The 113101-nt window shown below is 53.0% G+C and carries 124 protein-coding genes and 1 tRNA gene (2 of these 125 only partly in view); 86 read left to right on the top strand and 39 right to left on the bottom strand.

Annotated features, from left to right (window positions below; translation table 11 throughout):
* The 4 genes from rnc to recO all read left to right on the top strand — a co-directional run.
* A protein-coding gene (gene rnc / locus CYQ09_RS14125) for a ribonuclease III (RefSeq protein WP_106746041.1) crosses the window boundary here: on the top strand, positions 1-122 show its 3' portion. 559 nt of this gene lie to the left of the window's left edge; only the last 122 of its 681 coding nucleotides appear in the window; its start codon lies off the left edge, out of view; the stop codon is at positions 120-122.
* The gene (gene era / locus CYQ09_RS14120; protein ID WP_106746040.1) at positions 119-1036 is read left to right on the top strand and encodes a GTPase Era; all 918 of its coding nucleotides are present in this window, start codon (positions 119-121) and stop codon (positions 1034-1036) included. The genes rnc and era overlap by 4 nt, the downstream gene beginning before the upstream one ends.
* A 12-nt stretch (positions 1037-1048) precedes the next feature.
* The gene (locus CYQ09_RS14115; protein WP_106746039.1) at positions 1049-1375 is read left to right on the top strand and encodes a DUF1491 family protein; all 327 of its coding nucleotides are present in this window, start codon (positions 1049-1051) and stop codon (positions 1373-1375) included.
* A gap of 267 nt (positions 1376-1642) precedes the next feature.
* On the top strand, positions 1643-2368 hold the full coding sequence (recO, locus tag CYQ09_RS14110; protein ID WP_106746038.1) for a DNA repair protein RecO: 726 nt from the start codon (positions 1643-1645) through the stop codon (positions 2366-2368).
* Here recO and CYQ09_RS14105 read toward each other — a convergent pair.
* From CYQ09_RS14105 to CYQ09_RS14090, 4 genes are all read right to left on the bottom strand, one after another.
* Complete coding sequence (locus CYQ09_RS14105) at positions 2365-3393, bottom strand: SDR family oxidoreductase (protein ID WP_106746181.1); 1029 nt, start codon at positions 3391-3393, stop codon at positions 2365-2367. The genes recO and CYQ09_RS14105 overlap by 4 nt on opposite strands.
* A gap of 153 nt (positions 3394-3546) precedes the next feature.
* Positions 3547-4749, bottom strand: coding sequence for a 3-oxoadipyl-CoA thiolase (gene pcaF / locus CYQ09_RS14100; RefSeq protein ID WP_106746037.1), 1203 nt, complete (start codon positions 4747-4749; stop codon positions 3547-3549).
* Positions 4750-4758: 9 nt separating this feature from the next.
* The gene (locus CYQ09_RS14095; protein ID WP_106746036.1) at positions 4759-5442 is read right to left on the bottom strand and encodes a 3-oxoacid CoA-transferase subunit B; all 684 of its coding nucleotides are present in this window, start codon (positions 5440-5442) and stop codon (positions 4759-4761) included.
* A complete protein-coding gene (locus tag CYQ09_RS14090; RefSeq protein WP_106746035.1) occupies positions 5439-6146 on the bottom strand; it encodes a 3-oxoacid CoA-transferase subunit A in 708 nt (235 codons plus the stop codon). Before CYQ09_RS14090 ends, CYQ09_RS14095 begins: the two co-directional genes overlap by 4 nt.
* 107 nt (positions 6147-6253) lie before the next feature.
* On the opposite strand from CYQ09_RS14090, the gene CYQ09_RS14085 reads away from it, so the two are divergent.
* Positions 6254-7012 (top strand): IclR family transcriptional regulator domain-containing protein, encoded by a 759-nt coding sequence (locus tag CYQ09_RS14085; RefSeq protein WP_106746034.1) that lies wholly within the window; start codon positions 6254-6256, stop codon positions 7010-7012.
* Here the strand turns inward: CYQ09_RS14085 and CYQ09_RS14080 are convergent.
* Entirely contained in the window at positions 7009-8694 is a 1686-nt protein-coding gene (locus CYQ09_RS14080) for an acyl-CoA dehydrogenase family protein (protein WP_106746033.1), read from the bottom strand. The genes CYQ09_RS14085 and CYQ09_RS14080 overlap by 4 nt on opposite strands.
* A gap of 147 nt (positions 8695-8841) precedes the next feature.
* Here CYQ09_RS14080 and CYQ09_RS14075 point away from each other — a divergent pair, with 147 nt between their 5' ends.
* Entirely contained in the window at positions 8842-9612 is a 771-nt protein-coding gene (locus tag CYQ09_RS14075) for a sulfite exporter TauE/SafE family protein (RefSeq protein ID WP_106746032.1), read from the top strand.
* 8 nt (positions 9613-9620) lie between these two features.
* Here CYQ09_RS14075 and CYQ09_RS14070 read toward each other — a convergent pair whose 3' ends face one another.
* Positions 9621-10157, bottom strand: a complete 537-nt coding sequence (locus CYQ09_RS14070; RefSeq protein WP_106746031.1) for a DUF3859 domain-containing protein — start codon at positions 10155-10157, stop codon at positions 9621-9623.
* Between the two features lie 60 nt (positions 10158-10217).
* Entirely contained in the window at positions 10218-11816 is a 1599-nt protein-coding gene (locus tag CYQ09_RS14065) for a phosphoenolpyruvate carboxykinase (protein ID WP_106746030.1), read from the bottom strand.
* A gap of 300 nt (positions 11817-12116) precedes the next feature.
* On the opposite strand from CYQ09_RS14065, the gene CYQ09_RS14060 reads away from it, so the two are divergent.
* Genes CYQ09_RS14060 through CYQ09_RS14030 form a run of 7 tightly spaced genes read left to right on the top strand, consistent with a single transcriptional unit; the run spans position 12117 to position 17459 of the window.
* Positions 12117-12818 carry a response regulator transcription factor gene (locus CYQ09_RS14060; RefSeq protein ID WP_106746029.1) on the top strand — a complete coding sequence of 234 codons (702 nt, stop codon included), beginning with the start codon at positions 12117-12119 and terminating at the stop codon, positions 12816-12818.
* Positions 12819-12821: 3 nt separating this feature from the next.
* Entirely contained in the window at positions 12822-14546 is a 1725-nt protein-coding gene (locus CYQ09_RS14055) for a sensor histidine kinase (RefSeq protein WP_106746028.1), read from the top strand.
* 9 nt (positions 14547-14555) lie between these two features.
* On the top strand, positions 14556-14981 hold the full coding sequence (locus CYQ09_RS14050; protein WP_106746027.1) for an HPr kinase/phosphorylase: 426 nt from the start codon (positions 14556-14558) through the stop codon (positions 14979-14981).
* Complete coding sequence (gene rapZ / locus CYQ09_RS14045; RefSeq protein ID WP_106746026.1) at positions 14978-15892, top strand: RNase adapter RapZ; 915 nt, start codon at positions 14978-14980, stop codon at positions 15890-15892. The genes CYQ09_RS14050 and rapZ overlap by 4 nt, the downstream gene beginning before the upstream one ends.
* A complete protein-coding gene (locus CYQ09_RS14040; RefSeq protein WP_106358340.1) occupies positions 15889-16284 on the top strand; it encodes a PTS sugar transporter subunit IIA in 396 nt (131 codons plus the stop codon). The genes rapZ and CYQ09_RS14040 overlap by 4 nt, the downstream gene beginning before the upstream one ends.
* The gene (locus tag CYQ09_RS14035) at positions 16281-16550 is read left to right on the top strand and encodes an HPr family phosphocarrier protein (protein WP_106746025.1); all 270 of its coding nucleotides are present in this window, start codon (positions 16281-16283) and stop codon (positions 16548-16550) included. The genes CYQ09_RS14040 and CYQ09_RS14035 overlap by 4 nt, the downstream gene beginning before the upstream one ends.
* 30 nt (positions 16551-16580) lie before the next feature.
* Positions 16581-17459: a lysophospholipid acyltransferase family protein gene (locus CYQ09_RS14030; protein WP_239495956.1), complete on the top strand. Its 879-nt coding sequence runs from the start codon at positions 16581-16583 to the stop codon at positions 17457-17459.
* Here the strand turns inward: CYQ09_RS14030 and CYQ09_RS14025 are convergent.
* Positions 17456-18331 (bottom strand): 3-hydroxybutyryl-CoA dehydrogenase, encoded by an 876-nt coding sequence (locus CYQ09_RS14025; protein WP_106358343.1) that lies wholly within the window; start codon positions 18329-18331, stop codon positions 17456-17458. The genes CYQ09_RS14030 and CYQ09_RS14025 overlap by 4 nt on opposite strands.
* A gap of 161 nt (positions 18332-18492) precedes the next feature.
* Between CYQ09_RS14025 and CYQ09_RS14020 the strand changes: the two genes are divergently transcribed.
* Complete coding sequence (locus CYQ09_RS14020; protein ID WP_106746024.1) at positions 18493-19341, top strand: DUF6473 family protein; 849 nt, start codon at positions 18493-18495, stop codon at positions 19339-19341.
* Positions 19342-19348: 7 nt separating this feature from the next.
* Here CYQ09_RS14020 and CYQ09_RS14015 read toward each other — a convergent pair whose 3' ends face one another.
* Positions 19349-20167 carry a LysR family transcriptional regulator gene (locus tag CYQ09_RS14015; RefSeq protein WP_106746023.1) on the bottom strand — a complete coding sequence of 273 codons (819 nt, stop codon included), beginning with the start codon at positions 20165-20167 and terminating at the stop codon, positions 19349-19351.
* A gap of 306 nt (positions 20168-20473) precedes the next feature.
* On the opposite strand from CYQ09_RS14015, the gene CYQ09_RS14010 reads away from it, so the two are divergent.
* Together CYQ09_RS14010 and CYQ09_RS14005 are read left to right on the top strand one after the other, a co-directional pair.
* On the top strand, positions 20474-21637 hold the full coding sequence (locus tag CYQ09_RS14010; protein WP_162617683.1) for an AMP-binding protein: 1164 nt from the start codon (positions 20474-20476) through the stop codon (positions 21635-21637).
* The gene (locus CYQ09_RS14005) at positions 21634-22734 is read left to right on the top strand and encodes a thiolase family protein (RefSeq protein ID WP_106746021.1); all 1101 of its coding nucleotides are present in this window, start codon (positions 21634-21636) and stop codon (positions 22732-22734) included. The genes CYQ09_RS14010 and CYQ09_RS14005 overlap by 4 nt, the downstream gene beginning before the upstream one ends.
* Here CYQ09_RS14005 and CYQ09_RS14000 read toward each other — a convergent pair.
* The 12 genes from CYQ09_RS14000 to CYQ09_RS13945 form a co-directional block, all read right to left on the bottom strand.
* Positions 22731-23411 (bottom strand): nitroreductase, encoded by a 681-nt coding sequence (locus tag CYQ09_RS14000; RefSeq protein ID WP_106746020.1) that lies wholly within the window; start codon positions 23409-23411, stop codon positions 22731-22733. The genes CYQ09_RS14005 and CYQ09_RS14000 overlap by 4 nt on opposite strands.
* Positions 23401-23955, bottom strand: a complete 555-nt coding sequence (locus tag CYQ09_RS13995; RefSeq protein ID WP_106746019.1) for a biotin transporter BioY — start codon at positions 23953-23955, stop codon at positions 23401-23403. The genes CYQ09_RS14000 and CYQ09_RS13995 overlap by 11 nt, the downstream gene beginning before the upstream one ends.
* Positions 23956-24570 carry an energy-coupling factor transporter transmembrane component T family protein gene (locus tag CYQ09_RS13990; RefSeq protein ID WP_106746018.1) on the bottom strand — a complete coding sequence of 205 codons (615 nt, stop codon included), beginning with the start codon at positions 24568-24570 and terminating at the stop codon, positions 23956-23958.
* Positions 24545-25303 carry an energy-coupling factor ABC transporter ATP-binding protein gene (locus tag CYQ09_RS13985; protein WP_106746017.1) on the bottom strand — a complete coding sequence of 253 codons (759 nt, stop codon included), beginning with the start codon at positions 25301-25303 and terminating at the stop codon, positions 24545-24547. Before CYQ09_RS13985 ends, CYQ09_RS13990 begins: the two co-directional genes overlap by 26 nt.
* A 223-nt stretch (positions 25304-25526) precedes the next feature.
* Positions 25527-26453: an electron transfer flavoprotein subunit alpha/FixB family protein gene (locus CYQ09_RS13980; protein WP_106746016.1), complete on the bottom strand. Its 927-nt coding sequence runs from the start codon at positions 26451-26453 to the stop codon at positions 25527-25529.
* The gene (locus CYQ09_RS13975) at positions 26453-27211 is read right to left on the bottom strand and encodes an electron transfer flavoprotein subunit beta/FixA family protein (RefSeq protein WP_106746015.1); all 759 of its coding nucleotides are present in this window, start codon (positions 27209-27211) and stop codon (positions 26453-26455) included. Before CYQ09_RS13975 ends, CYQ09_RS13980 begins: the two co-directional genes overlap by 1 nt.
* Positions 27212-27530: 319 nt before the next feature.
* On the bottom strand, positions 27531-28343 hold the full coding sequence (locus CYQ09_RS13970; RefSeq protein ID WP_106746014.1) for a hypothetical protein: 813 nt from the start codon (positions 28341-28343) through the stop codon (positions 27531-27533).
* Positions 28344-28443: 100 nt separating this feature from the next.
* Complete coding sequence (locus CYQ09_RS13965; protein ID WP_106746013.1) at positions 28444-29016, bottom strand: cob(I)yrinic acid a,c-diamide adenosyltransferase; 573 nt, start codon at positions 29014-29016, stop codon at positions 28444-28446.
* Positions 29017-29019: 3 nt separating this feature from the next.
* A complete protein-coding gene (locus CYQ09_RS13960; protein WP_106746012.1) occupies positions 29020-29226 on the bottom strand; it encodes a twin transmembrane helix small protein in 207 nt (68 codons plus the stop codon).
* Between the two features lie 61 nt (positions 29227-29287).
* On the bottom strand, positions 29288-30115 hold the full coding sequence (locus CYQ09_RS13955; RefSeq protein WP_106746011.1) for an SDR family NAD(P)-dependent oxidoreductase: 828 nt from the start codon (positions 30113-30115) through the stop codon (positions 29288-29290).
* 43 nt (positions 30116-30158) lie between these two features.
* Positions 30159-30671: an SH3 domain-containing protein gene (locus CYQ09_RS13950; RefSeq protein ID WP_162617682.1), complete on the bottom strand. Its 513-nt coding sequence runs from the start codon at positions 30669-30671 to the stop codon at positions 30159-30161.
* A gap of 92 nt (positions 30672-30763) precedes the next feature.
* Positions 30764-31270, bottom strand: coding sequence for an SH3 domain-containing protein (locus CYQ09_RS13945; RefSeq protein ID WP_162617681.1), 507 nt, complete (start codon positions 31268-31270; stop codon positions 30764-30766).
* 133 nt (positions 31271-31403) lie between these two features.
* On the opposite strand from CYQ09_RS13945, the gene CYQ09_RS13940 reads away from it, so the two are divergent.
* From CYQ09_RS13940 to CYQ09_RS13925, 4 genes are all read left to right on the top strand, one after another.
* Positions 31404-33710: a DNA topoisomerase IV subunit A gene (locus CYQ09_RS13940; protein WP_106746008.1), complete on the top strand. Its 2307-nt coding sequence runs from the start codon at positions 31404-31406 to the stop codon at positions 33708-33710.
* A 97-nt stretch (positions 33711-33807) separates the two neighbouring features.
* Positions 33808-35688 (top strand): PhoX family protein, encoded by a 1881-nt coding sequence (locus tag CYQ09_RS13935; protein ID WP_106746007.1) that lies wholly within the window; start codon positions 33808-33810, stop codon positions 35686-35688.
* Positions 35689-35971: 283 nt separating this feature from the next.
* Positions 35972-37147, top strand: coding sequence for an elongation factor Tu (gene tuf, locus CYQ09_RS13930; RefSeq protein ID WP_106358362.1), 1176 nt, complete (start codon positions 35972-35974; stop codon positions 37145-37147).
* Between the two features lie 189 nt (positions 37148-37336).
* A complete protein-coding gene (locus CYQ09_RS13925; protein ID WP_106746006.1) occupies positions 37337-37945 on the top strand; it encodes a DNA-3-methyladenine glycosylase I in 609 nt (202 codons plus the stop codon).
* On the opposite strand, the gene CYQ09_RS13920 is transcribed toward CYQ09_RS13925, so the two are convergent.
* Complete coding sequence (locus CYQ09_RS13920; protein WP_239495955.1) at positions 37942-38631, bottom strand: lysophospholipid acyltransferase family protein; 690 nt, start codon at positions 38629-38631, stop codon at positions 37942-37944. The two genes, CYQ09_RS13925 and CYQ09_RS13920, sit on opposite strands and share 4 nt — an antisense overlap.
* A gap of 125 nt (positions 38632-38756) precedes the next feature.
* Between CYQ09_RS13920 and CYQ09_RS13915 the strand changes: the two genes are divergently transcribed.
* The 20 genes from CYQ09_RS13915 (at position 38757) to CYQ09_RS13820 (ending at position 61601) form a co-directional block, all read left to right on the top strand.
* A tRNA-Trp gene (locus CYQ09_RS13915) sits at positions 38757-38832 on the top strand.
* On the top strand, positions 38821-39759 hold the full coding sequence (locus CYQ09_RS13910) for a hypothetical protein (RefSeq protein WP_106746004.1): 939 nt from the start codon (positions 38821-38823) through the stop codon (positions 39757-39759). The genes CYQ09_RS13915 and CYQ09_RS13910 overlap by 12 nt, the downstream gene beginning before the upstream one ends.
* A 72-nt stretch (positions 39760-39831) precedes the next feature.
* Entirely contained in the window at positions 39832-40032 is a 201-nt protein-coding gene (secE, locus tag CYQ09_RS13905) for a preprotein translocase subunit SecE (protein ID WP_106746003.1), read from the top strand.
* A gap of 191 nt (positions 40033-40223) precedes the next feature.
* The gene (gene nusG, locus CYQ09_RS13900) at positions 40224-40754 is read left to right on the top strand and encodes a transcription termination/antitermination protein NusG (protein WP_106746002.1); all 531 of its coding nucleotides are present in this window, start codon (positions 40224-40226) and stop codon (positions 40752-40754) included.
* A 107-nt stretch (positions 40755-40861) separates the two neighbouring features.
* The gene (gene rplK, locus CYQ09_RS13895; RefSeq protein WP_106746001.1) at positions 40862-41287 is read left to right on the top strand and encodes a 50S ribosomal protein L11; all 426 of its coding nucleotides are present in this window, start codon (positions 40862-40864) and stop codon (positions 41285-41287) included.
* A complete protein-coding gene (rplA, locus tag CYQ09_RS13890) occupies positions 41287-41988 on the top strand; it encodes a 50S ribosomal protein L1 (protein ID WP_106746000.1) in 702 nt (233 codons plus the stop codon). The genes rplK and rplA overlap by 1 nt, the downstream gene beginning before the upstream one ends.
* A 354-nt stretch (positions 41989-42342) precedes the next feature.
* Entirely contained in the window at positions 42343-42855 is a 513-nt protein-coding gene (gene rplJ / locus CYQ09_RS13885; RefSeq protein ID WP_106745999.1) for a 50S ribosomal protein L10, read from the top strand.
* A 68-nt stretch (positions 42856-42923) separates the two neighbouring features.
* Positions 42924-43298, top strand: a complete 375-nt coding sequence (gene rplL, locus CYQ09_RS13880) for a 50S ribosomal protein L7/L12 (RefSeq protein WP_106745998.1) — start codon at positions 42924-42926, stop codon at positions 43296-43298.
* 245 nt (positions 43299-43543) lie between these two features.
* Positions 43544-47683 carry a DNA-directed RNA polymerase subunit beta gene (rpoB, locus tag CYQ09_RS13875; protein WP_106745997.1) on the top strand — a complete coding sequence of 1380 codons (4140 nt, stop codon included), beginning with the start codon at positions 43544-43546 and terminating at the stop codon, positions 47681-47683.
* Positions 47684-47776: 93 nt separating this feature from the next.
* Complete coding sequence (gene rpoC / locus CYQ09_RS13870) at positions 47777-52027, top strand: DNA-directed RNA polymerase subunit beta' (protein WP_106746179.1); 4251 nt, start codon at positions 47777-47779, stop codon at positions 52025-52027.
* Positions 52028-52154: 127 nt separating this feature from the next.
* Positions 52155-53735, top strand: coding sequence for a glycosyltransferase family 2 protein (locus tag CYQ09_RS13865; protein WP_106745996.1), 1581 nt, complete (start codon positions 52155-52157; stop codon positions 53733-53735).
* Positions 53736-53788: 53 nt separating this feature from the next.
* Positions 53789-54688, top strand: a complete 900-nt coding sequence (locus CYQ09_RS13860; RefSeq protein ID WP_106745995.1) for a DMT family transporter — start codon at positions 53789-53791, stop codon at positions 54686-54688.
* A gap of 265 nt (positions 54689-54953) precedes the next feature.
* Positions 54954-55325 (top strand): 30S ribosomal protein S12, encoded by a 372-nt coding sequence (gene rpsL, locus CYQ09_RS13855; RefSeq protein WP_093990610.1) that lies wholly within the window; start codon positions 54954-54956, stop codon positions 55323-55325.
* Positions 55326-55337: 12 nt separating this feature from the next.
* Entirely contained in the window at positions 55338-55808 is a 471-nt protein-coding gene (gene rpsG / locus CYQ09_RS13850; protein WP_106745994.1) for a 30S ribosomal protein S7, read from the top strand.
* A gap of 15 nt (positions 55809-55823) precedes the next feature.
* The gene (fusA, locus tag CYQ09_RS13845) at positions 55824-57941 is read left to right on the top strand and encodes an elongation factor G (protein WP_106745993.1); all 2118 of its coding nucleotides are present in this window, start codon (positions 55824-55826) and stop codon (positions 57939-57941) included.
* A 69-nt stretch (positions 57942-58010) separates the two neighbouring features.
* On the top strand, positions 58011-59186 hold the full coding sequence (tuf, locus tag CYQ09_RS13840) for an elongation factor Tu (protein ID WP_106358362.1): 1176 nt from the start codon (positions 58011-58013) through the stop codon (positions 59184-59186).
* 450 nt (positions 59187-59636) lie between these two features.
* Entirely contained in the window at positions 59637-59948 is a 312-nt protein-coding gene (gene rpsJ / locus CYQ09_RS13835; protein WP_106746178.1) for a 30S ribosomal protein S10, read from the top strand.
* A 12-nt stretch (positions 59949-59960) separates the two neighbouring features.
* On the top strand, positions 59961-60698 hold the full coding sequence (rplC, locus tag CYQ09_RS13830; RefSeq protein WP_106745992.1) for a 50S ribosomal protein L3: 738 nt from the start codon (positions 59961-59963) through the stop codon (positions 60696-60698).
* Positions 60688-61308: a 50S ribosomal protein L4 gene (gene rplD / locus CYQ09_RS13825; RefSeq protein WP_106745991.1), complete on the top strand. Its 621-nt coding sequence runs from the start codon at positions 60688-60690 to the stop codon at positions 61306-61308. The genes rplC and rplD overlap by 11 nt, the downstream gene beginning before the upstream one ends.
* On the top strand, positions 61305-61601 hold the full coding sequence (locus tag CYQ09_RS13820; protein ID WP_106358383.1) for a 50S ribosomal protein L23: 297 nt from the start codon (positions 61305-61307) through the stop codon (positions 61599-61601). The genes rplD and CYQ09_RS13820 overlap by 4 nt, the downstream gene beginning before the upstream one ends.
* A 148-nt stretch (positions 61602-61749) precedes the next feature.
* Here the strand turns inward: CYQ09_RS13820 and CYQ09_RS13815 are convergent, their stop codons facing one another.
* Positions 61750-63615 (bottom strand): acid phosphatase, encoded by a 1866-nt coding sequence (locus tag CYQ09_RS13815; protein WP_106745990.1) that lies wholly within the window; start codon positions 63613-63615, stop codon positions 61750-61752.
* A gap of 453 nt (positions 63616-64068) precedes the next feature.
* Here CYQ09_RS13815 and rplB point away from each other — a divergent pair, with 453 nt between their 5' ends.
* The 6 genes from rplB (at position 64069) to CYQ09_RS13785 (ending at position 67462) form a co-directional block, all read left to right on the top strand.
* Positions 64069-64911, top strand: a complete 843-nt coding sequence (rplB, locus tag CYQ09_RS13810) for a 50S ribosomal protein L2 (protein WP_106745989.1) — start codon at positions 64069-64071, stop codon at positions 64909-64911.
* A 2-nt stretch (positions 64912-64913) separates the two neighbouring features.
* Positions 64914-65192 (top strand): 30S ribosomal protein S19, encoded by a 279-nt coding sequence (rpsS, locus tag CYQ09_RS13805; protein ID WP_008236480.1) that lies wholly within the window; start codon positions 64914-64916, stop codon positions 65190-65192.
* 3 nt (positions 65193-65195) lie between these two features.
* Positions 65196-65576, top strand: coding sequence for a 50S ribosomal protein L22 (gene rplV / locus CYQ09_RS13800; RefSeq protein WP_106745988.1), 381 nt, complete (start codon positions 65196-65198; stop codon positions 65574-65576).
* Positions 65576-66280, top strand: coding sequence for a 30S ribosomal protein S3 (rpsC, locus tag CYQ09_RS13795; RefSeq protein WP_106745987.1), 705 nt, complete (start codon positions 65576-65578; stop codon positions 66278-66280). The genes rplV and rpsC overlap by 1 nt, the downstream gene beginning before the upstream one ends.
* A gap of 12 nt (positions 66281-66292) precedes the next feature.
* Positions 66293-66706: a 50S ribosomal protein L16 gene (rplP, locus tag CYQ09_RS13790; protein WP_106745986.1), complete on the top strand. Its 414-nt coding sequence runs from the start codon at positions 66293-66295 to the stop codon at positions 66704-66706.
* 204 nt (positions 66707-66910) lie between these two features.
* The gene (locus CYQ09_RS13785; protein ID WP_106745985.1) at positions 66911-67462 is read left to right on the top strand and encodes a peptidoglycan-binding domain-containing protein; all 552 of its coding nucleotides are present in this window, start codon (positions 66911-66913) and stop codon (positions 67460-67462) included.
* 53 nt (positions 67463-67515) lie between these two features.
* Here CYQ09_RS13785 and CYQ09_RS13780 read toward each other — a convergent pair whose 3' ends face one another.
* A complete protein-coding gene (locus CYQ09_RS13780) occupies positions 67516-68136 on the bottom strand; it encodes a 2OG-Fe(II) oxygenase family protein (RefSeq protein WP_106746177.1) in 621 nt (206 codons plus the stop codon).
* Between the two features lie 220 nt (positions 68137-68356).
* On the opposite strand from CYQ09_RS13780, the gene rpmC reads away from it, so the two are divergent.
* The 31 genes from rpmC to CYQ09_RS18665 all read left to right on the top strand — a co-directional run bounded on the left by rpmC (position 68357) and on the right by CYQ09_RS18665 (position 88980).
* Positions 68357-68563: a 50S ribosomal protein L29 gene (gene rpmC / locus CYQ09_RS13775; RefSeq protein ID WP_106746176.1), complete on the top strand. Its 207-nt coding sequence runs from the start codon at positions 68357-68359 to the stop codon at positions 68561-68563.
* Between the two features lie 3 nt (positions 68564-68566).
* Positions 68567-68797: a 30S ribosomal protein S17 gene (gene rpsQ, locus CYQ09_RS13770; RefSeq protein WP_106358390.1), complete on the top strand. Its 231-nt coding sequence runs from the start codon at positions 68567-68569 to the stop codon at positions 68795-68797.
* An 80-nt stretch (positions 68798-68877) separates the two neighbouring features.
* Complete coding sequence (gene rplN, locus CYQ09_RS13765) at positions 68878-69246, top strand: 50S ribosomal protein L14 (protein ID WP_106358391.1); 369 nt, start codon at positions 68878-68880, stop codon at positions 69244-69246.
* Between the two features lie 2 nt (positions 69247-69248).
* Positions 69249-69554 carry a 50S ribosomal protein L24 gene (gene rplX, locus CYQ09_RS13760; RefSeq protein ID WP_090194839.1) on the top strand — a complete coding sequence of 102 codons (306 nt, stop codon included), beginning with the start codon at positions 69249-69251 and terminating at the stop codon, positions 69552-69554.
* A complete protein-coding gene (gene rplE / locus CYQ09_RS13755; RefSeq protein WP_106745984.1) occupies positions 69554-70117 on the top strand; it encodes a 50S ribosomal protein L5 in 564 nt (187 codons plus the stop codon). The genes rplX and rplE overlap by 1 nt, the downstream gene beginning before the upstream one ends.
* Before the next feature lie 20 nt (positions 70118-70137).
* Positions 70138-70443: a 30S ribosomal protein S14 gene (gene rpsN / locus CYQ09_RS13750; RefSeq protein ID WP_045997898.1), complete on the top strand. Its 306-nt coding sequence runs from the start codon at positions 70138-70140 to the stop codon at positions 70441-70443.
* 12 nt (positions 70444-70455) lie between these two features.
* Entirely contained in the window at positions 70456-70848 is a 393-nt protein-coding gene (rpsH, locus tag CYQ09_RS13745) for a 30S ribosomal protein S8 (protein ID WP_106358393.1), read from the top strand.
* A gap of 9 nt (positions 70849-70857) precedes the next feature.
* Entirely contained in the window at positions 70858-71391 is a 534-nt protein-coding gene (gene rplF, locus CYQ09_RS13740; RefSeq protein ID WP_106745983.1) for a 50S ribosomal protein L6, read from the top strand.
* Between the two features lie 11 nt (positions 71392-71402).
* The gene (gene rplR / locus CYQ09_RS13735; protein ID WP_106745982.1) at positions 71403-71768 is read left to right on the top strand and encodes a 50S ribosomal protein L18; all 366 of its coding nucleotides are present in this window, start codon (positions 71403-71405) and stop codon (positions 71766-71768) included.
* 113 nt (positions 71769-71881) lie between these two features.
* Entirely contained in the window at positions 71882-72460 is a 579-nt protein-coding gene (gene rpsE / locus CYQ09_RS13730; protein WP_106358396.1) for a 30S ribosomal protein S5, read from the top strand.
* 12 nt (positions 72461-72472) lie between these two features.
* Entirely contained in the window at positions 72473-72661 is a 189-nt protein-coding gene (gene rpmD, locus CYQ09_RS13725; protein ID WP_090194856.1) for a 50S ribosomal protein L30, read from the top strand.
* Between the two features lie 176 nt (positions 72662-72837).
* Positions 72838-73275, top strand: coding sequence for a GFA family protein (locus tag CYQ09_RS13720; RefSeq protein ID WP_106745981.1), 438 nt, complete (start codon positions 72838-72840; stop codon positions 73273-73275).
* A 216-nt stretch (positions 73276-73491) separates the two neighbouring features.
* Positions 73492-73716 (top strand): DUF1127 domain-containing protein, encoded by a 225-nt coding sequence (locus CYQ09_RS13715; RefSeq protein ID WP_106745980.1) that lies wholly within the window; start codon positions 73492-73494, stop codon positions 73714-73716.
* 229 nt (positions 73717-73945) lie between these two features.
* Positions 73946-74419 carry a 50S ribosomal protein L15 gene (gene rplO / locus CYQ09_RS13710; protein ID WP_106745979.1) on the top strand — a complete coding sequence of 158 codons (474 nt, stop codon included), beginning with the start codon at positions 73946-73948 and terminating at the stop codon, positions 74417-74419.
* A 124-nt stretch (positions 74420-74543) separates the two neighbouring features.
* A complete protein-coding gene (gene secY / locus CYQ09_RS13705) occupies positions 74544-75884 on the top strand; it encodes a preprotein translocase subunit SecY (RefSeq protein WP_106358486.1) in 1341 nt (446 codons plus the stop codon).
* A complete protein-coding gene (locus tag CYQ09_RS13700) occupies positions 75881-76525 on the top strand; it encodes an adenylate kinase (RefSeq protein WP_106745978.1) in 645 nt (214 codons plus the stop codon). The genes secY and CYQ09_RS13700 overlap by 4 nt, the downstream gene beginning before the upstream one ends.
* Positions 76526-76775: 250 nt before the next feature.
* The gene (gene rpsM, locus CYQ09_RS13695; RefSeq protein ID WP_106358487.1) at positions 76776-77144 is read left to right on the top strand and encodes a 30S ribosomal protein S13; all 369 of its coding nucleotides are present in this window, start codon (positions 76776-76778) and stop codon (positions 77142-77144) included.
* 14 nt (positions 77145-77158) lie between these two features.
* Positions 77159-77548: a 30S ribosomal protein S11 gene (rpsK, locus tag CYQ09_RS13690; protein WP_090194871.1), complete on the top strand. Its 390-nt coding sequence runs from the start codon at positions 77159-77161 to the stop codon at positions 77546-77548.
* 112 nt (positions 77549-77660) lie between these two features.
* Positions 77661-78677, top strand: a complete 1017-nt coding sequence (locus CYQ09_RS13685) for a DNA-directed RNA polymerase subunit alpha (protein ID WP_162617680.1) — start codon at positions 77661-77663, stop codon at positions 78675-78677.
* 135 nt (positions 78678-78812) lie between these two features.
* Positions 78813-79232 carry a 50S ribosomal protein L17 gene (rplQ, locus tag CYQ09_RS13680; protein ID WP_106745977.1) on the top strand — a complete coding sequence of 140 codons (420 nt, stop codon included), beginning with the start codon at positions 78813-78815 and terminating at the stop codon, positions 79230-79232.
* Between the two features lie 84 nt (positions 79233-79316).
* Positions 79317-80627, top strand: coding sequence for a replication-associated recombination protein A (locus CYQ09_RS13675; RefSeq protein ID WP_106745976.1), 1311 nt, complete (start codon positions 79317-79319; stop codon positions 80625-80627).
* Between the two features lie 31 nt (positions 80628-80658).
* Positions 80659-81036: a fluoride efflux transporter CrcB gene (gene crcB / locus CYQ09_RS13670; RefSeq protein WP_106745975.1), complete on the top strand. Its 378-nt coding sequence runs from the start codon at positions 80659-80661 to the stop codon at positions 81034-81036.
* Entirely contained in the window at positions 81033-82088 is a 1056-nt protein-coding gene (locus CYQ09_RS13665) for an RluA family pseudouridine synthase (RefSeq protein WP_106745974.1), read from the top strand. Before crcB ends, CYQ09_RS13665 begins: the two co-directional genes overlap by 4 nt.
* Complete coding sequence (locus CYQ09_RS13660; protein WP_106745973.1) at positions 82081-82746, top strand: HAD-IA family hydrolase; 666 nt, start codon at positions 82081-82083, stop codon at positions 82744-82746. The genes CYQ09_RS13665 and CYQ09_RS13660 overlap by 8 nt, the downstream gene beginning before the upstream one ends.
* A 1-nt stretch (position 82747) precedes the next feature.
* Complete coding sequence (locus CYQ09_RS13655; protein WP_106745972.1) at positions 82748-83458, top strand: ATP12 family chaperone protein; 711 nt, start codon at positions 82748-82750, stop codon at positions 83456-83458.
* A 219-nt stretch (positions 83459-83677) separates the two neighbouring features.
* Complete coding sequence (locus CYQ09_RS13650; protein WP_106358408.1) at positions 83678-84697, top strand: amino acid ABC transporter substrate-binding protein; 1020 nt, start codon at positions 83678-83680, stop codon at positions 84695-84697.
* Between the two features lie 153 nt (positions 84698-84850).
* Entirely contained in the window at positions 84851-86128 is a 1278-nt protein-coding gene (locus CYQ09_RS13645; protein WP_106745971.1) for an amino acid ABC transporter permease, read from the top strand.
* Between the two features lies 1 nt (position 86129).
* Positions 86130-87437: an amino acid ABC transporter permease gene (locus tag CYQ09_RS13640; protein ID WP_106745970.1), complete on the top strand. Its 1308-nt coding sequence runs from the start codon at positions 86130-86132 to the stop codon at positions 87435-87437.
* 12 nt (positions 87438-87449) lie between these two features.
* Positions 87450-88241 (top strand): amino acid ABC transporter ATP-binding protein, encoded by a 792-nt coding sequence (locus CYQ09_RS13635; RefSeq protein ID WP_106358411.1) that lies wholly within the window; start codon positions 87450-87452, stop codon positions 88239-88241.
* Positions 88242-88331: 90 nt separating this feature from the next.
* Positions 88332-88730 carry a DUF3885 domain-containing protein gene (locus tag CYQ09_RS13630; RefSeq protein ID WP_106745969.1) on the top strand — a complete coding sequence of 133 codons (399 nt, stop codon included), beginning with the start codon at positions 88332-88334 and terminating at the stop codon, positions 88728-88730.
* A complete protein-coding gene (locus CYQ09_RS18665) occupies positions 88720-88980 on the top strand; it encodes a DUF3885 domain-containing protein (protein WP_430383351.1) in 261 nt (86 codons plus the stop codon). The genes CYQ09_RS13630 and CYQ09_RS18665 overlap by 11 nt, the downstream gene beginning before the upstream one ends.
* Here the strand turns inward: CYQ09_RS18665 and CYQ09_RS13620 are convergent.
* The 12 genes from CYQ09_RS13620 to CYQ09_RS13570 all read right to left on the bottom strand — a co-directional run bounded on the left by CYQ09_RS13620 (position 88977) and on the right by CYQ09_RS13570 (position 100176).
* Complete coding sequence (locus tag CYQ09_RS13620) at positions 88977-89504, bottom strand: SixA phosphatase family protein (protein ID WP_106745967.1); 528 nt, start codon at positions 89502-89504, stop codon at positions 88977-88979. The two genes, CYQ09_RS18665 and CYQ09_RS13620, sit on opposite strands and share 4 nt — an antisense overlap.
* A complete protein-coding gene (locus CYQ09_RS13615) occupies positions 89501-90145 on the bottom strand; it encodes a ferredoxin (RefSeq protein WP_106746175.1) in 645 nt (214 codons plus the stop codon). The genes CYQ09_RS13620 and CYQ09_RS13615 overlap by 4 nt, the downstream gene beginning before the upstream one ends.
* Positions 90141-90641 (bottom strand): hypothetical protein, encoded by a 501-nt coding sequence (locus tag CYQ09_RS13610; RefSeq protein WP_106745966.1) that lies wholly within the window; start codon positions 90639-90641, stop codon positions 90141-90143. Before CYQ09_RS13610 ends, CYQ09_RS13615 begins: the two co-directional genes overlap by 5 nt.
* Positions 90642-90708: 67 nt before the next feature.
* Positions 90709-91563, bottom strand: coding sequence for an acetylglutamate kinase (gene argB / locus CYQ09_RS13605; protein WP_204353961.1), 855 nt, complete (start codon positions 91561-91563; stop codon positions 90709-90711).
* Between the two features lie 17 nt (positions 91564-91580).
* The gene (gene yihA, locus CYQ09_RS13600) at positions 91581-92228 is read right to left on the bottom strand and encodes a ribosome biogenesis GTP-binding protein YihA/YsxC (protein ID WP_106358415.1); all 648 of its coding nucleotides are present in this window, start codon (positions 92226-92228) and stop codon (positions 91581-91583) included.
* 178 nt (positions 92229-92406) lie between these two features.
* A complete protein-coding gene (gene yidC / locus CYQ09_RS13595; protein ID WP_106745964.1) occupies positions 92407-94218 on the bottom strand; it encodes a membrane protein insertase YidC in 1812 nt (603 codons plus the stop codon).
* 159 nt (positions 94219-94377) lie between these two features.
* Positions 94378-94551, bottom strand: a complete 174-nt coding sequence (locus CYQ09_RS18355) for a hypothetical protein (RefSeq protein ID WP_162617678.1) — start codon at positions 94549-94551, stop codon at positions 94378-94380.
* A 290-nt stretch (positions 94552-94841) separates the two neighbouring features.
* A complete protein-coding gene (locus CYQ09_RS13590) occupies positions 94842-96563 on the bottom strand; it encodes a SulP family inorganic anion transporter (RefSeq protein ID WP_106745963.1) in 1722 nt (573 codons plus the stop codon).
* A 41-nt stretch (positions 96564-96604) separates the two neighbouring features.
* Positions 96605-98281 carry a bifunctional protein tyrosine phosphatase family protein/NAD(P)/FAD-dependent oxidoreductase gene (locus tag CYQ09_RS13585; RefSeq protein ID WP_106745962.1) on the bottom strand — a complete coding sequence of 559 codons (1677 nt, stop codon included), beginning with the start codon at positions 98279-98281 and terminating at the stop codon, positions 96605-96607.
* A gap of 15 nt (positions 98282-98296) precedes the next feature.
* A complete protein-coding gene (locus CYQ09_RS13580) occupies positions 98297-99178 on the bottom strand; it encodes an MBL fold metallo-hydrolase (protein ID WP_106745961.1) in 882 nt (293 codons plus the stop codon).
* 26 nt (positions 99179-99204) lie between these two features.
* On the bottom strand, positions 99205-99417 hold the full coding sequence (locus CYQ09_RS13575; protein ID WP_106745960.1) for a YgaP family membrane protein: 213 nt from the start codon (positions 99415-99417) through the stop codon (positions 99205-99207).
* Between the two features lie 90 nt (positions 99418-99507).
* Entirely contained in the window at positions 99508-100176 is a 669-nt protein-coding gene (locus CYQ09_RS13570) for a Crp/Fnr family transcriptional regulator (protein ID WP_106745959.1), read from the bottom strand.
* A gap of 192 nt (positions 100177-100368) precedes the next feature.
* On the opposite strand from CYQ09_RS13570, the gene CYQ09_RS13565 reads away from it, so the two are divergent.
* Genes CYQ09_RS13565 through CYQ09_RS13555 form a run of 3 tightly spaced genes read left to right on the top strand, consistent with a single transcriptional unit; the run spans position 100369 to position 102895 of the window.
* Entirely contained in the window at positions 100369-101787 is a 1419-nt protein-coding gene (locus tag CYQ09_RS13565) for a cytochrome ubiquinol oxidase subunit I (RefSeq protein ID WP_106745958.1), read from the top strand.
* 2 nt (positions 101788-101789) lie between these two features.
* Positions 101790-102791 (top strand): cytochrome d ubiquinol oxidase subunit II, encoded by a 1002-nt coding sequence (cydB, locus tag CYQ09_RS13560; protein ID WP_106745957.1) that lies wholly within the window; start codon positions 101790-101792, stop codon positions 102789-102791.
* Positions 102791-102895 (top strand): DUF2474 family protein, encoded by a 105-nt coding sequence (locus CYQ09_RS13555; protein ID WP_106745956.1) that lies wholly within the window; start codon positions 102791-102793, stop codon positions 102893-102895. The genes cydB and CYQ09_RS13555 overlap by 1 nt, the downstream gene beginning before the upstream one ends.
* 269 nt (positions 102896-103164) lie before the next feature.
* On the opposite strand, the gene dctP is transcribed toward CYQ09_RS13555, so the two are convergent.
* The 3 genes from dctP to CYQ09_RS13535 all read right to left on the bottom strand — a co-directional run bounded on the left by dctP (position 103165) and on the right by CYQ09_RS13535 (position 106804).
* Entirely contained in the window at positions 103165-104211 is a 1047-nt protein-coding gene (dctP, locus tag CYQ09_RS13545) for a TRAP transporter substrate-binding protein DctP (protein ID WP_106745954.1), read from the bottom strand.
* A gap of 160 nt (positions 104212-104371) precedes the next feature.
* The gene (locus CYQ09_RS13540; protein WP_106745953.1) at positions 104372-105925 is read right to left on the bottom strand and encodes a phosphate ABC transporter substrate-binding/OmpA family protein; all 1554 of its coding nucleotides are present in this window, start codon (positions 105923-105925) and stop codon (positions 104372-104374) included.
* Positions 105926-106144: 219 nt separating this feature from the next.
* Positions 106145-106804: a TetR/AcrR family transcriptional regulator gene (locus tag CYQ09_RS13535; RefSeq protein WP_106745952.1), complete on the bottom strand. Its 660-nt coding sequence runs from the start codon at positions 106802-106804 to the stop codon at positions 106145-106147.
* A 137-nt stretch (positions 106805-106941) separates the two neighbouring features.
* Between CYQ09_RS13535 and CYQ09_RS13530 the strand changes: the two genes are divergently transcribed.
* From CYQ09_RS13530 to CYQ09_RS13505, 6 genes are all read left to right on the top strand, one after another.
* A complete protein-coding gene (locus CYQ09_RS13530; protein ID WP_106745951.1) occupies positions 106942-107826 on the top strand; it encodes a shikimate dehydrogenase in 885 nt (294 codons plus the stop codon).
* 43 nt (positions 107827-107869) lie between these two features.
* The gene (locus CYQ09_RS13525) at positions 107870-108877 is read left to right on the top strand and encodes a DctP family TRAP transporter solute-binding subunit (RefSeq protein ID WP_106745950.1); all 1008 of its coding nucleotides are present in this window, start codon (positions 107870-107872) and stop codon (positions 108875-108877) included.
* 68 nt (positions 108878-108945) lie between these two features.
* Complete coding sequence (locus CYQ09_RS13520; RefSeq protein ID WP_106745949.1) at positions 108946-109473, top strand: TRAP transporter small permease; 528 nt, start codon at positions 108946-108948, stop codon at positions 109471-109473.
* A 1-nt stretch (position 109474) separates the two neighbouring features.
* The gene (locus tag CYQ09_RS13515) at positions 109475-110758 is read left to right on the top strand and encodes a TRAP transporter large permease (protein ID WP_106745948.1); all 1284 of its coding nucleotides are present in this window, start codon (positions 109475-109477) and stop codon (positions 110756-110758) included.
* 1 nt (position 110759) lies between these two features.
* On the top strand, positions 110760-112646 hold the full coding sequence (locus CYQ09_RS13510; protein ID WP_106745947.1) for a bifunctional sugar phosphate isomerase/epimerase/4-hydroxyphenylpyruvate dioxygenase family protein: 1887 nt from the start codon (positions 110760-110762) through the stop codon (positions 112644-112646).
* Positions 112647-112714: 68 nt separating this feature from the next.
* Positions 112715-113101, top strand: partial view of a 3-keto-5-aminohexanoate cleavage protein gene (locus tag CYQ09_RS13505; RefSeq protein WP_106745946.1) — the start only. It continues 453 nt past the right edge of the window; only the first 387 of its 840 coding nucleotides appear in the window; the start codon lies at positions 112715-112717; its stop codon lies beyond the right edge, outside the window.

Raw genomic sequence — 113101 nt, 5'->3', positions numbered from 1 at the left:
CACCTGTGTTTACCATTGAGGTGCGCCTTGAATCCGGTCCAGCCGAGCAAGCGACCGCTGGTTCCAAGCGCAATGCCGAACAGGCTGCTGCGACAGCCCTTCTTAAGAAAGTTAAGTCATGACTGATGCCCCAACAAAAGCGGGATTCGTTGCGCTAATCGGTGAGCCGAATGCCGGTAAATCGACGCTGCTGAACCGTATGGTTGGCGCGAAAGTGTCGATCGTGACCCATAAAGTGCAAACCACGCGCGCCCGTATTCGCGGCGTAGCGATGGAAGAAAACGCACAGCTTATCTTCGTTGATACGCCCGGATTGTTCAAACCACGTCGCCGTCTTGACCGTGCGATGGTCGCCGCCGCTTGGGGCGGTGCCGCTGATGCGGATGTCGTCGTTTTGCTGATAGAAGCGCATCGCGGCATGACAGACGGTGTAAAGGCGATCTTGGAAACGCTGGAAGAGCGTGCTGGCAAGACAAAGGTCGCGTTGGCGATCAACAAAATCGACAAAGTGAAATCCGAGGTGCTGCTCGCGCTGACCAAAGACATGAACGATGCATACCCATTCGCTGAAACGTTCATGATTTCGGCGGAACGTGGGCATGGCTGCGATACGCTGCGTAGCTGGCTGGTCGAACAGGTTCCTGAAGGCCCGTATCTGTATCCCGAAGACCAAATCGCTGATCTGCCAATGCGGATGATCGCAGCCGAAATGACGCGCGAAAAGCTGACACTCCGTCTGCACCAAGAGCTTCCGTATGAGCTGACTGTTGAGACTGAAAACTGGGAAGAACGTCCCGACGGTTCTGCCCGGATTGATCAGCTTATCTATGTCGCGCGCGATGGCCATAAGGGTATTGTGCTTGGCAAAGGTGGCGAGACGATCAAGTCGGTCAGCCAAGCCGCCCGGCTGGAATTGGAAGAATTCCTGGGCCGCCGTGTGCACCTTTTCGTTAAGGTTAAGGTGCGGCCAAACTGGCTTGAGGAATCTGAACGATATTCAGAGATGGGCCTCGATTTCAAAGACGGCAATGCGTGATCTTGTAAACTGATGCGGCTGACAGCAGACATCTGGGTGTCGGCCTATCTGACACGACTACGCTTGCTGGATATCCCTGCCTTTGTCGTTGCACGCGGTGACAGTACTGCCGGAGCGGTTCTGATTAAGCTGAACACGCTGGATGGGCAGGCGTCATGCTATCAACGTAGCTTTGACCTGATGACGGGTGAACGCAAATGGGTTGTCTTAACCGAGGGTGATGAGTCAGCCGTCGATAGCTCTATTAGCAAGCAACGTGGGTTTGATCCTGACCTGTGGGTGATCGAAGTTGAGGACCGTCAGGGCCGTCACTTGTTGGATGAACCGGGTTTAGAATAATCTTCTTGCCTCCGGCGGGAGTATTTTAGGCAAGATGATGTTTGGCGGCATCGTCGTAACAGGTTGTTAAGTACCTTTTGCTACAAAGAAAGCGGGGTACAGGCTGGAGAGCCGATGGCCGTGCAAGGTGATGGGGCGTATGCCTTACACATGGGCAAGATGGTCGTTCGTATCATCTTGCCCAAAATACTCCCGCCGGAGGCGGCCGAGGCTTGCAATTTTGTGGCTTCGCGTCTGATATGGTGAAATGATCCGGATATTACCCCAATGATCGAATGGCGCGATGAGGCGGCGTTGCTGGCTGCGCGACCTTTTGGCGAAACCTCTGTTATTATTGAGGTGTTTAGCGCGGCCCATGGTCTGCATGCCGGGGTGGTGCGCGGTGGGACCAGTCGTAAGATTGCCCCAACATTGCAACCTGGTGCGCAGCTTTCGGTGGCTTGGAAAGCGCGGCTGGACAGTCATTTAGGGTCATTCACGGTTGAACCTATCCGCAGCCGCGCTGCGGTCGCTATGGGGGATCGGCTTGCGTTGGCGGGGCTGAACGCGGTGTGCGCCATACTTGTCCTTGTTTTGCCAGAGCGGGAACCGCACTCTGATCTTTATGAGCGGACGATTAGTTTGCTCGATTTGTTAGGGCAGTCAGAGCTTTGGCCGCTGGCCTATCTGCGGTGGGAACAGGCGCTGCTAGAGGAGATGGGATTTGGGATGGATTTGTCGGCCTGCGCCGTGCGCGGAACGAACGAAGAGCTGATATATGTGTCCCCCAAATCCGGTCGCGCGGTTAGCCGTCAGGCGGCGGGCGAATGGGCGGACCGGTTATTGCCGCTTCCGCCTGTATTGGCGGGGCAGGGCGACGCAACAAACGAAGAGATCGTTATCGCGTTGCGGACGACAGGGTATTTCCTTGAGCACCGGTTGGTAAAGTCGATGGGTGACCGCCCGGTGCCTTCGGCGCGTGCGCGGTTGATTGAGGCGATTGCCCGCACCTAAATCAGGTTATTGTCGATGAGATGAGCGGCGGTTTCGACCACGCTTTTGGGCGTTTGTCGCATCCCGCGTCCTAGTGTTTTCATGGCGCGGCTGTTGTCGATCTTTTCGATCCGCCCAAGCGACGGGATAATCTGCCTGATTGCAGGATCAAAGATGCCTAGCAGCCGCACAACGAAATCAGGGGCCGTTCGCGTAACCACCCGACGCTGGGGGTAGGTTGCTTTGATCGCTTTGGCCATTTCGGCGAACATGATAAATCGGTCCACTGTCATGATCCGCTGGCCGAAGGTTTCGGCGTTTTGGATTGCGTGCACGTGCATTTCCGCCACGTCGCGAACGTCGACAGCAGTGAAGCCGAAGTTGGGGAGCATGGGGTCTTTGGCCCGTAAAATCCGTTCGATGACCTGCACCGAAGTGCCAAATTTATTGTCCAGTGGCGGGCCAACCACAAAACCGGGGTTGATGACTGTGAGCTTCATTTCTGGCGCGTGGTCGCGGACGTAGTCCCAAGCGGCCAGCTCTGCCAGTGTTTTTGATTTCGTGTAAGGCGTGATGTCGGCGTCGTCGGGGTTGGTCCAATTTGTTTCACTATAGGCTGTATCGCCCGCAGGCAGAGCAGAGCCGTTGATCGCGGCAGTGGACGACGTCATGATGACCCGTTTGATGCCCGCGTTGTTGGCGGCTTTTAGCGCCCGTAGTGCCCCATCAACAGCTGGCCGGATCAGGTCGTTTTCGTCTTTGGGCTGGACCATGGGAAACGGAGATGCCGTATGAAGTACCGTGTCGATCCCGGCCATCGCATCGGCCCAATTGTCATCACTGTTCAGATCAACCGCGGCAAATGTAAGTCGCTGGTCGAGGTTATCGGTATCCGACAAATGCGCTGCAATCGCATCGCTGACCTCAGCGCTGCGGGCGAGATCTCGGACGGTGCCACGAACATGATAGCCTGCTTCAAGAAGTTGGAGTGCAATGTGTTTGGCAATGTATCCGGACGCACCGGTGAGCAGAACAGTTTTGGGCACAATACGCTCCGACATAATCAGGGGCGGTCCAAGAATGACCTCTCTGGTAGAAGTATCCGGTTCACGCTTTGCAGGCTATGTGCATTTGTCGAATTGGCTCGACCTGCGTCAAAGATGCAACCCCAAGGTGTTTTGGGGCTGCATTTAGCTTAGTTAGACTCTTTCCAGTGCCACGGCGATACCTTGCCCGACGCCGATGCACATCGTCGCCAATGCATATTTGCCACCGGTCCGTTGCATTTGTAGTGCCGCAGTACCTGCGATCCGCGCGCCGGACATGCCCAATGGGTGACCCAGTGCGATGGCACCGCCGTTTGGGTTTACTCGTGCATCATCATCGGCAATGCCAAGCGCGCGCAGCGTGGCGAGACCCTGTGATGCGAAGGCTTCATTCAGCTCGATCACGTCGAATGCATCAGCGGTTAGCCCAAGTCGTGCCATCAGTTTTTGCGATGCAGGTGCAGGGCCAAAGCCCATGATCCGCGGCGCAACACCAGCGCTTGCGCCGCCCATGACGCGTGCGATTGGTGTCAGCCCGTGGCGTTTGATCGCGGCCTCGTTCGCGATGATCAGCGCGGCTGCCCCATCATTTACGCCGGACGCGTTACCTGCGGTCACAGACCCGCCCTCACGGAATGGTGCGCGCAGTTTGGCCAATGCTTCGGCTGTGGTTTGTGGACGTGGGTGTTCGTCTGTGTCGACAACAACCGCTTCACCCTTGCGCTGTGGGATGGTCACTGGTGTGATTTCTTGTGCCAGCGTGCCGTTTTCCATCGCGACGCCTGCTTTATGCTGGGACCGCAGCGCGAATGCGTCTTGGTCTTCGCGCGACACGTTGAAATCTTCGGCCACGTTTTCTGCAGTTTCGGGCATCGAATCGACGCCATATTGCGATTTCATCAACGGGTTTACGAAGCGCCAGCCGATGGTGGTATCGTGGATTTCATTCGCGCGGGAATAGGCGCTGGTTGCCTTGGGCATCACAAATGGTGCGCGGCTCATGCTTTCGACGCCGCCTGCGATGATCATGTCAGCCTCGCCTGCTTTGATGCTGCGAGCGGCCAAGATCAGCGCGTCCATGCCGGACCCGCACAGGCGGTTCACAGTTGAACCCGGTACGGTTTCGGGCAGACCTGCCAATAGCGCGGACATGCGTGCGACGTTGCGGTTGTCTTCGCCCGCTTGGTTGGCACAGCCAAAGTAGACCTCGTCAACCTCGGCCCAGTCTATGTCGTGGCGGGCCATGAGTGCGCGCAGCGGGACTGCACCAAGGTCGTCGGCACGAACTGGGGCAAGCGCCCCACCAAAGCGTCCGATAGGCGTGCGGATGTAGTCGCAGATATATGCTTGGGTCATTGTGGTACCTTACAGTTCAGGGACGATTAGATCGCCCACGGTGTCTGTTATGTGTAGCGTTGCACCGGTCAGTGCTTGGAGATCGTCGAACGAAATCGCAGGCAGCTTTTCATGCAGGACAAAGTGACCGTCTTCGATGTCGACAACGGCAAGTGACGTATAAACACGTGTTACGCAGCCAACGCCCGTCAGCGGCAATGAGCACTTTGAAACCAGTTTCGGATCGCCCTTTTTGGTTAGGTGATCTGTGATGACCGCGACGCGTTTTGCGCCATGCACCAGATCCATCGCGCCGCCAACAGCAGGAACGCCGCCACGACCTGTGGACCAGTTCGCAAGGTCACCTGTTTCGGCAACTTCGTAAGCGCCGAGGATCGCAACATCCAAGTGCCCACCGCGTACCATCGCAAAGCTGTCCGCGTGGTGAAAGAACGATGCGCCGGGGTTTAGCGTGACCGCTTTTTTACCGGCGTTGATCAGGTCCCAGTCTTCTTCCCCGGGTGCAGGTGGTGCGCCGAAATCAAGGATACCGTTTTCGGTGTGATAGATCGCTTGGCAGCCTTCGCGTTGGTAGCGAGCCACCATTTCAGGGAACCCGATCCCGAGGTTCACATAGGCCCCATCGTCGATGTCTTGTGCGGCACGCCATGCGATTTGCGCGTTGCTTAGTTTGATGTCGTCGATCTGGGTCATGGGTATACCGCCTCTGCAAGGTTAAGCACTTCTTCTTGGGCTGGGTTTTGCACCTCGATCACACCGTTCACAAAGATGCCGGGGGTGATCACGGTTTCGGGGTCAATGGCGCCGGGTTGGGTCAATTCACTGACCTGAACGATCGTGTTTTTCGCGGCCATGCACATGAGCGGGCCAAAGTTACGGCCTGCCTTGTTGTAGGTCAGGTTGCCGTGCGTATCGCCGCGTTCTGCTTTGACCAGTGCAAAGTCAGCCTTGAGCCAACGTTCTTGGACATATGACCGCCCTTCGAATTCTTCGACTGGCTTGCCTTCGGCCAATTCGGTTCCGAAACTGGTGGGGGTGTAGAACGCCGGGATGCCAGCACCACCCGCACGAATGCGTTCGGCTAGCGTGCCTTGGGGTACGATTTCAAGTTCGATCTTGCCCGCAAGGTAACGTTCGGTGAACGCGCGAGGGTCCTTGGAACGCGGGAAAGAGCAGACCATTTTCGCGACCATGTCTTGTTCGATCATCGCGGCAATGCCGATATGGCCGTTGCCTGCGTTGTTGTTGATCACAGTTAGGTTGCGCGGGCGGTGGTCGATCAGCGCATGGATCAGTTCGATTGGCGCGCCAGAGCCGCCGAAACCGCCGATCATGATCGTTGCCCCATCGGGGATAACCGACACAGCGTCGGCGAGTGAATGTAGTGTCTTGTCCATTGGAACCTCTTGGCAGGGATGGGAAGAAACTACGCCCTCGGTATGACAGGCCAATCTAAAACGTGCGTATTGTGATATTTGTTCACAATGTGATACAGGCTGTTCGCATGGTAAACCGGACAGACTTTATTTCGTCATTCGCTAAGGGATTAAGGGTGATCGAGGCGTTCAGCGCTGAAACGCCTCGCCTTTCGGTGGCAGAGGCGGCGGCCAACGCGCGGCTGGATCGCGCGACGGCGCGTCGCTGTTTGTTGACGCTGAACGAACTTGGCTATGCTGATTACGACGGCAAGTTCTTTCAACTTACCCCACGCGTTTTACGGCTGGGGATGGGCGCGTTGGCCGCGCTGCCATTGCCGCAGATTGTACAGCCGTGGTTGGATCAGCTATCGCAGCAAACCGGGCAATCGTCGTCTGTTGCGCTGCTGGACGAGACTGAGATTGTTTATGTCGCACGTGCTGCGCAGACCCGCGTTATGTCGATTGGGTTGATGCCCGGTTCGCGTCTCCCTGCGCATTGCACGTCGATGGGGCGGGTGCTGTTGGCGGCATTGCCAGAGGCCGAAGCGCTTAGCCTGATCGAACAGGGTGACATGACCCCACGCACAGCGACTAGCCTGACTGACCCGGCCGATTTGATGGCCCGATTGGAGCAGGTGCGTCGTGATGGATATGCGTTGATCGACCAAGAGGTCGAGATGGGCCTGCGGTCTATCGCTGTTCCAGTCCGGAATACGCGAGGGCAAACGGTTGCGGCGCTGAATATCGGTGTCGCCGCAGTGCAGGCAGAAGTCGATGATCTGGTCACCGCCTATCTGCCGCTATTGCAAAAAGTGCAGGCTGGGCTGCAACGCGTGCTGAATTAATCCAGTACCCGCCGCGCGATGACCTGTGCCTGAATTTCGGCAGCACCTTCAAAGATGTTCAGGATACGTGCGTCACACAGGATACGGCTGACCTTGTATTCTAGGGCAAAGCCGTTGCCACCGTGGATTTGCAGCGCGTTATCTGCGCAAGCCCATGCGATCCGTGCGCCCAACAGTTTCGCCATACCAGCCTCTAAGTCGCAGCGGCGGTCGTTGTCTTTTTCGGCGGCGCTGAAATATGTCAATTGGCGGGCGATCATGATCTCAACTGCCATCATGGCCAGCTTGCCCGACACACGTGGGAAGTCGATGAGCGATTTTCCAAACTGTTTGCGGTCTTGGGCGTACTGCATGCCGACGTCCAGCGCAGATTGCGCAACGCCAATGGCGCGGGCGGCGGTTTGAATGCGCGCGCTTTCGAACGTCTGCATCAGTTGTTTGAAACCTTTGCCAGTTTCGCCCCCAAGCAGGTTTTCGCCTTTGACCTTGAAGCCATCAAAGCCAAGTTCGTATTCTTTCATCCCGCGATAGCCAAGAACCTCGATCTCGCCGCCGGTCATACCGGGGGTTGGGAATGGGTCTTCGTCGGTGCCGGGTGTCTTTTCTGCAAGGAACATGGACAGCCCGCGATAGTCGGTCGTGTCTGGGTCGGTACGGGCCAACAGCGTCATGACATGGGTACGTGCGGCGTGAGTAATCCACGTCTTGTTTCCTGTGACCTCCCAGTCATCGCCGTTCTTGACCGCGCGGGTGCGTAGTGAACCAAGGTCAGACCCAGTGTTAGGCTCTGTAAAGACGGCCGTGGGCAGGATTTCTGCGCTGGCGATGCCGGGCAACCAATGTTGTTTTTGTTCCTCGGTGCCGCCGCAAAGGATCAGCTCGGCCGCGATTTCGGACCGGGTGCCAAGGCTACCAACACCGATATAACCGCGCGACAGTTCTTCGGATACAACGCACATGGATGCCTTGGACAGGCCAAAGCCGCCGTATTCTTCCGGGATGGTCAGGCCGAATACGCCCATCTCGGCCATCTCGTCGATGACCTCGATCGGGATCAGTTCGTCTTTTAGGTGCCAGTCGTGGGCGTATGGTTCGACCTTATCAACGCTAAAGCGGCGGAACTGTTCGCGGATCATTTCGAGTTCATCATCAAGGCCAGTCGCCCCGACGGTCACATTCGCGGAATGTTCTTGCATCAGTTCGACCAGCCGCGTGCGTGCGGCTTGGGTGTTGCCTGATTGTGTGAGTGTCATCACTTCGGGCAGCATCAGCGCCCGCATTTCGTCTTGGGTCAGGCCGATATCTTGAAGGCGCAGGATCTCGCCTTGGCTCATCGGGATACCGCCGTAGATCTGCCAGAGGTATTCCCCGAATGCGATCTGGTGGATCAGCTGTTCGACCTCTCCGAATTTACCGTCTGCCTTTAGGCGGGTCGCCCAGTTTTGCATTTGGCGCAGGGATTGCGCATAGGTCGCCAACCACGCCAGCCCGTGGGCGGCGGTTTGGTTTTCTTCGATCAGACGTGCAGAGATACGTTCACCGTCGGTTACTGTCTCGCGGACTGCGGCTTTGGCGCGTGTCACTACATAGTCGACGGCAGGAAGCGCGACATCACATAGCTGCAATAGATCGGCCAGAATTGGGTTGCTGGTCTGTGTCATGTCCTGTCCATCATGTGGCATCCGTCGATTCCCCTTAATTTGCAGGTGCAGAGATAATGTGTTTGCACTTGCAGCGCAATATTAATTCGCAAACATATAACTTTTGGAACTAAAGTGTCGCAGGTGAATTGGGGCTGTCAGTCGGTTGGGAACGGCGTATGCACAGGTATGTTTGACTTACTTGATATTCTTCCGCTGTCGTTATTGATCTTTGCTTGCGCGGTGACGTTGCTTGGTGGCTTTGTGAAAGGTGCCGTTGGTTTTGCGATGCCGTTGATCATGATTTCCGGCATGGGAATTTTGATCGAACCGCAGATTGTCGTGGCCGGTGTGATCATTCCAATTGTGGTCACGAACGGAATGCAGGTCGCCCGCGCGGGCTTAGGGTCCGCATGGGACAGCCTAAAGGAACATTGGCGTTATGTGCTTGTGGTCTGCGCGATGATCCTCGTTTCAGCGCAGTTTCTACGCAGCATTCCAGCAAATGCGATGTTCATCGTGCTGGGCGTGCCTGTTGTCGGGTTATGTGCGATCCAGTTGATCGGATGGCATCCTCGTATCCCGCCAAAGCATCGCCGTATCTTTGAATGGGGTGCTGGCGCGGTTTCGGGCGCGCTGGGTGGTTTGGCTGGCACATGGGGCCCGCCGACGGTTCTGTATCTACTCGCGCTTGATACGCCCCGTGCCCGTCAAATGGCCGTGCAAGGTGTTATCTATGGGCTGGGGTCTGTGATGCTATTTCTTGGGCATCTGCGGTCTGGCGTGTTGAATGCGCAGACGTGGCAATTGTCGGCGTTGCTTGTGTTGCCCGCGATTGCCGGGATGTGGCTGGGATTCAAGCTGGGGGACCGGTTTGATCAAGAGCGGTTCCGCCGTGCGACGCTTTGGGTGTTGGTGCTTGCTGGTTCAAACCTGATCCGTCGGGGGCTGGTGGGTTAAAACCCACCCTACGAAAGCAGGTCGATGTATCCGCAAGCTGCTGCCAGTTCGGGCAGGCGTTCAGGTGCGACGACCTCGAACGTGACTGCATAGAGTTGTTTGCCGTTTCGTAGCGCTGTCATCGTCCAAGTGCCGGGCTGGAGTTCGTAGCCATAATCAAATTGATAGAATGAAATTGACGGATCGATCCCACTGATACGTGTTCCAAAGCTTTGCATTGTCGTGCCGCTGTCGCCCATTGGCGGATGGGTGATTGCGATCGTCACGCCTTCTAGGCCTTCTTCGCGTCGCGCGAGTGATTTCACGCCAAAGCCGACGCCGTAGGCGGCTGGGACCATCTGGCTGTTCGAAACAAAGGGTGGGGATTCGTCGATGATGTGTGTCGTACCCGCAAGCGTGTTTGGCGCAGGTTTTACGCTAATCGGGTCAGGCGGGCAGACAATTCCAATTTCGATGGATGCGATTTCGGAGCTGACCATGTCGGGGTCAGCGCTTCCGAGTGTCGGCACGAGTATTAAAAGAAAAAAGGTCAGCCAATGTTTCATGGGCTGACCTTAGCGTAGGTAATTCTGTGACGTAAGGTGGATTGAAATCCACCCTACGGATTAGCCGATGGCGGCTGATTTCACGTCGTCGTCGATGAACGGAACGTATTTTTCAAAGTTGTCGCTGAACATCTGAACAAGCTTTGTTGCTTGAGCGTCGTAGGCTTCTTTGTCTGACCAAGTGTCCCGTGGGTTCAGTAGCGCGTTATCTACCCCATCCACTGCGACAGGAACGTCGAAGCCAAAGTTTGGATCTTTGTGGAACGTACCTTCGGATAGTGACCCGTCAAGTGCAGCCGCGAGCAGGGCGCGTGTTGCTTTGATTGGCATCCGTGATCCGGTGCCATAAGCGCCACCAGTCCAGCCAGTATTTACCAACCAACAGGTCGCGCCGTGGCTAGCGATTTTGCTGCGCAATAGGTTGCCGTACACTTCTGGACGACGCGGCATGAATGGCGCACCAAAGCAGGTGCTGAAAGTTGGTTCTGGCTCGGTCACGCCTTGTTCGGTGCCTGCGACCTTGGATGTAAAGCCCGACAGGAAGTGGTACATCGCCTGCGCTGGTGTCAGTCGCGCGATCGGAGGCAGTACGCCGAATGCATCACATGTCAGCATGATGATGTTCTTTGGGTGACCACCAAGCGCCGTATCGGACGCGTTTGAGATGTAGTTCAGCGGATACGCGCAACGCATGTTCGCGGTCAGGCTGTCATCTTCGAAATCAAGTTCGAGCGTGTCGGGATCGAACACCATGTTTTCAATAACCGTGTGCGGCATTGAGCAAGTTGCGTAGATTTCTGGCTCTGCCTTTGGATCAAGGCCGATGGTTTTGGCGTAGCAGCCGCCTTCGAAATTGAAGGTACCCCTGTCGGACCAGCCGTGTTCGTCATCGCCGATTAGAACGCGTGATGGATCTGCAGAAAGCGTGGTCTTACCTGTGCCGGACAGACCAAAGAAGATGGCCGTGTCGACAGGGTTACCCGGCGCGTGGTTCGCAGAACAGTGCATCGGCATGATGTCTTTTTCTGGCAGCAGGTAGTTTAGCAGCGTGAACACAGACTTCTTGTTCTCGCCTGCGTATTCTGTTCCGCCGATCAGGATCAGCTTGGCCTCTAGGTTAAGTGCGATCACTGTTTCAGAGCGACAGCCGTGCTTTGCCGGTTCCGCCTTGAAGCTTGGGCAGTTGATAATCGTGAACTCTGGGACGAATGTTTCGAGTTCTTCTGCCGCGGGACGGCGCAATAGGTGACGGATAAACAGCCCGTGCCAAGTCAGTTCGGTCACAACGCGCACATCAAGACGGTGTTCTGGGTCAGCGCCGCCGAACAAGTCTTGGACGTTGTAAGTGCCGCCTTTCATGTGCTCTAGCATGTCATTGTAGAGCACATCGAATTTGGCCGGGTCCATTGGTGGGTTATTTTCCCACCAGATTTTGTCCTCGACGGACGGGGTGCGAACAACGAATTTGTCTTTTGGCGACCGGCCAGTGTGCTTGCCCGTCGTAACCAGGAAAGTGCCGCCTTTGCCGTTCACGCCTTCGCCAGCGGCGACAGCAGCTTTTTGCAATTCATCTTCAGAGCGGTTGTAATATACATAACCCAGCCCTGTGATGCCTTGATCTTCAAGTTTCATCGATGGGTTGACCGTACCTTGGTCCATGGGTTCGCTCCTTAAATGATATGGCCGAAATGGCCTGCGATAGAGTTCATTAACACCAAGTTTTCGCGGCCGGATAGCCCGCGTTGCCACAGTTAGCGCAACCATTTCGATGTTAGCGCAACCAGTGGCAATTTCTGTCCTAAGGGTCATGAAATGTTAGCGTGCAAACATGCAAAACCGTGCCAAATGCGGCGATATTGTGGCCATGTGCGAGTTTTGGATTGATTCGCCTAGCCAAAACGCTGAAAACATTTAAACCGGAAGGATAGCTAGAACTGCGGGCACTAGGGAAAGAGTTTTATGTCGAGAATTGCATTGGTCGATGATGATCGAAATATCCTGACCTCAGTTTCAATGACCCTTGAGGCTGAAGGCTTTGAGGTCGAGACTTACAATGACGGTCAGGCAGCGCTTGAGGCGTTCAATAAACGTATGCCAGATATGGCAGTTTTGGACATTAAGATGCCCCGCATGGATGGGATGGATCTGCTGCAGCGTCTTCGTCAAAAGACATCAATGCCCGTGATCTTTCTAACGTCAAAAGACGATGAGATTGATGAGGTTCTGGGCCTGCGTATGGGCGCAGATGACTATGTCAAAAAACCTTTCTCTCAACGTTTGCTTGTCGAGCGCATCCGCGCGCTTTTGCGTCGCCAGGACGCAATTGCTGGCGAAGAGATTGAAGAGACCGAGGAAACAAAGGTCATGGTTCGTGGTGAACTCGTGATGGATCCGCTGCGTCACGCCGTGAAGTGGAAGGGGCGCGATGTGTCTCTTACAGTCACAGAGTTTTTGCTGCTGCAAGCGCTTGCCCAACGTCCGGGTTTTGTAAAGAGTCGCGATCAGTTGATGGACGTCGCCTATGACGACCAAGTTTACGTAGATGACCGTACGATCGATAGCCACATTAAGCGGTTGCGGAAAAAAATGCGCAACACCGATAACGAGTTTTCAGCGATCGAAACGCTGTATGGTATCGGGTATCGCTATAACGAAGAGTAAGGCATGACTGCCGCTCCCAAGATTGATGTTCGCGACTTGCAGTCGGTGCGTGCTGCAGCGCGCGATCCTGATCTTGTACTCGGCGATGATTGGGGCTTTCCTGATCCGGGCGCCGAAGTCGCCGCACCACGTCGCGGCATTTTCGCGCTACGCAATTCGCCGATTGCCCGCAAAATCGTGACGATCAACTTGATCGCGATGATTTTGTTGATTGCCGGTGTTCTATATATGAACCCTTCGCGCGATCACCTTGCTTATCAACGTGCGCGCGGATTGGTGAACGAGGCGCGGCTTATTTCTGACGTCTTTGAAGCGCAGTTGCCGACCACGGCACCTGTTAATTTTGTCACGGCTGATGGGATCGACCCGGCGGAAACGCTTGCAGGGCTCAACTTGCGTGGTGGCGTGGAAGTATCAGTGTTCGCTTTGGACGCGACATTGGTTGCGACGGCTAAGGGAAGCTTGAACGCATCAGAGCTGGCCGAACTTGAAACGCAAGCTGGTGGTACATTCCTCACTGACTTTCTTGGGAAAATCTGGGACGGCATTGCAGCGATTGGTTCGTATCGTGGTGACAGGCTGACGCCTGAACAGCAGCTCGTAGAGCTTTCAAAGGAAAATGTCAGGCAGGCCCTGTCACGAGGCACCCATCTTGAAAGCACGACGATCGGTGGGGCGACCAACTTTATTGTTACTACTCCTATCATGCGAGATGATATCGCTGTTGGGGTGATTGCGGTTCAAACTGCGGCTGGTGAAATTGACGGCCTTGTTCAGCGTGAACGCGAGCAGGTTCTGCGTTTGTTCTTAGTCGCGATTTTGGTGAGCATCGGGCTCAGTCTTGTGCTTGCGTCGACAATAGCGAACCCACTTGCAGACCTTGCTACTGCGGCGGAGGCGAGCCATGATCGAAACGCACGCAAAATGTCACCCGGAAAGGTACGTATTCCAGATTTGACGGCCCGCCCGGATGAAATTGGACGATTGTCGGCGGCGCTGCGTGGGATGGTTGCAGCCCTTTATGAACGCATCGAAGGAAATGAACAGTTCGCGGCTGACGTCGCACACGAGATCAAAAATCCGCTTGCTTCGCTTCGATCAGCGGTCGGTACAATGCAGTTTGCAAAGCGTGAAGATCAGCGCAAGCGCCTAATGGAAATCATCGACCATGACGTGAAACGGCTTGATCGGCTTGTGAGTGATATTTCGAATGCGTCGAGATTAGACAGTGAGCTTGTAAAAGAAGAAGAACAATCTTTTGATTTGATCAAAATGATGGGCAACATTAACGACTTTTTGGGTAAGGATGCCAAGCTCAAGGGAATCGATTTTGTCGCTGATTTGCCGGAAGAGATCATTAAGGTACGCGGCCTAGAGGGGCGATTGGCGCAGGTGTTCGTGAACTTGATTACCAACGCCATTTCATTCTGCGAAGACGGCGACGCTATTCGCGTCTGGGCGCGTAAACGTGATAATCGGGTGCTTGTCGTGGTCGAAGACACAGGTCCGGGTATTCCCGACGGTGCATTGGCTAAGATTTTTCAGCGCTTTTATTCAGAACGGCCAGAAGGCCAGTTTGGGAATAATTCAGGTCTTGGCCTTGCGATTTCCAAGCAGATTGTCGAAGCTCACGATGGTGTCATTTGGGCCGAAAACATTCGCCCTACCGATGCTGATCCGACCTCAGAACCGCTAGGTGCGCGTTTTGTGGTTGGACTACCAATTTAGGTTTCTACGATGGATGTAACACAAACCGTTCATGCGACATGCGTTGCATGGGATGGCGCAGCTGTGTTGATCAAGGGGCGGTCGGGGTCCGGTAAAAGCGCATTGGGGCTCCAGCTCATGGCGCTGGGTTGCGATTTGGTGGCGGATGATCGTGTTCTACTCACTGCGGATGACGAAGGGCTGTTTGCATCTTGTCCTGATACCATTGCCGGATTGATCGAAGCACGTGGGGTCGGCATTTTAAATGCAAGGGCCGTTTCTAGTGCCCAAGTGCGGCTTGTCGTTGATTTGAATGAAATAGAACAGAGCCGCATGCCTGAAAGACGCGTTATTGAACTGTGCGGACGTAACATCCCCTTGATTCATCGCGTGAGTGGTGATCACTTTGTGTCAGCAATCCTGCAAATTCTCAAAGCAGGTTGGAGTAATCGATGACGTCGCAAGTTCCGCAATCTGTTCAGTCGCCGCCGGCTATCGTGTTGGTCACAGGTCCATCAGGAGCAGGGCGGTCTACAGCGATTAATGCACTGGAAGACCTCGGATACGAAGTTATTGATAATTTGCCGCTTTCGCTTCTTCCCCGTCTATTAGAAGGGCCGCCGATTAGTCGCCCACTCGCATTGGGGTTGGATGTTCGTAATCGGGATTTCGGGACAAATGCGTTGATCGAAGCCATTGATCAGCTTGCCGCGCGGTCAGACCGCGATGCGCAGGTGCTTTATTTAGATGCTGATGAAGAAGAATTAGTGCGGCGATATTCGGAAACGCGACGTCGTCATCCGCTTGCGCCTGCGGGAACACCATTGGCCGGGATTGCACGAGAGCGTGAATTGTTGGGTCCGGTTCGTGCGCGTGCAGATGTGTTGATCGACACGACCGGACTATCCCCGCATGATTTACGTGCAGAGGTCGACCGGTGGTTTGCCCCCGGTGACGGGCGCCCATTGGGCGTGACGATACATTCATTTTCCTACAAACGTGGTCTGCCACGTGGTATGGACATCGTCATCGATTGCAGATTTCTGCGAAATCCGCATTGGGACGAAAGTCTGCGCCGGTTGGACGGCCGTGATGTTGCTGTTGCCGAGTATGTGACTGCTGATCCACGCTATGATCCGTTTTTTGAGCGGGTTAAGTCGCTGGTTGATCTGCTTTTGCCCGCACACAAGGATGAGGGTAAGTCACATCTGTCGATTGGCTTTGGGTGTACCGGAGGGCAACACCGTTCAGTCGCAGTAACAGAGCAGCTTGCATCTGCTCTTGCGCATGATGGATGGCATGTGTCTAAACGGCATCGAGAAATGGAACGGCGCGATGCGCTGGGTAGCAAGGGACACCAGGTTTGATTGGTATTGTCATTGTGGCACATGGCGGGTTAGCGCAGGAATATCTTGCCGCTGTAGAACACGTTGTTGGTGAACAAACTGGTGTAATCAGTATCGCGATTGGGCCCGAAGATGATCGTGCGGTAAAACAGTCCGAAATTTGCGACGCTGCTGATGCTGTCGATACGGGAGATGGCGTGGTGATAGTGACCGACATGTTTGGCGGATCACCATCAAACCTATCATTACGGGCCTGTAATCCTGAAAACCGACGCATTCTTTATGGTGCCAACCTTCCTATGTTGATTAAGTTAGCGAAATCGCGTCGCCGCACGGTGCCGGATGCGGTCGAAGCTGCGATCAACGCAGCGCATAAATATATAAACAGCCACAACGGCGGATCACACGTATGACGACATGCCGACTGAAAATTGAAAATATCAAAGGTCTGCATGCGCGTGCATCAGCTAAACTTGTCGAAGTCGTCGAAGGGTTTGACGCGGAAGCCACCGTTAGCAAAGATGGTGAAAGTGCGAGCGGAGATAGCATTATGGGACTGCTGATGCTTGCTGCGTCAATTGGGACCTATATCGACGTTGAAACGCGCGGCCCGCAGGCGGATGCTTTGTCGGTCGCTATCACTGAACTAGTCGCCGACAAGTTTGGTGAAGGCAACTAGCAGCTATTTTATCCTGATAGGAACAACACCGTGACTGAAACGACCCGGAAAACGCAAACGGCTCCGGTCACTGGCCCGGAAGGGCAGCATATCTATGACCGTCGAAGCCTCACGTATTCAAACACATTCGATAGCAATTTTAAGCGCAATGTAATTCGTGCAATTGAATGGATGACGGGCAAAGTTAGGGTCATTCGGATGATCCGCAAGTTCGAAGGCATGGGGAAATTCGAAGGCCAAGCATTTTGGCGTGGGACCTTGGGTGTCATGGAAATCGATCTGCTGACACCGCAAGAACAGCTAAACAATATTCCTAAGACGGGCCCGACCGTGTTGGTCGCGAACCATCCACATGGGATGGTCGATGGTATGATCCTTGCTGATTTGATTGGTCGTGTCCGTACGGACTATCGCATTTTAACACGATCATTTTTAACCGGTATTGATAAAGAAGCCGGTGATTTTATGATCCCTGTGCCTTTCCCTCATGAACCGGATGCACAGAAAAAGATGGTCGAGATGCGCCGGACGGCAATGGAACATCTAAAAAGTGGTGGATTGATCGCCTTATTCCCTTCGGGTGTTGTGGCTTCGTCTGAAACGATGTTTGGCCCCGCGATTGAGGCAGAGTGGAACGTGTTTACGTCCAAAATGATCAGGACCTCGGGGGCGCAAGTTGTCCCATGCTTTTTCCCAGGCGCGAATTCACGTTGGTATCAGATTGCGAACCGCCTTTCAGCGACGCTTCGTCAAAGTCTGTTGCTGCATGAGATCGTGCATGCGTGTGGTAAGCCGCAAAAGCCGGTTATCGGCGAACCTTTTGACCAAGAAGACGTTAAAACGCGCCTAAAAGAGCCTCGCGCATTTATGGCGTGGCTGCGCAAACAGACCTTGGCGCTAAAGGGTTAGCGGGTCGGAACCGGAGTTTCGCCCCGATAGTCGTAGAAACCACGCTTGGTCTTACGGCCTAGCCAGCCTGCTTCGACGTATTTGGTCAGTAGCGGACAGGGCCGGTATTTGGTGTCAGCCAATCCATCGTGCAACACGTTCATGATCGCCAGACACGTATCTAGACCGATGAAATCAGCCAGCTCGAGCGGGCCCATCGGATGGTTCGCGCCCAATTTTAGCGAAGTATCGATAGACTTCACCGACCCGACACCTTCGTAGAGGGTATAGATCGCCTCGTTGATCATTGGCATCAGGATGCGGTTTACGATGAAGGCTGGGAAATCTTCCGCCGTGGCGGATGTTTTGCCGAGCCGCTCAACAACTTCATAGCAGGCTTTAAAGGTTTCTTCGTCAGTTGCGATCCCGCGGATCAGTTCCACCAGCTGCATGATTGGAACGGGGTTCATAAAGTGAAAGCCCATGAATTTCTCAGGGCGGTCGGTGCGGGATGCAAGACGCGTGATCGAAATCGAAGACGTGTTTGATGTTAGGATCGTTTCAGGTTTCAGATGCGGCTGAAGTTCTGCAAAAATCTTTGTTTTGATTTCTTCACGTTCGGTTGCGGCTTCGATGATCAGATCCATCTGACCAAGATCTGTTAGGGTTTGGGTCGTTTTGATGCGTCCCATTGCCTGTGCCTTTGTGTCGGCCGTGATGGCTTCTTTGCTGACTTGGCGTTCTAGGTTGCGGTCAATCAACGCTACAGCAGCGGTTAGCGCATCTGCGCTTATATCCGTCATCACGACGTCGTAGCCTGCCAATGCAAACACATGCGCAATCCCATTGCCCATCTGTCCTGCCCCAACGACACCCACACGTTCAATTGCCATCTGGTCATTCCTTTACCGGTTAAACGCACCATAGGCCCGTGTGCATGGGGGCTTCAAGTCGCGCCGTTGATGAAAAGTTAAATTGAATTTTGCCATTAGGAATTTGGCAAAGGATTTCGGCGAATCTGCATTCTGGGTGAGAATTAGAATCGGTAGGAACCATGAAACAAGAGGTGATCGAGGCCGAAGAGCTTGGCTATGCGCCATGTCGATACGGCAGTTCAAAAGTATTATTTCGCGGCCCGCGAAGGCGGCTTGATCGGCCGTATATGGCGTTTGTCGGCGGTACAGAGACTTATGGCAAATTCATTGAAAAGCCGTTTCCAGTGCTAGTCGAAAGGGCGATGCGGCAAACCTGCGTAAACTTTGGGTGCGTAAACGGTGGTATCGATGCATTTGTTAACGATACGTCAGTGATGGAAATCTGCCGGGATGCGGATTTGACGGTCGTTCAGGTCATGGGGGCGAATAATTTATCCAATCGCTTCTATTCGGTTCATCCGCGTCGAAATGATCGGTTCCTTAAGGCATCAACGGTGTTACAGGCGATTTACCATGATGTGGATTTTTCAGAATTCGCTTTTACGCGCCATATGTTGGGTGCCCTTCACGGAAAGTCGCCAGATCGGTTCGAAACTGTCGTAAACGAACTCCGAGAAGCGTGGCTTGCACGTATGAGAAACATGTTGGGTCAAATCGGGGGGCGCGTGATCCTACTTTGGTTTTCTGATGAACAGTTCGACGACCAGAACTGGACATTGCGTCCGTCGCAGTTGCAGGCCGATCCGCTGTTTATAACCGCGTCTATGGTTGATGAGTTGCGTTCATTGGTGCTGGATATCGTTGTTGCGAACCCAACACCAGCGGCGTTAGCAGCAGGGACGACGGGAATGTTTTATCCGGCTTCACAGGCTGCGATGGCGACTGAGATGCTGGGCGTCCAATGCCATCAAGAGGCAAGCGCAAGACTGATAGAAACGATCCGGGTGCAGCTTTATCATGCTTCGTAATACAGTCCTACAACCGTTCGAGCGCGTGATACATCCGGTCAATGGCGCGCCGCACCTCGGGAAGGTGTCTGTCCTCATGGTGCGTTACAATCCATTGATCATGTGCGAGTTCTGCAATGGTTTCGCCAACCCGATCTAATGTCGATTCTGTATCGCCGATGAATGTCGGCAAAAGCGCGATTCCTTTGCCAAGCAGCGCAAGGTCGAGACTATTGCGTGGTGCGTTCACCTGATGAATGGCGTCGTTACCAATCATACGATCAACCCACAGTGCGGAAGGGGTGTCAGCGATCACTTTGATCCATTGCTTGGGCGCATCAGGCGTTGCGTACGGAGCAAATTCAACACGTGACATCTTGCGCCCAGCAAGATTGGGACTGGTTGGTCGGCCGTTTCTAAATCCGATGACGACCTCGCGATGTGGGATATCTAGGATGTTTTCGGCAGCGATGAACCGCAGTTTGATATCGGCTGGTGTGCCTGTAATCTGGTCAATATGCTTTAGTAAGTGAAGCGTTGTCCACGACCCGGCTGATACCTTAACGACCGGCATAGGCTGCTTGTCGATCGGTACAGTAGCCTGACGGATGAGAGATTCAATATCCGTCAACTTGATCAAAAGATCGCGGGCGTCTACCGTGAGTTCATAGCCGCGATCATGCCGTACGAACAGGTCGCGCCCCATTGTCCGTTCAAGCGCAAGCATACGACGACCCAGCGTCGCGGGGCTGCTGCCTGACACTTTGGCGGCGGGTGACAGCCCACCTTCGCGCGCAACAGCGAGAAAGAGGTGGAGATCCCGCCAATCTACATTCTTTTCATCCATGAAATGATCAATTCAAAGCGTTTCATTTATCTGCATAGAGACAAGCGGTAATTTCTGCTTGGGTCAACTGTTGAACTTGGCCATGCAGGAAGGAATGAACATGTTTTCCCATTCGGGCTGCCCATTTCCGGACCAAAGGAAGTCACGAAAATTGGAGCAAGAGGACCGGTTCATGAACGCGCATAGCGATCATGGAGCACGCAGCGTCTATTTGTTCACCCAGCTGATTTCATTTTGTTGGCTGTTTATCGTCCGTTCCATCACGGGACGGTAAAGTGTTAGATTAGGCGTGATATGAAAAATGAAATGAAATTTACGCTAAGTAGCCTCAGTGAAATCCTGACACCAGATGTTCGTGGCATTGATGTGCTGGTCGATTGCCTAACCCGCGGTGCGACGATCAAGGCAAGCCAATCTGCTGGCGAACCGATTGCCGCTGGCGCGGCTGGGCCGCAATGGTTGATGTGCGAAACGTCAGGATCAAGCGGTCAGCCAAAGGTGATCCGCCGCAAGCCGGATACATGGAACAAGAGTTTTGCAATTGCATCTGACCGATTTTCAATATCATCTGATGATACCTATGCAACGTTGGGCGCTTTGGGGCATTCGTTAACGCTTTATGCAACGGTAGAGGCATTGAGCCTAGGCGCTGATATTTGTTCGCTGACGAACCTTGGTCCGCAGCGTCAGGTGCGCGCAGTCCAGAGCTTTGGTGTTTCGATCCTTTATGCAACGCCAACCCAACTGACACTGCTGATAAAGGGCGCAGCTTTGGCGCAAATTAGCGCATTACCGCACGTGCGGCATATCTTTTCGGGTGGTGGTAAGCTGAGCTCTCGGGTGAAAGACGCGTTGCACCGTTTGTTTCCCGCTGCCCACGTGCATGAAATCTTTGGCGCGAGCGAAACCAGTTTCATCACTATGTCAGATGAAAATACGCCGCCGGGGTCTGTTGGGCGGCTTTATCCGGGGGTTCAACTGCGCATTGCTACCACTGATAATGCCTCAGCCGGAGAGCTCTGGGTCGCAAGCCCGTATCTATATGACGGGTATGAGGCCGGTGATCATCCGGATACTCAATGGGATGGCACGTATCTGAGCATTGGCGAGATGGGGTATATGGACGGTAGCGGCTATTTGTTTCTAAGCGGACGCAAAAACCGCATGGTGACGGTTGCAGATACAAATGTTTTTCCTGAAGAGGTCGAACGCTGCGTTATGCAATTGGACGCTGCGCAGCAATGTGCAGTCGTTACCACGCCGGACCAAAAACGGGGTAATCGTTTGATTTGTTTTGTACAATCTATTGATGAAAGCCTGACCTCCGCAATTGTTCATAGGCACTGTAAGATGATGGTTGGACAGCATTCAGTTCCCAAAGACATACGGATCGTTGATAAGATCCCGATGCTTGCCGCGGGAAAGCCTGACTTACAGTTGTTGCGTGAAATAGTTGCGGCTGACGGATGACCAAGACCTATCTGATCGCTGCAAGGCGAAGTCCGGTGGTCCCCCGCAACGGTGCGTTGGCCCATCTTTCGATTGAAGAAATAGCTAAGCCGGTTCTTTTACAATTGCTTCGAGATGCCGCGATTTCGCCTGCAGATATTGGCGAATTGGTTGTGTCCAATGCGCTGGGCGCGGGCGGGAACCCAGCGCGTATTATTGCCTTGCATGCAGGATTGCCTGACCGGGTTGCGGGGTTGTCAATTGATCGGCAATGCGCGGGCGGTTTGGATGCCCTTGTCTTGGCTGATGCGATGATCCGGTCTGGTCAGCACCACGTTGTGATTGCGGGAGGTGTCGAAAGCTATTCGCGTCGACCATTGCGGTACCAAACCTTTGCGGATGGTCGTGATCCGGCGCCCTACGATCAGGCGTGTTTTACCCCGTGGGCGGACCGAGATCCTGATATGGCCCTTGCCGCTGATAGGCTTGCCCAAAAACTTGGGATCAGCAAGGCCGAACAAGACGCATGGGCAATCGAAAGCCATGCTAAGGCGCTGGTCGGCGTGCACCCTGAAATCGTGCCAGTCGAGGGAATTGGCGGGGATGCATTTACGCGTAACCTTTCCGCGCGTCTGTGTGACAAGGCCCCGGTCGTGGTTGGTAGTATCACTGCCGCAAACATGGCTGTCGCGGCTGATGGGGCAGGGTTTGTTGTGCTCGCGTCTGAGAAATATATCGCCGATCATGGGATCGATACTGTCGAGTTCGTTGCCGGTAAAACCCTAGGCGACGATCCCGTGCTACCCGGTATCGCGCCGGTCAAGGCAATCAACGCGGTCTTGGACATGGCTGGGGTGAAGGTTGATGATCTGATCAGCGCCGAGATTATGGAGGCTTTTGCCATTCAAGCAATCGCCTGTCAGCAGGGCGCAAACCTGCCTGTAGAAGTCGTTAATCGGCATGGAGGTGCGCTTGCTTGGGGCCACCCCATTGGGGCTTCTGGGGCAATACTTGCTGCGCGTTTGTTCCATCAGTTGCTGCGAACGAAGGGTACGGGCGTTGCCGCGATTGCGTCAGCTGGTGGTTTGGGCTCGGCTGTTGTGTTGCGTTCGGATTAGTCGTCGAACCCGCGAAAGGTCGTAAACGCGTCAAGCGGCAGGCGTTCAGTGCGAAACTGGTTCACATTTGCGTCCATGTCGGGAACACCAAGCGCGATTCCGCAAACGACCATTTCATTCTGCGGCAGTTCGAGGTGGTCATGCACGATAGCCCCATAGTTTGCCAATGCGCCAATCCCTGACGCACCTAGACCTTCGTCTTCGGCGGCCAGTAAAAACGCCATGATCGCCATACCAAGATCCATAAAGCAGCCTTTGCCCATGTCCCGATTGATGGTGATCACAATACCAATAGGGGCATCGAAAAAGCAGTAGTTTTTGGCGAATTGATCACGTCGCCCGGTGACATCACGGCGAGCAATTCCAAGCGCCTCGTAAAGCGCAAAACCCGCTTTGCGTTGCCGATCTTTTAGCTCGGGCTGCATCACATCGGGAAAGTATGAATATTCAAGATCGATTGGGGTGTTGTCAGCGACAGCCTGACCAAGCCGCGTCTTAAGTTCGGTCAGCGCCGTACCTGTTAGCACGTGAAACTGACCGGGCTGAAGGTTTGCACCGCTTGGTGCACAGCGAGCGGCAGTGCACAGCCGCTCTACCGTGTGACGATCAACCGGGTCTTGGGTAAAGGCCCGGATAGATCGCCGTTGGCGTAGAAGATCAGTTAGATCAGACGGCATCTGCACGCGATAGAACGCTTGCTGGGCGCGCTTTGGCTAGTGCCGAGGTTAACATGCCTGCGATACCTGCCTTCAGCAAATCGCCGGGAATAAACGCAGTGACCAATCCAGTGGATTCAAGCAGCGTTTTGTCGAGCGCGATAGACATGCCGACGATGCCGAATGCGTACATCACGATGACGCCGCCAACGACAGAAGCGATACCAGCAATGATCATCAAAGGCGCACCGTTCCATTTTTCAACGATAAGGCCAGTGACGAATGCGGCAACAGGCCAGCCAATCAAGAAGCCAGCGGACGGTGATGCAAATACGCCCAAGCCGCCACGGCCACCAGAGAGCAGCGGGACACCGATGGCAACAACCAGCAAGAATAACAAGACCGCAAGACCGCCGCGTTTCGATCCCAAAATCGTACCGCAGAGCATGACGCCAAGGCTTTGTGCGGTGATGGGTACGCCGAACCCGAGTGTGATTGCAGGGATAATGCCTAGCGCCGCGATAAGTCCCGCGAATAGGGCGATCAAGGTTACGTTCTTTTCCATTTAGGTATCCTTCATTGTGTCAAATCCACCGCGTGCGCGCAGGGCTTCTGCGACTTGGTCCGCGTCATCCAGCGCGAGTACGGTGAAAGGTAAGATGATACGCCAGCCCGAGGGCCGGCAAGACCGCGCGCGCCATGATTGCGACAGCAGCGATCCTTTTTCAACAAGAACCGGGGTAAGCCGGATTACCAATGCAATTGCTAATTCGAGTATGTTTGGCCGTAACCCGAAACGGGCTAGTGGCCGTGTAATTGTGCGAACAACGTCGATCATATCTGACAACAGCGTTGTCATCGTCACTAGATTTGCCAGCGCCACTGCGGACATCATCCGTAGGATAACAGCGGCGCCCAGTGCGACTTCGCCGGTCCAAAGATGCCAGATCGCGACCACCACAATGAATGGCCACAGCAAACGCAAGGCGCGGAGGCCTGTCATAAAAAACGCACCTCCCGGCAGCGCATAGAGCGTCAGGATGCCAGCGAAGATAGCGGCATGAATGGCGGCGTTCTGAACATAAAACAGCGCAACAGTCGAAACGCATAGCGTTGCCAGCTTTGCGCCAGCGGGCCAGCTGTGGGCTTTGGTCCTAATCGGAGAGGTCAGAGATATCATCGGATCCCCCCAATTCATTCATGCGTGCAACATAGGCAGGCAGCACGTCATCGGGATGCCCAGTTTGCTGAACGGCGCCCTGTTCTAGCCAAATCACATAATCGTATTGGATAAGGTCGGCAGGATCATGTGTGATGTGGATCAGGCTACCGTGATACTGCGAAAGATAGCGGTTGAGCTGTGCCTTTGTCGGGATATCGAGCCCGGTGAACGGTTCATCAAGAATGATCGTTTTTGGGGCCATGGCCGCAACTGCCATCAAGCACACCAAGTGTTTCTGACCCTGCGATAGCGTGTTGATATATGCCTCGGCCCAATGTGCCTTACCAAAACTGGTTAGCGTTTCTTGGGTCTTGGTTGCGGCGGTGTCTTTGGATTGGCCTAGCTGGCGCAGTCCGAAACTGATTTCTTCTTCAACCGTGGGAAAGATGATCTGGTGATCGGGATTTTGGAACAAAATCCCGATTTCAGTCAGTGCCGCTTTGCGGTTCTTGAAAAGGTCTTTGCCATTGATCTGCGCTGTTCCCGAAGTCGGCGCAATCAAACCTGCAATAAGGCGCGCAAGCGTCGACTTCCCTGATCCGTTTCTACCAACAATACCTACACGGGCAGCGTTTGTTTGAATGGAAACGTCAGAAAGAATGGATTTACCGGCCACGGCATAGCAAAGATCAGCTAGCGCGATATCGCTTCCAACTAATTCAGCTTTTGTGCCGGTGTGAAGGCCGTCCATTGTCATTCCACCCTGAGCCTCGCCCCTCTAAGAGCTGATGGCCGCGAAAGGTTAAATCGCAGCCGATAAGCCTGCGGCTGGGTAGCCGAAATCGGGTGGGTGATCAAGGTCAGCTCCGCTGCGACGCAGCGGCTTAGCAGATGGCACCCAAAGTCGCTGAGTTCGTAAGAAAAAAGGCCCACCTATTCAGGTGGGCCTTTCCAATTTCTTCTCGACTGCTGCCTTACAGCTTTTCGGTCAGCTCAGGTACAGCGTCGAACAGGTCAGCGACCAGACCAAAGTCGGCGACTTGGAAGATTGGTGCTTCTTCGTCTTTGTTAATTGCGACGATGATCTTACTGTCTTTCATCCCGGCAAGGTGCTGGATCGCACCCGAGATGCCGACAGCAACGTATAGATCAGGTGCTACCACCTTACCTGTTTGGCCAACTTGCCAGTCGTTCGGGGCATAGCCACTGTCGACCGCAGCACGTGATGCGCCAACAGCTGCGCCCAGCTTGTCTGCCAGTTTCTCGATCAGGGCAAAGTCCTCTTCGGAACCAACACCGCGACCACCGGAAACAACAACGCCAGCAGAAGTCAGTTCGGGACGATCGGATTCGGCGACCTTGTCTTCGACCCATTCGGACAGCGCAGGATCAGCCGCGGCACCGATGGTTTCGACAGAAGCTGAACCGTCCATGCCGGCGGCGTCAAAGCCAGCGGTACGGATTGTCATGACCTTCGTCGCGTCGCCAGATTTTACAGTCTGGATTGCGTTGCCGGCGTAGATTGGGCGCTCGAATGTGTCAGCGTCAACAACGCCAGTCACTTCGGAAATCACCATCACGTCTAGCAGTGCCGCAACGCGGGGGATGATGTTTTTCGCGTCAGTCGTGCCCGGTGCAACGATGTGGCTATAGTCGCCAGCCAATGAAACGATCAAAGCCGCTGTTGGTTCGGCCAGACGGTGGCTAAGCGCTGCGTCTTCGGCGCAAAGAACCTTGGCAACGCCCTCGATTTTTGCAGCTTCGTCAGCAGCGGCTTTCGCCGATGCACCAGCACAGAGAACGGTCACTTCACCCAACGCGGCCGCAGCAGTCACTGCTTTTGCAGTTGCATCAACGGCCAATGCGCCATCGGTGACTTCAGCAAGTAGAAGAACAGCCATTACACAGCCCCCGCTTCTTTGAGTTTCTCGACCAGCTCATCAACAGAGCCAACGATGATACCAGCCTGACGTGTTGCAGGCTCTGATGTGCTGACCACGGTTAGGCGTGGGGTGACATCAACGCCGTAATCGGCAGGTGTCTTTTCATCCAAAGGCTTTTTCTTGGCCTTCATAATGTTTGGAAGCGACGCATAGCGTGGTTCGTTCAGGCGCAAGTCAACGCTGATGATGGTCGGCGTTTTGACTTTGATGGTCTGAAGACCGCCGTCAACTTCGCGTGTGACAATAGCACTGTCGCCATCCAGATTAACTTCTGAGGCGAATGTCGCTTGTGACCAACCCAGTAGGGCAGACAACATCTGACCCGTTGCGTTCATGTCGTTATCGATTGCTTGCTTTCCGCAGATCACCAGATCAGGGTTTTCTTCCTTGACGATACCGGCAAGGATTTTCGCAACAGCCAGCGGTTCGATGTCAGTGTGCACATCGTCAGCCGCAACAACCAAGATCGCGCGATCCGCGCCCATGGCCAATGCAGTGCGCAGTGTTTCCTGCGCCTGCTTAACGCCGATGGACACAGCGACGACTTCTTCCACTTTTCCAGCTTCGCGTAGGCGAATTGCCTCTTCGACGGCAATTTCGTCGAATGGGTTCATGGACATTTTGACGTTTGCTAGATCGACACCTGTGCCGTCCGCTTTGACGCGAACCTTCACATTATAGTCGATCACGCGCTTGACGGGTACGATGACCTTCATCTGCGTTTCTCTCCCAAGAAAATTGATCTTTATCTGTCTCAGAACGTTGTTAGCCGTTCAGCGCAGGTGACAAAAGTGCAAAATCGACGCGGTAAGGGGCAGGGACGTCACGTTCTTGACGTTTACGTCAGGTTGCTCGGCGTAGAGAGAAATAATCGCAGCTGACGCTTGGTGTCAGCGAAACAGGGAATGTGCGGGGCGAGTTAAAGAGTAGGTGTGATGATAACGCTTATGGATAATGGGATAGCATTTATCCCGCTATCGCGCATCATGGCGTGTCGCACGTAGGGTGGGTTTTAACCCACCACTGCTTAAGGGCTTATTGGGGGCCAATAGGAACCCCGTGCTTTTGGGCCAATTCAGCAAGCACAGAATCTTCCGGGGGGCCACCTTTAAACCGGTTCTTCAGGCGCTCTCTTACACGGCGTCCATAAAAATGAATGGAAACGGTGTCGTCTTGTACACGTTTCCATGTTTTCCAGGCCTCACGGAAATAGATGCGACGGTCTTCGAAGGGCACGGGATAAAGCACATGAGGAGCCAAAGAATATTTGAACTCATCATTTTTCTTTAAGAAATGTGATAGTGCCTTTGGTCCCCATGCACCCCACGGCATTTCAGACACATGCATTGGGTCGTTATTTGCCTGTCGTTCTTCCATTTCTTTGACGTGCTTAGGCATCATCCAAGTTGGAATCGCATATTCGTCTTCGCAAAAACTAATCAAGTCATTCAGCGTCGCTGATTTTGAAGGAAGCGCCATGACGCCGTTTGCGATGATTTTATCGGACTCACGGCCAAAGAAATATCCTGCGTTGGGCGCGAAGGGCTTTAAGCAATACGCATCAGTGTCAGACCATATCATCCCTTCATTTTGGGCCAATAAATGATATCGGAATTTATCGGCGTAAATCGCAGGACTTCCGGTACGGCCATGCCGTACCATTTCTTTCGGTTTGGCCAGAATGTCAGTTGCAGACGCGAGTTCCACGCCGTCAGGGGCGTTTTCTACTTTCCCGTATGAGAAAAGGACCACAGGATGTCCGGCATGTATAAAAGACGTTAAACAAAGCCGCTCAACAAACCCTAGCGGTGGCCCGTCCCAAAACATGCCGATCGTTGGCAAACCCATCTATTATTTCCCATCGTTAATTTAGATGGGATTTTAGACTGGCAGCGTAATCAGTGTAAACAACTATCCGGTTTGATACAGGGCATGATGTCTTGCGGCTCTAACGGTTCGCGCCGGGCACCCAAAGCACGTCTTCTTTGCCGTTCGCGTTGGCGATGCGGCTGGCTTGGAAAAACCAATCAGACAAGCGGTTTAGGTATTTTACGGCGACCGGATTCACAGGTTCAGCGCCTGATAGCTCAACGGCAAGACGCTCTGCGCGGCGTGATACGGTGCGGCAAAGGTGTAGATGCGCGGCCAAAGCAGAACCGCCTGGCAACACGAAACTGCGCAGCGGGTCTACGCGGGCGGTCATGGCGTCGATTTCGATCTCAAGCCGTTCCACCTGTGCTGTCGACATGCGTAACACTGGGTATTCGGCTTCGGCGTCTTTCTCCATGTCGGGGCGGCAAAGGTCAGCGCCTAAATCGAACAGATCATTTTGGATCATCGCCAATTGCGCGTCGATTTCACCGGACGCATGTAGGCGCGCCAATCCGACAGTCGCGTTTGTTTCATCGACGGTGCCGTATGAATTCACGCGTAGCGCATGTTTGGCAACGCGGTCACCATTCCCAAGCGCGGTTTTACCCGCATCACCCGTTTTGGTATAAATCTTATTTAGAACGACCATGGTTCAGCCCCCTCGGCTGCGAAGATATGCGAATGCAACGATCAGGATGACGGCAAAAAACTGTGCCCCAATCCGCCAGCGCATGATTTTATTGGCGTATTTCCGATTAAATTCGCCGCCTTTGCCGAATGTACCTATGCCAAACAGTAAAATCGCCAATACGGCCAGCGCTGCGATTGCAACGATCCAAAAAAACGGGTCATTCGCCATGTGTCTTATCCTTCAAGAGCATTGTCAGCCATGTAGCTGGCATTTGCGGCAAAGAAACCCCTTAGCCGCGCAAAATCAATGCGTCCAACCAACGCGTTGGCAGGATACGTCGCAAAAACCCCATAAGATAGGTCGGCGTTGTGACGTAATAGCGCGGTTTGGGGCGTGCAGATGTCAGTGCGTGCAGCAGTTTCTTGGTGACCGCTGAGGCCGATAATTCGAATTTGTCGGGTCCGCTGTCCGTATAAAGCCGTGACATGACATCTTTGTATTCGTCAGCTCGTGCAGAGTTTTCCCAGTCGATCCATTTTTCGAAATGCGGAATCGCGTTTTTGCGAATGTCTGATGTGATCGGTCCCGGCTCGACTAAGATGATTTTGATCGGGGTGCCGTGCATTTCAATCCGAAGAACGTCAGTAAGACCCTCAAGCGCGAATTTGGTCGAAACATACGCCCCACGCCATTTGAGCGGGACCAGTCCAAGCACAGAAGAACAGTTGATGATCCGCCCATGCCCTTGGGCGCGCATCACCGGAATCACGTGTCGTGTCAGTTCATGATAGCCAAAGACGTTGGTTTCAAAGATCGCACGCAGGCCGTCTGTTGGCAAATCCTCGACGGCGCCGGGGCAGGCGAAGGCACCGTTATTGTATAGCGCGTCTAGCGTGCCGCCTGTCGCCTCAAGCACCTCTGTCAGCCCGTTAACGATGGTTTCACCGTTAGCGTAGTCGATAAGCGGGCTTTCGAAGCCTTCGCTTTTTAACCTATCGCAATCTAGCTGTTGGCGGCAGCTGGCAAAGACGCGCCACCCGGCGTCCCGCAATCCATGTGCTGCATCGTACCCGATTCCGGATGAACAGCCTGTGATAAGAATGGTTTTTTGTGTCATGCGGCATGTGTGCCGTGTTCAGTGCGATGTGGCAAGCAAAGGGTTAGTCACTGATCAGCCATGACGCGATCCAGCCGATTTCGTTGCTTTCGAGCAAGCGCACCTTGACCCAGTCGCCCTGCATATCAAGCAGTTCCGTTTCGGTTCCATGGGGCACAGTGTCCATGACAGCAAAGCCGGTGCCTGCACCATCGCGAATGTTCACCCAGTCGCCAGTGACGACGCGCAGGTCTTGGCGCGGCTTCTGAGGTTGCGGACCTGTCGTATCGTCAGTGGAAAAAGATGCCTGAACGACCATCGCAGATGATGGCATCACCTGTGCCGTCACAACGGGTTTCTCTGCTTCGATGATGGGTTCGTGAAACGGTACGTAGTCGTAATTGTTGACCGGAAATGCGGCGATATGTTGACGGCTAGAGGTGCTAGGATGCTCACTGATCACGTCGTTCGCAGTTACATCGCAACCGTTGCAGCCCGGTTCAAAATCGAACCCGCCCGAAATTTCAAAGAAGGCCCAAGCGAATAATAATGTGGTTGAAATGATAAACTTGTACATCTTTGGGTCTTCCGTTGCTGTGTTGCTAAAAGAACACCAAAGCGGCACGAAAGTTCCCAAATATGTTTGAACGCTGGTCGTGAGTGGGTTGGTTATTCAGTCAAAAGCCAGGACGCCATCCAGCCAGTCTCGCCGGTGCTGATCAGGTGAACTTGGGCCCAATCGCCATCAACTGTCAGTACTTCGGCTTCGTCGCCGCGGTTCGCTTTGCCAACGACGCTGTGCTGGGTTCCTGCGCCTTGACGCACGTTAACGCTGTCACCCGTAACGCGACGTATATCGCGCACCAAGGTTGCATCGGTCATTGTGACAGGTTCGGCATACGATGCGAGCAACACACTTGGAGCTTGCGGATCGTGGCTAATGATTGGCGCGTTGAATGGGACATAAGATGCGTCGGTTAGGGCTTCTTCGACGCTAACCGCCTGTTCAAGCGACACAGTGGTCACGGCTGGCAGTCGTGTCTTTTCAATCAAGACGTCCGATTCTTGGATGGCGTTGTCTGTACGGGCAGTCCCGGGGGCAAAGGACTGTCCGCCAGACATTTCAAACATAGCCCAAACAAGGAATAGGCTGGTCACTATTAACAACTTGGTCACTGGTACATTCCCCCAAAGGGTTACTTCGAATCGTAAAAACTGGTGTGCCTCTAGATGCGCAGAGATCACGTTACCAAAAACGGGGAATTTTCTCTGCTTTACGCCAGATTTTCCGCCCGCTAAACAAATTGTCATGAATGATAAGAGCAGTGAGCCCGCAATGGGGCCAATCGATACGACTGAAACGCTTCGCAAGGCTATTGGTGATCGCTACCTGACCTATGCGCTGTCAACGATCATGCACCGTGCTTTGCCGGATGCGCGTGACGGGCTAAAGCCTGTTCACCGACGCATCCTGTATGCAATGAGCCGACTGCGCCTATCGCCGACGGGTGGTTTCCTGAAGTCAGCTAAAATCAGCGGTGACACCATGGGTGATTTCCACCCACATGGTGATATGGCCATCTATGATGCGATGGCCCGCCTCGCACAGGATTTCAACGTGCGTTATCCGCTTGTCGACGGGCAGGGTAACTTTGGTAACATCGACGGCGATAACCCCGCTGCGTCGCGTTACACAGAAGCCCGGATGACCGCCGCCGCAGAAGCGTTGCTGGAAGGTCTATCCGAAGATTCCGTTGATTTTCGCGACAACTATGATGGCCGCCTGACAGAGCCTTCGGTTCTGCCTGCGACCTTCCCGAACCTGTTGGCTAACGGCTCAAGCGGGATCGCTGTTGGTATGGCGACGAACATTCCGCCGCATAACCTGCACGAATTGATTGACGCATGTTTGCATCTGATCAAAACGCCGGATGCCCGTGACGATACGCTCTTGAACTATATCCCAGGTCCAGATTTCCCGACCGGGGGTGTGATTGTTGAGCCGCCTGAAAATATCGCGAACGCCTATCGTACGGGACGCGGCGCGTTCCGTTTGCGCGCAAAGTGGGAGGTCGAAGACCTTGGCCGTGGCACATGGCAGGTTGTCGTTTCCGAAATTCCGTATCAGGTTCAAAAGTCGAAGCTGATTGAAAAGCTGGCCGAAGTTATCCAGTTGAAGAAAGTACCATTGCTGGCCGATGTCCGCGACGAATCTGCTGACGACATCCGTATTGTACTAGAGCCACGCGCAAAAACCGTCGATCCAGAAGTCATGATGGGCATGTTGTTCCGCAATTCTGATCTGGAAACGCGGTTTAGCCTCAACATGAACGTGCTGATTGACGGTGTGACCCCCAAGGTTTGTTCGCTCAAGGAAGTGTTGCGTGCGTTTCTTGATCATCGCCGCGAAGTGCTGGCGCGTCGCAGTCAGTATCGTCTTGAAAAGATCGATCACCGTCTCGAAGTCTTGGAAGGTTTCATTATCGCGTTCCTGCATTTGGATCGCGTGATTGATATCATCCGCTATGATGACGACCCGAAAAAGGCGTTGATGGCCGAAGATTGGGCTAAGGAACATGTTCGCGCCACCTCCGAGGCTGATTACCAATCGCCTGTAGGGGGCGACCCCGAAGTTGCGCTAACGGAAACGCAAGCCGAGGCCATTTTGAACATGCGTCTGCGCAGCTTGCGCCGCCTTGAAGAAATGGAACTGGTTGCCGAACGTGATGCATTGCGTGCGGAACGTGCAAGTATCGAAGAATTGCTTGCTAGCGAAGACCTGCAATGGTCCAAAATCGCCGAGCAACTGCGTGAAACCCGCAAGGTGTTCGGTCGCGATAGTGTTGGTGGTGCGCGTCGTACGCAATTCGCCGAAGCTGCCGAAGTGGTAGAAGTTCCGCTTGAGGCGATGATCGAAAAAGAACCGATCACTGTTGTTTGCTCAAAGATGGGTTGGATTCGCGCCATGACAGGGCATATCGATCTCGCCCGTGAACTAAAGTTCAAAGACGGTGATGGTCCGCGCTTTATCTTTCATGCGGAAACCACGGATCGCCTGTTGGTGTTTGGTGCGAATGGCCGATTTTACACTGTGTCTGCCGCCAACCTTCCGGGTGGGCGTGGCATGGGCGAACCATTGCGCCTGATGATTGATCTGCCCAATGAGGCCGAAATCATCGACATCCTGATCCATAAACCCGGCGCTAAGCTGTTGCTTGCCTCGGCCGAAGGTAATGGGTTTATTGTGCCGGAAAATGACATCATCGCGCAAACCCGGACGGGTAAGCAGGTGCTGAACGTTGCGAGCGGCGCTGCCCGCGTTTGCCATCGCGTCGATGGTGATTCTGTTGCTGTCGTCGGTGAGAACCGCAAGGTGCTGGTGTTCCCGCTGGATGAACTGCCCGAAATGGGTCGCGGCAAAGGTGTCCGTCTGCAAAAATACAAAGACGGCGGTATGTCTGACGCAACCACGTTCACGCGTGAAGCAGGGCTTAGCTGGCTTGACCCGGCTGGTCGTACACGGACAGAAACGGACCTAGACGAGTGGACAGGCAAGCGTGCCAGCGCTGGGCGGATGGCCCCACGTGGTTTCCCACGCGATAATAAGTTCAACTAATTGCCGCCGCCCGTCGCAGGGCGGCCCAAACTGTCACGAAACTGCAAAAATTCGCGCTTAGCTTCCCGGCGATACACGCCAGCAAGGAGCAAGCGCGATGAATTCGAACGATACATATGATCTGTCCTGGGACGAATGGGATGAACTGCAGCGCCCGGCTGCGGAAACCACTGATTTTGATGGTGTAGTTGATGCCGCTTTGTCGCGTCGCGGGTTCCTGACTGGCGTTGTTGCTTACGGGTCTGGTGCGGCTGTGATGGGGGCCGGTCTGCTTTCGGGCACATCGGCACAAGCACAAACAGCGAGCCGCTTTGCATTTACGCCAATTGCGGCCCAGACGGATTTCACGATCCACGTTCCAGATGGCTATAGCTGGCATGCGCTTGCGAAATGGGGAGAGCCGCTATTTTCGGACGCAGAAGAGCTAAGTCAAGAAACGGGCGTTTCGGTTGCTAGCTCTGACCGTGTATTCGGTGAAAACACTGACGGGATGGAGGCATTCGTTGTCGATGGTCGTCAGGTCATCGCGGTGAACCACGAATACGTAAATCCAAAGGTGAACCTGCCGCACACTGGTGGCGAAACGACAAGCGCTGATGATGTGCTCACACTGCAAAACATGCAGGGCGTGACGGTGATGGAAATCGCCGAAGGTGCTGATGGTTGGGCTATTGTCAAAGACAGCGATTTGAACCGCCGCATTACGCAAAATACCCCGATGACAATTACCGGCCCTGCCGCGGGTCACCCATTGCTTCAGACAGAGGCCGACCCTGCTGGTACGACCGCGCTGGGCACGCTGAACAACTGTGGTGCAGGTAAGACGCCTTGGGGCACTTACCTGACATGCGAAGAAAACTTTAACGGCTATTTTGGTTCGACTGATCCTGAATTCACCGCGCCTGACGATTACGCTCGTTATGGCATCGGCATGGAAGGTCGCTATGCTTACGAAAAGTTTGATACGCGTTTCGACACATCAAAGAACCCAAACGAGCCGCATCGCTTTGGTTACATTGTTGAGATCGACCCAACCGATCCAACATCGACACCAATCAAGCATACTGCGCTTGGGCGCTTTAAGCACGAAAACGCGGCTGCCGTTGTCGCGCCTGATGGCCGTGTTGTGGTCTACATGGGCGATGATGAGCGTGGTGAGTTCCTGTATAAATTCGTCTCTGCTGGCGTTTATACTCCGGGTGGCCCAACATCTGCGTTGCTTGATGAAGGTCAGCTTTATGTGGCGAAATTCAACACGGACCTGACAGGCGAATGGGTTGCGTTGACGCCCGAAGCCACCGGAATGGACGAAGCCGAAATCGCGATCTTTACGCGGCAGGCTGCGTCTAACGTGGGCGCAACGACGATGGATCGCCCAGAGTGGGTTGCCGTGAATCCTGTCGCCGCCGAGGCTTATTGCGCCCTGACCAACAACAAGAACCGTGGTGTCAAACCAAATGCGGGCGGCGATGACACGGCGGCCAACGGTCCAAACCCACGTGATGAAAACAACTATGGTCAAATCGTGCGTTGGTACCCAAGCAACGACGATCACGCTGCAGATACGTTTGCATGGGATCTATACGTAATGGCGGGTAACCCCACCGTGCACGAAGGTGCCTACGGCGGGTCAGCAAATGTGAACGAAGGTAACCTGTTTAATTCGCCTGACGGGATGCAGTTCGACAGTACAGGTTTGCTGTGGATTCAGACCGACGGTGATGATGACAACGAAGGTGATTTTGCCGGGATGGGCAATAATCAGATGCTTGCTGGCGACCCGGCTACCGGCCAAATCGAACGCTTCCTAACGGGTCCTAACGGGTCCGAGGTTACGGGCCTAACGTGGTCGGCTGATAAACGCACGATGTTTGTTGGTATCCAGCACCCGGCCGCACCTTTCCCTGACGGTGAAGGCACGTTGCCGCGTTCGTCTATCATCGCGGTAAAACGCGCTGACAATGAACGAGTCGGCTAATAAAATCAAAAGGTGGGGTGAATATCACCCCATCTTTGCCAACGAAGACTGAACTGAACCAGTCTCGTTCTGGAATATGTTTCATACATTTCAGCGGTGTTCTATGTGTGCATGCACATAGAGAAAGCACTTAGCCGCATGGTTGTCCCTTGGTTGATAATCGAAGTGTATCATTCCTCTTGTTTTATGTCGTATTTCCCTTGATTTCCGCGCCGTTTCCCAATACATCGCCCGCGATGTTGGACCGGGCCGATGTGGCCCCTCAAAATTAAGGGCCCGCTAAATGGCTAAGGAAAAGTTTGAACGTACAAAACCGCACGTTAACATTGGTACAATTGGCCACGTTGACCACGGTAAGACGACGCTGACTGCGGCGATCACAAAGTATTTTGGTGATTTCCAAGATTACGACCAGATTGACGGCGCGCCCGAAGAAAAAGCCCGTGGTATCACGATCTCTACAGCGCACGTTGAGTATGAGACTGAAACACGTCACTATGCGCACGTTGACTGCCCCGGCCACGCCGACTACGTCAAGAACATGATCACAGGTGCTGCGCAAATGGACGGCGCGATCTTGGTTGTGAACGCGGCTGACGGCCCAATGCCACAAACCCGTGAGCACATCCTGTTGGGCCGCCAAGTTGGCATCCCGTACATGGTTGTTTACATGAACAAAGTTGACCAAGTAGACGACGAAGAGCTGCTTGAGCTGGTTGAAATGGAAATCCGTGAACTGCTGTCCTCTTACGAGTACCCAGGCGACGACATTCCAGTGATCCCAGGTTCAGCCTTGGCTGCGATGGAAGAGCGTGACGAAGAAATCGGCGCGAACTCAATCAAAGCGCTGATGGCTGCTGTTGACGACTACATCCCAACACCTGCACGTGCGGTTGACATGCCGTTCTTGCTGCCAGTTGAGGACGTGTTCTCGATCTCTGGTCGTGGTACAGTTGTGACTGGCCGTGTTGAGCGTGGTGTTGTGAACGTTGGTGACGAGCTGTCCATCGTTGGTATCCGCGAAACACAAAAAACGACCTGTACTGGTGTTGAAATGTTCCGCAAGCTGCTTGATCGCGGTGAAGCAGGCGACAACGTTGGTGTTCTTCTGCGTGGTATCGACCGTGAAGCCGTTGAGCGTGGTCAGGTTCTGTGTAAGCCAGGTTCAGTGAACCCACACACAAAGTTCGAAGCAGAAGCCTATATTCTGACCAAAGAAGAAGGCGGTCGTCACACACCATTCTTCGCGAACTACCGTCCACAGTTCTACTTCCGTACAACTGACGTGACAGGCACTGTTGTTCTTCCAGAGGGCACAGAAATGGTCATGCCGGGCGACAACCTGAAGTTCAACGTTGAGCTGATCGCACCAATCGCGATGGAAGACGGTCTGCGCTTTGCGATCCGCGAAGGCGGCCGCACAGTCGGCGCCGGCGTTGTTTCTAAAATCGTAGAATAATTCCGGAGCGGCTTGCGGCCCTAGGGCCGCAAACGCACCGCGTGGGTGGCAGGGGTTTGCTTGCAAACACCGAGAACCCACTCAGGAGTTACTCAATACACAAAGGCCGCTCCAGAAATGGAGCGGCCTTTTGCATTTGGTGGTTCTTGCGTAAGGTGAACTTAGGTCCAATTAGGATAAGTTTTAACCATGCCGCTTTTCACATCCCCGACTGACAATATCCCGCGCTGCGGTTGGTGTTCTGCGACCAAAGACTACATCGCCTATCATGACAATGAATGGGGTTATCCCGTTGGGGACGATATTCGTTTGTTTGAAAAGCTGTGCCTTGAGAGTTTTCAGTCGGGCCTGAGTTGGCGCACGATTTTGACAAAGCGCGAGAATTTTCGTTCTGCCTTTGCCGGGTTTGATTTTAGGAAGGTCGCTCAGTTTGGTGATGTTGATGTTGAGCGACTGCTGAATGACGCAGGGATTGTGCGCCATCGCGGCAAGATCACCGCTGTGATCAATAACGCGCAGCGTTGTTGTGAGTTGGTCGATGCCAAAGGATCGCTCGCGGCATTCATTTGGAGCTTTGAACCGCAAGAGGAAGGCATTGAACCGCAAAGCAGAACGACTTCGCCTGCATCAGTCGCTTTGTCAAAAGAGTTAAAGAAGCGCGGTTGGAAGTTTGTTGGTCCCACAACGGCATTTGCCTTCATGCAGGCCATGGGGTTGATCAATGATCACGCGGCAGGATGTGCATCACGCGAGATTGCGTCGGTGGCCAGGCAAGCGTTTCAGCGGCCCAGTCTCTAGGCGCCGAGTGGCAGGCCAAGCATTGAATCGGCCTCGGCCGTTGTATTTTGCATGAATTGGTGCATTTCTGCGCGCAGCGTTTCGATCTGTTCTGGGTTCATTTTACGCTGCACGCTGCCACCGAAGCGACGAAACACATACGCGCCCTGACCATAGGGGTGAGGCACGAGCATCTTGTCCCAAGAATTGAGCCTGCGTCCTTTGCTGACCGAGTAGGCGTAGCAGAAGACTGGCATCCCTGTGGTTTTGGCCCAATCAAGGGGCGCATCTTTGACCTCTAGCGCGGGACCAAGTGGGCCATCGCCGGTCATGCCTATGCTGACGCCTTCTTTTACACGTTTTAGAACTTCGCGCGATGCCGAACGATTCGATCTTTTGCGTGACATCTGCATCGGGCGTAGTCCAACCCGACGCTGAAGCGCCCCAGATACGCGCCCAACAGGTGAACTATCGTGCAGGCTAGATAGTGGCCCATCTGTGACGGGCCAGTGCAAAGCGCCCATGACCGATCGGCTGTGCCACATGACAAGTAGAACGGGGCCGTCTTGTAATGCTGCCTGTAGATCGTCTAATCCTTTGGCTTTCCATATAATTCGCCGATTGCATAGGCTGAGATAACCACCGATTAACCCGGCGATCCGTGCTGCGAGCCACTCTGATTTTTCGATTCGACGGCGAAGTGACACGAGGGCAGGGGCCTTTCTTACAGAAATCTTTGCGTTGTTTTCACATTTTTGCCTATGATGGCAAGTCTAGTGCGGGTTGCCTCTTGATCCGGTTGGATTTTCAGACTAGTTCGGCAACTGGTCTTAGGGGTATAGCTCAGTTGGTAGAGCGACGGTCTCCAAAACCGTAGGTCTGGAGTTCGAGTCTCCATGCCCCTGCCAGACCAGATCATTGCCGCTCAGCCGGGGGATCAAATCCAACACATGCCACAAGATGATTTTTCGATTGGGTTCCACATAGGAGCGCACAAGACCGCGACCTCGCATTTGCAGCGGTCGTTGTTGATGGCATCCGATGATTTGATCGACGCTGGTGTTCGCTATTATGGTCCCGAACATTTTCGCCTGCCGGGGCGTACGATTTCTGCGCTTTTTGGGATGCGTTCGCGCGCTGGTGGCGGGCGTAGTAAACGGTCGCCGCAGGACCAGCTTGGGTTGATGCGCAAAGGTGCCAGTCGGCTTGTGTTCAGTGAAGAGAATTTCATCGGCACGCTTGCCCATCCACAGCGTAGCGATATCGAATTTGGGTATCCGCGCGCAGACATGAAGATTGCGCAGTTGTCACAAGCGCTTGGGCGTCCGCTCGACCTGTTTTTAAGTCTGCGTAAGCCTACGGCGCTGATTAACTCAGTGTATTCGCAATTATTGCGTGGCAATAAGGTTATGCCATTTGCCGAATATAAGGCGATGGTCCCAATGGCGCGTGGCGATTGGGCGGATTTGGTCGCCCGTTTGCGTGCGACACAGGGTGTCGGCAAATTGGTTGTCTGGGCCTACGAAGACTACAATGGCGTGTTCGACGATATTTGCGTTGCGATGGTCGGGCAGAAGGTTCCTTCGATTGAGCGCAATGTTAATCCGCGATTGTCAGCGCAAGCTGTTGCGCAAACGCTGGCCCGCTATGACGCAGGTGAACGCGGAGATATCGCAAAAGACGCGGGCAACGCGTTTCCGGTCGATGAGGGATATGATCGGTTTGATGGTTTTTCCGAAAGCGAGCATGACTTTGCTGATATGACATACCGCGCCCAGATTGCGTCGATTGCCAACATGGCCGATGTGACGCTTCTTAAACCAAGCGATGATTGATCTGTCGTCGGGCTTGAAATCGTGGTGCGAACGCCGTATGTCGCGGGGTGTTTCCACAAAGGACGATATGTCATGGCCATCGCCAATCCTGTCAAGTTTTTCCAAGAGGTCCGTGCTGAGGTCTCTAAGGTCGTATGGCCGACACGCCGCGAAGTCGTTTTGACCACGATTATGGTGTTCATCCTAGCATCTATCGCCGCGATCTTTTTCTCGCTTGTGGATATGGCGATTCGGGTTGGATTGACCGGTGTGCTGGATTACTTTGGTGGCTAACATCGTGTGGAAATTGCCGTTCACCCCTTGAAAACACTGGGTGTCAGCGGTAAGAGCCACAAACTCCTGAAATTGGCGTGCGGCGAATCGAGCTTCACGCCGCTTTTATTTTCAGGACTAGCAGCCGTGCTGCTGGATTTAATTTGAACATGCGGCCCGTTGTGGTCGGCGACGACAAGGTGCTTTGACACATGGCGAAACGTTGGTACTCCGTAAGCGTTCTCTCGAACTTCGAGAAGAAAATCGCAGAAGCGATCCGCACAAAAGCGGAAGAGCAGGGCCTATCTGAGCAAATCGGTGAAGTGCTGGTGCCGACTGAAGAAGTCATCGAAATTCGTCGCAACAAAAAAGTCACGACCGAGCGCCGCTTTATGCCTGGTTACGTGCTCGTTCACATGGAAATGTCGGACGAAGGTTATCACCTGATCAACTCTATTAACCGCGTCACAGGTTTCTTGGGCCCGCAAGGTCGCCCAATGCCGATGCGTGATGCCGAAGTGCAGGCTATCCTTGGTCGCGTACAAGAAGGCGAAGATGCGCCACGTACGCTGATCCACTTCGACATCGGAGAAAAAGTCAAAGTCAACGAAGGTCCGTTCGAAGACTTCGACGGTATGGTCGAAGAAGTCGACGACGAGAACCAGCGCTTGAAAGTGACTGTTTCGATCTTTGGCCGCGCGACGCCGGTCGAATTGGAATTCACGCAGGTTACTAAACAGTAACCCGTGTGTTCAGACGTGGGAGGGCATCGCCCGAACCACGGCAAAACCGTCCCTTCGGGGGCATTGTAGGGTGGATTTTAATCCACCGCTGAAAAAGGAGAGGCCCCATGGCCAAAAAAGTTGTTGGACAACTGAAACTGCAGGTTCCTGCAGGTGCAGCAAACCCATCCCCACCCGTCGGCCCAGCATTGGGTCAGCGCGGCATCAACATCATGGAATTCTGTAAAGCGTTTAACGCGAAGACAGCTGACATGGAAAACGGCGCACCTTGCCCAACCGTAATCACATATTACGCGGACAAGTCGTTCTCGATGGAAATCAAGACACCACCTGCGTCTTACTACATCAAGAAAGCTGCCAAGCTGAAATCTGGTTCAAACACACCAGGTAAAGCCGTTGCTGGTTCGATCACTGGTAAGCAGGTTCGTGAAATTGCAGAAGCAAAAATGAAGGACCTCAACGCGACGTCCATCGAAGGCGCGATGCAGATCATCATGGGCTCTGCCCGCTCTATGGGTGTGGAGGTCAAGTAATGGCAAAATTCGGTAAGCGCACAACCGCAGCTCGTGCTGCGTTCGAAGGCAAGCATAACGTATCAGTAACTGATGCCGTTGCTCTGATCAAAGATAACGCAAAAGCGAAGTTCGACGAAACTGTTGAAATCGCAATGCAGCTGGGTGTTGACCCGCGTCACGCTGACCAAATGGTTCGCGGTACAGTAAGCCTGCCGAACGGCACTGGTAAAACTGTTCGTGTTGCTGTTTTTGCACGTGGCGAAAAAGCTGACGAAGCAAAAGCAGCTGGTGCAGACATCGTTGGTGCAGAAGACCTGATGGAAACTGTTCAAGGCGGCAAGATCGACTTTGATCGTTGCATCGCGACACCTGACATGATGGGTGTTGTTGGTCGTCTGGGTAAAGTTCTTGGCCCTCGCAACCTGATGCCAAACCCACGCGTTGGTACTGTGACTATGGACGTTAAAGCGGCTGTTGAAGCTGCTAAAGGCGGCGAAGTGCAGTTCAAAGCTGAAAAAGCTGGTGTTGTGCACGCAGGTATCGGCAAAGCATCTTTCTCGGCTAAGCAGCTGGAAGAAAACATGCTGGCATTTGTTGAAGCGGTCAGCAAAGCCCGCCCATCAGGCGCAAAAGGTACATACATGAAAAAGATCGCTGTCAGCTCTACAATGGGCCCAGGCGTATCCGTTGACGTCGCTTCGGCAACTGGCAACGAATAATTCAAGCATCTTAACTGATGTATTGCGGCAGGCCCTTGTTTGGGTCTGCCGTTTTCGTTTCTGATTACATGGTTAAAAGTAGGGATATGGGGTTGGCAAACGGACTTTGTCGCAGTACCTAGAAATCCTGGCCCGAGAGATTGATTCGTTCGGGCCTTTATTCGTCCGAGACGGTGGGTTGGCATTTATGTCGTTAATTCCTGCCTGAGGCGGGATAGACCAGATTTTTGAGGCTCTCCTCGGCAATTTGGACGCCCCGTTTGCACATGGACTGTAGACTGTTGGGCGGCTTGCCGCGTGACAAAATTAGAGCCGGTGCTGGGCTTAACCCAGTACCAAACTTGGAGTGAAACTGTGGATAGAGCACAAAAAGAACAGCTGGTCGACGATCTCGGCCAGATCTTTGAAAGCTCTGGCGTCGTAGTGGTTGCCCACTACGAAGGCATGACAGTTGCTGAAATGCAGGACCTGCGCGCACAAATGCGTGACGCGGGTGGTTCTGTGCGCGTTGCCAAGAACAAGCTCGCCAAAATCGCTCTTGAGGGCAAGCCATGCGCAAGCATCGCTGAATACCTCGAGGGTATGACTGTAATCGCCTATTCCGAAGACCCTGTCGCAGCTGCGAAGGTCGTGGATAAGTACGCCAAAGGTAACGACAAGCTCGTTGTCTTGGGTGGTGCAATGGGCGACACAGCTCTTGATCCTGCTGGTGTTAAAGCCGTTGCCGGTATGCCGTCTCGCGAGGAGCTTATTGCTTCTATCGTTGGCTGCATCGGTGCACCTGCTTCGAACATTGCTGGGGCCATTGGCGCGCCTGCTTCGAACATCGCAAGCATTCTTTCGACCATCGAAGAGAAAGCTGCATAAAGCATCTGAATTGACTTGGGGCTTTGCCCTGACGTTGGAACACACTTAAAACGAACGGAAAGCATAAAATGGCTGATCTGAAAAAACTTGCTGAAGAGATTGTTGGTCTTACCCTTCTCGAAGCACAAGAACTGAAAACTATCCTCAAGGACGAGTACGGCATCGAGCCAGCTGCTGGTGGCGCCGTAATGGTTGCTGCAGGTGGTGACGCTGGTGGCGAAGCTGCTGCTGAGAAAACTGAATTCGACGTCGTTCTGAAGAACGCTGGTGCTTCTAAAATCAACGTGATCAAAGAAGTTCGCGGCATCACAGGTCTTGGCCTGAAAGAAGCGAAAGATCTGGTTGAAGCTGGCGGCAAGATCAAAGAAGGCGCTGCGAAAGCAGAAGCTGAAGAGATCAAAGCGAAGCTGGAAGCAGTCGGCGCAGAAGTCGAACTGGCCTAAGCTAGTATCAGGCGAAGTCTTCTTCGTCATGAAAATAAGGCTGGGCGCGCAGAAATGTGCGTCCAGCCGAACCTGTCTTAGAGGTCGGCCAAATGCTGACCGACCCCTTGGGTAGGTTTGAGATGTCGGGAGGGTGCCGGTGGGACGGCAGCCACGAATAGACATCAAACCCCCGGTCAAATGGGTGATGTGTCGCGGCCCGGGCGATGCGTCATTCGAGAGACAAACAAAAGGTGACACCGCATATGGCTTCCTCCTTCCTTGGTCAGAAACGCCTGCGTAAGTACTACGGCAAAATCCGTGAAGTACTCGAAATGCCGAACCTCATTGAGGTTCAGAAATCTTCTTATGATCTGTTCCTGCGCTCTGGCGACAGTGACACACCGCTTGACGGCGAAGGCATCAAAGGTGTCTTTCAGTCGGTGTTCCCGATCAAAGATTTCAATGAAACAGCTTTGCTTGAGTTCGTAAAATACGAGCTTGAAAAGCCAAAGTACGACGTCGAAGAGTGCATGCAGCGCGACATGACGTACAGCGCGCCCCTTAAAGTCACGCTGCGTTTGATCGTGTTTGATGTGGACGAAGATACAGGCAACAAGTCTGTTAAAGACATCAAAGAACAAGACGTGTTCATGGGCGATATGCCTTTGATGACGCCGAACGGCACATTTGTCGTGAACGGCACAGAGCGCGTTATCGTATCTCAGATGCACCGTTCACCTGGCGTGTTCTTTGATCACGACAAAGGTAAAACGCATTCGTCCGGTAAACTTCTGTTTGCTTGCCGCATCATCCCATACCGCGGTAGCTGGCTGGACTTTGAATTCGATGCGAAAGACCTTGTGTTCTGCCGTATCGACCGTCGTCGTAAGTTGCCTGTCACAACCCTGCTGTATGCGCTGGGTCTAGACCAAGAAGGCATCATGAATGCCTACTACGACACCGTTGAATATCATCTCGATATTAAAGCGCGTGCTTGGCAGACAAAGTTCTTCCCAGAGCGTGTCCGTGGCACACGTCCTGCGTATGATCTGGTTGATGCGAAGACTGGTGAAGTCATCGCAAAAGCAGGTGAAAAAGTTACACCTCGTTCCGTCAAGAAATTGATCGACGAAGGCTCTGTCACTGATCTGCTGGTTCCATACGAGCAAATCATCGGCAAATTCGTGTCTACCGATATCATCAACGAAGAAACTGGCGCGATTTATGTCGAAGCTGGTGACGAGCTGACTGTTGAAGTCGACAAAGCTGGTGACGTGATCGGTGGTACACTGAAAGATCTGGTTGATGCGGGCATCACCACGATCCCAGTCTTGGACATCGATAACGTCAACGTTGGCGCGTACATGCGCAATACGATGGCAGCTGATAAGAACATGAACCGTGAAACGGCTCTCATGGATATCTACCGCGTGATGCGCCCAGGCGAGCCACCGACCGTAGATTCTGCATCAGCACTGTTCGACACGCTGTTCTTTGATAGCGAGCGTTATGACCTGTCTGCTGTTGGTCGCGTTAAGATGAACATGCGTCTTGACCTAGATGCCGAAGACACCATGCGCACATTGCGCAAGGAAGACATCGTATCCTGCATCAAAGCGCTGGTTGAACTGCGCGACGGCAAAGGCGATATCGACGATATTGACCACCTTGGTAACCGTCGTGTCCGTTCCGTTGGCGAGCTGATGGAAAACCAATACCGTGTTGGCCTGCTTCGCATGGAGCGCGCGATCAAAGAACGTATGTCCAGCGTCGAAATCGACACTGTGATGCCTCAGGACCTGATCAACGCGAAACCAGCGGCTGCTGCGGTACGTGAATTCTTCGGCTCTTCGCAGCTGTCGCAGTTCATGGACCAAACCAACCCGCTTTCCGAAGTGACGCACAAGCGTCGTCTGTCTGCGCTTGGGCCCGGTGGTTTGACACGTGAACGTGCTGGCTTTGAAGTTCGTGACGTTCACCCAACGCACTACGGTCGTATGTGTCCAATTGAGACACCGGAAGGGCCGAACATTGGTCTGATTAACTCGCTGGCTACTTTTGCACGTGTGAACAAATACGGCTTTATCGAAACGCCATACCGCAAGGTTGTTGAAGGCAAGGTAACAGACGAAGTTCAGTACATGTCTGCGACCGAAGAAATGCGCCATACTGTTGCGCAGGCCAACGCGAACTTGAACGAAGACGGTGGTTTCAATAACGACCTCGTTTCAACACGTATGAACGGTGACTACACACTGGCTCCGCGTGAAAATGTCGACCTGATCGACGTTTCGCCAAAGCAGCTGGTCTCTGTTGCTGCGTCCTTGATCCCGTTCCTTGAAAACGACGATGCGAACCGGGCCCTGATGGGTTCGAACATGATGCGTCAAGCTGTTCCATTGCTTCAAGCCGAGGCCCCGCTTGTGGGTACTGGTATCGAAGAAGTTGTGGCACGCGATTCAGGTGCTGCGATCATGGCGAAACGCGCCGGTATCATCGACCAAGTCGATGCGCAGCGTATCGTTATTCGCGCGACTTCCGATCTTGAACTGGGCGACGCAGGCGTAGACATCTACCGCATGCGTAAATTCCAGCGCTCGAACCAGAACACCTGCATCAACCAGCGTCCGCTGGTGAAGGTTGGCGATACAGTTCTTAAGGGCGAAGTTATTGCCGATGGTCCATCTACCGATATCGGTGAATTGGCTCTGGGTAAAAACGTGGTCGTCGCGTTTATGCCGTGGAACGGTTATAACTACGAAGATAGTATCCTGATCTCTGAGCGTATTACGCGTGACGACGTCTTTACTTCGATCCACATCGAAGAATTCGAAGTCGCCGCTCGTGATACAAAGCTTGGGCCAGAGGAAATCACACGCGATATTCCAAACGTTGGTGAAGAAGCGCTGCGTAACCTCGACGAGGCTGGTATCGTATACATCGGTGCCGAAGTAGAGCCAGGCGACATTCTGGTCGGTAAGATCACACCAAAAGGCGAAAGCCCGATGACACCAGAAGAAAAGCTTCTGCGTGCTATCTTTGGTGAGAAAGCATCTGACGTTCGCGATACATCGCTGCGCGTTAAACCAGGTGATTTCGGTACGGTCGTAGAAGTACGCGTCTTTAACCGCCATGGGGTGGAAAAAGACGAACGTGCGCTTCAAATCGAGCGTGAAGAAGTCGAACGTCTTGCACGTGACCGTGATGACGAATTGGTGATCCTTGACCGGAACATCTATGCGCGTCTGAAGTCGATGATCATCGGCAAAGAAGCTGTCAAAGGTCCACGTGGTTTCAAACCAAACTCGATCGTTACCGAAGAGTCGCTGGCTGAGCTTAGCCGTGGTCAGTGGTGGCAGGTTGCCCTCAAGGACGAAGCTGACGCGCAGGTCGTAGAAGCCCTGAACGAACAGTATGAAATCCAGAAGCGTGCAATGGATGCGCGTTTTGAGGACAAAGTCGAAAAAGTCCGTCGCGGTGATGATTTGCCACCGGGTGTTATGAAGATGGTCAAAGTCTTTATCGCCGTGAAGCGTAAGCTTCAGCCCGGTGATAAGATGGCGGGTCGTCACGGGAACAAAGGTGTTATTTCCAAGGTTGTACCTATGGAAGACATGCCATTCCTTGCAGACGGTACGCCAGTTGACTTCTGTCTGAACCCGCTTGGTGTTCCTTCACGAATGAACGTCGGTCAGATTCTTGAGTGTCACATGGGCTGGGCCGCACGCGGACTAGGTCTGCAAGTTGACGATGCACTTGGTGAATATCGTCGCTCTGGTGATCTGACACCTGTTCGCGACGCGATGAAAATCGTTTATGGCGATAACGTTTATGCTGAAGGTATCGAAGGCATGGACGAAGGCGAGATTGTCGAAGCGGCCGGTAACGTCGTACGCGGTGTGCCGATTGCGACACCGGTATTTGATGGTGCGAAAGAGGCAGACGTGAACGACAGCTTGCGTCGCGCTGGTTTCGATACATCAGGTCAATCGGTATTATTCGATGGTCGTACAGGTGAACAGTTTAGCCGCAAGGTGACTGTAGGTGTGAAATACCTGCTGAAACTGCACCACTTGGTCGATGACAAGATCCACGCACGTTCCACCGGGCCTTACAGCCTTGTCACGCAGCAACCGTTGGGCGGTAAAGCCCAGTTCGGTGGCCAGCGTTTCGGGGAAATGGAAGTCTGGGCATTGGAAGCTTACGGCGCTGCTTACACTTTGCAAGAGATGCTGACTGTAAAGTCAGATGACGTTGCAGGTCGGACGAAAGTCTATGAAAGCATCGTCAAAGGCGAAGACAACTTTGAGGCAGGCGTCCCAGAGTCGTTCAACGTGCTCGTGAAAGAAGTCCGGGGCCTCGGCCTCAATATGGAACTCCTGGATGCAGAGGATGAGGAATAAGAAATTTCTAGAAATTTCTTAGGGTCAGATGGTTTTTCTAGAAAAAACCATCGCCCGCCCTCTCCCCACTGCACCCAATTCAAGGAATTGATGATGAACCAGGAACTGACAAACAACCCGTTTAACCCGCTCACACCGGCAAAAACGTTTGACGAAATCAAGGTGTCTTTGGCATCTCCAGAACGTATCCTGTCATGGTCGTTCGGTGAGATCAAAAAGCCAGAGACCATCAACTACCGTACGTTCAAGCCAGAGCGTGACGGTTTGTTCTGTGCGCGTATCTTTGGCCCAATCAAAGATTACGAATGCCTATGCGGCAAATATAAGCGCATGAAATATCGCGGCGTTGTCTGCGAAAAATGTGGTGTTGAAGTAACGCTGCAAAAAGTTCGCCGTGAACGTATGGGCCACATCGAACTAGCTGCACCCGTTGCACACATCTGGTTCTTGAAATCGCTGCCATCCCGTATCGGTCTGATGCTAGACATGACGCTGCGTGATCTGGAACGTATTCTATATTTCGAAAACTACGTTGTAATCGAACCCGGTCTGACAGATCTGACCTATGGTCAGCTGATGACCGAAGAAGAATTCAACGACGCGCAGGATCTGTACGGCATGGACGCGTTCCAAGCCAACATCGGTGCTGAAGCGATCCGTGAAATGCTGTCCCAGATCGATCTGGAAGGCGAAGCAGACCAACTGCGCGCCGACCTGAAAGAAGCAACAGGCGAACTTAAGCCTAAGAAGATCATCAAGCGTTTGAAGATCGTTGAAAGCTTCTTGGAATCGGGCAACCGTCCTGAATGGATGGTTATGACCGTGATCCCTGTGATCCCACCAGAGCTGCGCCCACTGGTGCCGCTGGATGGTGGCCGTTTCGCGACATCCGATCTGAACGATCTGTATCGCCGTGTGATCAACCGGAACAACCGTCTGAAGCGTCTTATCGAACTGCGCGCACCTGACATTATCGTCCGTAACGAAAAGCGGATGTTGCAGGAATCTGTTGATGCGCTGTTCGACAACGGCCGTCGTGGTCGCGTTATCACTGGCGCAAACAAGCGTCCTTTGAAATCGCTGTCCGACATGCTGAAGGGTAAGCAAGGTCGCTTCCGTCAAAACCTTTTGGGTAAGCGCGTCGACTTCTCTGGTCGTTCGGTCATTGTGACTGGTCCAGAGCTAAAGCTGCACCAATGTGGTCTGCCCAAGAAGATGGCGCTCGAGCTGTTCAAGCCGTTCATCTATTCGCGCCTTGAAGCAAAAGGTCTGTCTTCTACCGTGAAGCAGGCGAAGAAGCTGGTCGAAAAAGAGCGTCCCGAAGTTTGGGATATCTTGGACGAGGTGATCCGCGAGCACCCAGTATTCCTGAACCGTGCGCCTACGCTGCACCGTTTGGGGATTCAGGCGTTCGAACCCACCCTGATCGAAGGTAAAGCGATCCAGCTTCACCCGCTTGTCTGTTCTGCGTTTAACGCTGACTTTGACGGTGACCAAATGGCTGTTCACGTGCCTCTCTCGCTGGAAGCCCAGCTAGAAGCACGCGTCTTGATGATGTCTACGAACAACGTTCTGTCGCCTGCCAACGGTGCGCCGATTATCGTTCCTTCACAGGATATGATTTTGGGTCTGTACTACACGACCATCATGCGCGAAGGCATGAAGGGCGAAGGTATGGAATTCCGCGACATCGAAGAAGTCGAACATGCTTTGAACGCTGGTGAGGTGCACCTGCATGCTAAAATCAGCGCGCGTATGCCGCAGATCGACGAAGAAGGTAACGAGGTGATGATCCGCTTCGAAACCACACCGGGCCGTATGCGTCTTGGTGGTCTGTTGCCGATGAACGCTAAAGCGCCGTTTGCTTTGGTGAACCGTCTGCTGCGTAAGAAAGAAGTTCAGCAAGTTATTGATACCGTCTACCGCTACTGCGGTCAGAAGGAATCGGTGATCTTCTGTGACCAGATCATGACGATGGGCTTCCGCGAAGCGTTTAAGGCTGGCATCTCGTTCGGTAAGGACGACATGGTTATCCCTGATAACAAGTGGGAACTGGTTGGCGAAACACGTGACCTCGTGAAAGACTTTGAACAGCAGTACATGGACGGCCTGATCACTCAGGGTGAAAAGTACAACAAAGTTGTGGATGCGTGGTCAAAGGCCAACGACAAAGTCACTGATGCGATGATGTCGACCATTTCGGATTCTGGTCGCGATGCGAACGGCGCCGAAAACGAGCCTAACTCGGTTTACATGATGGCACACTCGGGTGCGCGTGGTTCTGTTACGCAGATGAAACAGCTGGGCGGTATGCGCGGTTTGATGGCTAAGCCAAACGGCGAAATCATCGAAACGCCGATCATCTCGAACTTTAAAGAAGGTCTGACCGTTCTCGAGTACTTCAACTCGACCCACGGTGCCCGTAAGGGTCTGTCAGATACCGCGTTGAAAACTGCGAACTCTGGTTACCTAACACGTCGTCTGGTTGACGTTGCGCAAGATTGCATCGTTCGCGAGATCGATTGTGGTACAGAGCGTGCGATCACTGCCGAAGCTGCCGTAAACGACGGTGAGGTCGTATCATCCTTGGCTGAACGCGTCCTTGGTCGTGTGTCTGCTGATGATGTTCTGAAGCCGGGCACAGACGAAGTTATCGTCGAAGCTGGTGAACTGATCGACGAACGCAAAGCCGACATGATCGACGTTGCAGCAATTGGCAAAATGCGTATCCGTAGCCCGCTGACATGTGAGGCCGAAGATGGCGTCTGTGCAATGTGTTATGGTCGTGACCTTGCCCGCGGTACGCGCGTCAACATCGGCGAAGCTGTCGGCATTATTGCCGCGCAGTCAATCGGTGAACCTGGTACACAGCTGACAATGCGTACATTCCACATTGGTGGCGTTGCGCAAGGTGGCCAACAGTCGTTCCAAGAGGCATCACAGCCGGGTAAAATCCGCTTTGATAACGCATCGTTGTTGGAAAATGCTGCCGGTGAAATGGTCGTCATGGGCCGGAACATGGTTCTGTCGATCACAGATGCCGAAGGCACAGAGCTTGCTAACCACAAGGTTGGCTACGGTTCTAAGGTGTTCGTCAAAGAAGGTCAGGATATCCTGCGCGGCGATAAGCTGTTCGAATGGGATCCATACACTCTGCCGATCATTGCTGAAAAATCAGGTACGGCGAAATACGTCGATCTGGTTAACGGTATCGCAGTTCGTGAAGACACCGATGATGCAACGGGTATGACCCAGCGTATCGTTGCTGACTGGCGTGCGGCACCAAAAGGCAATGAGCTTGCACCAAAGATCATCGTGGTCGGTGCTGATGGTGAACCTGCCATGAAAGACGACGGTAACCCCGTCGCCTACGGTATGTCTGTTGATGCCATCCTGTCTGTCGAAGACGGTCAGGAGATCAAAGCTGGTGACGTTGTTGCGCGTATCCCGCGTGAAGGCGCCAAGACCAAGGACATCACCGGTGGTCTGCCACGTGTTGCTGAACTGTTCGAAGCGCGTCGTCCAAAAGACCACGCAATCATCGCGGAAATCGATGGCTACGTGCGCTTTGGCAAGGACTATAAGAACAAGCGCCGCATCGCGATTGAATCTTCTGATGATGCAGAAGTGAAGGTCGAATACATGGTGCCTAAGGGTAAGCACATTCCGGTTGCGGAAGGTGACTTTGTCCAGAAGGGCGACTACATCATGGACGGCAACCCTGCTCCGCACGATATTCTTGCGGTTATGGGTGTCGAAGCCTTGGCTGACTACATGATCGACGAAGTTCAGGACGTTTACCGTCTGCAGGGCGTTAAGATCAACGATAAGCACATCGAAGTTATCGTGCGTCAGATGCTCCAGAAATGGGAAATCCAAGACAGCGGTGACACTGTTCTGCTGAAAGGCGAGAACGTCGATAAGGCCGAGTTTGATGAGGCCAACGCGAAGGCGCTGAAACGCGGCGATCGTCCGGCAACAGGCGAGCCGATCCTATTGGGGATCACCAAAGCATCGCTGCAAACACGTTCGTTTATCTCTGCGGCGTCGTTCCAGGAAACCACACGCGTGCTGACCGAATCTTCGGTTCAGGGCAAACGTGATAAACTGATCGGCCTCAAAGAAAACGTCATCGTGGGTCGTTTGATCCCTGCGGGTACTGGCGGCGCGACACAGCAAATGCGTAAAGTTGCTGCTGACCGTGATAACGTTGTACTTGATGCGCGTCGTATCGAAGCCGAAAAAGCTGCTGCTCTTGCTGCGCCAATGGAATCGTCAAACGACGTTTCCGAAAGCGACGTGTTCAGCGATCTTGCGGTCGATACGCCGGAAGGCAATGCGTAAAAACGCAAAGCAACAAATGAAAAGGCCCTCGCATTGCGGGGGCCTTTTTGTTGTGGAATAGCTACTGCGCTGGAATTATAGGGAGCATTTATTTATAACTTCGACTGACGTTAATGAGGGATCAAGCATGGCCGCTGTACTTTTTTCTGCAATGCGCAATGAAGCTCCCTTCTTACTTGACTGGATTGCATATCATAAAAGCATCGGCTTTGATCGTATTTGTATTGTGACCAATGAATGCACTGATGGGTCATATCCACTGTTAAAAAAACTGTCGGATGCGGGGGTCATTCACCATTTCGACCAAACCGTTCCCGAAGATATGTCGCCTCAAAAAAGTGCGGTACAGGTGGTTCATGATCTGCAATATCTAGTCGACGGAGACTGGGCGATCTTTTTGGATGCCGACGAATACCTTAACATAAAGTTGGCTGATGGTCGGGTTTCAGCTTTGGCTGATTATCTCGAAAAACGTTCCGTTGAAGGTATGTTGGTCAATTGGCGTTTATTTGGCGACTCTGGGCAGGATAAATTTTCTGGATCATATATTAATAATACGTTTACGCGGTGCGAAGTTGAATCTTCTTACACTCAGTTCAAAACGTTTTTTAAGGTTGGAAAACTGACAAATGGTTTTTCGCCGTTACTCCATAGATGCCAAGTCGTTCCGGGAGCTGCGAAGCTGTCGAGTTTTATCGTTGGGTCAGGCCATGAATTAGGCGCATCGTCGAACGCCCGCGCTCGGCGGCGGCACCAGTCATGGCTTGAAAATGGCGATGATGCTTACGCGTTTCTTTTAGATGATGAAGTTGGCTATGATATCGCGCAAATCAATCATTATATTGTTCGTGACCCGCTATCTTTTGAGATGAAAAAAATACGGGGTAGGGGGCACAAACAAAAAATAAATTATAGCCCCCGACACACTGATGATTTCTATAAAGAAAATAACAAAAACGAGACGACTGATCTATCAATATTGCGCTGGGAGCATGCTGTAGAAAAGACCAAGAATGAGTTGATCGCGGAGTGTGATATCTCTGATGAGCTGCAAATTATTGAAGATACCTATCATGCGAACATCCAACCTAAAGGTAATGCACCCATGCCTACTGACGCCGCACGATCCCCCACTGATTTTCCGCTTTCGTTTCCTGAAAAAGAGCAAGAGTTCGTACGTGAAAATTACAAATTGGCGCAAGGCATAATAGAATATGGTAGTGGCGGCTCAACACGATTGGCTGCGGAATTAGGTATTCCATGTGTGTCAGTTGAATCAGATGCCCGTTGGGCTGAAAGTTTGAACAAAGTTTTGAACGCGGCCCATGTTAAGCCGACGGCTGTTGCGATGCCCATTAACATCGGGGTGACAAAAGAATGGGGATACCCGCAAACCCGTAGAAGATCGGACCAATACTGGCGTTACCCCTTGGAAGTGTGGGACGACCCGATTGCAGCAAAGGTCGATACTGTTCTGATTGACGGGCGTTTCCGTAAGGCTTGTTTTGCAGCGACACTGATGAATATTAAACAGGAAACGCGGGTATTGTTCGACGACTATCTCGGGCGCGTGATTTATCACGACGTCGAAGTTTTTGCGAAGCCGGTGCGAACAGTGGGACGTATGGCGGAATTTTTGGTGTCTCCTGGGTTAATGACACCGCAATTATTCTCTACGGTTATCCCATGGTTTGCCGACGTTCGTTGATGTCGTTTTCCAAGGTGCCTTGCGCTATCAATTGCACATGCTACTGATTGGTAATGGCTCCAATTTCAGAAAATATTCGCGGCGCGCTTCTTATGATGGGGGGCATGTGCGCTTACACGGTGAATGACGCTTTTATGAAGGCGCTTTCGGACGAAATCCCTCTGTTTGAGGCTGTGCTTTGGCGGGGTGTTGGGGCGATAATCTGTCTGTTGATTATGTGCCGAATGATGGGGCAGCTGCGCTTTGACCTACCGCGCCGCGAGTGGGGGTTGATTACGCTGCGCAGCTTAGGCGAAGTAGGGGGCACTTATTTCTTTCTGACCGCCTTGTTCAACATGCCCATCGCAAATGTGAGCGCAATTTTGCAGTCGCTTCCGTTGACCGTTAGTCTTAGTGCGATGATTTTCTTAAACGAACCACTTGGCTGGCGTCGCATGGCTGCGATTAGCATCGGTTTCGCCGGCGTGCTGTTAATCATTCAGCCGGGTGGGGCGGATTTCAATCTATTCAGTATGTATGCTTTGGCCGCAGTCGCGTGTATCACTTTGCGCGATGTCGTTGTGCGCCGAATGTCACGTGATGTCCCGTCAATCTTTGTCGCGTTGATCGCAGCGGTTGGCGTTACCATGCTTGGTGGCGTTGGGTCACTGTTTACTGAAACCGTTCCCTTTACGACCAAGGCAACGTTGCAATTGTTAGGTGCGACAGGTTTCTTGATCTGCGGCTATATATTTTCGGTCACCGCGATGCGCTGGGGCGAAATCAGCTTTGTCGCGCCGTTCCGCTATACAAGTCTAGTCGTTGCGTTGATCCTTGGGGTTTTGGTGTTTGGGGAATGGCCCAATATGTTAACCATCATCGGTGCAACTATTGTCGTGGCGACGGGCCTATTTACGTTGTACCGCGAAAGCCGCTACCGCGTGCGTCGGGTCCCTGTGCCGTCTGGGCGGTAACGCATTGCCCAGCCTGTTGACAGGCATTCCGACTCCCCCTATACGCCGCTCATCCGGACTAGGGGAATTCCCTCTTTTGTTCCGATATCAAAGTTGAGTGGTCAAGAACCGGACGCCTATTGTCTTGTTCCTCTGTAGCCCAACCGCACCGAACCTCCGGTAAGGGTTCGACTGCGGAATTTTTGTGCTTTTCGAAGACGAAAAGTATTTTTAGAAACCGTCCTCGTAAGAGGGCACACACGTGAATAGATGGGAACATCAAACGATGCCAACGATTCAGCAGCTGATCCGCAAGCCGCGCCAGCCAAAAGTTACACGATCCAAGTCAATGCACTTGGAATCTTGCCCACAAAAACGCGGCGTTTGCACACGCGTTTATACAACGACACCAAAGAAACCAAACTCTGCGATGCGTAAGGTTGCCAAAGTGCGCCTGACAAACGGTTTCGAAGTCATCTCTTACATCCCCGGTGAAAGCCACAACCTTCAGGAACACTCAGTGGTTCTGATCCGCGGCGGCCGTGTAAAAGATTTGCCAGGTGTTCGTTACCACATCCTGCGCGGTGTACTTGATACCCAAGGTGTTAAAGACCGTAAGCAACGTCGTTCTAAGTACGGCGCGAAGCGTCCTAAGTAAGGAAGAGATTAGATGTCACGTCGTCACGCCGCTGAAAAACGCGAAGTTCTGCCAGACGCAAAGTTTGGCGATATCATTCTAACCAAGTTCATGAACAACCTCATGATCGATGGTAAGAAATCTGTTGCTGAACGCATCGTTTACAACGCATTCGATCGCGTTGAAGACAAGCTGAAAAAAGCCCCTGTAGAAGTATTCCACGAGGCGCTTGAAAACATTAAGCCTTCCGTCGAAGTGCGTTCGCGCCGCGTCGGTGGTGCAACATACCAGGTTCCTGTTGAAGTGCGCCCTGAGCGCCGTGAAGCTTTGGCCATCCGTTGGTTGATCAAAGCTGCGAAATCACGCAACGAGAACACAATGGAAGAACGCCTTTCTGGCGAGCTGATCGATGCCGTGAATGGCCGCGGTACAGCCGTTAAAAAGCGTGAAGACACCCACAAAATGGCCGACGCGAACAAAGCGTTCAGCCACTACCGCTGGTAATAGGAAACATCTGATATGGCACGCGAGTATCCTCTCGAACTGTACCGGAACTTTGGTATCATGGCGCATATCGACGCCGGTAAGACCACATGTTCTGAACGGATCCTGTATTACACAGGTAAAGAGCACAACATCGGCGAAGTGCACGACGGCGCTGCAACCATGGACCACATGGAGCAGGAGCAAGAGCGCGGAATTACTATCACGTCTGCTGCGACAACCACATTCTGGGAACGCACAGAAGATGGTGAAACTGCTGATAGCCCAAAGCACCGTTTGAACATCATCGACACCCCTGGCCACGTTGACTTCACAATCGAAGTTGAGCGTTCTTTGGCGGTTCTTGATGGTGCGGTCTGTGTTCTTGACGCTAACGCTGGTGTTGAGCCGCAAACAGAAACTGTTTGGCGCCAAGCTGATCGCTACAAAGTTCCACGTATGGTTTTTGTCAACAAAATGGACAAAATCGGCGCGGACTTCTTTAACTGTGTTGCCATGGTTGAAGACCGCACTGGTGCGCGTGCTGTTCCTATCGCTTTCCCAATTGGCGCAGAAACTGAGCTTGAAGGCTTGGTTGACCTCGTCACTATGGAAGAATGGCTGTGGCAGGGCGAAGACCTTGGCGCGTCATGGATCAAAGCACCTATTCGTGACAGCCTGAAAGACCAAGCTGACGAATGGCGCGGTAAACTGATCGAAGCAGCCGTTGAGCAAGACGACGACGCAATGATGGAATACCTTGAAGGTAACGAGCCTGACGTTCCAACACTGCGCAAGCTGATCCGCAAGGGTACGCTAAGCATGTCATTCGTGCCTGTTCTTGGTGGTTCGGCATTCAAAAACAAAGGTGTTCAGCCTCTGTTGAACGCTGTTGTCGACTACCTACCAAGCCCGCTCGATGTTGTTGACTACATGGGCTTTAAACCCGGTGACGAAGACGAAGTTCGTGACATTGCCCGCCGTGCGGACGATGACATGGCGTTCTCTGCACTTGCGTTTAAAATCTGGAATGACCCATTCGTGGGCTCCCTGACATTTACACGGATCTATTCCGGTAAATTGGAAAAGGGCGACAACTTCCTGAACTCGACCAAAGGCAAAAAAGAGCGCGTTGGCCGCATGATGATCATGCACTCCAACGACCGTGATGAAATCAGCGAAGCATTCTCTGGTGACATTATCGCGCTTGGTGGGCTGAAGGACACGACAACAGGTGATACACTTTGCTCGATCAACGAGCCTGTCGTTCTTGAAACAATGACGTTCCCTGATCCCGTGATCGAGATCGCCGTTGAGCCTAAAACAAAAGGCGACCAAGAGAAGATGGGCCTTGCGCTACAGCGTTTGTCTGCCGAAGATCCATCCTTCCGTGTGGAAACTGACCTCGAATCTGGTCAGACCATCATGAAGGGCATGGGCGAACTTCACCTCGATATCCTTGTTGACCGCATGAAGCGCGAATTCAAAGTTGAGGCGAACATCGGTGCACCGCAAGTTGCTTACCGCGAGACCATTGGTCACGCTGTTGAGCACACTTATACGCACAAGAAACAGTCTGGTGGTTCAGGTCAGTTCGGTGAAGTAAAACTGAACATCATGCCTACAGAGCCTGGTGAAGGTTATTCGTTCGAGTCCAAGATCGTTGGTGGTGCCGTTCCTAAGGAATACATCCCCGGTGTTGAAAAAGGCATCAAGTCCGTCATGGATAGCGGCCCACTCGCTGGCTTCCCTGTGATCGACTTCAAAGTGGAGCTGCTTGACGGTAAATTCCACGATGTTGACTCCAGCATCCTCGCATTCGAAATCGCTGCACGTATGTGTATGCGTGAAGGTATGCGTAAAGCTGGTGCGAAACTGCTCGAGCCGATCATGAAAGTCGAAGTGATTACACCCGAAGAATATACTGGTGGCATCATTGGCGATCTGACATCACGTCGCGGCATGGTTCAGGGTCAAGACACACGCGGTAACGCGATTGCGATTGACTGTTTCGTTCCGCTTGCGAACATGTTTGGCTACATCAACACATTGCGCTCGATGTCTTCGGGCCGTGCGAACTTTACAATGCAGTTCGATCACTACGAACCCGTACCGCAGAACCTGTCGGACGAGATCCAAAAGAAATACGCTTAACCCTTTCGGGTTAGGCGCCCCGGGCCTGTCCCGGGGCATCACATAATTTGAATATCCAAGGAGGCCATCATGGCTAAGGAAAAGTTTGAACGTACAAAACCGCACGTTAACATTGGTACAATTGGCCATGTTGACCACGGTAAGACGACGCTGACTGCGGCGATCACAAAGTATTTTGGTGATTTCCAAGATTACGACCAGATTGACGGCGCGCCCGAAGAAAAAGCCCGTGGTATCACGATCTCTACAGCGCACGTTGAGTATGAGACTGAAACACGTCACTATGCGCACGTTGACTGCCCCGGCCACGCCGACTACGTCAAGAACATGATCACAGGTGCTGCGCAAATGGACGGCGCGATCTTGGTTGTGAACGCGGCTGACGGCCCAATGCCACAAACCCGTGAGCACATCCTGTTGGGCCGCCAAGTTGGCATCCCGTACATGGTTGTTTACATGAACAAAGTTGACCAAGTAGACGACGAAGAGCTGCTTGAGCTGGTTGAAATGGAAATCCGTGAACTGCTGTCCTCTTACGAGTACCCAGGCGACGACATTCCAGTGATCCCAGGTTCAGCCTTGGCTGCGATGGAAGAGCGTGACGAAGAAATCGGCGCGAACTCAATCAAAGCGCTGATGGCTGCTGTTGACGACTACATCCCAACACCTGCACGTGCGGTTGACATGCCGTTCTTGCTGCCAGTTGAGGACGTGTTCTCGATCTCTGGTCGTGGTACAGTTGTGACTGGCCGTGTTGAGCGTGGTGTTGTGAACGTTGGTGACGAGCTGTCCATCGTTGGTATCCGCGAAACACAAAAAACGACCTGTACTGGTGTTGAAATGTTCCGCAAGCTGCTTGATCGCGGTGAAGCAGGCGACAACGTTGGTGTTCTTCTGCGTGGTATCGACCGTGAAGCCGTTGAGCGTGGTCAGGTTCTGTGTAAGCCAGGTTCAGTGAACCCACACACAAAGTTCGAAGCAGAAGCCTATATTCTGACCAAAGAAGAAGGCGGTCGTCACACACCATTCTTCGCGAACTACCGTCCACAGTTCTACTTCCGTACAACTGACGTGACAGGCACTGTTGTTCTTCCAGAGGGCACAGAAATGGTCATGCCGGGCGACAACCTGAAGTTCAACGTTGAGCTGATCGCACCAATCGCGATGGAAGACGGTCTGCGCTTTGCGATCCGCGAAGGCGGCCGCACAGTCGGCGCCGGCGTTGTTTCTAAAATCGTAGAATAATTCCGGAGCGGCTTGCGGCCCTAGGGCCGCAAACGCACCGCGTGGGTGGCAGGGGTTTGCTTGCAAACACCGAGAACCCACTCAGGAGTTACTCAATACACAAAGGCCGCTCCAGAAATGGAGCGGCCTTTTGCTATGTGATATACGCTAACGTTTTATTGCACCAAGTAGATATTTCTGAACGTTGTTGGTACATAAGTGGCGATCTGGCTAATCGAGTTTGTTAGTATCGCAGGCGGGCATATTTAACTTGATACAGATTTAGCGTCTAAATCACGTAGAAAATATTGCGTATAGACTAGACACATCATCCGACTCCCCCTATACGGCTCAAATCCAACAGGGGTGCGCTTTGCGCGCCTTTTTCTGTTGGGGAAAAGACGCGATGAAGGTGTGCGATGAGCGCGGGTCTTCCTCTCCGATCTAGGCCCTAATCTAGGGGTGATGAATATGGCGAACAGCCAAAACATCCGTATCCGCCTGAAGGCGTTTGATTTCCGGGTGCTTGATGCAAGCACGCAGGAAATCGTTAGCACAGCAAAGCGCACTGGCGCATCTGTGCGTGGTCCGATCCCACTTCCAAACAAGATCGAAAAATTCACCGTTCTACGTGGTCCACACGTTGACAAAAAATCCCGTGATCAGTTCGAGATCCGTACGCACAAGCGTCTTCTCGACATCATCGACCCAACACCACAGACAGTGGACGCGCTGATGAAGCTCGACCTGGCTGCTGGCGTTGACGTCCAGATTTCTGTTTAAGGAGGGTCTTAGATGCTCCGTACAGGACTTATCGCAAAGAAAGTCGGCATGACCCGGCTTTTCATGGAAGACGGCAAGCAGATTCCTGTGACCGTTCTTTCTCTCGAAAACCTGCAAGTTGTCGCACAGCGTACAGCTGAAACTAACGGCTACACAGCTGTTCAGTTGGGCGCAGGTACTGCAAAAGCGAAGCGCACAAGCCAAGCGATGCGCGGTCACTTTGCCGCTGCAAAGGTTGAGCCTAAGCGTAAGGTTGCGGAATTCCGCGTTTCTGCAGACAACCTGATCGAAGTCGGCGCTGAGCTGTCTGCTGATCACTACCTCGAAGGCCAGTACGTTGACGTATCTGGTACATCGATCGGTAAAGGTTTTGCTGGTGCGATGAAACGCCACAACTTTGGTGGTTTGCGCGCGACACACGGTGTTTCGATCTCTCACCGTTCACACGGTTCAACTGGTCAGTGTCAGGATCCCGGTAAGGTTTTCAAAGGCAAGAAAATGGCTGGTCACATGGGGGCGGCGAAAGTCACCACTCAGAACCTGCAAGTCGTTAAGACCGATGCCGACCGTGGTATCATCATGGTCAAAGGCGCTGTTCCCGGTTCTAAAGGTGGTTGGGTTACTCTGAAGGACGCTGTCAAAAAGGCTGCTCCTGAAGGTGTTGCGTACCCTGCTGCTTTGCGAACTGCGGCGACTGCGGCTGATCAAACCGAAGCTCCAGTTGAGGGAGGCGAAAACAATGAAGGCTGATGCAATCAAATTGGACGGCAAGGCTGCTGGTTCCGTCGAACTGAACGACGAGATCTTTGGTCTTGAGCCACGCAAGGATATCTTGCACCGTGTTGTTCGCTGGCAGCGCAACAAGGCAATGGCGGGTACACACGACACACTTGGTCGTTCCGAAGTGTCTTACTCGACTAAGAAGATCTATCGCCAAAAAGGTACTGGTGGCGCACGTCACGGTTCCCGTGGTGCTCCGATCTTCCGTTCGGGTGGTATCTACAAGGGTCCGACCCCACGTAGCCACGCCCACGAGTTGACCAAAAAGTTCCGCAAGCTGGGTCTTAAGCACGCTCTGTCCGCGAAAGTGGCAGCAGGCGAGCTGGTCATCATCGACGACATCAACGTCAAAGACACCAAAACTTCTGCGCTGGCCAAACAGGTTGGTGCGTTGGGTTGGAAACGTGCGTTGATCATCGATGGCGCCGAAGTCAGTGCTGACTTCAAAAAGGCAGCTGCTAACATCACAACCTTGAACGTTCTCCCTTCTCAGGGTGCTAACGTTTACGACATCCTGAAGTCTGACACTCTTGTTCTGACTAAAGCAGGTGTTGAAGCACTGGAGGCTCGTTTAGCATGAGCGCGAAAGCAGAACACTACGATGTGATCCGCAAGCCGATCATCACTGAAAAAGCAACAATGGCTTCTGAAGCTAATGCTGTTGTTTTCGAAGTTGCGATCGAAGCAAACAAACCACAGATCAAGCAAGCTGTTGAAGCTCTGTTTGGTGTGAAGGTTAAAGCGGTCAACACAACAATCACTAAGGGTAAAGTGAAGCGCTTCCGCGGTTCGCTCGGCACCCGTAAGGACGTTAAGAAGGCTTACGTTACTCTCGAAGAGGGTAACACCATCGACGTCTCGACTGGCCTGTAAGCCCGTCGGATAGAATTGGGAAAGGCCCTCGGCGATTGCCGGGGGCCTTTTTCGTGTGGTTAGCAGTCAGGCAACCAGATATCTGATTAAAAGCTCTTAGGTCGGCACCCACGGGGGTAAGGGGCGGAAAACCGCCCCTTGTTGTGTTTTAGCTTGCAGTGAAAATAATTGCATTATCGACCATTTCGATGAAGCCATTTGCGCCTTCAATGATAATTTCATCGAATTCACCGTTCAAGGTGTCAGCCTTTAGGATTGTGATTTGTGCGCCGGCTTCGGGTGCTTCATCAAAGCTGTAGTAAAGGTTCCCTGCTTTAACGTTGATTTCGCCAGCATGAGCAAAGTCAGGCACTGAGATGTTGATCATGCCACCTGTCACCAGAACATCACCAGTGCCAAAAGCTGTTGCTGATGCTGCCGTGAGTGTTCCGTTTTCCAGTGTGATCCCACCCATAAAGCTGTTTTCACCGGACAGTCTAAGTTCACCGCTACCACGTTTAGTCAGCATTCCGGGACCAGAGATGTCGTTCCCCCAATCGTCGGCTGCATTAAAGGTCCCTTTGGCAATATCCATATCAACGGTTACATCACCTAAGAATTTGCCATAGCCATCGGCGGCGGCAACCAAGTTCAAACGCCCCCAACCGTTTGACGCATCCAACACGGCCCAACCGCTGTCGATGCCTGTTGTATAAAGTACCGCACGGCGCTGTTCATCGCTAAGATAAGGTAAGCGCGTTTCAAGCAATGCTTCTGCACCCTGTGGTACAATCATGTCTTGGCCAGCTTGGCTTGTGTCCTGCGGCAGACCATAGGTCATGCGGAACTGGTATAGTGCTTTGTTTGTCTCATCATCTGGCCATGCATCGTTCAGGCCAGACTGCGCGAGATCCATTAGGCTCTCACCGTCTTGCAGCTGTTCGCCCATGACGGATTGCATGTTGTCATAAGCTGCGACCTTTAGGTTCGCATAACGGGGATCGTTTAGATATGCGGCCATGACAGCGGTCGACATGATACGCCCACCGATGACATCCAGTGGCGAATGCATCCCAGCTGTAATCCGGCTTTCGCCCAGCTCTGACGCGCGGGTGAGCATTTCTGAATACCGCTGGGGCGCAGCATAGGCATATGTGATCGCCGAAATGTAGCCCGCATTTGTATGACCTGATGGGTAACCGGCATCTTTATGACGGCCACGAATTTCACGGGCGTTCAGCAGGGCAGGGATGACGTTGACATTGGTGTCATAGGCGTTGATTTCCTGACTGCGCACCATATCGGTGCCGATCTCAACCACTTCCCCCGCATCATTCATCCGCCATGGGCGGGGTGAGGAATAGAAATATTTGGACGGTGATGTCGTTCCCTCTGGTCCGCGCATGGCGGACATGAATTCAACGAACGTACCTAGCGGCGCGCTGGTCAGGCCGGGGCCTCGGCCGTGGTCGTCGATCTTACCTTCTAAGACGATGTTCGTGTCCGTATTCAGGTCAATTGTAGATCCAGCGCGGGCATTCGCAACATAGGCGGCCTCAAGTGGGCCAAAGCCGTCGAGCACTGAAACCCCTTTGTGGCGGCGATCGTCCAGATAGGCACGAAGCGCAGCATGCGTGCCAAGGTTGTCGGTCACGTCAACAACGTAGGCTACGTTGGCTGCCCACGTATCGGCGTCGATGATCTGTACCTGAGAATAGTCTTTGTTGCCGGAACCCGTCGCACCACCGGAGTGCCAATCATCCAAGCCGACAGTCCAAATGGCATCGAACCCGGATAGGATCGCGATGATCGGGTTATGTGTACGGTCATATTTGTTGATCTCTGCGCCATCGGCGGTTTGACCTGTCTGGTGGATGTAGTTCTTAACTACGGGCAGCGGATAGGCAACATCCGGAAGGGGGGCAATAAATTCTGCGCCAACAGGCTGCGGGTCTGCCATAGCAGTGGTGGTAAAGAGCGCAGCCATCGTGCTGGTGAGTGTCAGCTTGATGACGCTGGGCTTCTGAGCGGGCATCGTATAGTCCTTTCTAAGATGCACACCGCGGGCGCCAAAATGAAATATAAGGTGCGCGGTGCATTGCGCTCAGCTAGCTCTGTGTTGTGACGTTTTTATTTCAGTTTCTTATAGGTCACATGACAACCAAGGTGTTTTGGTATCTTACTTGACGGCAGGTGTAGCAGTGGTGACTTGGGTTGAAAGTCAAGGCGATCGACATCACGATCACTAAGCATAAAGCAAAGATCCTCCGCGCGCAGTTACAGCATACATTCTCGACTTGATCCCTTATAGGTTGCTGACAAAACAACCTGTTCCTACTTGCCCTCAACGCCATCCGCCGCTATACGCCAGCAATCGCACAGCCTCGGATTCGTCCGGGGCTGCGCTTTTATTACTCAGGGCACCTACGGGGGCCTATAACTTCGGGGTCTGGAAACAGGCCCTCCTAAGCAAACGGAAGAAGCTAACATGGCATTAAAGTCGTATAAGCCGACGACGCCAGGCCAACGTGGGTTGGTGCTGATCGACCGTTCGGAGCTTTGGAAAGGACGTCCAGTCAAGTCCCTTACACAGGGTCTGACAAAATCGGGCGGCCGGAACAACACCGGACGAATCACAATGCGTCGCATTGGTGGGGGTGCAAAGCGCCTTTACCGTATCGTTGATTTCAAACGTAACAAGCTGGACATGTCCGCTGTTGTTGCTCGTATTGAATATGACCCGAACCGGACCGCATTCATTGCGCTGATCCAGTACGAAGACGGTACACAAAACTATATCCTTGCCCCTCAGCGTTTGGCTGTTGGCGACAAGGTGATCGCATCTGCCAAGGCTGACATTAAGCCAGGTAACGCGATGCCTTTCTCAGGCATGCCTATCGGTACGATCGTTCACAACATCGAAATGAAACCCGGTAAGGGCGGTCAAATCGCTCGTGCTGCTGGTACATACGCACAGTTCGTCGGTCGTGACGGTGGCTATGCGCAGATCCGCCTGTCTTCTGGCGAATTGCGTCTGGTACGTCAGGAATGCATGGCAACTGTCGGTGCTGTGTCAAACTCTGACCACTCTAACCAGAACTTCGGTAAAGCCGGCCGTATGCGCCACAAAGGCATCCGTCCTTCGGTTCGTGGTGTTGCGATGAACCCGATCGATCACCCCCACGGTGGTGGTGAAGGCCGGACATCTGGTGGTCGTACGCCTGTGACACCTTGGGGTAAAGACACCAAGGGCAAGCGTACCCGTAACAAAAACAAAGCGTCGCAGCGTCTTATCGTACGTTCGCGTCACGCCAAGAAGAAGGGTCGGTAATTATGGCTCGTTCCGTCTGGAAAGGCCCGTTCGTCGACGCCTATGTCTTGAAAAAGGCAGAAGCATCACGCGAAAGCGGTCGCAACGAAGTGATCAAAATTTGGTCTCGTCGTTCAACTATTCTGCCTCAGTTTGTTGGTCTCACTTTTGGTGTGTACAACGGCAAGAAGCACATCCCTGTTAACGTCTCTGAAGACATGATCGGTCAAAAGTTCGGTGAGTATTCACCAACACGCACCTATTATGGCCACGCAGCTGACAAAAAAGCGAAGCGGAAATAAGCCATGAGCAAGGATACTAATCCCCGCCGCGTGGCCGACAACGAAGCACGTGCAAAACTGCGCATGCTCCGTACTTCGCCACAAAAGCTAAACCTCGTTGCGGCACTGATCCGTGGTAAGAAAGTTGAGCAGGCTCTGACTGATCTGACTTTCTCCAAAAAGCGGATTTCTGATGACGTGAAGAAATGTCTTCAGTCTGCCATCGCGAATGCTGAAAACAACCACAACCTTGATGTTGATGAACTGGTTGTTGCAGAAGCATATTGCGGCAAGAACCTGATCATGAAACGCGGTCGCCCGCGGGCACGTGGTCGTTTCGGCAAGATCATCAAGCCATTCTCGGAAATCACAATTGTGGTTCGCCAAGTTGAGGAGCAATCATAATGGGTAACAAAGTAAACCCTATCGGTATGCGTCTTCAGGTCAACCGCACCTGGGACAGCCGCTGGTACGCTGACACCAAAGATTATGGTGATCTGCTGCTAGAAGATCTAAAGATCAAAGACTTCATCAAAAAAGAATGTGCACAGGCTGGTATTAGCCGCGTGATCATCGAACGTCCGCACAAAAAGTGCCGCGTTACGATCCACGCTGCGCGTCCTGGTGTGATCATTGGTAAGAAAGGTGCAGACATCGAAGGTCTGCGTCAGAAACTTGCTAAACTGACCGCATCAGAACTGCACCTGAACATCGTTGAAGTGCGTAAGCCCGAGCTGGACGCAGCACTTGTTGCTGAATCCATCGGTCAGCAGCTGGAACGCCGTGTATCTTTCCGTCGCGCCATGAAGCGTTCGGTTCAGAATGCGATGCGCATGGGCGCCCTGGGTATCCGGGTCAACCTTGCTGGTCGTCTGGGCGGTGCTGAAATCGCGCGTACTGAATGGTACCGCGAAGGTCGTGTGCCTTTGCACACACTGCGTGCCGACATCGACTATGCATTGTTCGAAGCTATGACACCTTATGGGATCATCGGCATCAAGGTATTCATCTACAAAGGTGATATCATGGAGCACGACCCGTCAGCGCACGATCGTAAACACGCCGAGCTGCAAGAGGGTTCCATCCCTCGCGGCGCTGGCCGTCGCTAAGGAGCTAGATAAATGCTACAACCAAAGCGTACAAAACACCGGAAACTGCACAAAGGCCGTATCCGTGGTGAAGCAAAGGGCGGTTCTGATCTGAACTTTGGTACATATGGCCTGAAGGCTATTGAACCAGAGCGGATCACAGCGCGTCAGATCGAAGCTGCACGCCGTGCAATGACGCGTCACATGAAGCGTCAAGGCCGCGTTTGGATCCGTATCTTTCCTGACACCCCTGTTACATCTAAGCCCGTCGAAGTTCGTATGGGTAAAGGTAAAGGTTCTATCGATTTTTGGGCATGCAAGGTTAAACCTGGCCGCGTGATGTTCGAAATCGACGGCGTCAACGAAGACATCGCACGCGAAGCACTGCGCCTTGCTGCGATGAAGCTGCCGATCAAAACACGTACAATCGTTCGTGAAGACTGGTAAGCCGTAGGGAGTAACATCCCGACGTCTAAGAAATTGAAACCCCCGTTGAGAAATCAGCGGGGGTTTTATCGTGAGTACAGTCTAAGTGGCGATCAGTGTGCGTCGATCGCGCCCGTTTTCCCCCTCACTGGTGTTACATCTTCGGTGTAGCGTTACTGTTGCAGGCCCGGCCTGCATCGAATTTACAGACACAGGGAAAACAATATGTCTATTTTGAAACGCGGCCTCAAAGGCGCTCCTGTTAAACGCCTTCAGGCGAAACTTGGCGTTACTGCCGACGGCGACTTTGGTCCCGGTACTGAAAAAGCACTGAAAGAATGGCAGGCCGCTAACGGCTTGGCGGCTGACGGCATTGCTGGTCCTGATACTTTTGCGGCGATTGGTTTGCCTGAATTGATCCTGCTGCGCAAAGGTTCACGCGGTGCGCAGGTTAAGAAACTACAAGAAGGCCTTGGCATTGATGCTGACGGTATCTTTGGCGCGGGTACGGCGAAATCTGTCGCTGAATTCCAAGCCAAGAATGGCCTAGCAGCTGACGGTATGGCGGGGCCAGCAACACTGACTAAGCTGACAACCTTTGCTGACGTCGTGACCGAAAAGGTTGTGGAAATGGCTTCCGTTCAGCCCGACGAAGAGCATTTCGAAGCAGAGCCACTGCCAGAGCTTGACGGTGTTGAGGTGGTTGCGTCAGCCGAAGCTGAAAGGGCTGAACCGCCTAAATCCGCTTGGGGCAAGGTTAAAGGCTGGTTCTCTTAACCGATCAATACATCCCCGCTGGTACGACAGTGGGGATGTTATCTCGTGGGGGCTCAGCCCCAGCTATAGTTGAAACTAACAGAGATGCGTTCGTCTTCTTCGGCCATGTTCATTGGCACTTCGTGACGTAACCAGCTTTCCCATAGCAAGACATCACCGACCGCTGGCTTTACATATATAAACGACCGCAATTCCTCGCGGGCGTCTTTGACGCGGGTGGGTGCGGCCATCATCATGGGCAGGCGCGGGTCTTCGAGTTTGAGCGCGCTCGCGCCCTCGGGCATAGCGACATAGGTTGTGCCGCTGATCACCGAATGCGGGTGGATGTGGCCGGTGTGAATGCCGCCGGGCGGAAGGATGTTGATCCAGATATCCTCGAGCTTGAGCTCTTTATCACCCAGATCAAATTCAAGATCCTTAGCAAAGGCGGCGACATGCGCGTCGAGGTTTTTGACCAGATCAGCAAAGATCGGAAAACGCCACGGTAGATCGCTAAGCGATGCATAGGACGTATAGCCTGGAAACCCATGTTCCTCGCACCATTCTTGGCCGGCCTCATCGTCATCGGCGATGACAAGGCAAGAGTTCTCCAGCTCGGCTGGGTCGATGGCGCCATGTTCGGACAGGGCGGCTTGGTAAAGGCGGGTCGCGAAAAGCGATTTGATATTAGACATGGCGTGATCATACCGCATGGTTTTGCCGGGAGCGAGAGCAACGTGCGGGCGTCAAGGCTGCTGGCCTACGGCGGGACACGAAACCAAGAGGTTCAATGGTCAAACAGGGGTTGCTTTATTGGGGGATGAGGTCTAAACGGCGCACTTCTACACCCACTCCACCGGGAATCGGGTCACGCCTATGTGCGGCCTACCGGTGATGTTGACAAAGGAAAATGGCATGAACGCCAATGAACTGCGGGATAAAACGCCCGATCAGCTCCGTGAAGAGCTGGTAAACCTGAAAAAAGAATCCTTTAACCTGCGCTTTCAGCAGGCCACAGGCCAACTTGAAAACACTTCTGGTATCCGCGCTGCACGCCGCAACGCTGCCAAAGTAAAAACAATTCTGAACGAAAAAGCAGCGTCCGCTGCTTCGGAGGCTTAATCTATGCCTAAGCGTATCCTAGCTGGGGTTGTTACAAGCAACCAAAACGAACAGACGGTCACAGTATCTGTAGAGCGTCGTTATAAGCACCCGCTGCTTCAGAAAACTATTCGTAAGTCCAAGAAATACCGGGCGCACGATGAGAAGAACGCATTCAACGTCGGTGACCAAGTACGCATTCAAGAATGTGCACCGAAGTCGAAAACGAAACGCTGGGAAGTGATCGCGTCTTAAGGCGTCCACCAACAGTTTAATCGAAACCCTGGGGCCCCGGACGGAAATCGGGAATACCTCATAGGTCGGAAGGAAACCAAATGATCCAGATGCAGACCAATCTGGATGTTGCTGACAACAGCGGCGCTCGCCGTGTTCAGTGCATCAAGGTTCTGGGTGGCTCACATCGTCGTTACGCGAGTGTCGGTGACATTATCGTAGTATCGGTGAAAGAAGCCATTCCACGTGGCCGCGTAAAGAAAGGTGACGTCCGTAAGGCCGTCGTCGTGCGCACCGCAAAAGAAGTTCGCCGTGAAGACGGCACAGCGATTCGTTTTGACAGCAACGCTGCCGTCATCCTGAATAACGCTGGTGAGCCAATGGGTACGCGTATCTTTGGCCCAGTTGTTCGCGAACTGCGTGCGAAAAACTTCATGAAAATCATCTCGCTTGCTCCGGAGGTGCTGTAACTATGGCTGCTAAACTCCGTAAAGGTGACGACGTGATCGTTCTTGCCGGTAAAGACAAAGGTCAAAAGGGCACTATCTCGTCCATCGACCCGAAATCAGGCAAAGCAATCGTAGACGGCGTAAACATGGCCGTTCGTCACGTAAAGCAATCTCAGGCGACACAAGGTGGCCGCACGCCAAAGGCGATGCCGATCCAACTGTCAAACCTGGCAATCGTTGACAAAAATGGCAAAGCAACACGCGTTGGCTTCCGTATGGATGGCGACAACAAAGTGCGCTTCGCTAAGACAACAGGGGATGCGATCTAATGCTTGATACCGCAAACTATACCCCACGTTTGAAGGCTGAATACGCTTCTAAGATTCGCGCAGCGATGAAAGAAGAGTTCAGTTATAAGAACGACATGCAGATCCCACGTTTGGACAAAATTGTTCTGAACATCGGCTGCGGTGCAGAAGCTGTCCGTGACAGCAAGAAAGCAAAATCCGCTCAGGAAGATCTGACAACAATCGCCGGTCAAAAGGCCATGACAACACGCGCTAAGAAGTCAATCGCTGGTTTCCGCGTTCGTGAAGACATGCCGCTTGGTGCAAAGGTAACTTTGCGTGGCGATAAAATGTACGAATTCCTGGATCGTCTGATCACAGTTGCTATGCCTCGTATCCGCGATTTCCGCGGCGTATCTGGCAAATCCTTTGACGGTCGCGGCAACTATGCCACTGGCCTAAAAGAGCACCTGGTGTTCCCCGAGATCAACTTCGATAAAATCGATGAGAACTGGGGCATGGACATCGTCATCTGCACCACAGCGAACACTGACGCTGAAGCAAAAGCATTGTTGAAAGCTTTCAACATGCCTTTCAACAGCTAAGCGTTAGGGAGAGATTAGAAATGGCTAAGAAATCCATGATCGCACGCGAAGTTAAGCGTGAAAAGCTGGTGGCCCAGTACGCTGAAAAGCGCGCGGCGCTGAAGGCGATCATCAACGACAAAGAAAAGCCCGTAGAAGAGCGTTTCAAGGCAACCCTTGAACTGGCAAAACTGCCACGCAACTCTTCTGCAACGCGTCTTCACAACCGTTGTCAGCTCACCGGGCGTCCACACGCCTACTACCGTAAACTCAAGATCAGCCGGATCGCGCTGCGGGACCTTGGTTCCAATGGCGAAATTCCTGGTATGGTCAAGTCGAGCTGGTAAGGAGAGCATAAGATGAACGATCCTATCGGTGATATGCTAACACGCATCCGTAACGGCCAAATGCGCGGCAAAGCGGCGGTGGAAACACCTGCTTCTAAACTGCGTGGTTGGGTTCTGGACGTGCTTTCTGACGAAGGTTACATCCGGGGTTACGCTAAAAAAGATGGCAAAGACGGTCACCCCGCTTTTGCAATCGAACTGAAGTACTACGAGGGTACTCCTGTTATTCGTGAAGTGAAGCGGGTTTCTAAGCCTGGCCGTCGCGTTTACATGGGTCCAAATGACCTCCCGTCTGTCCGTCAGGGCTTGGGTGTGTCGATTGTCTCCACCTCTAAGGGTGTGATGTCGGATGCAAACGCACGTGCGGCCAATGTTGGCGGCGAAGTGCTCTGCACTGTATTCTAAGGGGATAACATGTCTCGTATTGGTAAAAAACCGGTTGAGCTGCCCGCAGGCGTTACTGCCTCGGTTTCAGGTCAAACCGTAGAAGTTAAGGGCCCTAAAGGGACCCAGACTTTTAAGGCCACTGACGACGTCACCATCTCTATTGATGGTAACGTTGTTACTGTAGAACCACGCGGCAAATCCAAGCGCGCGCGCCAGCAGTGGGGCATGAGCCGCACAATGGTTGCGAACCTTGCGACTGGCGTTTCCGAAGGCTTCAAGAAAGAGCTTGAGCTGTCGGGTGTTGGTTACCGTGCACAGATGCAGGGCAATGTCCTGAAACTGTCATTGGGCTACAGCCATGATGTGAATTTCGAAGTGCCAGAGGGTGTCACAGTGACATCTGCAAAGCCAACCGAAATCACAGTGGAAGGTATCGACGCACAACTTGTTGGTCAGGTCGCGGCAAATATCCGCGCTTGGCGTAAGCCAGAGCCTTATAAAGGCAAAGGTATCAAGTACAAAGGCGAATACATCTTCCGCAAAGAAGGCAAGAAGAAGTAAGGAACGCACAGATGGCAAACAGCAAAAGAACTCTGTTTCTGAAGCGCCGCATGCGCGTTCGGAACAAAATCAAGGGCGTTACAGCGAACCAAGGGCGTGCGCGCCTGTCTGTTCACCGCTCGAACAAAAACATCAGCGTCCAGCTGATCGACGACGTCAAAGGCGTGACTATCGCGTCTGCTTCGTCTCTCGAAAAAACACTGGGCGTGGTTGGCAAGAACAACATCGAAGCCGCGACCAAGGTGGGTGCTGCAATCGCAGAACGCGCCAAGAAAGCCGGCATCGAAGTTGCTTACTTCGACCGTGGTGGTTTCCTCTTTCACGGCAAAGTTAAGGCTCTGGCCGAGGCTGCACGTGAAGGCGGTTTGAAAGTCTAAGACAGCGTAGAGGGTCCCGGACATGTTCGGGACCCTCTCGATGATCCAGGCCTGCAAGGGCACTGCGATCGTACAAAACGGTGCAATGCACCATTCATAAAAGGACGCCACATATGGCAGAACGTGAAAACCGCGGCCGCGGCCGCAACCGTGAAGAACAAGCTCCTGAGTTTGCTGACCGCTTGGTCGCAATCAACCGGGTATCTAAAACCGTAAAAGGTGGTAAGCGCTTTGGTTTCGCAGCACTTGTTGTTGTTGGCGACCAAAAAGGCCGCGTTGGTTTCGGTAAGGGTAAAGCGAAAGAAGTACCTGAAGCGATCCGCAAAGCGACTGAGCAAGCTAAGCGTCAGATGATCCGTGTTGCCCTGCGCGACGGCCGGACACTGCACCACGATATCGAAGGCCGTCACGGCGCCGGTAAAGTTGTTATGCGTACAGCCCCAGTTGGTACCGGTATCATCGCCGGTGGTCCAATGCGTGCTGTTTTCGAAATGCTCGGCGTTCAGGACGTTGTTTCTAAGTCGATTGGTTCGCAGAACCCATACAACATGATCCGCGCCACTATGAATGGCCTTTCTAAAGAGCAATCCCCACGCAACGTCGCTCAGCGCCGTGGCAAAAAGGTTGCTGACATCCTGCCGAAGCGTGACGAAGCACCTGCTGCCGCCACTGCTGAAGCAGCAGACGCGTAAGGAACCTGAACAATGGCAAAAACGATTGTTGTTAAGCAGGTGGGTTCGCCCATCCGCCGCCCCGCCAAACAGCGCGCTACGCTGATCGGTCTGGGCCTGAACAAAATGAACCGTACTAAAGAACTGGAAGATACTCCTTCAGTTCGTGGCATGGTTAACTCGATCAGCCACATGGTCGAAATCATCGAAGAAAAAGGCTAACGCCTTACCCAGCCCGTCTGGGTTTCGTTGACATGATTTAGAAACGCCCTCGGGAAACCGGGGGCGTTTCTACGTTTGGCCTAATCCTAAAGTCCGTATCGCTCGAATCGTATGGGTGTGATCCGATCTCGTCGTGCGCGCTGTTTGCGCGCTTAGCGTATTTGGAGGAGGAAACCATGTCTCATAAACTTTCTGGGGGCTGCGATCATATTAAGACTTATTCTGACGCCGACCCCATCGACAATCACACCTGCCATTGCTCTGTCTGCAAAAGCGTGACGGGACAGCCGACGACTCATGTTGCGTTTTTTAAACACAACGATCTTGTGGCTGATGGATCCGCAAGGCTGAACCGTCAGCCGTTCAACGCAGCTAACCCTGATGGACCGCTTGAATTATGTACCTGCGCGGATTGCGGTACGCCGATCATGCTCGACGATAAAGAAAAAAGGATTCGCGCAATTGTGCCAAATCTAATGGGCTATGATGCGTCTTTTCCGGCGGCAACGTATCACGCGTTCTATGATCCTAAGACTGGCGAAACACGCCCAACGGATGGGCGCCCAGTGAGCGACGCTTTGCGGGCAGATTTTGTTTGGCCAACACCTAACTGAACAAAGGTTGTCGCCCGATCTTTCTAAGGGAGAAAGGTTGGGGCGACGCGCATCTTGGTCTGTATACTGCACTTGCGGCATTCCAATGCTGCATAGCAGCAATTCCGAACCAGCGTTTGTTGCATGGCTCTGAAACGCCTATCTTGAGGTCAAGGAATTCAACGCCCCCGCGCTGACCGCAGCGTTAAATGGGCATCGCTCGAGAAGGAAAATACAATGGCTTACGCAAACGCATACCTCCAGACCGCGACCAACAATCAGTTTGGTCGCATGGTTAACGACACTATTGCAGGTTTCAAAGCTGCAAGCGCACGTCGCGCGGTTTATCGCGAAGTATTCGGTCAATTGAACAGCATGTCTGACCGTGACCTAGACGATATTGGTGTGGCACGTATTGCGATCCGCGATGTGGCTAAGCAGGCCGCATACGGCGACGCATAGCTTTTTAGTAACAAGTGACGAGTATATACGCCGGATGAGAAATCATCCGGCGTTTTTTATTTGCGCGTCAAATGCGCGCGCCCATGGGTTGTGTGTGCTGTGCCTACTTGATCCAGCGTCGCCATCCGTCTATACGCCGCGGGTCGGATCACGTTGACCCGATTCATTTTAACGCCGTGTTTGACCGCTCCCGTCGCTGGGGGTCAGTTCCGGCAAAAGGAGAAGCGACATGAAACTGAATGAACTTCACGATAACGAAGGCGCAACACAACGCAAGAAACGCATTGGCCGTGGTCCAGGTTCTGGCATGGGTAAAACCGGTGGTCGTGGTATCAAAGGTCAAAAGTCACGTTCTGGTGTTGCGATCAAAGGCTTCGAAGGCGGCCAAATGCCAATTTACCAACGTCTGCCTAAGCGTGGCTTTAACAAGCCGAACCGCAAGGCATTTGCTGTTGTAAACCTTGGCCTGATCCAGAAATTCATCGACGAAGGCAAGATCGACATCAAAGCAGACATCACCGAAGATGCGCTGATTGCGTCAGGTCTGGTTCGTCGCAAAAAAGACGGTATCCGCGTTCTTGCTAAGGGCGATTTCAACGCTAAAGCAACAATCGTTGTTACTGGTGCGTCTGCGGGCGCTGTAGAAGCTGTCGCTAAAGCAGGCGGTTCACTGACTGTCGCAACTGTCGCAGCGGCTGAGTAAGGCTTGTGAGCGGCGGTAACGTCGCTTACATATTCTTTCAAGTTTTCCCAAACGCCGCCAACGGGAAACCGTCTGGCGGCGTTTAGCATGAAAAGAGACCCAAATGGCTTCTGCAGCAGAGCAAATGGCTTCGAACATTAGTTGGAGCGCGTTCGGTAAGGCAACGGAACTGCGTCAGCGCATTCTATTTACCATCGGGATGCTGATGGTTTATCGCCTCGGTACTTATATCCCTGTTCCCGGTATTGATTCTATCGCATTGCGTGATTTCATGACGCAGGCCTCTAGTGGTATTGGCGGCATCCTGTCTATGTTCACCGGTGGTGCGCTATCACGTATGGCGATATTTACCCTTGGTATTATGCCTTACATTTCTGCATCCATCGTGATGCAGTTGCTTGGCTCAATGTGGGAGCCGCTAAAAAACCTTAAGAAAGAAGGCGAACAAGGTCGCCGTAAGCTGACGCAATACACGCGGTACGGCACTGTGTTCCTCGCGACCGTGCAGGCCTATGGTCTGTCTGTCGGCCTTGAGGCTGGTGGTTTCGCGACTGATCCGGGTCTCTTCTTTCGGGCTTCGTGTGTGATCACTATTGTCGGCGGCACAATGCTTTTGATGTGGATTGGTGAGCAGATCACGTCGCGCGGGATCGGTAACGGCATCTCTTTGATCATTTTCGTTGGTATTATCGCTGAAATTCCGGCGGCAATGGCGCAGTTCCTTGCCCAAGGTCGTTCTGGAACGATCAGCCCACTGACAATTATTGGCATTCTGCTGATGGTTGGTGTGGTTCTGTTGTTCGTGGTATTTATGGAGCGTTCGCTTCGGAAAATTCACATTCAGTATCCGCGTCAACAGCGCGGTATGAAAGTGTATGATGGATCGTCCAGCCACCTGCCGATCAAAGTAAACCCAGCCGGCGTTATTCCTGCGATCTTTGCCTCTGCGCTGCTGTTGCTTCCAACAACCATCAGCACGTTCAGTGGGGGTACATCTGGACCAGTCATGTCGACGATCTTAGCGTTGTTTGGTCCCGGTCAACCGCTTTATCTGATATTCTTCGGGGGCATGATCGTGTTCTTCACGTATTTCTACACGCGTGAAGTCGCCTTTAAGACCGATGAAGTTGCTGAAAACCTAAAAAGCCAAAACGGCTTCGTGCCGGGCATTCGTCCAGGTAAGAAGACGGCTGAATATCTGGATTATGTTGTTACCCGCATTCTTGTGCTTGGTTCGGGCTATCTGGCGCTCGTTGCGCTATTGCCTGAAATCATCCGGGCGCAACTGTCTGTGCCATTCTATTTTGGTGGTACGTCAGTGCTGATCATCGTGTCGGTCGGGATGGATACGATCCAACAAGTCCAGTCGCATCTCGTCGCCCATCAATACGAAGGTCTGATTGAGAAATCACAGCTGCGTGGTAAACGCAGTGCAAATAAACGTAAGGGGCCTTCGCGTCGATGAACATTATTCTGCTGGGACCGCCCGGAGCGGGCAAGGGAACACAAGCACGCAAGCTTGTTGAAGAACGAAACATGGTGCAACTAAGCACTGGGGACATGTTACGTGCCGCGCGGACCAGCGGGACTGAAATGGGCAAGAAAGTCGCAGCCGTTATGGATGCTGGCAATCTTGTGACCGACGACATCGTAATCGGCTTGATCCGCGAACAGCTCGAGGCTGACAACGGTGCAGACGGTTACATTTTTGATGGCTTCCCACGCACATTGGCGCAGGCTGATGCCTTGGGCCGTCTGTTGATGGACATGGGTGAAAACCTTGACAGCGTTATCGAAATGCAAGTGGATGATGAGGCCCTCGTTGACCGTATTACTGCCCGTTCTACATGCGGGAACTGTGGTGAGGTCTATAACGATAACACCAAGCCAATCCCAGCGGGCAACAAATGCACCAACTGCGGTGCATCTGATTTCCAACGTCGTGCCGATGATAACGAAGAAAGCCTGCGCACCCGCCTGATGGCGTATTACAAACAGACCAGCCCGCTGGTCGGTTATTACTATGCCAAAGGCGATCTGAAATCCGTGGATGGCTTGGCCAGCATGGATGATGTTGCGAAAAGCATTTCGGCGGCGCTGGCGTAAATTTCTAGAAATTTACGCGTCAGGTGGATTTTCTAGAAAATCCATCGCTCCACTTTAGGTGGGTTGACCCGATAGGAAATGCCCCCTAAACAACGCCATCCCGAAAGGGAATCAATAGATAGTTAGTGGGTCGCACCCGTGACGCTATCAACCACCTCGATATGACTTAAGCCCGGGCGCATCGCTTCGGGCTTGCGTTGTGAAAAAAGGGTCTGGAATGACGGACCCGCAACCAAAAGGAATTGCACACGTGGCACGTATCGCCGGCGTAAACATCCCGACTGCAAAGCGGGTTCCAATCGCCCTTACTTATATCACCGGAATTGGCCCTGCCAAATCTGAAGAAATCTGTGAAGCTGTCAAAATTGACCGCACACGTCGCGTCAACGAATTGTCAGACGCCGAAGTATTGGCGATTCGCGAATACATCGACGCGAACCTGACAGTTGAAGGTGACTTGCGTCGTGAAGTCACAATGAACGTCAAGCGTCTGATGGACCTTGGTTGCTACCGTGGCCTACGCCACCGTCGTAACCTGCCTGTTCGTGGGCAGCGTACATCAACAAACGCACGTACACGCAAGGGTCCTGCAAAGGCCATTGCTGGTAAGAAGAAATAAGGGAGATCTGACAGATGGCACGCGATACCAAACGCACCAAAAAGAAGGTCTCCAAGAACATCGCCGCTGGCGTTGCTCACGTGAACTCTTCTTTCAACAACACAAAAATCCTCATCTCCGATGTGCAGGGCAACGCGATCTCTTGGTCGTCTGCTGGCACAATGGGCTTTAAGGGGTCACGTAAGTCGACACCTTATGCTGCTCAGATGGCTGCTGAGGATGCAGGCAAGAAAGCTCAAGATCACGGCGTGAAAACGCTAGAGGTCGAAGTGCAGGGTCCTGGTTCTGGCCGTGAAAGCGCATTGCGCGCACTGGCTGCTGCTGGTTTTAACATCACATCTATCCGTGACGTGACACCAATGGCACACAACGGTTGCCGCCCACCAAAGCGCCGCCGCGTCTAATTTCACCCAAACGCTTTGGGGTCGTGCATTTATTGCGCGGCCCCAATACGTCATTTTGAAACCTCGGGCGTTTGCCTTTTGGACATGAAGGCAGACAGGAATGGAGGGACACATGATCCACAAGAACTGGGCTGAGTTGATTAAACCAACTCAATTGGAAGTTAAGCCGGGTAACGACCCGATGCGTCAGGCGACAGTGATTGCCGAGCCGCTCGAGCGTGGCTTTGGTCTGACATTGGGCAACGCGCTGCGTCGCGTACTGATGTCTTCGTTGCAAGGTGCTGCGATTACTGCTGTACAGATCGACAACGTCCTGCACGAATTCTCTTCCGTGTCCGGTGTACGTGAAGACGTCACTGACATCGTTCTGAACCTCAAAGGCGTCGCTATCCGCATGGAAGTCGAAGGCCCAAAGCGTTTGTCCGTTCAGGCCAAAGGCCCTGGCGTTGTGACAGCTGCTGACATTTCAGAAACTGCTGGAATCGAAGTTCTGAACAAAGACCACGTTATTTGTCACCTTGATGATGGCGCTGATCTGTACATGGAACTGACCGTGAATACCGGTAAGGGCTATGTTGCTGCAGACAAGAACAAGCCAGAAGACGCACCGATCGGCATGATTGCCATCGACGCGATCTATTCGCCTGTGAAAAAAGTGAGCTATGACGTTCAGCCGACTCGTGAAGGTCAGGTTTTGGACTATGATAAGCTGACGATGAAAGTCGAAACGGACGGTTCGATTACACCTGACGATGCGGTTGCTTACGCAGCACGTATTCTGCAGGATCAACTTTCTATCTTCGTCAACTTCGACGAGCCTGAATCTGCTTCTACTGGTGCAGACGATGACGGTCTTGAGTTCAACCCGCTTCTGCTGAAGAAAGTGGACGAGCTTGAACTATCTGTCCGTTCGGCAAACTGCCTGAAGAACGACAACATCGTTTACATCGGTGATCTGATCCAGAAAACCGAAGCAGAAATGCTGCGCACACCTAACTTTGGCCGTAAGTCTTTGAATGAAATCAAAGAAGTACTGTCAGGCATGGGTCTGCACCTTGGCATGGATGTTGAGGATTGGCCGCCGGACAACATCGAAGATCTGGCGAAAAAGTTCGAAGATCAGTTCTAAGAATTTGGGTGGGCCTTCGGGCCCATCCGCACAAATGCCAGCACGGGCTGGGAATACTCGGACAATTCTGTCCCACTAACGGAGCAGGCGTCATCGCAGCGCAGGCCCATCATAAAACAAAATGGAGACTATCAAATGCGTCACGCACGAGGTTACCGCCGCCTGAACCGTACACACGAACACCGCAAAGCGCTGTTCGCGAACATGGCTGGCTCGCTCATTGAACATGAGCAAATCAAAACAACATTGCCAAAAGCGAAAGAACTTCGCCGCATTGTTGAAAAGCTTGTTACACTTGCAAAACGTGGTGATCTGCACGCACGTCGTCAGGCAAACGCACGCCTGAAGCAAGAAATGCACACAGCGAAACTGTTCGAAATCTTGGGGCCACGCTACCAAGACCGTCAGGGTGGTTACATCCGCATCATGAAAGCTGGTTTCCGTTACGGTGACATGGCGCCAATGGCGATCATCGAATTCGTAGACCGCGATGTTGATGCTAAAGGTTCTGCTGACAAAGCACGTCTGGCTGAGTTCGAAGCTCTCGAGGATTAATTTCCCGACATTTCGTTGAGATTTTGCAAAGCCTCGCGGTATCGCGGGGCTTTCGCTTTTTGAGATAAGGCATATGTTTCCCCTATGGCTGACTTATTCGCATCCGCCCCTACTGATACACCCGCTGGCCCCCGCCCGCTGGCCGATCGTTTGCGTCCACAGCGGTTGGGTGATGTCATTGGGCAGGAACAGGTTCTTGGCCCAGATGCCCCGTTGGGCACGATGTTGGCATCTGGATCGCTGTCGTCATTGATTTTTTGGGGCCCGCCGGGCGTCGGTAAGACGACAATTGCACGTTTGCTGGCGGATGAAACGGATCTCCATTTCGTCCAGATTAGCGCGATCTTTACGGGCGTGCCGGACCTACGCAAAGTTTTTGAGGCCGCCAAGCTGCGCCGCCAAAACGGTAAGGGTACGTTGTTGTTCGTGGACGAGATTCACCGCTTCAACAAAGCGCAGCAAGATGGATTTCTGCCCTACATGGAAGACGGGACCATTCTTCTGGTTGGTGCCACGACCGAAAATCCGTCGTTTGAACTGAACGCTGCGGTGCTAAGCCGTTCGCAGGTGTTGATCCTGACCCGGCTGGACCTTGCTGATCTTGAACGCCTTGCGCAACGTGCCGAGAAGGACTTGGACCGCGGGTTGCCGCTCGATGGTCACGCCCGCGAAGCGCTGCTTGAGATGGCCGATGGTGATGGCCGTGCGCTGTTGAACTTGATTGAACAAGTCGCGGCGTGGAAGGTCGAGGGTAAGCTTTCTACAGACGACTTGACCAAACGTTTGATGAAGCGTGCTGCGAAATACGACAAGTCAGGTGAAGAACATTACAATCTAATCAGTGCGTTACATAAATCTGTGCGGGGATCTGACCCTGATGCCGCGCTTTATTGGTTTGCGCGTATGCTGGCCGGGGGTGAAGACCCGCGTTATTTGGCGCGCCGCATTACCCGTATGGCTGTCGAAGAGGTTGGGCTTGCTGATCCGCAGGCGCAGGCGGTTTGTCTGCAATCGTGGGATACCTACGAACGCATCGGCAGCCCAGAGGGTGAGCTGGCCCTTGCGCAGGCGCTGGTCTATGTCGCCTTGGCGCCGAAATCGAACGCCGCCTATGTCGGGTATAAAGCCGCGGTGGTCGCCGCGAAAAGCACAGGTTCCACCCCGCCACCGAGCCATATCATCAATGCGCCGACCAAGATGATGAAGGAGCAGGGATTTGGCGCAGGCTATGCCTACGATCATGACGCCGAAGACGCGTTTTCGGGGCAGAACTATTTCCCAGATGGTATGAAGCGCGGTGTTTACTACATGCCCGTTGATCGTGGGTTTGAACGAGAGTTGAAAAAACGTGTTGATTACTTTGCTGGCCTACGGGCAAAGCGAGCCAAGAATTGACATCCGCAGGCGAACAGGCCAAGGCACACACATGATGACACCAGTAATTTCAGTGGCTCTGGGCGGCGCGATTGGCGCTGTTGGCCGGTACGGCGTAAACATCGCGGCAACTCGGTTGGCTGGGATCGGTTTTCCATGGGGGACCGTTACTGTGAACGTGCTTGGGTCGTTTTTTATGGGCGTCATGGTTGTCGTTTTGGCGCATAAGGGCGGCATGCGTTTTGCACCACTTCTTATGACGGGGATGTTGGGCGGCTTTACAACGTTTTCGGCGTTTTCTTTGGACGCAGTGACGTTGGTTGAACGAGGACAAGTCGTTCACGCAGCAGCCTATGTGATCGGCACGGTGCTGGTCGGACTAATTGCAATCATGGCCGGTATGGCCCTAACACGGTGGGCCATAGCATGAGCGGCGTACAGACAAAAATTATCGGCCCTGACGACGGGGATCAACGGTTAGACCGCTATCTGCGGCGCCTATTCCCCCATGTCACGCAAGGGCGCATCGAAAAGATGTGTCGCAAGGGGGAATTGCGCGTGGATGGTGGGCGCGTAAAATCAAATACCCGGCTTGAAGTTGGTCAAAAGGTCCGCATTCCGCCATTGCCAACAGAGGAAGAAGCAGAAGCGCTTCGGTCGTTGGCTAAGCAAGGCGTGACCAAGGCCGACGCCAAGCTGATCCAATCATGCGTGATCTACAAAGATGACCACATCATTGCGATCAACAAACCACACGGTTTGGCAACGCAAGGCGGAACGAACACGAGCCGCCACGTTGACGGCATGGCCGAGGCGTTGACCTTTGGCTATGATGAAAAGCCGCGCCTTGTGCACCGTTTGGACAAGGACACGTCTGGTGTCTTGTTGCTGGCGCGTACACGCATGATGGCGAAAAAACTGACCGAGAACCTGAAGCATCGCGAAACCCGCAAAATTTACTGGGCCGCTGTTGCAGGTGTTCCGCATCCGCGTGCTGGCACGATCAAATACGGTTTGGTCAAATCTGGTGGTCACGGTCGTGGTGCTGAAAATGAAAAGATGCGTTGCGTGCACCCGCGTGAAGTGGACAGCACCGAAGGCGCGAAACGCGCGACATCGGATTACGCTGTGATGGATACGCTGGCGTCACGTGCATCGTGGTGTGCTTTGGTGCCAATCACAGGTCGTACTCACCAGCTTCGTGCGCATATGGCCGAGATCGGGCACCCGATCATTGGCGATGGGAAATACGGTGGCTCTGGTCAGGAAAACCTTGGTGATGGCTGGGGTGCTGGCATGGGCAGCGAAATTGGTCGCAAGATGCACTTGCACGCGCGTTCACTAACGATCGAACACCCTGAGACTGGTGCGACGCTGCATATCACAGCGCCACTGCCAGAGCATATGCAAAACACATGGGATTTCGTGGGTTGGGTCGTGGGGCACGCCCCCGTCGATCCGTTCAATATGCCGGATGAGTGATCTACGCCTTGTAATATTTGATGTCGACGGCACGCTTGTCGACAGTCAGGCCGAGATTTTGGCCGCGATGACACATGCATTTGGGGCTGAAGGTCGTGCGATGCCGGATCGGTCTGATGTGCTGTCTATTGTTGGGCTTTCACTCGAGGTGGCGTTTGCCCGATTATGCCCTAATGTCGATCAGGCGGGGCAAGCCCGGCTGGTAGAAGGCTACAAGGATGCGTTCAGTACGCAGCGGGCAAAGAACGCGGACCACGGGCCGTTGTATCCGGGGGCTCGCGCGGTGCTTGATACTTTCGCAGCGCAGGACAACACGCTGTTGGCTGTGGCGACTGGCAAGTCGCGGCGTGGCTTAGATAAGCTGCTAGAGCGGCATGCACTGGAAGGTTTCTTTCACAGCGAACAAGTTGCTGATCACCATCCGTCGAAGCCAAACCCTTCGATGATCTTAACGGCGATGAATGAATTAGGTGTTGCCCAGAGCCGTGCCGTAATGGTGGGCGACACCACGTATGACATGGATATGGCGCGCGCCGCTGGCGTGGCAAAAATTGGCGTTGGATGGGGCTATCACGCGGCTGATTTACTGATGCCTGATATCCTTATCCACGAATTTGGCGCGTTGCCCGGCGCCGTTGACGAACTAGCAGGACAGTAAAATGAGCGATTGGAAACCAAAACGTTTCTGGACCACAGCAACCGCGACTGAATGCGACGGGGGGTTCACGGTATTGTTGGACGACCGTGGCGTGAGGACTCCGGCAAAGTCATCACTGACGGTGCCGACCATCGCACTGGCCGAAGCTATTGCGGCCGAGTGGGATGCACAAATCGAAACCGTCGATCCCGTGACAATGCCGCTAACACGTGGTGCAAATGCTGCAATTGATAAGGTTCGCACGCAACATGCGGAAGTTGCGGCGCTATTGTCAGAATACGGTGATAGTGATTTGCTTTGCTACCGTGCCGCAGGGCCTGATGCATTGATTGCGCGGCAGGCAGCACACTGGGACCCGATCCTGGAGTGGGCAGCCGAATCGCTGGATGTGCGCCTTGCTGTTGGCGAAGGCGTTATGCACGTGGCGCAAAATCCCGATGCTTTGGCGCGATTACGGGCTGAGGTCGAGAGTTTCGACGAATTTTCATTAGCCGCAGCACATGACCTGATTAGCATATCAGGATCGTTGGTTTTGGCGTTGGCCGTCACCCGCAAAGCGATTACCGTCGATCACGCATGGATGGTTTCGCGCATCGACGAACATTGGCAAATTGAGCAATGGGGTGAAGATGATGAAGCATCTGCCCTAGAATTGACCAAGCGCGCCGCATTTATGGACGCCGCGCGGTTTTATGAGCTTTCCCGTCGCTAGGTAATTGTCCTGTTTCGGTCTAATTGGCAGGAAAAATGCCTGTTTTGGCAGCGTTTGCCTAGGGTTTTCTATTTGTGACCCTTGACCTCATTGTGTGATTCCGCACACTCTAGCGGCATTGAGAGGGGGGACTTCTTTTCTCATTCACCACACTGTCCAATAGGACGGGATAAAATACTGCCCCTCTTGTTAGGGGTGGAAACTCAGGAAGAGGTAAAAATGAAAAAAACCGTATTCTTCGGCGCGCTGACTGTTGCTGGCTTGACTGCCGGTATGGCTTCTGCGGCGACACTGGACGATGTCAAAGCACGTGGCTCGCTGAACTGCGGCGTTACAACTGGTCTTGTTGGTTTTGCTGCACCTGACGCCGAAGGCGTTTGGGAAGGTTTCGACGTTGGCGTATGCCGCGCAGTCGCTGCTGCAATCTTTGGTGATCCTACTGCAGTGGAATTCGTTCCAACAACTGGCCAGACACGTTTCACAGCGCTTGCTTCCGGCGAAATCGACCTTCTCGCACGTAACACAACATGGACAATGAGCCGTGACGTCGATCTGAAGTTCGAATTTGTTGGCGTGAACTACTATGATGGTCAAGGTTTCCTTGTACCAAAAGCGCTTGGCGTGACATCTGCTAAAGAACTGGACGGCGCAACTGTATGTATCCAAACTGGTACAACCACAGAGCTGAACCTTGCTGACTTCTTCCGCGTCAACGACATCAGCTACGAGCCGGTTCCAATCGAAACAAACGCTGAAGGTCAACAGCAGTACCTTGCTGGTGCTTGTGACGTGTACACAACAGACGCATCTGGTCTGGCTGCGACACGTGCGACTTTCGAAAACCCAGCTGATCACGTTTTGCTGCCTGAAATCATCTCTAAAGAGCCACTCGGCCCGCTTGTTCGCCACGGCGACAACGAATGGGGTGATATCGCACGTTGGACACTGAACGCACTGATCACAGCCGAAGAGCTGGGCGTGACCTCAGAAAACATCGAAGAGCTTGCTGCGACTCCGGGTAACAACCCTGAAGTTAACCGTCTGTTGGGCACCGAAGGTGAACTGGGCGCGCAACTGGGTCTGGATGCTGACTGGGCGAAGAACGCAATCGCTGCTGGTGGTAACTACGGCGAATTGTTCGACAACAACATCGGCGAAAACACTTCGATCGGTCTGGCCCGTGGCCTGAACGCACAATGGACAGATGGCGGCTTGATCTACTCTCCGCCTTTCCGTTAAGAACTGAAAACGGCGAAGGGCTCGGTTTTTAACCGGGCCCTTTACCCAATGGCGACCACGCTAAATAATAAAAATGCGTATCCTGCGCGTGATGACAGTCAGATTAACTGACGCGCACGCGGCCTATATCAGGACGCACCGGGAGATAAATATATGTCGACGTTGACCGACCCGCCTAAGCCGGGTTTTCGGCTAAGCCAACTTATTTACGATACACGCTATCGATCCATCACCATCCAGGTAATTGCATTGGCGCTGATCGTCGCTGCGTTCTGGTGGTTGGGAAACAACACAGTGAACAACCTCAATGCGTTGGGTAAGGACTTTAATTTTGGGTTCCTGAATAACGCTGCGGGCTATGACATTAACCAAAAGCTAATAGCGTATAATAACCAGATGTCGCACGGACGTGCCGCATTGGTTGGTATTCTGAATACGCTGTTGGTGGCATTTCTTGGCTGTATTGCAGCTTTGATCATCGGTGTGTTCGTGGGCGTCTTACGGTTGTCTAAAAACTGGGTCGTAAGTAAGCTGATGGCCGTTTACGTCGAAGGCTTTCGTAACGTACCGCTTTTGATTTGGATCCTGCTGATTGGCGCTGTGATGTCAGAAAGCATGCCGCAGCCGCGGGAATTCCGAGGTGAAAACGCAACGCAAAGCATGTATTTCAGCGATAACGTGGCGGTAACGAACCGCGGCATTTGGATTCCGCGTATTGGCTTTACGAATTCGGTAAGCGGCGAAGAAGCCGTTGCACCAGTGGAAGGTGCCGCTGCTGTGGCATCCGGTGGGCTGGATTGGTTGCTGGTTCTTGGAACACTGGGTCTTAGCCTTTTTGCGATGCGGCTGGTTCGTCAACGTGCAGACCGTATTCAACAAGCAACCGGCGAGCGCCCAACGACGTGGTATCAACGACTTGGACTGTTGGTTATTCCCGTGGGCATCGTTCTGTTTCTTTTGGGGGCGACGATCGTATCGCCTTACCTAAAAGGATTTAACTTTACTGAGGGCATCCACCTTCGGAACTCTTTGATCGCGCTTTGGTTTGCGCTGTCACTATACACAGGTGCATTTATCGCGGAAATCGTTCGCGCTGGTATCTTGGCGGTCTCTAAGGGGCAGTCGGAAGCCGCAGCCGCGCTGGGTATTCAACCAAGCCGCACGATGAACCTTGTGATTTTGCCGCAGGCGATGCGCGTCATCATCCCGCCGCTCATTTCGCAATTCTTGAACCTGACGAAAAACTCTTCTCTGGCAATTGCGGTTGGTTATATGGACGTTCGCGCTACGCTTGGCGGCATCACCATCAACCAAACCGGTCGCGAGCTAGAAGGCATGCTGTTGATGGGTGCGTTCTATCTTGCCCTGTCTTTGGTGATTTCTGGCGGTATGAACTACTACAACCGTTCAACTCAACTCGCGGAGCGCTAAGATGTCGGATACTCCTATTACTTACGTCCGTGACACGATGCTGCCGCAAAAGGCACCACCAACGTCCGAAATCGGTCCAGTTCGTTGGGTGCGCGAGAACCTGTTCTCGTCGCCTATGAATGCCATTTTGACCATCCTGTCGTTGTACATCGTCTATACGGTTATCAGCCATGTCGGGCCTTGGTTGATCAACGGCATTTGGGATGCGGATTCGCTTACCGAATGTCGTGAAATCATTGCGGCATCAGGAGATGGTCATCATTCTGCAGCTTGCTTTGGCGTTATCACAGCGCGTTGGCACCAGCTTGTGTTCGGGTACTACCCATCCGAGCTGTACTGGCGCCCGGTCTTGGCTTTGCTTGTGTTTTTCGTTGGCATCGCGCCAGTGTTGTTCCCTTCACTGCCACGCAAGCTTTTCATCGTTTCGATGATTGCGCCATTCCTTTGCTTTTGGTTGCTCTGGGGCGGTTCCATTTGGCTACCCATCAGCATCGCGCTTGGGTTCGGTGTAGGTGTCGTTGCATTTAAACTATTGAGCGCGTCTGCGAGCTCACTTGTGGCGATCATTGGCGCGATTGTGCTGCCGTTGATCTACTGGCTGTATCTCTCGGGACCTCTTGCCTCTGGATTGGCAAGCATCGTTCCGCTGGGTATCGAGTTTGTCCCGTCTCGGTCATTTGGGGGCTTTATGCTTTCAATCGTGATCGGGCTATCTGCGATTGTAATATCACTGCCGCTGGGCATCTTGTTGGCTTTGGGCCGTCAGTCAGATCTGTTCATCATCAAGACATGTGCCGTCGTGTTTATCGAAGTGATCCGCGGCGTGCCGTTGATTGTGTGGCTGTTCACAGCGCAATTGCTACTGAACTACTTCCTACCGCCCGGCAGCAACTTTGATCTGACACTGCGCGTGATCATCATGGTGACCTTGTTTGCATCTGCGTACATTGCAGAGGTCGTTCGTGGTGGTCTTGCCGCCCTGCCAAAGGGACAATACGAAGGCGGTGATAGCCTTGGTTTGAACTATTGGCAGTCAATGCAGCTGATTATCTTGCCGCAGGCCCTTAAAATCTCAATCCCGGGTATTGTGAACACCTTTATCGGTCTGTTCAAAGACACCACGCTGGTTGTTTTCATTGGCTTGTTCGACCCGCTTGGCATTGCCAGCGCGATCCGTGCGACGACTGAATGGAACGGCATCTACTGGGAACTCTTCCTCTTTATCGGCATCATGTTCTTCATCTCTTGCTTCAGCATGGGCCGTTACTCACTTTACCTGGAGAAAAAACTCCAGCGTGAACACCGCTAAGGAGACCTGACAATGGTTGAACTCACACAAGAACGCGCAGTCGATCGTAGCCAGATGCAGGTCTCTGACGAGGTCGCGATTGAAATCCGCAACATGAACAAGTGGTACGGTACGTTCCACGTTCTGCGCGACATTAACCTGACCGTGCAACGCGGTGAGCGTATCGTTATCTGTGGCCCGTCGGGTTCTGGTAAATCGACCCTAATCCGCTGCATTAACCGGCTTGAAGAACACCAAGCTGGTGACATCATCGTTGACGGGACAGAGCTGTCTTCGGATTTGAAAAACATCGATAAGATCCGGTCAGAGGTTGGCATGTGCTTTCAGCACTTTAACCTGTTCCCGCACCTGACGATCCTTGAGAACTGCACTTTGGCGCCAATCTGGGTCCGTAACACGCCCAAGAAAGAAGCCGAAGAAATCGCGATGCATTTCCTTGAAAAGGTGAAGATCCCTGATCAGGCGCACAAGTACCCCGGCATGTTGTCCGGTGGTCAGCAGCAGCGTGTGGCGATTGCCCGTTCGCTTTGCATGAAGCCACGTATCATGCTGTTCGACGAACCGACCTCTGCACTTGACCCTGAGATGATCAAAGAGGTGTTGGATACAATGATCGAACTGGCCGAAGAAGGCATGACGATGCTTTGCGTGACCCACGAAATGGGCTTTGCACAAGCGGTTGCCAACCGGGTCATCTTTATGGACCAAGGTCAGATCGTGGAACAGAACGAACCGACCGAGTTCTTCAACAACCCGCAGTCTGAACGGACCCAGTTGTTCCTAAGCCAGATCATCGGCCACTAAAAAACAAAGCCCCGGGGATAACCCGGGGCTTTTTACTTTGTGGGAATACCGCAGATTTTTTTACTTCTCTAGATTCCACGTGCACATTTCATGAAGACAGTATTAGCGGACATTCAAGATCAGTTCGGAGTTCAGGAACTGCCTCATGGCTTATTCCACGCGTTCGACAATGCGCTGCGTTTCGATTTGGGAGGCAAAGAGAGTAACATCCGCCGTCCGATGCGCCGGTTCTGTCAAGCATATGAGCGTGCATGTACGATTGCACATACGCATTTTGAACACTCATCAGAGATTTATCTTCTGCTTGCTAGCTATGGCTTAGAGCAGCCTAGTAAGAAACGTCTAAACCATATCGAACTCTGTGGAGTTGAGCGTTCCGAAGTGCAGTACGTAAGTAAGACTGCGCAGCAAGATGAAGAGCATATGGCTGAGTTTGGATGTGATAAGTTTCGTCATTGGGATATTGTTAATGTAAACGATAAACGATAAACGATCTATTTCCGATATCATGTGGTTATGCATCGCTTCCGAAATGATGATCGAGCCCGCTTTTCATTCGACCAAGGCGTATCTTGTAGATGCGAGAAATGGTCTAATCTTGCATGCATATGATGATCGCGGGCTGGATGTCGTTTCTCTTAACAAATCGCAGTTATCTGAGCTTTTCATAAAATTTAACAAATGGTTGCTAGAGTATGACCTTGCTCGCATGAATGCTATGTTTGCATCTGATGACTAGCGGTCTACGCCACCCGTCGTTCCAATCAAATCACGTGGCACGATGAAATCTATGTATTCCCCCGTATGCCTTTGCACCGCTGACCAGCTATTGGCGTCAAAATCGATCACTGTTGTGGCGCAAGTGGGGTAGCCGCTGAAACGTGCGTGATCGGGTGCGTTGGCGACCATCCCGTTGGCAAACATTCCGATCCCGGGGTTATGCCCGATAAGAGCGACTGTTTTGGCGCTTTCGCGGTGGATCGTATCCATCAGCGTGTCGGGGGCAGCGTGGTATAGCGACTTCATCAATCGTAGCTTTGGCGTGGTTGATAGCTCTGCCATGATCAGGTCGGCTGTTTCATGGGTGCGGGTCGCGTCTGAACAGAGGATATCTTGGGGTTCATAGCCGTTATCGCGCATCCAGCCGCCAATTGCCTTGGCCGATGCGATGCCACGTGCGTTCAGCACCCTTGCGTGGTCATCAGAAAACGGGTCGTCCCAGCTGGATTTGGCATGGCGGATCAAAATTAAACGAAGTGTCATAAAAAAGCGTCCATGTGAAATGCGGATTGGTCGGCTATGCGGCGATTTTGGCCAATGGGGCAGGCGCGACGTGCGGCGCAGCCTTGTGTCATGCATGATGCTTGACCAGCGGGCGTGGTCAAAAAATTCTTACAACTTGGAACATCATAGCCAGAGGTTGTGAGCGCGCCAACAGGGCAAGCTGTTGAACAGGGTTTTTCCGCGCAGGCCTTGCAGGGCGACTGCGTTTCTGGGGTGGGGTTTTCCCAAGGCACGACCAGCGCGCCGCGATACGACACGAACAACCCAACCTGATCATGTACTAAGAAACCAATAGGTGATGCCCATGCCTGACCTGATCGTATCGCCCACGTATAGAAGGGATGATATGGTGGACCGCCAAACGGATATAGGGCGTGGCCCTCAACCATGGTGGCAAGCGGATCAAGAACCCGTTTCGACCAGCGATCCATCGGATCAGGCCGGCCATCCAAGTATTCCACGGACGCTGTGAAATGTGCCCAGAAGGATGGCTCGTCGGGTCCAATCAGTAGAACGGTTCCGCGTGATAGCGGGAGCGCGTCTTTGGTGGAAATAGCGAATCTGCCCATCAACTGTAGATGCTGTTGGGCTAAGCTTTCGATCAGGCGAGCGCGTTTAATCAACACGGGTCCAACTGCGTGGTATGCGTGGCGTGTCACCTGTGGATTCAAACGCGACACTGTCTGCGCGGCAGCCATAGATGCCTAAACCACCACCGAATAGTCCAGTTTCAGAACTAAATGGGATGTCCATGCGTTGTCCCATGACATCCGCTGATCCAACAAGGTCGTATTCGGGCACGGTAACGACCCACGCCCCATCATCTGTCGTCATGACACCGCTGTTGTAGCCGACGACTGACACATCCATTGGCGGAATGCCTGCGGCTTCGACACGGATGATGAGGTTATCAATCAGGGTTGTGAATGTACCGTCAGCTGCGATTTGCATGGTAACTTCGCCACCGACCGGTTGCCCGGTTGCATTCATTTGGACTGCCATGATGTGGGCAAGATCATCTAGGTCAGCGACCCATGTTCCGACAAGGCAGTCATCAATTGCGAACGCCGTTGATGCCGGAAAGGCAAGGGCGAGCGAGAGTGCTAAAATGCGCATTATTAATTCCTTTATGAGAATTACATGCAAAGATTAGCACGGGACGCTTGCCCGCTAAAAGTAAGGTTTACCGGGGTTCCCTGATAATTGAACCGGCACCATGTTCGGTGAACAGTTCCAGTAGGCTGGCGTTTGGTAAGCGCCCGTCAAGGATCACCACGGCGCGCACGCCTTTGTTGAGCGCATCAAGCGCAGTTTCTGTTTTCGGGATCATGCCGCCAGCGATAGTGCCGTCAGCGACCATTTCGCGGACCTGCGCAGGAGAGAGCTGTGTAACGACTTCTCCTGAGCTGTCTTTTACGCCGGGCACATCCGTTAGCAACAGCAGGCGGTCAGCCTTCAGCGCGCCTGCAATGGCCCCTGCAGCGGTGTCACCGTTGACGTTAAAGGTTTCATTCGCGCTCATCCCGGTGGCGACAGGTGCGACGACAGGGATGATACCCGCGTTGAACAGGTCACGTAGGACTTGGACGTTCATTTCGACAGGGCGGCCAACAAAGCCCAATTCTGGATCGTCTGCTTCTGCAACCAGCAGGTCGTCATCCTTGCCAGACAGGCCGACAGCCCGGCCGCCTTCGTCCATGATGGCCTGCACGATGCGTTTGTTCACAAGACCCGTTAGGACCATTTCAACGACTTCGACAGTTGCTTGATCGGTTACGCGTTTGCCGCGGACAAATTTAGATTCAATACCCAGTTTACCCAGCATTTCGTTGATCATCGGCCCGCCACCGTGAACGACAACTGGGTTCATCCCGACTTGCTTCATCAGGACGATATCACGTGCAAATTGCGCCATCGCATCTGCGTCACCCATTGCGTTGCCGCCAAACTTAACGACCACAATTGCACCGGAATAGCGCTGTAGGTATGGCAGGGCCTCGGACAATGTACGGGCGGTTGCGATCCAATCACGGTTCATGTCTTCGGTCCTTGATTTCATGATAGGCCTGCAATGATGGCGCGAAGCGTTGGAATGCCTTCGCCTTTTTCGGATGAGGTCAGGATTAATTCGGGGAATGCCGCGGGGTGCTTTGCCAGCGCAGCACGTGTTTTTTCAAGCGACGCAGCAAGCGCATCACCCTTGAGCTTATCGACTTTGGTCATCACGACCTGAAATGTCACCGCAGAACGGTCGAGCAGTGACATGATTTCTTCGTCTACGGCTTTGGCGCCATGGCGCGCGTCGATCAGAACAAAGACCCGGCGAAGTGTTTGACGCCCGGACAGGTAGTTTTTCAGCAAACGCTGCCATTTCTCCACAACGGCGACGGGCGCATTAGCAAAGCCATAGCCCGGAAGGTCGACAACATAGATGTCGCCGGCGGTGAAGTAGTTGATTTCTTGCGTGCGGCCTGGTGTGTTTGATGCACGGGCGAGGCCCTTGCGGCCTGTCAGCGCATTGATCAGAGACGATTTACCAACGTTGGATCGACCAGCAAAACAGATTTCTAAACGGTCAGCTGGCGGCAACCCGTCCATGGCGACAACACCTTTGACGAATTCAGTTTCGCCCGCAAACAATAGGCGGCCAGTTTCCAGTTCGCTTGGTTCAGGTGTTTCAACCTCGGGAAAGCGCATTTCCATTTTAAAGTACCTCGACCTTGTCGTTCATCGCACCTTATCGCCGTTCATGACGATGGCATAGGTGGCAAAATTTGTGGCCCGAACTATTAGGCCGTCATTTCATTACTAAACCGCGAGACGCTTTGCAGCACCCCGCGGTCTAGGTCATTGGATAGCCGCCCCTGCAAGGGGCATCATCTTATTTGTCGTCTTCGGCGGCAGTCTTCTTTTTGCGGCGCATACTGGATTTGATGTTTCCAAACACATCCGGCTTTGCCCCGTGGCTGCGCATGATCAGATACTGCTGAGTAAAGGTGATCACGTTGTTCGCGATCCAGTATAGAACCAAGCCGCTGGCAAAGTTGCCCAGCATGAACATGAATACCCACGGCATCCACGCAAAGATCATTTGCTGGGTTGGATCAGTCGGCGCTGGGTTCAGGCGCTGTTGCAGCCACATGGAAACACCAAGGAAGATTGGCAAGATACCCAAAGACAACAATTGAAGCGGTCCAAGATCAGGCACAGCGAATGGCAGCAACCCAAACAGGTTGAAGATTGATGATGGGTCTGGTGCGCTAAGGTCATTGATCCAACCGATCCAAGCTGTGTGGCGCAGTTCGATGGTGACAAAGATCACCTTGTACAGCGAAAAGAAGATCGGGATCTGCAACAGCATTGGCAGACAACCGGATGCAGGGCTGACCTTGTTCTCTTTGTAAAGCTTCATCATGCCTTGCTGGAGAGCTTGACGGTCGTCGCCTGATTGCTCTTTCAGTTTCTCCATCTCTGGCTGCAGCTCTTTCATTCGCGCCATAGAGACATAGGATTTGTAGGCCAAAGGCAGCACGATCGCTTTGAGAATAACAGTGAGCGCGATGATCGCCCAACCCATGTTGCCAATCAAACCATGCAGCGTGTGCAGCAGCCAAAAGATCGGCTTGGTCAGGAAAAAGAACATACCCCAGTCGATACTGTCCAAGAAACCGCCAACACCTTCTTCGTCTTCATAGTGCTTGATGGTTTCCCATTCTTTTGCACCAGCAAAGAAACGGGTCGTGTTTGTATAGGTTTGACCAGCGGCGATAGATGCGACGGGCATCACAGCCTCGGCTTGGAATAGATCGCGGCTTTCGTAGTATTTTGACGTTGAGCGGAATGGTGCATCCTGCGTCGGGATCAGCGTTGTCATCCAATAGTGGTCAGTAAATCCAACCCAGCCGGATTCGCTTGCCTCTAGGCGCTCTGCAGGCACACCTTCTTTTGGGTCGATATCGTAATCTTGGATATCCTTATAGTCGGTTTCTTCCAGCGCGCCGTCAGTCATCCGTACCAGACCTTCATGCAAGATGAAGAATTTTTTCAGGTCAGCGGGAATGCCGTGACGACGGATCAGACCATATGGACGCGCAGAGATCGCAGTATCTGCGTTGTTTTCGATGCTTTGCGCAAAGCTAAACATAAATTCGTCGTCCACAGAAATTTCGGTGCGGAAAACTTGGCCTGCGCCATTGTCCCAAGAAAGGGTTACGGGGGTCTGATCTGTTAAGACATCGCCACTTTCCAATGTCCAAACGGTATCAGGTGTTGGGACATTGGCGGCGTCGATGCCTTCCGACGCGGCCCAGCCAAATGCCGTGTAATATGCCCCTGCTTCGCCTTCGGGGCGCAGCAATTGGACGATTTCAGAGTCCGGGTCGATTGTTTCATGGTATTGGGTCAGGGAAAGGTCGTCGATCCTGCCACCGCGTAGTGACAATGAACCTTCTAGGTCTGCTGTGCGGATTTGAATGCGTGGGGCCGGAGCGGCGGCCACTTCGGCTTCTGCCGGAGCGGTGGCCGTCGATGTCGTTGTGGTCGTGCCGGGCAGCGCTGACACATCGGCGCTAACCGTTGCCTCGGCGGCTATATCGATTGGTTGGTCCTCTGGCGGGAACAATACTGTCCATGCCATGATCACCGCAAAGCTTAGCACTGTTGCCAAGATGAGGTTTTTGTTCTGGTCGTCCATTCGAAACCGCCCATTTTCCCATAAAAATCTGATGGCCGTTCAACCCCTCAGGGTCACAAAGGTCAAGTGGTTTTCAGGAAATAGGGACGTATTGAGGCACTTGTGACCGATATAAACGGCAAACGCATCGCGGTGCTGATGTGTCGGGTCAGAGGGCGATCAGTTCTGACGAGACTGGAGATAGTGCGTACGTGTCTGGTGAAATACCGCGATTAAGCGGGGATCGTTGATAGCAAGTTGTTCAACTTGCTCTGAAAAGTCGGCCTCGTTTTGGCCGTAAAAAGAGGAAGCGGCGGCTTCGTGGGGGGCGGTTAGTTTATTGGCTTGTTTCATAACTGCTTACTTTCTGACATTTCACGCCCTATTGTTATTCATCTAACGCGGTAAAAATGAGGCCGCAATATGGAGTATGGGTCGAATTTTAGCGATCAAGGGCGGTAAATAGTGTTGGATAAATGACTTTACGGAAGGTTATGCCGTATGACTGTTAATCTTTGCAACTATTTGAGTTGTCGAAGAACTGTTTATGGCAACGCAATACTGGGGTGATAATGCTTGTGGATTACGTTACGTTACTTTGGGTGTGCTGATCTGTTGAACGACTTGTGATTGTTTTTGCTGAATTATTTTAAATCTTTGGTAATGTTCGCGACCGCTTCATACTGCGATAAGTAGACGCTCCCGCCTAATTCCTGCAAAAAATGTTGTTCGTGCAAACGGTCCATTATTGGGCCTTTTACCTCTGATAAGTGTAGGTATACGCCCATTTCCAGTAGTCTTTGGTTGATCATCTCAAGCGATTCGAGCGCGCTAAGGTCGATTTCATTGACCGCAGAGCACTGCAATATCACGTGCCGTACTTGTTCGTCTTCCGCGACGCGATCTTGTACTTGATCCTCGAGATAGCGAGCATTGGCAAAGTATAGGCTTTCGTCGACGCGCAATGTCACGATCTCTGGGTGGGTCTGGACATCATGTCGATTGATATTTCGAAAATGTTCGGTGCCAGCGATTAGGCCGACCTCGGCGATATGTGGGCGCGATGTTTTATACAGGTGCAAGACTATCGAAAGCCCAACACCAGCAGAGACGCCGACTTCTACTCCCATGATAAGGGTAAGAAGGATCGTGGCCAAAACAGCCGCAAAGTCGGCCTTTGAATAGTTCCAAGCGCGCTTGAGTATGCTGAAATCAACGAGACTAAGCACTGCCACGATGATTGTCGCGGCAAGCGTAGCTTTGGGTAAGAAAAAGATCAGCGGGGTTAGTGCCAATGCGGCGATGGCAAGTCCGATCGCGGTAAATGCACCGGCAGCGGGGGTTTCCGCGCCCGCATCAAAGTTCACGACAGACCGTGAAAACCCACCCGTGACGGGAAAGCCACCGGTGAATGCCGCGCCGATATTCGCAGCGCCTAATCCGATTAATTCTTGGTCGGGGTCGATCCGTTGGCGTTTCTTTGCAGCAAGCGTTTGCGCGACAGAAATAGACTCTACAAAGCCGATTATCGAAATCAGGAAGGCGGGCAGTAGTAGCTGCCCTAGCAACGTAACCGAGAAAGATGGTAGCGTCAGCGGCGGGAGGCTTTGCGGAACGTCACCCACGATTTTGACGTCTTGGTCAGCCAATCCGAACAGCCACACCGCGAGAGTCGTCGCAACGACCACAGCAACTGGGCCAGCCTTAACAAGTACACTGGTTAACCCTGCATTCAGCCCGATTTTTTGCAGCAACGGCTTTAGCCCTTTGCGGACCCAAAATAGGAAAGCTGTTGCGATGATGCCGATAGTCGCGGTAATGACGTTCGTTTCAGGTAAATGTTCGAAAAGTGACGATAGCAGGTCGAGCAAGTTATGCCCGTGGGCCTCAATGCCAAGAATGTGCTTGAGCTGGCTCGCTGCAATGATGATTCCAGATGCTGTGATGAACCCAGCGATGACCGGATGGGATAGGAAGTTTGCGATGAACCCTAACCGAAACAACCCCATAGCAAGCAAGATCATCCCCGAAAGTGCCGCAAGTGATAGGGCGGCGACGGCATAGCCCATGGTCCCTTGTTCTACGATGTTACTCAGCGCGGCAGCAGTCATAAGAGAAACAACCGCAACAGGCCCTACGGCCAACGCGCGGCTTGTTCCGAAAATGCTGTACAGGATAATGGGTGCGATTGACGCGTACAGCCCCGCCTCTGGAGGCAAGCCCGCCAGCAAGGCGTAGGCAAGTGATTGCGGGATCAGCATGATCGTCACAATCACAGCCGCGATCAGATCGTTAGAGAGCGTCGCGCGGTTATAAGCCTTGCCCCATGACAGGATGGGTAGGTAGCGTGTGAAGGTGACGTTCATGCGAGGGCTCGGTTTCATGCGGGTTGCCTTGGGTGGCGTTATTATTGTTTGGTAGTGATTTTTTCGGGTTTTGCGAGCCATTCACGGCCCTTTAGCATCCCCTTCCAATATATCGGCGGGAGTAGCTTTTCCTTAAGGAACCACGCTGCGCGCGTCGGTTTGGTTCCGTCGATCAAAAATTTTGGAAAGCTGGGCAGCAACGTGCCGCCATAGCCGAATTCGGCCAGCACGATTTTACCGCGTTCAACGGTCAATGGACACGACCCGTATCCATTGTATTGGGCAACAGGTGCACCGCCACGCATGTCGGCGACCATGTTATCGGCGACAACCGGTGCCTGCATTCGCGCAGCCGCAGCTGTTTTCGCATTCGGCGCGTTCATAACATCGCCCAGCGACCAGATGTTGTCATAGGTTTTATGGCGCAGTGTTGCCTGATCAACATCGACCCAACCCGCGGCATCAGACAGTGGCGACACCCGGATAAAATCCGGCGCTGTCTGTGGAGGAACGACATGCATCATGTCAAAATCCATCTCGACGCGCTCGATTGGGGTGTCGGGTTTGGCGACATTGAACCACGCTTTTTTTGCGGGTCCGTCGACGGCAACGAGGTTGTGAAAGAAGTTCAGCGTTGCGTCGTATTTTTCGACGTATTCCGTCAGTGCCGGAACATAGTCTTTGATCCCGAACAGCACACCGCCAGCATTATTAAAGTGGATGTCGATGTCCTTTAGGACGCCCCGGCGGGACCATGCGTCCCCGGACAAATACATCGCCTTTTGCGGCGCGCCTGCGCATTTGATCGGCATCGGTGGTTGGGTAAAGATCGCACGGCCAGACTTCATGCCAGACACTAATTCCCACGTATATGGGGCAAGGTCATACCGGTAGTTTGAGGTCACGCCATTCTGCCCCAAGGTTTCGACCAAGCCGTCAATCTTGTTCCAGTCTAGTTTAAGACCCGGCGTTACGACCAAACGACCATATTTTATGACCCGACATCCATCAAGAATGATCGCGTTATTGTCGGGTTCGAATGCAGCGACTGCCGCTTTGATCCAGTGAACGCCACGCGGGATCAGTGACCCCATTGTACGCACCGTTTCTTGCGGTTCAAAGATGCCGCCGCCGACCATCGTCCAGCCGGGTTGATAGTAATGGACATCAGCGGGGTCGATGATCGCGATTTCCAGATCTGGTTTGCGTGCCTTTAGGCTGGCTGCGACTGCGATACCGCCCGCGCCTGCGCCAACAATCACTACCTCATAGCTCGCGTCGCCAGTATCGGTTGGGGTTTTGCCACCATTCGCGATCCGGCGGACAACGCCGCCCATGTCATAGCCAGCAGCTTTAGTCGCTGCAAGAATATCGGCCACGCTAAGCGTGGCGGCTTGCGATAGTGACCATAGGGTCGCCGAGCGTGTGCCTGTACGGCAGTAGGCCAGCACTGGACCGGGGAGGGCTTTCAGCGTCTCACCGAATGTTGTCGCGTCATCGTCGCTGACTTTGCCTGCGACGATGGGTTGGTAAATGGCCTCTAGGCCGAGTTTTTCGGCGGCTTTGGCGATTTCGTTGAACGTTGGCTGATCCGCACCCTCACCGTCGGGACGGTTGCAGATGATAGCTTTAAAGCCCGCGTCTTTGATGACCTGCATGTCGGCAGGCATGATCTGTGGACTGGCAGACAGCCCAGCGGTAAGGGTGTTCAGTTCCAATATTATTCTCCTAGATCAAAGACCGTTTACAGGCACTTTCAGCACTGGGTTGCCATCTTTGTCTTTTGGGACCTCTCCGGCGCGCATGTTTACCTGAAGCGAGGGTATGATCAGCTTTGGCATGTCCAATGTGGCATCTCGTTCGTTGCGGAACTTGATAAAATCTTCGCGGCTCTTGCCTGCGCCGACGTGGATGTTGTGCGCCTTTTCATCGCCAACAGTGGTTTCCCACTGAATGTCGCGGCCATTGGGGCCATAGTCGTGGCACATGAACAAACGCATGTCGTCAGGCAGTGTCAGCACCTTTTGGATGCTGTCAAAAAGCGTACCTGCGTCACCACCGGGGAAGTCGGCACGGGCCGATCCGCCGTCTGGCATGAACAGTGTGTCACCAACAAATGCTGCGTCACCGACGACATGAACCATGCATGCAGGCGTGTGTCCGGGGGTATAGATAGCAAAGACTTCCATATTGCCGATCTTGTAGGTGTCGCCGTCTTCGAACAGCGCATCAAACTGCGATCCGTCACGCTGGAATTCGGTGCCTTCGTTAAAGACTTTGCCGAATGTGTCTTGCACGATCATGATCTTTGAACCGACGCCGATCTTACCACCCAGTTTTTGCTGGATATAGGGCGCAGCTGACAGGTGGTCGGCGTGCACGTGGGTTTCGATGATCCAGTCCACCGTCAGGCCTCGGTCCTGCACTTCTTTGATGAGCCTATCTGCGTGGTCATAGGTGATCCGGCCCGCGGCATAGTCGATGTCCATCACGCTATCGATGATCGCGCAATGGTCACTGGTTGGGTCTTTGACGATATAGCTAATCGTGTTTGTTGCCTCATCAAAATGGGCGGATACGTCAGGGGTGACGTTCATATCAACTGGATAAGTCATGTGTGGTCTCCTTTGATTCAGGGAGGTTAGGCCTGACAGGTACGCAGGCCGAAAATGCGATAAACTGGGCAAAATCGGATGGCCGACGTGGCTAGTAAGACGATACCAGCAACCACTGAAATCGCGGTCGCAGTGGTACTGTTAAAAAGAGCGAAATTCGTCACGAAAGGCGCAGCAAGCAAGACAGCGCCAATCACAAGGCGAACAAGGCGGTCGCGTGTTCCAACATTTACGGTCATTTTCTGGGCTCCGTGTTAGGTTCATGATCCTTCTACATCGGGAGCCCGCTAGTTTCGGTGACATTGTCACCAAACGATATAAGGTTCCCGTTAGTGATTATGGCCTGCTAAGTTTTCCAGCGCATTGCGTTGGATCAAATGCACGCACCCGCGACTTTGTTCGACCCAGCCCCTACGCTGAAATTCTTGAAGCTGGCGCGAGATGACCTCGCGGGCGGTGCCCAATTCGATAGATAGTTTTTGATGGGTTGTCGTGATGGTATCTTGGCCATCAGAAAGCGCGATCAGCTTATCTGCTAGCCGCACATCCATCTTTTGAAACGCGACCTCGTCGATCATTAAAAATAGATCGGTAATTCGTTTGGAAAAAGCAGCAAAAACAAAGTCGCGGAACTGTTTGGACTGGGCGACAAGGTCGTCAAAGACGGTCCGCGGTATTGCGGCTGCTTGGATGTCGGTTTCGCAAATACCTTCGGCTGAGTAGTCTTCGAAGGCCAATAAACAGGCCGTCGTTAGCACGCAGCTTTGGCCTGCGTGGATGCGATAAAGAACAATTTCATGACCGGTTTCTGATACTTGCTGCACCCGAACAGTGCCGTCTAGCAAGAACAGCATGTTCTCTGGTGAATTTCCGGGGCCAAAAATTGTCGTACCCGCAGGGACGGAAATAACGTTGCTTTTGGCCAAAAGCAGGTTTTGAGTTTCTGCAGACAGTTTTGCCAAGCCGGGAAAACGTTGTGTCCAGTTTTCAATCGTCATTATTTTGTGTGTCCCGTTACCAATCGCCGCACTGCGGCGCGATGCCTCATGAAATCCACGCTGTTGCGCTTTGCCGCCGTAAGCTTAGGCTCTATGTGATGATATACATTCTAATGTCGAAATGTGTACAGCAACCTGTTCGATCGACTTGTTCAGCCGTCGCGTAGAATGACGCGATAAGCGGAGATTAATATGTTCGATACTATGACCGCCGAAACCCTTGCCCGGATGCAATTTGCATTCACGGTGTCGTTTCACATCATCTTTCCGGCCTTTTCCATTGGGCTGGCCAGCTATCTGGCAGTGCTAAATGGTCTATGGCTCAAAACCCGTGATGAGACTTACCTGACCCTGTTTAACTATTGGAAAAAGATATTCGCCGTCGCCTTTGGGATGGGCGTCGTATCAGGGATTGTGATGTCTTACCAATTTGGCACCAACTGGTCAGTATTTTCGGATAAGACAGGGCCGGTGCTGGGCCCGTTGATGGCATACGAAGTTTTGTCTGCGTTTTTCCTAGAAGCAGGTTTTTTAGGTATCATGTTGTTCGGCCGCGAACGTGTTGGTGACAAATTGCACATGTTCGCCACCGCAATGGTGGCTTTTGGTACGCTGATGTCGGCAACATGGATTTTGTCCGTGAACTCATGGATGCAGACACCTGCTGGTTATAGCATGAACGAGTTGGGGCAGTTTGTACCCGAAGATTGGTGGCAGATCGTCTTTAACCCGTCGTTCCCATATCGGCTCGTCCATATGGTGTTAGCAGCGTATCTGACCACCGCGCTTGTCGTTGGAGGGGTGGGTGGTTTGCATCTATTGCGTAACCGTGAAGATGCGCCCGCGCGGCGGATGTTTTCAATGGCGATGTGGATGCTGGTTGTCGTTGCTCCGCTGCAGATTTTCGCAGGTGATGCGCATGGTCTAAATACGCTGGAACACCAACCGGCCAAGGTCATGGCGATGGAAGGTCACTATGATAGTCATCCAGATGGCGCGCCGTTGATCCTGTTTGGCATCCCGAACCCGGAAGAAAAGCGGATCGATTACGCAATCGAAATTCCAAAGCTGTCGAGTCTGATCCTCAAGCACCATTGGGACGCACCTTTGGCAGGATTAGACACTATTCCTGACGAAGATGAGCCGCCTGTCATGATTGTATTCTGGAGCTTCCGCGTCATGGTTGGGCTGGGGTTCGCGATGTTAGGTCTTGGCGCTTGGAGCTTGTGGCGACGAATCAAAGGCAAACTCTATGCGGATCGCTGGCTACATCGCACTGCCATTTTGATGGGGCCGATGGGGTTTGTTGCGGTGCTCGCAGGATGGATCACAACCGAAGTCGGGCGGCAGCCTTTCACAGTTTACGGGCTACTACGCACATCCGATAGCCTTGCGCCGGTGGCCGCACCCGCTGTTGCTGCATCGCTGATCGCTTTTATCATCGTGTATTTCTTCATCTTTGGGGCAGGAACGTTCTACTTGCTTCGGATGATGAACAAACCTGCAGGCACTGTGCGTTTGGGGCTGCGTGATGCACCCGTTCGTGCGGCAGGGATTACCCCGATCCAAGAGACACACCCAGACGACGCCCATGGCGTAAAAGGAGACTGATCATGTTTGAACTATCTTTCATCTGGGCAGGTATCATCGCATTTGCGGTACTGACATATGTGATCCTTGACGGGTTTGACCTTGGGATCGGGATATTGTTTCCGACCGCAAAAAGCGAAAGAGACAAGGCAACCATGATGAATTCCATTGCCCCAATTTGGGACGGGAATGAAACATGGTTGGTTATGGGTGGCGGAGGTCTGTTTGCGGTATTCCCGCTTGCCTACGCCGTGATCATGCCCGCGCTTTATATGCCCATAATCTTGATGCTGTTGGCGCTGATCTTTCGCGGTGTCGCGTTTGAGTATCGCTGGCGGACCGAACGATGGAAACCTGTTTGGGATGCCGCATTCTTTGGCGGATCCATCATGGCAGCCTTTATGCAAGGCATCGCGCTGGGCGCACTGGTGCAAGGGATTAAGGTGGCCGACCGCGCTTATGCTGGCGGCTGGTGGGACTGGTTGACCGCGTTCTCTATCCTGACGGGGGTTGCCGTGGTCGTTGGTTACGCCCTGTTGGGCGCAACTTGGTTGATCCTAAAAACCGAGGGACCATTGCAGAACCAGATGCAGCGCTATGCGTGGTGGTTGGCTGCGGGGACACTGGGCTTTATTGGTGTCGTCAGTATCATGACCCCATTCCAAGACCCGATCTATTTCCAACGTTGGTTTAACTTGCCGGGTAGTATTTTAAGCGTGCTCATGCCGGGTGCAGTTCTGGCGGCGGCGTTTTCATTGTTCAGTGGACTGAGTGCCGGAAAGGATGGGCAGCCGTTCCTATCTGCGCTTAGCCTATTCGTGCTATGTTTCGTCGGGATTGGGATCAGCTTTTATCCGAACATCGTACCGCCGGGCCTGACCATCGCCGAAGCCGCCGCACCTGATGCAAGTCTGAAATTTGCATTGGTTGGAACCGTTGTCTTAGTGCCGTTGATTTTGGTGTATACCGCCTATGCTTACTGGGTGTTTCGCGGCAAGATCGATCCAGAGGAAGGGTATCATTGATGCGATCGCTCGCAAAAATCGCGTGGTTCATCGGTATTTGGATTGCAAGCGTCGCAGTGCTTGGTGTTGTTGCCTATGCAATCCGATGGGCAATAATGGGGTGACCTATTTACCTGACTAAAAAAATCATGTATTCGAGTGGCAGCAAGTTCGGCGCGACGGCGCGCTGTCACCAAGCCATCCCCCTATGGCATAAATTCATATACGCTGGGGGATATCTGTTCAAAGGGCACAACGATCTGGATGCAGCAAAGATGTTGTCGTCCGCTTGCGGCGTGAGTGCGATGGGCGGTATACCTGCAACGTGGTAGTCGAAACAAAAAAGCAGCCCATTGGGCTGCTTTTGCTGTTTTGCGCGTGTCCATACGCAAACTTAACCGCCTGAGGTTAAGCGCCGTGTAAATGCCAGTGCACGTTCACCCTCAAAACCAGCCGCGGCCATTTCTGCGCTCCATGCGGATTCGTAGTTGGCTGCGACGCCCTTAACAGCGTTGATAACGCTTTGCGGGGCTGTTTCGATTTCGATACCTGCTGCGATAAGCTGCTCTTTGCCAATGTAGTCAGCGTAGTCGAACGCCTTGGCCGCAAGAACAGGGATCATTTCATTCGAATAGCTGCGGATCAGCGCGAGATCCTCGGCAGGTAGTCGCGCCGCTGCAGCGTTTGACATGCCTTGGAACCAGGTCGCGTTATAATACCCGCTTGGGATTTCGGAAACATATGTGATCTGGTCTACAATGTTGAATGCCTTCGCGCCTTCAAAGGGAAAGCATACGCCGTCGATTGTTCCATCAATCAATGCCTGCCGTGCATCGGTCGGCGACATTGGTACGTTGGTCGCGCCTAAATCAGACATAAGCCCAGAGATATAGCCGCCTGACGTCCGCACGCGTAGCCCTTGGAAATCTTCGGCGGTTCTTACGACTTTGTCACGCAACATCAACATGCCAGGGCCGTGTTGGAACAATCCAAGCAGTGTAATGCCAGTGTGTTCTTCCGAACCACGCAACAGTTGGCCATAAACCTTTGAGAACGCCTGAGACGCACCATAAGCGTCGCCCAAGAACGAAAACTGTCCGATCTTTGCGCGTGCAAATTCGCCTTGCGAATAGCCGTGGATACTAAACCCAACGTCAAGTTGACCCGAACGCAGCAGTTCGAGGTGCGCAGGTGGGGGGCCCATCGGGCTTGGTAAGATGTCGATCTTTACCCGGCCATCGGTGATTTCTTCAATGCCTTCGGCCCAAGGGTAAAACAGATTCTGGGCAACGTCACCTTGCAGGGGAACCCAAACGGACATGGTTAATGTATTGACCGTCTGAGCGCGAAGAATGCCTGGTGTCGCTAGCGTTGTCGTCATCGCAGCAGTTGTCGTCGACAACAACTTACGACGTGTAATCTGGAATGGCGTCTTATTCATTTACGTCTCCATTGTGACGGGCACTTTCGCGTTTGGTTTTGGCAAAGTGGCGGCACATTCGTGTTTAAAATAGGGCCGGTGGTTGCGAACTTCGTCATGTGGTTTCTAAATCCTATCATACGAAGCATCACAACCATAGAGCGACCCAGTGTTAGCGTGCTTAGCGAAGCCAGATTTCAACACGGCGGTTGATTTGGCGTCCGTCTTCATCATTGTTACACGCAGCAGGAGATGCAGCACCAAAGCCCAACGTAGTGATGGTATTTGGATCAATCCGACCGGCACTAGCTGCCAGAATTTCATCACGAATTTGCGCAGCGCGACGACGCGATAGAACTGTGTTCAATTCGCTTTTACCGATGGAATCGGTGAAGCCGATCAGTAGCATTTCGATGCCTTCGTATTCAGGGCGTTCAAGCAATTCTGAAAGACGGATCGCATCGGCACGCGCTTTGTTATCGATCTGGCTGGACCCGCTTGAGAAACGGAAAGTCGTCGACAGGCGTTCAGAATTCAAAACTTCGCGTGTGAACTGCTGCATGTTGTACAGTTCGCCGCTTTGTTCTGGCGCCGCCAAGGAATACGCCAATTGCTGACCGAATGCGTCCAGAGTCGCAGTTTCTGAATCAAGGCTTACGAAACCGGCGTTGGTGACGATGCTTTGACCCTTGGGGCTTTGCATGATGGTAATCATACGACGCAGCAAGGATGGTGAAACGCGATTGGTTGTGTATGCGTACAAACGACGGCTAAGCGGGTAGTCTTCTGAGCGGATTGCGAATGTGTCTGGTTCAGAGATGATCCCACAAGCTGACGCCAAGCGTACCGGACGAGCAAGTTTGTTGTCTGCCGTAGAAAGAAGTGCAATTGCGCCCGGTTGGCTTGCGACCAGTGCGTCCAGCTCATCAGAGCTTCGTGTCCGGTCCACGTTTGGTGAGAAGGACGAGAAGTTTTGGTCTAGAATTGCGCGAGTAAAGTAGTCTGATAATTCACCGCCATCTGATGGAACGTACAGCGAGATGGGCAAATCGGTCCCACCGATTTCGCTCCAGTTACTGATCTGACCAGAAAAGATTGCTTCGGTTTGTGCGACGCTAATGGATTTTACTGGGTTGTCAGGCGAGACAACCGCAGCAAGCGCATCTTGACCAAAAATGGTTTCATTTTCTGGGTCGTTCAGATTGCCAAGCCCCGCATCAATAAAACGTTCGACTTCGGCGTTTGTTGCGCGACGCTCTGAGAATACGATTTCGACTTCGCCATTATACAGCTTCTCAAACGCAGAAGATGTGTCGCTGCTTTGGATCTGGAAGTTACCATAAAGCAAACCACCTTCGCCAAGAATAAGACCTGATTGCGATATCGTTTGCTGAACGACAAGCTGAAGGCTCGCGTCGCTTTGCGTCGCAAGTTCTTCCATCAGTTCTGGCAGCAGCTCGGATGTGAAAGCAGGGGTAGAGGCGATGCGGATTAGCTGGTTCAGCTCATCTGCAAGTTCTGGGCAATCTTCGCCGCTGCATGTCACCTTATCGCTGTCGATCACGAGCTCACCAAGACCTGATGCAATCGTATACTGATCGTTTTCAAATTTGATCAGCTCGCCCGAGACGCGAATTGTTCGGTCCATCGATTCGAGCGTAACCTCGGCCATGGCAGGCACAGCTGCCAGTAGACCAGCTTGGGCTACCCAGAAACACCTGTTCAACGTCACCATATTACAATCCCTTGATTTTGTTAAAATTGTTTTGTTATCCGCGTCCGTGACTGTTTGAAGAATGCGGCGAAAACTTGGCGGATTTTAGGATTGGGTTAGGTTTTTTGCAATCGCAGCATTAGTGACACATGCTGGTGCAACCTTGCCGGTTTTTGTGGCGATAAATTGCCTATTTTTATGGAAAATATGTATTGGTTAAGGCTGGATTTGAGGGGGTCACTAAGCGAGAACTGATTTGACAATTGTGCAAACAATGTCGTCTCTCAGCGCAATTTGCCCCTCTGGTGTGGCTATTTTGTCGCCGAAAATGACAGAGAAAGTCGATTCGTTCGAGACGTTAAAAAAGCACAGACCACTAATCTTCCAGTGGAGCTGAAGCGGGTCGATGTCGCGTCTGAATATACCTTGTTGGGTGCCGCGTTTTAAAATTTCTTCAAGCTGTTCAACCGCCGGAGAGTTTCCTTCCCGGATGGTTTCAGAGGCTGCGACATGTGATCCGCCATGGATGTTTTCAATCATCACAAGCCGGATGAAGTCTTCGTTTTGGCGGTGATGATCGAAGGTATAGGACACTAGTTTTCGCAGCGCAGCGACCGGATCTAGGTTTTCAAGCTCTAAGGCTTTTTCACCGTTTCGTACGTCACGGTAAGCTTGCTCAAGTACCTCACGATACAGGCTTTCCTTGTCTTTAAAGTAGTAAAAGATCATCCGCTTTGACGTCTTGGTGCGCGAAGCAATTTCTTGCGCCCGCGCGCCCGACAGCCCGTGTGCTGCAAATTCTTCTCGCGCGACCCGTAGAATGTCGGCCTTCACGGCCTCGGGGTCTTGCTTCCATGTTGCACGTTGGCGAGAGGCTTTGGGTTTTGCTTCGGCTGTCATGTGACATCCTTAGCCGCAATTTACGCCCTTCGCAATTAACCGATTGGTTCAAAGTGATTGACAGGCAATTAACCGCGTGGTTCATTGTGCTCGTTCCAGCGGACAGGGTTTAGATTCGTTGGGGTGGGAGGACGTAAATGACATCGCAACAATCTATCGCAGTTGATTCTGGCGTACATGATGATTTGGTTATTGGGCTCGTTGGGCGTGGAATTCAAAGTTCACGTACCCCACGGATGCACATGGCCGAAGGTGCTGCGCAGGGCCAGCGGATCATCTATCAGTTGCTTGATGTTGATCAGTTTCCGGGCGGTGATCGTCCGCTAAAACAAATAATTGATGCCGCAGAAATTTGCGGCTTTTCCGGCCTGAACATCACTTTTCCATATAAAATTGACGTTATGCCGCTGTTGGATAGCCTTTCAGATAATGCGCGCGCGATCGGTGCGGTGAACACAGTTGTGTTCAAAGACGGTAAGCGGATTGGTCACAACACTGATAAAGTGGGTTTCCAAGAGGGCTTTCGCCAAAACATGCCCGGCGCAAACCTTAACCATGTCTTGCAGATTGGTGCTGGGGGCGCTGGCGTGGCCGTTGCGCACGCGCTTGCGTCTTTGGATGTGCAGCGTCTGACAATCGCCGACAGCGACCATGGTCGTGCTGTTGCTTTGCAATCGCAAATTGCGGCGGCGCACAAAGGTATCATCGTTGATGTAGCTGATCTTAAGGAGATGCTAGACCTTGCTCCTGATGGTATTGTGAACGCGACTCCGGTCGGAATGGCCAAACTGCCGGGCACGTCTTACCCGGTATCCTTATTGCGCCCTGAAATGTGGGTCGCTGACATTGTTTACTTTCCGCTTGAAACTGAATTGCTGGCCGCCGCGCGTGCCAAAGGCTGCCGCGTGCTGCCCGGTTCTGGAATGGCCGTTTATCAGGCTGTTAGAGCGTTCGAACTTTTCACCGGGCGTCAGCCAGACGCGGCCCGGATGAAAGCAACTTTTGAGGCTATGACCTCATAAACGACGCTGCGAAAGCAGTACTATACGCAAAAGGGAGGATACCATGCGTTTCACATTTAAATCCATCGCCGCTTCTACAGCGGTTGTTATGGCGCTTGCGACATCTGTTGCACAGGCGCAAACCATTCGCATCGCGCACGTTGATCCAGACGAATGGACGGGCTCTAAAAAAGGTGCTGCTGCACAGATTTTCCGTAACATCGTCGAAGGTGAAACTGGTCTGTCAGTTGAGATCTTCCCAGCGGGCGCTTTGGGCAACGAAGACGAACTGGTTGGTCAGGTTCAAGAAGGCCTGCTGCAAATGGCAATCGTTTCTGGCGCAATGTCCAAAGCTTGCCCAGCAGCATCTGTTCTGGATATCCCTTACACATTCGCATCCGCGACTGTTGCTTGGGACGTTCTTGACGGTGAATTCGGCGAAGCACTGGGCGAGCACTGCCTAGAGCAGACTGGTATGCGTACTTTGGCGTACGGCGAAACTGGTTTCCGTAACTTCACAAACAACACACGTGAAATTCGCACACCCGCAGACATGGAAGGTCTGAAGTTCCGCGTGCAGCCTATCCCGCTGTATCTGGAAATGGTTAGCGGTCTTGGCGGTGAGCCAACTCCAATCGCATGGACAGAACTGCCAAACGCGCTTTCTACTGGTGTTGTTGACGGTCAGGAAAACCCTGTTGGCGTTATCTATAACAACGGCCTGCACCAGTTGCAAAAATACATGACGCTTGACGGCCACGTTTATGCGGCTGATTTCCTTGTCATCAGCGATGAGTTCTTCCAGTCATTGACTGCGGCAGAGCAAGAAGTCGTTGCACGTGCGGCAGTTGTCGCGGGTAACATGGGGCGTTCAATCCAGCAGTGGACATCTGCCGAAGGCGTTCTGGCTGTTCAAGCCGAAGGCATGCAGGTTTACTCTCCGACTGCTGATGAATTGGCAATGTTTGCTGAAAAAGCACAGCCAGCTGTCGTAGAATTCCTGCGCGGCGAACTGGGTGACGACGCTGCTTGGATCGACCAACTGCAAGCTGCTGCCGCTGCGGCGCAGTAACGAAACACATTGGTAGGCGGCATTTAGGTTTCGCCTACCAATCTACGAGCCATGTAGGAGCCAGCCAAATGACCAAACTGAATTCACTCGTAAGCCGAATATTCGGTTGGGGGGCTGGCCTTTCAATGGGGCTGGTTTTTGTAATCATTTTTGTAAATTCGCTGCGTCGCTACACTGTCGGACAATCCGTCCAATGGGGTGAGGAACTGCCCGTTTACCTTGCTGTTTACGGTGTCATGTTCGGTGTCGCGCTGGCCTATATGCAAGACCGCCACATCCGTTTCACAATCGTGATCGATTTTCTGAATGAACGCCGCAAGACGATCATGTTTATCCTTGGTGATGTGCTGATGGCCGTGACCGGTGTGATGCTTGTTCTTTCTGCGCTGGCTTTTGTCGACCGCCGTGGTGACACGATGTCGTCGGGTATGTTTGGCCTTTCGCGTTGGTTGGGTGATGCGACCGGTATCAAGGCGTTAGATGCGCTTGGTACGCTTGGACCATACCAATACGCGCTGGTTATCGGCGGCGCGATGATCACGCTGGCTGCCGTACTGAAATTCATCGAGCGTGCAACCGCGCTGCGGAGACTGTAATATGATCTACGTTATCTTGATCGCGGGCCTTTTGATTGGCGCGCCGATTGCCTTTGCTATCCTTGCTTCGCTTTCCTATTTCATGGCCACCGGCGACGCGCCCTACAATCTGCGCATCGTCGCGACAGAGCTTTTCAATGGTCTGAACTCCTATCCGCTGCTTGCCATTCCGTTGTTCGTTCTGGCTGGTGAACTAATGAACGAAAGCGGTATCACGGGCCGGATTATCGCATTTGCGAACGTCCTAGTCGGACGCATGCGTGCGGGCCTCGCGATGGTGAACATCTGGGCCTCTGTTATCTTTGCTGGTCTTTCTGGGTCTGCGGTTGCTGACACCTCTGCCATTGGCCGCGTGTTCATTCCAGAGATGGAAAAGCACGGTTATGACCGCGCCTATGCTGCTGCGTTGACTGCCGCTTCATCTGTTATCGGCCCGATTATCCCGCCATCTATTCCTGTGATCATCTATGCGTTGATCGTAACGGGTGTGTCCGTGCCTGCTTTGTTCATGGCTGGGATCATTCCGGGTCTGCTGTTGGCTGTTTTCTTGTCCGTCTACGTCATGCTGACCGTCGACATGAAAAAGATCAACGCAGCGTCTGCTGCCCTGAACGAAGAAAAACAGCCAGCACGTGATGCGCTTCTTGGTGGTATCTTGCCGCTGTTGATGCCGGTGTTTGTTGTTGGTTCGATCCTGATGGGTATCGTCACCCCGACCGAGGCTGCCAGCTTTGCCGTGGCTTATGCGCTTGTCATCGGTACGTTTGTTTACCGCAAGATCAAGATTTCCGCCCTGCCGCGGCTGTTCACCGAAGCCATGCGCGATAGTGCGGTCATTATGATCATTATCGCCGCTGTATCTGCTGCGAACTGGTTGCTGACCTATAACCGTGTGCCAAACATGCTGACAGATTGGGTGTTGGGTAACGTTGATAGCAAAACGACCTTCTTGATTGCTGTGATCATTCTGTTCTTGTTCGTAGGTCTGTTCTTAGAAGGCATCGCTGCGATGCTGGTGCTGGTGCCAATCCTGCACCCAATCGCAGTAAGCTTTGGCATCGATCCTGTGCATTTCGGCATTTTGGTTATCTTTAACCTAATGATTGGTCTGATCACCCCACCGCTTGGGCTGTGTCTATTCGTTGCCGAAGGGATAGCCGGGGTCGGGATGGCCCGACTGACCAAAGCGATCTTGCCGTTCTTCTTGGTTGAAGTTGCCGTTCTACTTGTTCTGACTTTCGTTCCTGAAACAGTCACTTGGCTGCCAACCGTATTAGGATACTAACATGAAAACCTCGATCGCCACGGTCTCTATCTCTGGTAGCCTTCCTGAGAAACTGGATGCCATTCAAAAGGCAGGGTTCGATGGGATCGAGATTTTCGAACAGGACTTTATCGCGCATGACGGCAGTCCGCGCGATGTGGGCAATATGATCCGCGACATGGGGTTGGACATCACGTTGTTCCAACCCTTTCGCGATTTTGAAAGCCTGCCCGAGCCGTTGCGCGCCAAAGCGTTTGACCGGGCAGAGCGCAAGTTCGACCTGATGCAGGAACTCGGCACCGATTTGGTGCTGATCTGTTCGTCTTGCCATCCTGAAGCTATCGGTGGCATCGACCGCGCTGCTGCAGATTTCCATGAGCTGGGCGAACGCGCTGCAAAACGCGGGTTGCGTGTCGGCTATGAGGCATTGGCGTGGGGTAAACATGTTGATGATCACCGTGATGCATGGGAAATCGTGCGCCGCGCTGATCATGAAAACGTTGGGCTGATTGTAGACAGCTTTCATACGCTTTCTCGCAAGTTAGACCCGAATTCGATCCGCAGCGTGCCGGGCGACAAGATTTTCTTTGTACAGCTGGCGGATGCACCGCTGATCGACATGGACCTGCTGTATTGGTCACGCCATTTCCGGAACATGCCGGGCGAAGGCGATCTGGACGTTACCGGTTTCATGCAGGCTGTCATGGCAACGGGGTATAGTGGCCCGATCAGTCTTGAGATTTTCAACGACCAATTCCGCGGCGGTAGTCCGACAACGATTGCCAAGGACGGCCACCGTTCACTGATCGCGTTGATGGATGATGTACGTCGTGCAGAACCCACTGTGACCGTCGATATGCCTGCAATGCCCCCACGTATCGGGGTCGATGGCGTATCATTCGTTGAATTCGCATCGCGCGGCGCCGAGGCCGAACAGCTAGAGGCGATGCTGCAAACGCTGGGCTTTGAAAAGGCGGGCAATCACATTGCAAAGAACCTTGCGCTGTGGACGCAAGGCGATGTCCGGATCGTGGTCAACCGCGAAACCGAAGGCTATGCCAGCAGTGCCTACACCATGCACGGCACCACAGTTTGTGATATTGGCCTGTCTGTCGACAATGCCGCTGCGACGGTGGCGCGTGCGATGGCGCTGGGTGCAAATACGTTCAACCAACCGGTTGGCCCCGGCGAATTGGATATCCCTGCGATCCGTGGTCTTAGCGGATCGGTGATGCATTTCATCGACGAAGAAAGCGGTCTTTCCAACGTTTGGTCTGTCGAATTCACCTCTGATGAAAATGTCGGTACCGGCGCAGGTTTGCGCAGTATCGACCACCTTGCCCAGACCATGAGCTATGACGAGATGCTAAGCTGGTCACTGTTTTACACGTCGTTGTTCAGCATGGGGAAATCGCCGATGTTTGACGTGGTTGACCCAGATGGGTTGGTGCGCAGCCAAGCATTAGAGACCAAAGACGGCAGTTTCCGTATCACGCTAAACGGTGCCGAAACCCACCGTACCATGGCTGGGAACTTCCTTGCCGATAGCTTTGGCGCGTCGGTTCAGCATATCGCGCTTGCCACCGATGATATCTTTGCGACACGCGACGCGATGGCCGAACGTGGCTTCAAGCCGCTACCGATGTCCGACAACTACTATGCCGATTTGGCGGCGCGGTTTACGCTGTCTGACGAAAAGCTGTCCAAGCTAAAGGCCGGCAGTATTCTGTATGACGAAGATGCCAATGGCGCGTTCTACCAGTTCTATTCGCAACCATATGCGGGCGGAATGTTCTTTGAGATCGTTCAACGCAAAGGTGGCTATGCGGGTTACGGTGCACCAAATGCGCCTTTCCGCATTGCCGCGCAGAAACGCCTGATGCGCCCCAAAGGTATGCCAAAAGCCTAAGTCCCGCGCGTCACTGGCGGTCTGGCTATGAACCTGATTTAATTGGCGCAAATACTTTTGGGGGCACTATGACTAATCCTTGCATTATCTGCGTCGCAATTACGGGGTCTCTTCCGACCAAGGAAAATAACCCGGCGGTGCCGATCACGATTTCCGAACAGATCGAAAGCACGCAAGAAGCATTTGAGGCAGGGGCGACCATTGCCCACTGTCACGTCCGTGATGACGAAGGCAAACCAACATCGGACCCCGATCGCTTTGCGCGTCTTAAGGAAGGGTTGGAAAAACACTGCCCCGGTATGATTGTGCAGCTGTCCACTGGTGGTCGTTCAGGTGCCGGGCGTGATCGCGGCGGGATGCTTTCGCTGCGTCCAGATATGGCGTCACTGTCTGTCGGTTCTAACAATTTCCCAACGCGGGTTTATGAAAACAGTCCTGATCTGGTCGATTGGTTG

The sequence above is a fragment of the Yoonia maritima genome, assembly GCF_002933395.1.
Lineage (GTDB): Bacteria > Pseudomonadota > Alphaproteobacteria > Rhodobacterales > Rhodobacteraceae > Yoonia > Yoonia maritima_A.
Note: the sequence above shows the minus strand (reverse complement) of the source record. Positions and strands in the feature narration are given on the sequence as shown.

Excerpts from the sequence above, each read along its gene's own strand:
- era (WP_106746040.1), top strand. The coding sequence starts at position 119 with ATGACTGATGCCCCAACAAAAGCGGGATTCGTTGCGCTAATCGGTGAG.
- CYQ09_RS14115 (WP_106746039.1), top strand. The coding sequence starts at position 1,049 with ATGCGGCTGACAGCAGACATCTGGGTGTCGGCCTATCTGACACGACTA.
- recO (WP_106746038.1), top strand. The coding sequence starts at position 1,643 with ATGATCGAATGGCGCGATGAGGCGGCGTTGCTGGCTGCGCGACCTTTT.
- pcaF (WP_106746037.1), bottom strand. The coding sequence starts at position 4,749 with ATGACCCAAGCATATATCTGCGACTACATCCGCACGCCTATCGGACGC.
- CYQ09_RS14095 (WP_106746036.1), bottom strand. The coding sequence starts at position 5,442 with ATGACCCAGATCGACGACATCAAACTAAGCAACGCGCAAATCGCATGG.
- CYQ09_RS14090 (WP_106746035.1), bottom strand. The coding sequence starts at position 6,146 with ATGGACAAGACACTACATTCACTCGCCGACGCTGTGTCGGTTATCCCC.
- CYQ09_RS14085 (WP_106746034.1), top strand. The coding sequence starts at position 6,254 with ATGGTAAACCGGACAGACTTTATTTCGTCATTCGCTAAGGGATTAAGG.
- CYQ09_RS14080 (WP_106746033.1), bottom strand. The coding sequence starts at position 8,694 with ATGCCACATGATGGACAGGACATGACACAGACCAGCAACCCAATTCTG.
- CYQ09_RS14075 (WP_106746032.1), top strand. The coding sequence starts at position 8,842 with ATGTTTGACTTACTTGATATTCTTCCGCTGTCGTTATTGATCTTTGCT.
- CYQ09_RS14070 (WP_106746031.1), bottom strand. The coding sequence starts at position 10,157 with ATGAAACATTGGCTGACCTTTTTTCTTTTAATACTCGTGCCGACACTC.
- CYQ09_RS14065 (WP_106746030.1), bottom strand. The coding sequence starts at position 11,816 with ATGGACCAAGGTACGGTCAACCCATCGATGAAACTTGAAGATCAAGGC.
- CYQ09_RS14060 (WP_106746029.1), top strand. The coding sequence starts at position 12,117 with ATGTCGAGAATTGCATTGGTCGATGATGATCGAAATATCCTGACCTCA.
- CYQ09_RS14055 (WP_106746028.1), top strand. The coding sequence starts at position 12,822 with ATGACTGCCGCTCCCAAGATTGATGTTCGCGACTTGCAGTCGGTGCGT.
- CYQ09_RS14050 (WP_106746027.1), top strand. The coding sequence starts at position 14,556 with ATGGATGTAACACAAACCGTTCATGCGACATGCGTTGCATGGGATGGC.
- rapZ (WP_106746026.1), top strand. The coding sequence starts at position 14,978 with ATGACGTCGCAAGTTCCGCAATCTGTTCAGTCGCCGCCGGCTATCGTG.
- CYQ09_RS14035 (WP_106746025.1), top strand. The coding sequence starts at position 16,281 with ATGACGACATGCCGACTGAAAATTGAAAATATCAAAGGTCTGCATGCG.
- CYQ09_RS14025 (WP_106358343.1), bottom strand. The coding sequence starts at position 18,331 with ATGGCAATTGAACGTGTGGGTGTCGTTGGGGCAGGACAGATGGGCAAT.
- CYQ09_RS14020 (WP_106746024.1), top strand. The coding sequence starts at position 18,493 with ATGAAACAAGAGGTGATCGAGGCCGAAGAGCTTGGCTATGCGCCATGT.
- CYQ09_RS14015 (WP_106746023.1), bottom strand. The coding sequence starts at position 20,167 with ATGGATGAAAAGAATGTAGATTGGCGGGATCTCCACCTCTTTCTCGCT.
- CYQ09_RS14010 (WP_162617683.1), top strand. The coding sequence starts at position 20,474 with ATGAAATTTACGCTAAGTAGCCTCAGTGAAATCCTGACACCAGATGTT.
- CYQ09_RS14005 (WP_106746021.1), top strand. The coding sequence starts at position 21,634 with ATGACCAAGACCTATCTGATCGCTGCAAGGCGAAGTCCGGTGGTCCCC.
- CYQ09_RS14000 (WP_106746020.1), bottom strand. The coding sequence starts at position 23,411 with ATGCCGTCTGATCTAACTGATCTTCTACGCCAACGGCGATCTATCCGG.
- CYQ09_RS13995 (WP_106746019.1), bottom strand. The coding sequence starts at position 23,955 with ATGGAAAAGAACGTAACCTTGATCGCCCTATTCGCGGGACTTATCGCG.
- CYQ09_RS13990 (WP_106746018.1), bottom strand. The coding sequence starts at position 24,570 with ATGATATCTCTGACCTCTCCGATTAGGACCAAAGCCCACAGCTGGCCC.
- CYQ09_RS13985 (WP_106746017.1), bottom strand. The coding sequence starts at position 25,303 with ATGGACGGCCTTCACACCGGCACAAAAGCTGAATTAGTTGGAAGCGAT.
- CYQ09_RS13980 (WP_106746016.1), bottom strand. The coding sequence starts at position 26,453 with ATGGCTGTTCTTCTACTTGCTGAAGTCACCGATGGCGCATTGGCCGTT.
- CYQ09_RS13975 (WP_106746015.1), bottom strand. The coding sequence starts at position 27,211 with ATGAAGGTCATCGTACCCGTCAAGCGCGTGATCGACTATAATGTGAAG.
- CYQ09_RS13970 (WP_106746014.1), bottom strand. The coding sequence starts at position 28,343 with ATGGGTTTGCCAACGATCGGCATGTTTTGGGACGGGCCACCGCTAGGG.
- CYQ09_RS13965 (WP_106746013.1), bottom strand. The coding sequence starts at position 29,016 with ATGGTCGTTCTAAATAAGATTTATACCAAAACGGGTGATGCGGGTAAA.
- CYQ09_RS13960 (WP_106746012.1), bottom strand. The coding sequence starts at position 29,226 with ATGGCGAATGACCCGTTTTTTTGGATCGTTGCAATCGCAGCGCTGGCC.
- CYQ09_RS13955 (WP_106746011.1), bottom strand. The coding sequence starts at position 30,115 with ATGACACAAAAAACCATTCTTATCACAGGCTGTTCATCCGGAATCGGG.
- CYQ09_RS13950 (WP_162617682.1), bottom strand. The coding sequence starts at position 30,671 with ATGTACAAGTTTATCATTTCAACCACATTATTATTCGCTTGGGCCTTC.
- CYQ09_RS13940 (WP_106746008.1), top strand. The coding sequence starts at position 31,404 with ATGAATGATAAGAGCAGTGAGCCCGCAATGGGGCCAATCGATACGACT.
- CYQ09_RS13935 (WP_106746007.1), top strand. The coding sequence starts at position 33,808 with ATGAATTCGAACGATACATATGATCTGTCCTGGGACGAATGGGATGAA.
- tuf (WP_106358362.1), top strand. The coding sequence starts at position 35,972 with ATGGCTAAGGAAAAGTTTGAACGTACAAAACCGCACGTTAACATTGGT.
- CYQ09_RS13925 (WP_106746006.1), top strand. The coding sequence starts at position 37,337 with ATGCCGCTTTTCACATCCCCGACTGACAATATCCCGCGCTGCGGTTGG.
- CYQ09_RS13910 (WP_106746004.1), top strand. The coding sequence starts at position 38,821 with ATGCCCCTGCCAGACCAGATCATTGCCGCTCAGCCGGGGGATCAAATC.
- secE (WP_106746003.1), top strand. The coding sequence starts at position 39,832 with ATGGCCATCGCCAATCCTGTCAAGTTTTTCCAAGAGGTCCGTGCTGAG.
- nusG (WP_106746002.1), top strand. The coding sequence starts at position 40,224 with ATGGCGAAACGTTGGTACTCCGTAAGCGTTCTCTCGAACTTCGAGAAG.
- rplK (WP_106746001.1), top strand. The coding sequence starts at position 40,862 with ATGGCCAAAAAAGTTGTTGGACAACTGAAACTGCAGGTTCCTGCAGGT.
- rplA (WP_106746000.1), top strand. The coding sequence starts at position 41,287 with ATGGCAAAATTCGGTAAGCGCACAACCGCAGCTCGTGCTGCGTTCGAA.
- rplL (WP_106745998.1), top strand. The coding sequence starts at position 42,924 with ATGGCTGATCTGAAAAAACTTGCTGAAGAGATTGTTGGTCTTACCCTT.
- rpoB (WP_106745997.1), top strand. The coding sequence starts at position 43,544 with ATGGCTTCCTCCTTCCTTGGTCAGAAACGCCTGCGTAAGTACTACGGC.
- rpoC (WP_106746179.1), top strand. The coding sequence starts at position 47,777 with ATGAACCAGGAACTGACAAACAACCCGTTTAACCCGCTCACACCGGCA.
- CYQ09_RS13865 (WP_106745996.1), top strand. The coding sequence starts at position 52,155 with ATGGCCGCTGTACTTTTTTCTGCAATGCGCAATGAAGCTCCCTTCTTA.
- CYQ09_RS13860 (WP_106745995.1), top strand. The coding sequence starts at position 53,789 with ATGGCTCCAATTTCAGAAAATATTCGCGGCGCGCTTCTTATGATGGGG.
- rpsL (WP_093990610.1), top strand. The coding sequence starts at position 54,954 with ATGCCAACGATTCAGCAGCTGATCCGCAAGCCGCGCCAGCCAAAAGTT.
- rpsG (WP_106745994.1), top strand. The coding sequence starts at position 55,338 with ATGTCACGTCGTCACGCCGCTGAAAAACGCGAAGTTCTGCCAGACGCA.
- fusA (WP_106745993.1), top strand. The coding sequence starts at position 55,824 with ATGGCACGCGAGTATCCTCTCGAACTGTACCGGAACTTTGGTATCATG.
- tuf (WP_106358362.1), top strand. The coding sequence starts at position 58,011 with ATGGCTAAGGAAAAGTTTGAACGTACAAAACCGCACGTTAACATTGGT.
- rpsJ (WP_106746178.1), top strand. The coding sequence starts at position 59,637 with ATGGCGAACAGCCAAAACATCCGTATCCGCCTGAAGGCGTTTGATTTC.
- rplC (WP_106745992.1), top strand. The coding sequence starts at position 59,961 with ATGCTCCGTACAGGACTTATCGCAAAGAAAGTCGGCATGACCCGGCTT.
- rplD (WP_106745991.1), top strand. The coding sequence starts at position 60,688 with ATGAAGGCTGATGCAATCAAATTGGACGGCAAGGCTGCTGGTTCCGTC.
- CYQ09_RS13820 (WP_106358383.1), top strand. The coding sequence starts at position 61,305 with ATGAGCGCGAAAGCAGAACACTACGATGTGATCCGCAAGCCGATCATC.
- CYQ09_RS13815 (WP_106745990.1), bottom strand. The coding sequence starts at position 63,615 with ATGCCCGCTCAGAAGCCCAGCGTCATCAAGCTGACACTCACCAGCACG.
- rplB (WP_106745989.1), top strand. The coding sequence starts at position 64,069 with ATGGCATTAAAGTCGTATAAGCCGACGACGCCAGGCCAACGTGGGTTG.
- rpsS (WP_008236480.1), top strand. The coding sequence starts at position 64,914 with ATGGCTCGTTCCGTCTGGAAAGGCCCGTTCGTCGACGCCTATGTCTTG.
- rplV (WP_106745988.1), top strand. The coding sequence starts at position 65,196 with ATGAGCAAGGATACTAATCCCCGCCGCGTGGCCGACAACGAAGCACGT.
- rpsC (WP_106745987.1), top strand. The coding sequence starts at position 65,576 with ATGGGTAACAAAGTAAACCCTATCGGTATGCGTCTTCAGGTCAACCGC.
- rplP (WP_106745986.1), top strand. The coding sequence starts at position 66,293 with ATGCTACAACCAAAGCGTACAAAACACCGGAAACTGCACAAAGGCCGT.
- CYQ09_RS13785 (WP_106745985.1), top strand. The coding sequence starts at position 66,911 with ATGTCTATTTTGAAACGCGGCCTCAAAGGCGCTCCTGTTAAACGCCTT.
- CYQ09_RS13780 (WP_106746177.1), bottom strand. The coding sequence starts at position 68,136 with ATGTCTAATATCAAATCGCTTTTCGCGACCCGCCTTTACCAAGCCGCC.
- rpmC (WP_106746176.1), top strand. The coding sequence starts at position 68,357 with ATGAACGCCAATGAACTGCGGGATAAAACGCCCGATCAGCTCCGTGAA.
- rpsQ (WP_106358390.1), top strand. The coding sequence starts at position 68,567 with ATGCCTAAGCGTATCCTAGCTGGGGTTGTTACAAGCAACCAAAACGAA.
- rplN (WP_106358391.1), top strand. The coding sequence starts at position 68,878 with ATGATCCAGATGCAGACCAATCTGGATGTTGCTGACAACAGCGGCGCT.
- rplX (WP_090194839.1), top strand. The coding sequence starts at position 69,249 with ATGGCTGCTAAACTCCGTAAAGGTGACGACGTGATCGTTCTTGCCGGT.
- rplE (WP_106745984.1), top strand. The coding sequence starts at position 69,554 with ATGCTTGATACCGCAAACTATACCCCACGTTTGAAGGCTGAATACGCT.
- rpsN (WP_045997898.1), top strand. The coding sequence starts at position 70,138 with ATGGCTAAGAAATCCATGATCGCACGCGAAGTTAAGCGTGAAAAGCTG.
- rpsH (WP_106358393.1), top strand. The coding sequence starts at position 70,456 with ATGAACGATCCTATCGGTGATATGCTAACACGCATCCGTAACGGCCAA.
- rplF (WP_106745983.1), top strand. The coding sequence starts at position 70,858 with ATGTCTCGTATTGGTAAAAAACCGGTTGAGCTGCCCGCAGGCGTTACT.
- rplR (WP_106745982.1), top strand. The coding sequence starts at position 71,403 with ATGGCAAACAGCAAAAGAACTCTGTTTCTGAAGCGCCGCATGCGCGTT.
- rpsE (WP_106358396.1), top strand. The coding sequence starts at position 71,882 with ATGGCAGAACGTGAAAACCGCGGCCGCGGCCGCAACCGTGAAGAACAA.
- rpmD (WP_090194856.1), top strand. The coding sequence starts at position 72,473 with ATGGCAAAAACGATTGTTGTTAAGCAGGTGGGTTCGCCCATCCGCCGC.
- CYQ09_RS13720 (WP_106745981.1), top strand. The coding sequence starts at position 72,838 with ATGTCTCATAAACTTTCTGGGGGCTGCGATCATATTAAGACTTATTCT.
- CYQ09_RS13715 (WP_106745980.1), top strand. The coding sequence starts at position 73,492 with ATGGCTTACGCAAACGCATACCTCCAGACCGCGACCAACAATCAGTTT.
- rplO (WP_106745979.1), top strand. The coding sequence starts at position 73,946 with ATGAAACTGAATGAACTTCACGATAACGAAGGCGCAACACAACGCAAG.
- secY (WP_106358486.1), top strand. The coding sequence starts at position 74,544 with ATGGCTTCGAACATTAGTTGGAGCGCGTTCGGTAAGGCAACGGAACTG.
- CYQ09_RS13700 (WP_106745978.1), top strand. The coding sequence starts at position 75,881 with ATGAACATTATTCTGCTGGGACCGCCCGGAGCGGGCAAGGGAACACAA.
- rpsK (WP_090194871.1), top strand. The coding sequence starts at position 77,159 with ATGGCACGCGATACCAAACGCACCAAAAAGAAGGTCTCCAAGAACATC.
- CYQ09_RS13685 (WP_162617680.1), top strand. The coding sequence starts at position 77,661 with ATGATCCACAAGAACTGGGCTGAGTTGATTAAACCAACTCAATTGGAA.
- rplQ (WP_106745977.1), top strand. The coding sequence starts at position 78,813 with ATGCGTCACGCACGAGGTTACCGCCGCCTGAACCGTACACACGAACAC.
- CYQ09_RS13675 (WP_106745976.1), top strand. The coding sequence starts at position 79,317 with ATGGCTGACTTATTCGCATCCGCCCCTACTGATACACCCGCTGGCCCC.
- crcB (WP_106745975.1), top strand. The coding sequence starts at position 80,659 with ATGATGACACCAGTAATTTCAGTGGCTCTGGGCGGCGCGATTGGCGCT.
- CYQ09_RS13665 (WP_106745974.1), top strand. The coding sequence starts at position 81,033 with ATGAGCGGCGTACAGACAAAAATTATCGGCCCTGACGACGGGGATCAA.
- CYQ09_RS13660 (WP_106745973.1), top strand. The coding sequence starts at position 82,081 with ATGAGTGATCTACGCCTTGTAATATTTGATGTCGACGGCACGCTTGTC.
- CYQ09_RS13655 (WP_106745972.1), top strand. The coding sequence starts at position 82,748 with ATGAGCGATTGGAAACCAAAACGTTTCTGGACCACAGCAACCGCGACT.
- CYQ09_RS13650 (WP_106358408.1), top strand. The coding sequence starts at position 83,678 with ATGAAAAAAACCGTATTCTTCGGCGCGCTGACTGTTGCTGGCTTGACT.
- CYQ09_RS13645 (WP_106745971.1), top strand. The coding sequence starts at position 84,851 with ATGTCGACGTTGACCGACCCGCCTAAGCCGGGTTTTCGGCTAAGCCAA.
- CYQ09_RS13640 (WP_106745970.1), top strand. The coding sequence starts at position 86,130 with ATGTCGGATACTCCTATTACTTACGTCCGTGACACGATGCTGCCGCAA.
- CYQ09_RS13635 (WP_106358411.1), top strand. The coding sequence starts at position 87,450 with ATGGTTGAACTCACACAAGAACGCGCAGTCGATCGTAGCCAGATGCAG.
- CYQ09_RS13630 (WP_106745969.1), top strand. The coding sequence starts at position 88,332 with ATGAAGACAGTATTAGCGGACATTCAAGATCAGTTCGGAGTTCAGGAA.
- CYQ09_RS13620 (WP_106745967.1), bottom strand. The coding sequence starts at position 89,504 with ATGACACTTCGTTTAATTTTGATCCGCCATGCCAAATCCAGCTGGGAC.
- CYQ09_RS13610 (WP_106745966.1), bottom strand. The coding sequence starts at position 90,641 with ATGCGCATTTTAGCACTCTCGCTCGCCCTTGCCTTTCCGGCATCAACG.
- argB (WP_204353961.1), bottom strand. The coding sequence starts at position 91,563 with ATGAACCGTGATTGGATCGCAACCGCCCGTACATTGTCCGAGGCCCTG.
- yihA (WP_106358415.1), bottom strand. The coding sequence starts at position 92,228 with ATGGAAATGCGCTTTCCCGAGGTTGAAACACCTGAACCAAGCGAACTG.
- yidC (WP_106745964.1), bottom strand. The coding sequence starts at position 94,218 with ATGGACGACCAGAACAAAAACCTCATCTTGGCAACAGTGCTAAGCTTT.
- CYQ09_RS18355 (WP_162617678.1), bottom strand. The coding sequence starts at position 94,551 with ATGAAACAAGCCAATAAACTAACCGCCCCCCACGAAGCCGCCGCTTCC.
- CYQ09_RS13590 (WP_106745963.1), bottom strand. The coding sequence starts at position 96,563 with ATGAACGTCACCTTCACACGCTACCTACCCATCCTGTCATGGGGCAAG.
- CYQ09_RS13580 (WP_106745961.1), bottom strand. The coding sequence starts at position 99,178 with ATGACTTATCCAGTTGATATGAACGTCACCCCTGACGTATCCGCCCAT.
- CYQ09_RS13575 (WP_106745960.1), bottom strand. The coding sequence starts at position 99,417 with ATGACCGTAAATGTTGGAACACGCGACCGCCTTGTTCGCCTTGTGATT.
- CYQ09_RS13570 (WP_106745959.1), bottom strand. The coding sequence starts at position 100,176 with ATGACGATTGAAAACTGGACACAACGTTTTCCCGGCTTGGCAAAACTG.
- CYQ09_RS13565 (WP_106745958.1), top strand. The coding sequence starts at position 100,369 with ATGTTCGATACTATGACCGCCGAAACCCTTGCCCGGATGCAATTTGCA.
- cydB (WP_106745957.1), top strand. The coding sequence starts at position 101,790 with ATGTTTGAACTATCTTTCATCTGGGCAGGTATCATCGCATTTGCGGTA.
- CYQ09_RS13555 (WP_106745956.1), top strand. The coding sequence starts at position 102,791 with ATGCGATCGCTCGCAAAAATCGCGTGGTTCATCGGTATTTGGATTGCA.
- dctP (WP_106745954.1), bottom strand. The coding sequence starts at position 104,211 with ATGAATAAGACGCCATTCCAGATTACACGTCGTAAGTTGTTGTCGACG.
- CYQ09_RS13540 (WP_106745953.1), bottom strand. The coding sequence starts at position 105,925 with ATGGTGACGTTGAACAGGTGTTTCTGGGTAGCCCAAGCTGGTCTACTG.
- CYQ09_RS13535 (WP_106745952.1), bottom strand. The coding sequence starts at position 106,804 with ATGACAGCCGAAGCAAAACCCAAAGCCTCTCGCCAACGTGCAACATGG.
- CYQ09_RS13530 (WP_106745951.1), top strand. The coding sequence starts at position 106,942 with ATGACATCGCAACAATCTATCGCAGTTGATTCTGGCGTACATGATGAT.
- CYQ09_RS13525 (WP_106745950.1), top strand. The coding sequence starts at position 107,870 with ATGCGTTTCACATTTAAATCCATCGCCGCTTCTACAGCGGTTGTTATG.
- CYQ09_RS13520 (WP_106745949.1), top strand. The coding sequence starts at position 108,946 with ATGACCAAACTGAATTCACTCGTAAGCCGAATATTCGGTTGGGGGGCT.
- CYQ09_RS13515 (WP_106745948.1), top strand. The coding sequence starts at position 109,475 with ATGATCTACGTTATCTTGATCGCGGGCCTTTTGATTGGCGCGCCGATT.
- CYQ09_RS13510 (WP_106745947.1), top strand. The coding sequence starts at position 110,760 with ATGAAAACCTCGATCGCCACGGTCTCTATCTCTGGTAGCCTTCCTGAG.